General features: G+C 39.3%; 115 protein-coding genes, 2 tRNA genes, 1 pseudogene and 1 riboswitch (2 of these 119 cut by a window edge). Of the genes and pseudogenes, 103 read left to right on the top strand and 15 right to left on the bottom strand.

The features are described 5' to 3' along the window. The 20 genes from mgtA to PT287_RS01130 form a co-directional block, all read left to right on the top strand. Nucleotides 1-640 carry the 3' portion of a magnesium-translocating P-type ATPase gene (gene mgtA, locus PT287_RS01225; protein WP_277131973.1) on the top strand. Its footprint begins 2051 nt before the window's first position, so only the last 640 of its 2691 coding nucleotides appear in the window; its start codon lies beyond the left edge, outside the window; it ends in the stop codon at nucleotides 638-640. 146 nt (nucleotides 641-786) lie between these two features. Further along, nucleotides 787-1446 carry an ABC transporter ATP-binding protein gene (locus PT287_RS01220; RefSeq protein WP_277131972.1) on the top strand — a complete coding sequence of 220 codons (660 nt, stop codon included), beginning with the start codon at nucleotides 787-789 and terminating at the stop codon, nucleotides 1444-1446. Next, entirely contained in the window at nucleotides 1443-2195 is a 753-nt protein-coding gene (locus PT287_RS01215) for a hypothetical protein (protein WP_277131971.1), read from the top strand. The genes PT287_RS01220 and PT287_RS01215 overlap by 4 nt, the downstream gene beginning before the upstream one ends. Nucleotides 2196-2387: 192 nt before the next feature. Then, nucleotides 2388-4364 carry a methionine--tRNA ligase gene (gene metG, locus PT287_RS01210; protein ID WP_277131970.1) on the top strand — a complete coding sequence of 659 codons (1977 nt, stop codon included), beginning with the start codon at nucleotides 2388-2390 and terminating at the stop codon, nucleotides 4362-4364. After that, nucleotides 4364-5131 (top strand): TatD family hydrolase, encoded by a 768-nt coding sequence (locus tag PT287_RS01205; RefSeq protein WP_277131969.1) that lies wholly within the window; start codon nucleotides 4364-4366, stop codon nucleotides 5129-5131. Before metG ends, PT287_RS01205 begins: the two co-directional genes overlap by 1 nt. Beyond that, the gene (gene rnmV / locus PT287_RS01200; protein WP_277131968.1) at nucleotides 5118-5684 is read left to right on the top strand and encodes a ribonuclease M5; all 567 of its coding nucleotides are present in this window, start codon (nucleotides 5118-5120) and stop codon (nucleotides 5682-5684) included. The genes PT287_RS01205 and rnmV overlap by 14 nt, the downstream gene beginning before the upstream one ends. Beyond that, on the top strand, nucleotides 5677-6564 hold the full coding sequence (gene rsmA / locus PT287_RS01195) for a 16S rRNA (adenine(1518)-N(6)/adenine(1519)-N(6))-dimethyltransferase RsmA (protein ID WP_277131967.1): 888 nt from the start codon (nucleotides 5677-5679) through the stop codon (nucleotides 6562-6564). The genes rnmV and rsmA overlap by 8 nt, the downstream gene beginning before the upstream one ends. Nucleotides 6565-6648: 84 nt before the next feature. Next, on the top strand, nucleotides 6649-6906 hold the full coding sequence (locus PT287_RS01190) for a Veg family protein (RefSeq protein WP_277131966.1): 258 nt from the start codon (nucleotides 6649-6651) through the stop codon (nucleotides 6904-6906). A 113-nt stretch (nucleotides 6907-7019) separates the two neighbouring features. Further along, on the top strand, nucleotides 7020-7850 hold the full coding sequence (purR, locus tag PT287_RS01185) for a pur operon repressor (RefSeq protein WP_277131965.1): 831 nt from the start codon (nucleotides 7020-7022) through the stop codon (nucleotides 7848-7850). 57 nt (nucleotides 7851-7907) lie between these two features. Next, a complete protein-coding gene (gene glmU, locus PT287_RS01180) occupies nucleotides 7908-9293 on the top strand; it encodes a bifunctional UDP-N-acetylglucosamine diphosphorylase/glucosamine-1-phosphate N-acetyltransferase GlmU (protein ID WP_277131964.1) in 1386 nt (461 codons plus the stop codon). Between the two features lie 166 nt (nucleotides 9294-9459). Next, entirely contained in the window at nucleotides 9460-11010 is a 1551-nt protein-coding gene (locus PT287_RS01175) for an SLAP domain-containing protein (protein ID WP_277131962.1), read from the top strand. Between the two features lie 113 nt (nucleotides 11011-11123). Next, complete coding sequence (locus PT287_RS01170) at nucleotides 11124-12173, top strand: MupG family TIM beta-alpha barrel fold protein (protein WP_277131960.1); 1050 nt, start codon at nucleotides 11124-11126, stop codon at nucleotides 12171-12173. Between the two features lie 840 nt (nucleotides 12174-13013). Beyond that, entirely contained in the window at nucleotides 13014-13880 is an 867-nt protein-coding gene (locus PT287_RS01165; protein WP_277131959.1) for a MurR/RpiR family transcriptional regulator, read from the top strand. 116 nt (nucleotides 13881-13996) lie between these two features. Then, nucleotides 13997-15976: a glucose PTS transporter subunit IIA gene (locus tag PT287_RS01160; RefSeq protein WP_277131958.1), complete on the top strand. Its 1980-nt coding sequence runs from the start codon at nucleotides 13997-13999 to the stop codon at nucleotides 15974-15976. Nucleotides 15977-15982: 6 nt separating this feature from the next. Then, entirely contained in the window at nucleotides 15983-16879 is an 897-nt protein-coding gene (gene murQ, locus PT287_RS01155; RefSeq protein WP_277131957.1) for an N-acetylmuramic acid 6-phosphate etherase, read from the top strand. Between the two features lie 222 nt (nucleotides 16880-17101). After that, the gene (locus PT287_RS01150; RefSeq protein ID WP_277131955.1) at nucleotides 17102-18070 is read left to right on the top strand and encodes a ribose-phosphate diphosphokinase; all 969 of its coding nucleotides are present in this window, start codon (nucleotides 17102-17104) and stop codon (nucleotides 18068-18070) included. A 230-nt stretch (nucleotides 18071-18300) separates the two neighbouring features. After that, a complete protein-coding gene (locus tag PT287_RS01145; protein ID WP_277131953.1) occupies nucleotides 18301-19209 on the top strand; it encodes an XRE family transcriptional regulator in 909 nt (302 codons plus the stop codon). Next, nucleotides 19199-19927, top strand: a complete 729-nt coding sequence (locus PT287_RS01140; RefSeq protein WP_277131952.1) for a hypothetical protein — start codon at nucleotides 19199-19201, stop codon at nucleotides 19925-19927. The genes PT287_RS01145 and PT287_RS01140 overlap by 11 nt, the downstream gene beginning before the upstream one ends. Before the next feature lie 21 nt (nucleotides 19928-19948). Continuing rightward, entirely contained in the window at nucleotides 19949-20215 is a 267-nt protein-coding gene (locus PT287_RS01135) for a hypothetical protein (protein ID WP_277131950.1), read from the top strand. Between the two features lie 158 nt (nucleotides 20216-20373). Then, nucleotides 20374-20835 carry a YbaK/EbsC family protein gene (locus PT287_RS01130; RefSeq protein ID WP_277131948.1) on the top strand — a complete coding sequence of 154 codons (462 nt, stop codon included), beginning with the start codon at nucleotides 20374-20376 and terminating at the stop codon, nucleotides 20833-20835. A 23-nt stretch (nucleotides 20836-20858) separates the two neighbouring features. Here the strand turns inward: PT287_RS01130 and PT287_RS01125 are convergent, their stop codons facing one another. Continuing rightward, nucleotides 20859-22226: an HD domain-containing protein gene (locus PT287_RS01125; protein WP_277131946.1), complete on the bottom strand. Its 1368-nt coding sequence runs from the start codon at nucleotides 22224-22226 to the stop codon at nucleotides 20859-20861. A 119-nt stretch (nucleotides 22227-22345) separates the two neighbouring features. Between PT287_RS01125 and PT287_RS01120 the strand changes: the two genes are divergently transcribed. The 6 genes from PT287_RS01120 (at nucleotide 22346) to PT287_RS01095 (ending at nucleotide 34273) form a co-directional block, all read left to right on the top strand. Then, a complete protein-coding gene (locus PT287_RS01120; RefSeq protein ID WP_277131944.1) occupies nucleotides 22346-22750 on the top strand; it encodes a DUF1934 domain-containing protein in 405 nt (134 codons plus the stop codon). A 46-nt stretch (nucleotides 22751-22796) separates the two neighbouring features. Beyond that, nucleotides 22797-23354: a DNA-directed RNA polymerase subunit delta gene (rpoE, locus tag PT287_RS01115; RefSeq protein ID WP_277131942.1), complete on the top strand. Its 558-nt coding sequence runs from the start codon at nucleotides 22797-22799 to the stop codon at nucleotides 23352-23354. A 134-nt stretch (nucleotides 23355-23488) separates the two neighbouring features. Then, nucleotides 23489-25108 (top strand): CTP synthase, encoded by a 1620-nt coding sequence (locus PT287_RS01110; RefSeq protein ID WP_277131940.1) that lies wholly within the window; start codon nucleotides 23489-23491, stop codon nucleotides 25106-25108. A gap of 125 nt (nucleotides 25109-25233) precedes the next feature. Then, a complete protein-coding gene (locus PT287_RS01105) occupies nucleotides 25234-26508 on the top strand; it encodes a UDP-N-acetylglucosamine 1-carboxyvinyltransferase (protein WP_277131938.1) in 1275 nt (424 codons plus the stop codon). Nucleotides 26509-27017: 509 nt separating this feature from the next. Next, nucleotides 27018-31310 carry an SLAP domain-containing protein gene (locus PT287_RS10080; protein ID WP_277131936.1) on the top strand — a complete coding sequence of 1431 codons (4293 nt, stop codon included), beginning with the start codon at nucleotides 27018-27020 and terminating at the stop codon, nucleotides 31308-31310. A gap of 32 nt (nucleotides 31311-31342) precedes the next feature. Then, a complete protein-coding gene (locus tag PT287_RS01095; protein WP_277131934.1) occupies nucleotides 31343-34273 on the top strand; it encodes a pectate lyase-like adhesive domain-containing protein in 2931 nt (976 codons plus the stop codon). Between the two features lie 650 nt (nucleotides 34274-34923). Here PT287_RS01095 and PT287_RS01090 read toward each other — a convergent pair. From PT287_RS01090 to PT287_RS01065, 5 genes are all read right to left on the bottom strand, one after another. Further along, nucleotides 34924-36336: a C69 family dipeptidase gene (locus tag PT287_RS01090; RefSeq protein ID WP_277131932.1), complete on the bottom strand. Its 1413-nt coding sequence runs from the start codon at nucleotides 36334-36336 to the stop codon at nucleotides 34924-34926. A 570-nt stretch (nucleotides 36337-36906) separates the two neighbouring features. Next, on the bottom strand, nucleotides 36907-37011 hold the full coding sequence (locus PT287_RS01080) for a putative holin-like toxin (protein ID WP_277131930.1): 105 nt from the start codon (nucleotides 37009-37011) through the stop codon (nucleotides 36907-36909). Nucleotides 37012-37232: 221 nt separating this feature from the next. Further along, a complete protein-coding gene (locus PT287_RS01075; RefSeq protein ID WP_277131929.1) occupies nucleotides 37233-38081 on the bottom strand; it encodes a hypothetical protein in 849 nt (282 codons plus the stop codon). Nucleotides 38082-38666: 585 nt separating this feature from the next. Then, a complete protein-coding gene (locus PT287_RS01070) occupies nucleotides 38667-39953 on the bottom strand; it encodes a nucleobase:cation symporter-2 family protein (RefSeq protein ID WP_277131927.1) in 1287 nt (428 codons plus the stop codon). Continuing rightward, on the bottom strand, nucleotides 39953-40531 hold the full coding sequence (locus PT287_RS01065) for a xanthine phosphoribosyltransferase (RefSeq protein WP_277131925.1): 579 nt from the start codon (nucleotides 40529-40531) through the stop codon (nucleotides 39953-39955). The genes PT287_RS01070 and PT287_RS01065 overlap by 1 nt, the downstream gene beginning before the upstream one ends. A gap of 84 nt (nucleotides 40532-40615) precedes the next feature. Then, nucleotides 40616-40712: riboswitch (purine riboswitch) on the bottom strand. Nucleotides 40713-40897: 185 nt separating this feature from the next. On the opposite strand from PT287_RS01065, the gene guaA reads away from it, so the two are divergent. The 4 genes from guaA (at nucleotide 40898) to PT287_RS01045 (ending at nucleotide 44611) form a co-directional block, all read left to right on the top strand. Then, the gene (gene guaA, locus PT287_RS01060; protein WP_277131923.1) at nucleotides 40898-42454 is read left to right on the top strand and encodes a glutamine-hydrolyzing GMP synthase; all 1557 of its coding nucleotides are present in this window, start codon (nucleotides 40898-40900) and stop codon (nucleotides 42452-42454) included. 162 nt (nucleotides 42455-42616) lie between these two features. Then, entirely contained in the window at nucleotides 42617-42940 is a 324-nt protein-coding gene (locus tag PT287_RS01055; RefSeq protein ID WP_277131922.1) for a PadR family transcriptional regulator, read from the top strand. Next, nucleotides 42924-43577, top strand: coding sequence for a DUF1700 domain-containing protein (locus PT287_RS01050; protein ID WP_277131920.1), 654 nt, complete (start codon nucleotides 42924-42926; stop codon nucleotides 43575-43577). Before PT287_RS01055 ends, PT287_RS01050 begins: the two co-directional genes overlap by 17 nt. After that, nucleotides 43577-44611 carry a DUF4097 family beta strand repeat-containing protein gene (locus PT287_RS01045; RefSeq protein ID WP_277131918.1) on the top strand — a complete coding sequence of 345 codons (1035 nt, stop codon included), beginning with the start codon at nucleotides 43577-43579 and terminating at the stop codon, nucleotides 44609-44611. The genes PT287_RS01050 and PT287_RS01045 overlap by 1 nt, the downstream gene beginning before the upstream one ends. 40 nt (nucleotides 44612-44651) lie before the next feature. Here PT287_RS01045 and PT287_RS01040 read toward each other — a convergent pair whose 3' ends face one another. Then, the gene (locus tag PT287_RS01040) at nucleotides 44652-45956 is read right to left on the bottom strand and encodes an amino acid permease (RefSeq protein ID WP_277131916.1); all 1305 of its coding nucleotides are present in this window, start codon (nucleotides 45954-45956) and stop codon (nucleotides 44652-44654) included. A gap of 191 nt (nucleotides 45957-46147) precedes the next feature. Here PT287_RS01040 and rbsK point away from each other — a divergent pair, with 191 nt between their 5' ends. The 12 genes from rbsK to alr all read left to right on the top strand — a co-directional run bounded on the left by rbsK (nucleotide 46148) and on the right by alr (nucleotide 56648). After that, entirely contained in the window at nucleotides 46148-47062 is a 915-nt protein-coding gene (gene rbsK, locus PT287_RS01035) for a ribokinase (RefSeq protein WP_277131914.1), read from the top strand. A 25-nt stretch (nucleotides 47063-47087) separates the two neighbouring features. Then, a complete protein-coding gene (rbsD, locus tag PT287_RS01030) occupies nucleotides 47088-47483 on the top strand; it encodes a D-ribose pyranase (protein ID WP_277131912.1) in 396 nt (131 codons plus the stop codon). 15 nt (nucleotides 47484-47498) lie between these two features. Next, nucleotides 47499-48386, top strand: a complete 888-nt coding sequence (locus tag PT287_RS01025; protein WP_277131911.1) for a GRP family sugar transporter — start codon at nucleotides 47499-47501, stop codon at nucleotides 48384-48386. A 378-nt stretch (nucleotides 48387-48764) separates the two neighbouring features. Continuing rightward, nucleotides 48765-49424, top strand: coding sequence for an amino acid ABC transporter permease (locus tag PT287_RS01020; RefSeq protein ID WP_277131910.1), 660 nt, complete (start codon nucleotides 48765-48767; stop codon nucleotides 49422-49424). Then, nucleotides 49405-50076, top strand: a complete 672-nt coding sequence (locus PT287_RS01015; protein WP_277131909.1) for an amino acid ABC transporter permease — start codon at nucleotides 49405-49407, stop codon at nucleotides 50074-50076. The genes PT287_RS01020 and PT287_RS01015 overlap by 20 nt, the downstream gene beginning before the upstream one ends. Nucleotides 50077-50085: 9 nt before the next feature. Continuing rightward, the gene (locus tag PT287_RS01010) at nucleotides 50086-50826 is read left to right on the top strand and encodes an amino acid ABC transporter ATP-binding protein (RefSeq protein ID WP_277131908.1); all 741 of its coding nucleotides are present in this window, start codon (nucleotides 50086-50088) and stop codon (nucleotides 50824-50826) included. Nucleotides 50827-50835: 9 nt separating this feature from the next. After that, the gene (locus tag PT287_RS01005; RefSeq protein WP_277131906.1) at nucleotides 50836-51681 is read left to right on the top strand and encodes a transporter substrate-binding domain-containing protein; all 846 of its coding nucleotides are present in this window, start codon (nucleotides 50836-50838) and stop codon (nucleotides 51679-51681) included. A 115-nt stretch (nucleotides 51682-51796) separates the two neighbouring features. Continuing rightward, complete coding sequence (locus PT287_RS01000; RefSeq protein ID WP_277131904.1) at nucleotides 51797-52045, top strand: type B 50S ribosomal protein L31; 249 nt, start codon at nucleotides 51797-51799, stop codon at nucleotides 52043-52045. Between the two features lie 126 nt (nucleotides 52046-52171). Beyond that, the gene (gene murF / locus PT287_RS00995) at nucleotides 52172-53539 is read left to right on the top strand and encodes a UDP-N-acetylmuramoyl-tripeptide--D-alanyl-D-alanine ligase (RefSeq protein WP_277131902.1); all 1368 of its coding nucleotides are present in this window, start codon (nucleotides 52172-52174) and stop codon (nucleotides 53537-53539) included. 10 nt (nucleotides 53540-53549) lie between these two features. Further along, nucleotides 53550-55082 carry a DEAD/DEAH box helicase gene (locus PT287_RS00990; RefSeq protein WP_277131900.1) on the top strand — a complete coding sequence of 511 codons (1533 nt, stop codon included), beginning with the start codon at nucleotides 53550-53552 and terminating at the stop codon, nucleotides 55080-55082. A gap of 77 nt (nucleotides 55083-55159) precedes the next feature. Further along, a complete protein-coding gene (gene acpS / locus PT287_RS00985; RefSeq protein ID WP_277131898.1) occupies nucleotides 55160-55513 on the top strand; it encodes a holo-ACP synthase in 354 nt (117 codons plus the stop codon). A 1-nt stretch (nucleotide 55514) separates the two neighbouring features. Beyond that, entirely contained in the window at nucleotides 55515-56648 is a 1134-nt protein-coding gene (gene alr, locus PT287_RS00980) for an alanine racemase (RefSeq protein ID WP_277131897.1), read from the top strand. A gap of 158 nt (nucleotides 56649-56806) precedes the next feature. Here the strand turns inward: alr and PT287_RS00975 are convergent. Further along, nucleotides 56807-58180, bottom strand: a pseudogene (locus PT287_RS00975) (sucrose-specific PTS transporter subunit IIBC); the annotation flags it as partial. Between the two features lie 214 nt (nucleotides 58181-58394). Between PT287_RS00975 and PT287_RS00970 the strand changes: the two are divergent. Both PT287_RS00970 and PT287_RS00965 read left to right on the top strand, forming a co-directional pair. After that, the gene (locus tag PT287_RS00970; RefSeq protein WP_277131896.1) at nucleotides 58395-59843 is read left to right on the top strand and encodes a sucrose-6-phosphate hydrolase; all 1449 of its coding nucleotides are present in this window, start codon (nucleotides 58395-58397) and stop codon (nucleotides 59841-59843) included. 4 nt (nucleotides 59844-59847) lie between these two features. Beyond that, nucleotides 59848-60846, top strand: a complete 999-nt coding sequence (locus tag PT287_RS00965; RefSeq protein ID WP_277131894.1) for a LacI family DNA-binding transcriptional regulator — start codon at nucleotides 59848-59850, stop codon at nucleotides 60844-60846. 90 nt (nucleotides 60847-60936) lie between these two features. Here PT287_RS00965 and cbpA read toward each other — a convergent pair whose 3' ends face one another. Then, the gene (gene cbpA / locus PT287_RS00960; RefSeq protein ID WP_277131892.1) at nucleotides 60937-61650 is read right to left on the bottom strand and encodes a cyclic di-AMP binding protein CbpA; all 714 of its coding nucleotides are present in this window, start codon (nucleotides 61648-61650) and stop codon (nucleotides 60937-60939) included. Nucleotides 61651-61841: 191 nt separating this feature from the next. On the opposite strand from cbpA, the gene pth reads away from it, so the two are divergent. The 8 genes from pth to hslO all read left to right on the top strand — a co-directional run bounded on the left by pth (nucleotide 61842) and on the right by hslO (nucleotide 71445). Further along, a complete protein-coding gene (gene pth, locus PT287_RS00955) occupies nucleotides 61842-62408 on the top strand; it encodes an aminoacyl-tRNA hydrolase (protein ID WP_277131890.1) in 567 nt (188 codons plus the stop codon). 1 nt (nucleotide 62409) lies between these two features. Beyond that, a complete protein-coding gene (gene mfd / locus PT287_RS00950; RefSeq protein ID WP_277131888.1) occupies nucleotides 62410-65901 on the top strand; it encodes a transcription-repair coupling factor in 3492 nt (1163 codons plus the stop codon). A 9-nt stretch (nucleotides 65902-65910) separates the two neighbouring features. Then, a complete protein-coding gene (locus tag PT287_RS00945) occupies nucleotides 65911-66153 on the top strand; it encodes an RNA-binding S4 domain-containing protein (RefSeq protein ID WP_277131886.1) in 243 nt (80 codons plus the stop codon). Between the two features lie 79 nt (nucleotides 66154-66232). Next, the gene (locus PT287_RS00940; protein WP_277131884.1) at nucleotides 66233-66607 is read left to right on the top strand and encodes a septum formation initiator family protein; all 375 of its coding nucleotides are present in this window, start codon (nucleotides 66233-66235) and stop codon (nucleotides 66605-66607) included. Further along, nucleotides 66607-66972, top strand: a complete 366-nt coding sequence (locus tag PT287_RS00935) for a S1 RNA-binding domain-containing protein (RefSeq protein WP_277131883.1) — start codon at nucleotides 66607-66609, stop codon at nucleotides 66970-66972. Before PT287_RS00940 ends, PT287_RS00935 begins: the two co-directional genes overlap by 1 nt. Next, on the top strand, nucleotides 66962-68227 hold the full coding sequence (gene tilS, locus PT287_RS00930) for a tRNA lysidine(34) synthetase TilS (protein ID WP_277131882.1): 1266 nt from the start codon (nucleotides 66962-66964) through the stop codon (nucleotides 68225-68227). The genes PT287_RS00935 and tilS overlap by 11 nt, the downstream gene beginning before the upstream one ends. 86 nt (nucleotides 68228-68313) lie before the next feature. Then, nucleotides 68314-70506, top strand: coding sequence for an ATP-dependent zinc metalloprotease FtsH (gene ftsH, locus PT287_RS00925; RefSeq protein ID WP_277131880.1), 2193 nt, complete (start codon nucleotides 68314-68316; stop codon nucleotides 70504-70506). 48 nt (nucleotides 70507-70554) lie between these two features. Then, a complete protein-coding gene (gene hslO / locus PT287_RS00920; RefSeq protein ID WP_277131879.1) occupies nucleotides 70555-71445 on the top strand; it encodes an Hsp33 family molecular chaperone HslO in 891 nt (296 codons plus the stop codon). A gap of 19 nt (nucleotides 71446-71464) precedes the next feature. Here hslO and PT287_RS00915 read toward each other — a convergent pair whose 3' ends face one another. Then, nucleotides 71465-71806 (bottom strand): YrdB family protein, encoded by a 342-nt coding sequence (locus PT287_RS00915; RefSeq protein ID WP_277131878.1) that lies wholly within the window; start codon nucleotides 71804-71806, stop codon nucleotides 71465-71467. A gap of 113 nt (nucleotides 71807-71919) precedes the next feature. On the opposite strand from PT287_RS00915, the gene PT287_RS00910 reads away from it, so the two are divergent. The 6 genes from PT287_RS00910 to PT287_RS00885 all read left to right on the top strand — a co-directional run bounded on the left by PT287_RS00910 (nucleotide 71920) and on the right by PT287_RS00885 (nucleotide 78220). Further along, nucleotides 71920-72546 carry a histidine phosphatase family protein gene (locus PT287_RS00910; protein WP_277131876.1) on the top strand — a complete coding sequence of 209 codons (627 nt, stop codon included), beginning with the start codon at nucleotides 71920-71922 and terminating at the stop codon, nucleotides 72544-72546. Between the two features lie 98 nt (nucleotides 72547-72644). Next, nucleotides 72645-73658, top strand: coding sequence for a tRNA dihydrouridine synthase DusB (dusB, locus tag PT287_RS00905; protein ID WP_277131874.1), 1014 nt, complete (start codon nucleotides 72645-72647; stop codon nucleotides 73656-73658). Nucleotides 73659-73680: 22 nt separating this feature from the next. After that, the gene (gene lysS / locus PT287_RS00900) at nucleotides 73681-75237 is read left to right on the top strand and encodes a lysine--tRNA ligase (RefSeq protein ID WP_277131872.1); all 1557 of its coding nucleotides are present in this window, start codon (nucleotides 73681-73683) and stop codon (nucleotides 75235-75237) included. Nucleotides 75238-75351: 114 nt separating this feature from the next. Then, nucleotides 75352-75423, top strand: a tRNA-Gly gene (locus tag PT287_RS00895). A 45-nt stretch (nucleotides 75424-75468) separates the two neighbouring features. Beyond that, nucleotides 75469-75542 (top strand) — tRNA-Pro (locus PT287_RS00890). A 197-nt stretch (nucleotides 75543-75739) separates the two neighbouring features. Continuing rightward, nucleotides 75740-78220 carry an ATP-dependent Clp protease ATP-binding subunit gene (locus PT287_RS00885; RefSeq protein WP_277132448.1) on the top strand — a complete coding sequence of 827 codons (2481 nt, stop codon included), beginning with the start codon at nucleotides 75740-75742 and terminating at the stop codon, nucleotides 78218-78220. Between the two features lie 70 nt (nucleotides 78221-78290). Here the strand turns inward: PT287_RS00885 and PT287_RS00880 are convergent, their stop codons facing one another. Next, on the bottom strand, nucleotides 78291-78515 hold the full coding sequence (locus tag PT287_RS00880) for a hypothetical protein (RefSeq protein WP_277131870.1): 225 nt from the start codon (nucleotides 78513-78515) through the stop codon (nucleotides 78291-78293). A gap of 224 nt (nucleotides 78516-78739) precedes the next feature. Further along, nucleotides 78740-79660 (bottom strand): ISNCY family transposase, encoded by a 921-nt coding sequence (locus tag PT287_RS00875; protein ID WP_277131868.1) that lies wholly within the window; start codon nucleotides 79658-79660, stop codon nucleotides 78740-78742. A 346-nt stretch (nucleotides 79661-80006) separates the two neighbouring features. Here PT287_RS00875 and rpoB point away from each other — a divergent pair, with 346 nt between their 5' ends. Then, the gene (gene rpoB / locus PT287_RS00870) at nucleotides 80007-83654 is read left to right on the top strand and encodes a DNA-directed RNA polymerase subunit beta (protein WP_277131866.1); all 3648 of its coding nucleotides are present in this window, start codon (nucleotides 80007-80009) and stop codon (nucleotides 83652-83654) included. 16 nt (nucleotides 83655-83670) lie between these two features. Further along, nucleotides 83671-87336 carry a DNA-directed RNA polymerase subunit beta' gene (rpoC, locus tag PT287_RS00865; protein ID WP_277131864.1) on the top strand — a complete coding sequence of 1222 codons (3666 nt, stop codon included), beginning with the start codon at nucleotides 83671-83673 and terminating at the stop codon, nucleotides 87334-87336. Nucleotides 87337-87380: 44 nt separating this feature from the next. Here rpoC and PT287_RS00860 read toward each other — a convergent pair whose 3' ends face one another. After that, entirely contained in the window at nucleotides 87381-88073 is a 693-nt protein-coding gene (locus PT287_RS00860; protein WP_277131862.1) for an A24 family peptidase, read from the bottom strand. Between the two features lie 173 nt (nucleotides 88074-88246). On the opposite strand from PT287_RS00860, the gene rpsL reads away from it, so the two are divergent. The 39 genes from rpsL (at nucleotide 88247) to PT287_RS00665 (ending at nucleotide 111693) form a co-directional block, all read left to right on the top strand. After that, a complete protein-coding gene (rpsL, locus tag PT287_RS00855) occupies nucleotides 88247-88654 on the top strand; it encodes a 30S ribosomal protein S12 (RefSeq protein ID WP_277130565.1) in 408 nt (135 codons plus the stop codon). A 14-nt stretch (nucleotides 88655-88668) separates the two neighbouring features. After that, entirely contained in the window at nucleotides 88669-89139 is a 471-nt protein-coding gene (gene rpsG / locus PT287_RS00850; RefSeq protein WP_277131861.1) for a 30S ribosomal protein S7, read from the top strand. 35 nt (nucleotides 89140-89174) lie between these two features. After that, nucleotides 89175-91268 (top strand): elongation factor G, encoded by a 2094-nt coding sequence (gene fusA / locus PT287_RS00845; protein ID WP_277131860.1) that lies wholly within the window; start codon nucleotides 89175-89177, stop codon nucleotides 91266-91268. A gap of 350 nt (nucleotides 91269-91618) precedes the next feature. Further along, nucleotides 91619-91927, top strand: coding sequence for a 30S ribosomal protein S10 (rpsJ, locus tag PT287_RS00840; RefSeq protein ID WP_046327486.1), 309 nt, complete (start codon nucleotides 91619-91621; stop codon nucleotides 91925-91927). A gap of 25 nt (nucleotides 91928-91952) precedes the next feature. Next, on the top strand, nucleotides 91953-92582 hold the full coding sequence (rplC, locus tag PT287_RS00835) for a 50S ribosomal protein L3 (protein ID WP_277130570.1): 630 nt from the start codon (nucleotides 91953-91955) through the stop codon (nucleotides 92580-92582). Between the two features lie 14 nt (nucleotides 92583-92596). Then, on the top strand, nucleotides 92597-93229 hold the full coding sequence (gene rplD, locus PT287_RS00830) for a 50S ribosomal protein L4 (RefSeq protein ID WP_277131859.1): 633 nt from the start codon (nucleotides 92597-92599) through the stop codon (nucleotides 93227-93229). Beyond that, on the top strand, nucleotides 93226-93531 hold the full coding sequence (gene rplW, locus PT287_RS00825; protein WP_277131858.1) for a 50S ribosomal protein L23: 306 nt from the start codon (nucleotides 93226-93228) through the stop codon (nucleotides 93529-93531). Before rplD ends, rplW begins: the two co-directional genes overlap by 4 nt. Before the next feature lie 15 nt (nucleotides 93532-93546). Next, nucleotides 93547-94383, top strand: coding sequence for a 50S ribosomal protein L2 (gene rplB / locus PT287_RS00820; RefSeq protein WP_277131856.1), 837 nt, complete (start codon nucleotides 93547-93549; stop codon nucleotides 94381-94383). A gap of 18 nt (nucleotides 94384-94401) precedes the next feature. Next, complete coding sequence (rpsS, locus tag PT287_RS00815; RefSeq protein WP_277131854.1) at nucleotides 94402-94683, top strand: 30S ribosomal protein S19; 282 nt, start codon at nucleotides 94402-94404, stop codon at nucleotides 94681-94683. Nucleotides 94684-94702: 19 nt separating this feature from the next. Then, nucleotides 94703-95056 (top strand): 50S ribosomal protein L22, encoded by a 354-nt coding sequence (rplV, locus tag PT287_RS00810; RefSeq protein ID WP_277130577.1) that lies wholly within the window; start codon nucleotides 94703-94705, stop codon nucleotides 95054-95056. Between the two features lie 13 nt (nucleotides 95057-95069). Further along, on the top strand, nucleotides 95070-95741 hold the full coding sequence (gene rpsC / locus PT287_RS00805; RefSeq protein ID WP_277131852.1) for a 30S ribosomal protein S3: 672 nt from the start codon (nucleotides 95070-95072) through the stop codon (nucleotides 95739-95741). Continuing rightward, the gene (gene rplP / locus PT287_RS00800; protein WP_277131851.1) at nucleotides 95741-96181 is read left to right on the top strand and encodes a 50S ribosomal protein L16; all 441 of its coding nucleotides are present in this window, start codon (nucleotides 95741-95743) and stop codon (nucleotides 96179-96181) included. Before rpsC ends, rplP begins: the two co-directional genes overlap by 1 nt. Continuing rightward, on the top strand, nucleotides 96171-96368 hold the full coding sequence (rpmC, locus tag PT287_RS00795; protein WP_277130580.1) for a 50S ribosomal protein L29: 198 nt from the start codon (nucleotides 96171-96173) through the stop codon (nucleotides 96366-96368). The genes rplP and rpmC overlap by 11 nt, the downstream gene beginning before the upstream one ends. Nucleotides 96369-96386: 18 nt before the next feature. Beyond that, nucleotides 96387-96653 (top strand): 30S ribosomal protein S17, encoded by a 267-nt coding sequence (rpsQ, locus tag PT287_RS00790; RefSeq protein ID WP_277130581.1) that lies wholly within the window; start codon nucleotides 96387-96389, stop codon nucleotides 96651-96653. 32 nt (nucleotides 96654-96685) lie between these two features. Then, on the top strand, nucleotides 96686-97054 hold the full coding sequence (rplN, locus tag PT287_RS00785; RefSeq protein ID WP_277130582.1) for a 50S ribosomal protein L14: 369 nt from the start codon (nucleotides 96686-96688) through the stop codon (nucleotides 97052-97054). Nucleotides 97055-97071: 17 nt separating this feature from the next. Beyond that, on the top strand, nucleotides 97072-97323 hold the full coding sequence (gene rplX / locus PT287_RS00780) for a 50S ribosomal protein L24 (protein WP_277131849.1): 252 nt from the start codon (nucleotides 97072-97074) through the stop codon (nucleotides 97321-97323). Between the two features lie 14 nt (nucleotides 97324-97337). Next, on the top strand, nucleotides 97338-97880 hold the full coding sequence (gene rplE / locus PT287_RS00775) for a 50S ribosomal protein L5 (RefSeq protein WP_277131846.1): 543 nt from the start codon (nucleotides 97338-97340) through the stop codon (nucleotides 97878-97880). Nucleotides 97881-97892: 12 nt separating this feature from the next. Beyond that, nucleotides 97893-98078 carry a type Z 30S ribosomal protein S14 gene (locus PT287_RS00770; protein WP_046307561.1) on the top strand — a complete coding sequence of 62 codons (186 nt, stop codon included), beginning with the start codon at nucleotides 97893-97895 and terminating at the stop codon, nucleotides 98076-98078. Nucleotides 98079-98100: 22 nt separating this feature from the next. After that, the gene (gene rpsH / locus PT287_RS00765) at nucleotides 98101-98499 is read left to right on the top strand and encodes a 30S ribosomal protein S8 (RefSeq protein ID WP_277131844.1); all 399 of its coding nucleotides are present in this window, start codon (nucleotides 98101-98103) and stop codon (nucleotides 98497-98499) included. Nucleotides 98500-98523: 24 nt separating this feature from the next. After that, the gene (rplF, locus tag PT287_RS00760; RefSeq protein ID WP_277131842.1) at nucleotides 98524-99054 is read left to right on the top strand and encodes a 50S ribosomal protein L6; all 531 of its coding nucleotides are present in this window, start codon (nucleotides 98524-98526) and stop codon (nucleotides 99052-99054) included. 23 nt (nucleotides 99055-99077) lie between these two features. Beyond that, a complete protein-coding gene (gene rplR, locus PT287_RS00755) occupies nucleotides 99078-99434 on the top strand; it encodes a 50S ribosomal protein L18 (protein WP_277130587.1) in 357 nt (118 codons plus the stop codon). Between the two features lie 16 nt (nucleotides 99435-99450). Beyond that, entirely contained in the window at nucleotides 99451-99957 is a 507-nt protein-coding gene (gene rpsE, locus PT287_RS00750) for a 30S ribosomal protein S5 (protein ID WP_277130588.1), read from the top strand. Nucleotides 99958-99968: 11 nt separating this feature from the next. Continuing rightward, complete coding sequence (gene rpmD, locus PT287_RS00745; RefSeq protein ID WP_277130589.1) at nucleotides 99969-100154, top strand: 50S ribosomal protein L30; 186 nt, start codon at nucleotides 99969-99971, stop codon at nucleotides 100152-100154. Between the two features lie 22 nt (nucleotides 100155-100176). After that, on the top strand, nucleotides 100177-100617 hold the full coding sequence (rplO, locus tag PT287_RS00740; RefSeq protein WP_277131840.1) for a 50S ribosomal protein L15: 441 nt from the start codon (nucleotides 100177-100179) through the stop codon (nucleotides 100615-100617). After that, nucleotides 100617-101912 carry a preprotein translocase subunit SecY gene (secY, locus tag PT287_RS00735; RefSeq protein WP_277131838.1) on the top strand — a complete coding sequence of 432 codons (1296 nt, stop codon included), beginning with the start codon at nucleotides 100617-100619 and terminating at the stop codon, nucleotides 101910-101912. Before rplO ends, secY begins: the two co-directional genes overlap by 1 nt. Nucleotides 101913-101923: 11 nt before the next feature. Continuing rightward, complete coding sequence (locus tag PT287_RS00730) at nucleotides 101924-102574, top strand: adenylate kinase (RefSeq protein ID WP_277131836.1); 651 nt, start codon at nucleotides 101924-101926, stop codon at nucleotides 102572-102574. A gap of 71 nt (nucleotides 102575-102645) precedes the next feature. Further along, on the top strand, nucleotides 102646-102867 hold the full coding sequence (gene infA, locus PT287_RS00725) for a translation initiation factor IF-1 (RefSeq protein ID WP_034980408.1): 222 nt from the start codon (nucleotides 102646-102648) through the stop codon (nucleotides 102865-102867). Nucleotides 102868-102881: 14 nt separating this feature from the next. After that, on the top strand, nucleotides 102882-102998 hold the full coding sequence (rpmJ, locus tag PT287_RS00720) for a 50S ribosomal protein L36 (protein ID WP_003647815.1): 117 nt from the start codon (nucleotides 102882-102884) through the stop codon (nucleotides 102996-102998). 23 nt (nucleotides 102999-103021) lie between these two features. Continuing rightward, nucleotides 103022-103372 (top strand): 30S ribosomal protein S13, encoded by a 351-nt coding sequence (gene rpsM / locus PT287_RS00715; RefSeq protein ID WP_277130593.1) that lies wholly within the window; start codon nucleotides 103022-103024, stop codon nucleotides 103370-103372. A 21-nt stretch (nucleotides 103373-103393) separates the two neighbouring features. Then, nucleotides 103394-103777: a 30S ribosomal protein S11 gene (gene rpsK / locus PT287_RS00710; protein WP_277130594.1), complete on the top strand. Its 384-nt coding sequence runs from the start codon at nucleotides 103394-103396 to the stop codon at nucleotides 103775-103777. Nucleotides 103778-103822: 45 nt separating this feature from the next. Further along, entirely contained in the window at nucleotides 103823-104761 is a 939-nt protein-coding gene (locus PT287_RS00705; protein WP_277131835.1) for a DNA-directed RNA polymerase subunit alpha, read from the top strand. Between the two features lie 20 nt (nucleotides 104762-104781). Beyond that, nucleotides 104782-105165: a 50S ribosomal protein L17 gene (gene rplQ / locus PT287_RS00700; RefSeq protein ID WP_277131833.1), complete on the top strand. Its 384-nt coding sequence runs from the start codon at nucleotides 104782-104784 to the stop codon at nucleotides 105163-105165. 179 nt (nucleotides 105166-105344) lie between these two features. Then, complete coding sequence (locus PT287_RS00695; protein ID WP_277131831.1) at nucleotides 105345-106196, top strand: energy-coupling factor ABC transporter ATP-binding protein; 852 nt, start codon at nucleotides 105345-105347, stop codon at nucleotides 106194-106196. Beyond that, the gene (locus PT287_RS00690) at nucleotides 106172-107017 is read left to right on the top strand and encodes an energy-coupling factor transporter ATPase (RefSeq protein WP_277131829.1); all 846 of its coding nucleotides are present in this window, start codon (nucleotides 106172-106174) and stop codon (nucleotides 107015-107017) included. Before PT287_RS00695 ends, PT287_RS00690 begins: the two co-directional genes overlap by 25 nt. 4 nt (nucleotides 107018-107021) lie before the next feature. Continuing rightward, nucleotides 107022-107819, top strand: a complete 798-nt coding sequence (locus tag PT287_RS00685) for an energy-coupling factor transporter transmembrane component T (protein WP_277131828.1) — start codon at nucleotides 107022-107024, stop codon at nucleotides 107817-107819. Continuing rightward, complete coding sequence (truA, locus tag PT287_RS00680; RefSeq protein ID WP_277131826.1) at nucleotides 107819-108604, top strand: tRNA pseudouridine(38-40) synthase TruA; 786 nt, start codon at nucleotides 107819-107821, stop codon at nucleotides 108602-108604. The genes PT287_RS00685 and truA overlap by 1 nt, the downstream gene beginning before the upstream one ends. Before the next feature lie 106 nt (nucleotides 108605-108710). Next, entirely contained in the window at nucleotides 108711-109154 is a 444-nt protein-coding gene (rplM, locus tag PT287_RS00675) for a 50S ribosomal protein L13 (protein WP_277131824.1), read from the top strand. Nucleotides 109155-109166: 12 nt separating this feature from the next. After that, nucleotides 109167-109562: a 30S ribosomal protein S9 gene (gene rpsI / locus PT287_RS00670; RefSeq protein ID WP_277131822.1), complete on the top strand. Its 396-nt coding sequence runs from the start codon at nucleotides 109167-109169 to the stop codon at nucleotides 109560-109562. 160 nt (nucleotides 109563-109722) lie between these two features. Then, nucleotides 109723-111693 carry a TetM/TetW/TetO/TetS family tetracycline resistance ribosomal protection protein gene (locus PT287_RS00665; protein WP_277131820.1) on the top strand — a complete coding sequence of 657 codons (1971 nt, stop codon included), beginning with the start codon at nucleotides 109723-109725 and terminating at the stop codon, nucleotides 111691-111693. Nucleotides 111694-111729: 36 nt separating this feature from the next. Here the strand turns inward: PT287_RS00665 and PT287_RS00660 are convergent, their stop codons facing one another. Further along, entirely contained in the window at nucleotides 111730-112128 is a 399-nt protein-coding gene (locus PT287_RS00660; RefSeq protein WP_277131819.1) for a helix-turn-helix transcriptional regulator, read from the bottom strand. A gap of 96 nt (nucleotides 112129-112224) precedes the next feature. Further along, complete coding sequence (locus PT287_RS00655) at nucleotides 112225-113103, bottom strand: LysR family transcriptional regulator (protein ID WP_277131817.1); 879 nt, start codon at nucleotides 113101-113103, stop codon at nucleotides 112225-112227. A gap of 76 nt (nucleotides 113104-113179) precedes the next feature. On the opposite strand from PT287_RS00655, the gene PT287_RS00650 reads away from it, so the two are divergent. The 4 genes from PT287_RS00650 to PT287_RS00635 form a co-directional block, all read left to right on the top strand. After that, nucleotides 113180-113614 (top strand): alpha/beta hydrolase, encoded by a 435-nt coding sequence (locus PT287_RS00650; protein ID WP_277131816.1) that lies wholly within the window; start codon nucleotides 113180-113182, stop codon nucleotides 113612-113614. Next, complete coding sequence (locus PT287_RS00645) at nucleotides 113551-114051, top strand: alpha/beta hydrolase (protein WP_277131815.1); 501 nt, start codon at nucleotides 113551-113553, stop codon at nucleotides 114049-114051. Before PT287_RS00650 ends, PT287_RS00645 begins: the two co-directional genes overlap by 64 nt. 106 nt (nucleotides 114052-114157) lie before the next feature. Next, nucleotides 114158-115165, top strand: a complete 1008-nt coding sequence (locus tag PT287_RS00640; RefSeq protein ID WP_277131813.1) for an aldo/keto reductase — start codon at nucleotides 114158-114160, stop codon at nucleotides 115163-115165. Further along, on the top strand, nucleotides 115162-115343 hold the 5' end (the start) of the coding sequence (locus PT287_RS00635; protein ID WP_277131811.1) for a histidine phosphatase family protein. 406 nt of this gene lie beyond the right edge of the window; only the first 182 of its 588 coding nucleotides appear in the window; it begins with the start codon at nucleotides 115162-115164; its stop codon lies beyond the right edge, outside the window. The genes PT287_RS00640 and PT287_RS00635 overlap by 4 nt, the downstream gene beginning before the upstream one ends.

Below are 115343 nucleotides of genomic sequence, written 5' to 3'. Positions count from 1 at the left end.
GATTACCCTGTCTTCAAACTTTGGTAACATTTTATCGATTTTAGTTGCCTCATCGTTCTTGCCATTCTTGCCGATGTTGCCGCTGCAGCTGTTAATTCTGGACTTACTGTATGGTACGAGTTGCTTGTCACTACCGTTTGATACAATGTCGGATGAATACTTGAAGCAGCCGCGAACTTGGTCGACTAAGAAATTGCCGAAGTTTATGTTTTACTTTGGTCCGACCTCTTCGGTCTTTGACATTGTGACGTTCGCATTGCTATACTTCATAATTTGTCCACGACTTGTTGGCGGCAGCTATACCGCGATTTCACCAGCTCAGCAAGTTGCCTTTGTGGCCTTGTTTCATACCGGGTGGTTTATTGAGTCGCTATGGACACAGGAAATGGTTATTCATGCTTTGCGTGATCGTCACTTGCCGTTCATTCAGCAGCACGCAACTTATGCTGTTATCTTGGCAACCTTTGGCGCAGGGATTATCGGTACACTATTGCCATTCTCCGTTGTTGCCGATGCACTGAAGTTTGGTCCAATGCCACTTAGCTACATGTGGGTCATTTTGGGTATTTTGATTCTTTATATTTTATTGACGACAATCGTCAAGCACTTTTATTTAAAAGGTGAAAAATTCTTAATTTAACTGTTAATGCTAAAAAGGCGGCTTAGGTTCTTACCTCAGTCGTTTTTTTGATGCTCTCATTAAGTAATTTGCTTTCTATTTGTAATGGTGTTATAACATAATAGTACAATAAAACTGATGCATTATTATGTTAGAAAGGAAGCAATATGAAGCTAAGCAATTTAACAGTTAAATATGGTAAGCATATTTCTTTAAATAATATAAGTGTCCAACTTACTAATAATGGCAAAATTATCGGTGTTCTTGGTGAAAATGGTGCCGGTAAAACGACGCTGATTAATGTAATAATAGGCAGACTAAACCGCTTTAAAGGAACAAGGACAGTTAATGAAAGCATTGCTTATATGCCTGATAGATTTTTTCTTTATGAAAACTTGCGAATTAAGCAGGCAATAAAATTATTTAAGCAATCTTTTTCTGATTTTGATGAAAAGCGTGCTTTGAAAATTCTTGCGCATTTTAACCTCAATCCTAATATGAAAATTCACGATGGCTCTAAGGGGAATCACGAGGAGATTCATTTAGCATTGATCTTATCGAGAAATACGGATTTTTACGTGATGGATGAGCCGTTATCGGCAATTGATCCAATTAATCGGGCTGCTTTTATTGAAGCAATTGAAAATTATCGCCGAAAAGACAGCACAGTTTTAATCGTTACGCACTTATTGCGCGATTTGGGTAGCATGTTTGACGAAGTAATCTTGATGAGAAAAGGGCAGTTGCTTTTACAAGATACGAAGAAAAATATCTTAACTAAATACAGCAGCCTTGAAGAAGCTTACTTTAAGGAGGTAGGAAGATGAGAGAATATCTTGGTATCAGATTGAAGAAGATGCTGCCGCTGTTTCTTGTTCCCATTGGGATTGAAATTATCTTTGGCCTAATTAGATTGGCTAAACCTCATAATGCAATGATCGCGGAAGTTCATGATTTGTGGTATGCCGCGGCTGCCGCCGTTATTTTGTTTGTCACAACCTATCAGTTAATTAAAATTTATTACCTAGGAAGTGATGAACTGATAAATATTTTGCCGTTTGCAAATGAATTATTAACCTTGATTGAGTTAGTGATGTATTCGATATTAACAACAGTTTTCGGTGCAGTTTTTCAAGAAGTAAACAATTATCATTCAGGTGTTAAAATTGCCCTTGGCCAGTATGCACTCAGTAAATTTCTATCATTATTAAGCTTTTATATGGTGCTGTTTGCCTTTGCCATGATTTTTAAGAACATTAGAAAAAATGCAATTGGCGAATCTCTAATATTACTTGCTACTCTTTTGGTGATTGCACTTGTAATTACGCTTTTCTGGCAGATTGAAAAAAGCCAAATAGTTCACTTTATGATCGGAATTTCTTCACCGGATGCGCAAATTCGTGTAGTCTATTTGAATATTCTGCCATACAGCTTTTATGATCAGACTACTGCCGCGGCACACCGACTAGTTAAGATGGGTTATCTGATAAATGGTATTAGTACAGTTATATCAGGATTAGTTGTGGTTTTATGGCCAAGAATAGTTAAGTTGAATTATCTTAATTTGGTAGATTAATTTTAGAAGAAAAAGTCCAGAGCTCCTGGACTTTTTTAGTATAATCAATAGGAAGATAATTTTAAAAGCTATTTTAATTATTACTGAAATAAAAATGAGATTATGCCATAAAAATCCTCATAATACGATTTTCAAGCTATCTTAGTGTAGTATAATGAACTGAAAACAAATAAATCTTAAGGAGAAACAAATATGGCTGACAAAAAAACTTTTTATGTTACAACCCCAATCTATTATCCATCCGGCCGCTTAACGATCGGTAATGCATACACGACAATCGCTGCTGACACGATAGCGCGCTACAAGCGTAGTCAAGGCTACGATACCTTCTTTTTGACTGGGACCGATGAACACGGCTTGAAGATTGAGCAAAAGGCTGAAAAACAAGGCATCAAGCCGCAAGAGTTCGTGGACAAGATGGTGGTCATGTATAAAAAGTTGTGGAAGAGTCTTGATATTTCTTACGACAAATTTATTCGGACAACTGATGAAGAACACGTTAAGGGTGTACAAAAGATTTTTGAAAAGCTCTTAAAGCAAGGCGACATCTATCTTGGCGAGTACACTGGTTGGTACTCAGTTGAAGATGAGGAATACTTTACCGAATCACAATTAGCTGAGGTTTACAAGGATGATGCCGGCAACGTAGTTGGTGGTAAAGCACCATCAGGTCACGAAGTCCAGCTGGTTAAGGAGCCATCATACTTCTTTAAGATGAGCAAGTATGCTGACCGTTTGCAACAATATTACAAGGATCATCCCGACTTTATCTTGCCTCATTCTCGGGAAAAGGAAATGGTGAATAACTTTTTGAAGCCTGGACTAGAAGATTTATCAGTTACACGGACGACGGTTTCTTGGGGCATCCCTGTTCCAAGTGATCCTAAGCACGTGGTTTATGTCTGGATTGATGCGCTGTCAAACTATATTACGGCTCTAGGTTATGATTCTGACGATGATTCCTTATTTAAGAAGTATTGGCCAGCTGACGTTCATTTGGTTGGTAAAGAAATTGTGCGTTTCCACACAATTTATTGGCCAATTATGTTGATGGCATTAGGTTTGCCATTGCCAAAACACGTTATTGGTCATGGTTGGGTCTTGATGAAGGACGGTAAGATGTCCAAGTCTAAGGGTAATGCCGTTTATCCAGAATCAATTACTAGCCGTTACGGTGTTGATGCTTTGCGTTACTACCTGATGCGTGCTTTGCCGTTTGGTTCAGACGGTGTCTTCACGCCAGAAGACTTTGTGGAACGGGTCAATTATGATTTGGCTAATGATTTGGGCAACCTGCTTAACAGAACGGTGTCAATGATTAACCAATATCAAGAAGGCCATGTTGCTCCAGTTGCTGCAACCCAAAATGAATTGGGCAAGCAACTAGCTGCTACTGCAGAAGAAACAATTGCAGATTACAAGCAAAATATGGATAAACTTTACTTTACGCAAGCAATTGAGGGAATTTGGAAGTTTATTGGTCGTGCTAACAAATATATTGATGAGACAACCCCTTGGGCTTTGAACAAGGAAGGCAAAAAGGAAGAATTGTCCTTAGTAATGTCCAACTTGGCTGAAAGTCTGCGGATTGTTGCCTTATTAATCGCTCCAATTATGACCAGAACACCAGTAGAAATGTTTAAACAACTCGGTTTAGACTGGCAAAATGCTGACCAAAAGAAGTTGGCCTTTGGCGATTGTGCTTGGGATATTAAGGTAACTGAAAAGCCAACACCAATTTATCCACGATTAAAGCCAGAAGAAGAAGTTAAGTACATTAAGAATGAAATGGCTAAGGCTAAGCCAAAGAAGCAAAGTCGTAGTGAACAAGGCAAAGACCCAGACATTACCATTGATGATTTTGACAAGGTTAAAATCCAAGTTGGTAAGATTTTGTCTGTTGAGCCAGTTCAAGGATCTAGTAAGTTGTTGAAATTCCAACTTGACTTTGGTAACGGCGATGAGCGCCAAATCTTAAGTGGCATCCGCAAGTATTATCCAAATGCTAGCGAACTGCTTGACCGTAAAGTATTAGCTGTAACTAACTTGAAACCACGTAAGATGGTTGGTCAATTGAGTCAGGGCATGCTTTTATCCAGTGAGAAGAATGGCGAAGTTAAGTTGGCATTAGTCGGCGATGAACACGAAGTCGGGGCTCAATTAGGTTAATGGAATTAATTGATAACCATACACACTTACAGGATGAACCTTTTCGGGGTAAGGAAGAATTTTACATTGATCGTGCTAAGCAATTAGGCGTTACGAAGATGATTTGTGCGGGGCAAGACCCCGACTTTAACAAGCGGGCAATTGATCTTAGTCAGCGCTTTGATAATGTCTATGCGATGGTCGGTTATTGTCCTGATGTGGCTAAGGATTACAATCAGCAAGCTGAAGACTTGCTAATTGAGCAGCTGCAGGTACCCGGTGTGGTCGCAATGGGCGAGATTGGTCTTGACTATTATTGGGATGAATCACCGCGTGATGTGCAAAAAAGAGTATTAGCACGTCAGATTGAAGTGGCTCATGAATTACATTTACCGGTTGATATTCATACGCGCGATGCGTTTAGTGATTGCTACGAAATTTTACAAAGCAGCAATCTGGAATACGGTGCAATTTTGCACAGCTTTAACGGGGATGTTTCGTGGCTTCAGAAGTTTATGAAGCTAAATGTTTGTTTTTCTTACTCTGGTGTAGTTTCCTTTACTAAGGCAACCGAAGTCCACGAGTCCGCAAGGCAAACACCGCTCGACAGACTGCTAATTGAAACGGACGCGCCGTTTTTGACGCCAAAACCCTATCGCGGCAGACAAAATGAGCCGGGGAATGTCTACTATGTGGCTCAGGCAATTGCTGAACTGAAAAATATTCCAATAGAAGAGGTTGCTGCGGCAACTTACGCAAATACTGTGAGAGTTTATGGTCTTAACTAAAAAACAATTTAACGCAGTTGTGGTCGTTGAGGGAAAAGACGACACAATTAGGCTAAAGCAATTTTTCCCAGGCATTGAAACGATTGAAACTAACGGCTCAGATGTGCCGCAATCGGTTTTAACAGAATTAAAGGAACTAATTAAAAAGCGAGATGTCGTTGTCTTGACCGACCCTGATTTAAACGGTGAACGCATTCGTCGGTTAGTGACAGAAGCGATTCCTACTGCTAAGCAGGCATTTATCACTCGTAAGGAAGGAGTCCCGCAAAAGCGGGGCAACTCATTAGGGGTTGAGCATGCATCCAAAGAGGCATTAACGCGTGCTTTAAGTGATCTGCATGAAGCTAAATTTGAGCAGAGTGATTTAACCAAAGAAGCTTACCAGCATTTGGGCTTGGCTAGTGGCCAGGGCTCGCGTAAATTGCGTGAACAAGTTGGGATTAAGTTGAGCGTAGGTTATGGTAATGCTAAACAGTTTTATAAAAGGCTGCATACTTTTGGAATAACGCTTGCGGCATTAACTGCGGCGGTTAAGGAGGCACAAGATGAATAATGAAATTCCTATTGGCTCGCCGATAAGGACGCAGGCAATAATTAACCGTTACTTTGTTAAAGCCAAGAAAAACTTGGGGCAAAATTTTTTAGTTGATCTGAATGCAATCCAAGGGATTGTGCAGGCTGCGCAAATTCAGCCGGGTGATCAGGTAATTGAAATTGGTCCAGGAATTGGGTCGTTGACCGAGCAGCTGCTTTATGCTGGTGCCAAGGTTTTTGCTTATGAAGTTGACGATGATTTGCCGGAAATTTTAAACAATGAATTGCCAAGGCAAATTGCTGGTGTTCCAATTAAGGAACGCTTTGAGTTAATGATGAAGGACATTTTGAAGGCTGATTTTAAAAACGATTTAGCTGATTTCTTTGATTTGACCAAGCCAGTGAAGGTCGTTGCTAACTTGCCTTATTACATCACAACGCCGATTATTTTCTTTTTGAATGAATCTGAGCTGAATTTTGCTAATCTGACGTTAATGATGCAAAAGGAAGTGGCGGACCGCTTGAGTGCGCAACCGGGGTCAAAAGCCTATGGTCCGCTTTCAATTGCGGTGCAAATTGAAATGAATGTGGATGAGGCACTAACTGTTAAGAGCAACTCGTTTATTCCGCGGCCAAAAGTTGACTCAAGTGTGGTAGTTTTAACGCCGCTGAAACAAAAGCCAAATGTTGGGGATGCCAAGCACTTTAATTGGGTTGTCAAGATGTGCTTTGCCCAACGTCGTAAAACTTTAAATAACAACTTAAAGAATCTAATTCCAGATGCGGATCAGCGCGCAGAGCTGATTGCTTCTCTAGGAGTTGACCCGCGGATTCGACCGGAGCAGCTCTCAATTAGCCAGTTTGCGCAAATAGCAGCGGTAATTAAAAAAGAGCACTAATCTAATTTTGTTCGGTAATTATGAAAAGCAATTGAAATAATTGTCACAATGTGGTAAAATACCGAACAAAGGAGTTGTTATTTAGTGCCAACATCAATTATTACCATTAAACATGAGTTAGATTCACATTTAGGTGATCCTTTAACAGTAGTCGCAAGAGCCGGTCGGAAAAAGATAACTAAGAGACGGGGAATTTTGAAAGAAACTTTTCCTGCTGTCTTCGTTGTCGATTTAGACCAAGATCAAAATAATTTTAAGCATGTTTCTTACAGTTATACTGATTTGTTAACCAAAAATATTACATTAAAATTTGATGATGGAGCTAATGCGGCCGAAGCATAATTTAGAAAAGTAAGTTTTTTGGCATTGACATTTTGTAAAATGTTGGTGCCTTTTTTTATGGCTTGGAGTATAGCAATAAAAAGCAAAAAAGCAAACATTAGAAAGGAGAAATTATGAAACGTTCAGAGAGATTAGTTGATATGACCAAGCGGTTGATGGAGCGGCCACACGAATTGATTCCGTTGCCGTTCTTTGCTAAACAATATGGTGCCGCAAAGTCGTCAATTTCTGAAGATTTGACTATTTTAAAGCACACTTTGGCTGCCAATCAAGATGGCATTTTAGAGACAGTTGCTGGAGCTGCTGGTGGGGTAAGGTATGTTCCTTTTTGGGGTAAAAAGCATGCGCAAAATTACCTGACTGACCTAGCTTCTCGGATTGAAGATCCAGATCGCATTTTGGCAGGAGGGTTTGTTTACCTGTCCGATATTTTAGGTAATCCGCAAGATCTGGAAAGAATTGGTAAATTAATTGCCACTCGTTATGCCTATTCAAACATTGATGTTGTCATGACGATTGAGACCAAGGGGATTGCCTTGGCCCAGGCAGTTGCCCGCTATTTAAATGTTCCCTTCATTATTGCCCGCAAGCGCTCAAAGGTAACAGAAGGTGCTACTATGTCGGTTAACTATATTTCTTCTTCACTTGATCGAGTATCCAAAATGGAATTACCAACGCGGGTGCTAAACGAGAATTCTAACGTTTTGCTTGTCGACGATTTTATGATGGCCGGTGGGACGCTGACAGGGATGCAGCAATTGGTTAAAGAATTTAATAGTAACATTGCTGGAATCTGTGTTTTGTGCGAAGCCGACTTTGATGACGTTAAATTAATTGAAGGTCACCTTTCTTTAGTGAAAATTAAAAAGGTTGATGCTGCTAAACGCGTTATTCTGGCTGAACCTGGCAACTTTGTGGTACATACCGATTTTAACCGCTTTTAGTATTAAATGATATACTGGAATCTAGTCGTAATTTAAGAATAGAACGAGGTTAATTTAATGAAAAAGTTTGTAGTTGTCCTTGCCGCTGGTAAGGGTACGCGTATGAAGTCTAAATTGTACAAAGTTTTGCATCAAGTTTGCGGCAAAGCAATGGTTGAGCACGTTGTTGAAGCTGCACAAGCAATCAATCCCGATAAAATTGTGACCGTTGTTGGTAACGGCGCTGAAGAAGTTGAAAAGGTGCTGGCCGGCAAGTCCGAATTTGCTTTGCAAAAAGAGCAATTAGGTACTGGGGATGCGGTCTTAACGGCGCAAGGGCAATTAGCGGGGCAAGATGGTGCTACACTGGTAATTACTGGTGACACACCCTTGTTTACCAGCCAAACTTTTCAGAGTCTGTTTGACTACCACCAAAAAAAGGGTAATGCAGCTACTGTCTTGACGGCACAAGCACCTGATCCTTATGGTTACGGTCGGATTATTCGCGACGATCAAGACAATGTTTTGCGGATTGTTGAGCAAAAAGACGGCAATCTTGAGGAACTTAAGATTAAGGAAATCAACACTGGTGTGTTCTGCTTTGACAACCAGAAGCTTTTTAGTGCATTAAAGCAAGTTACCAATCACAATTCCCAAGGTGAATATTACCTGACCGATGTTTTGGAAATTTTGCGTAACACCGGCGAACGTGTTGGTGCTTATAAAATGCCTGACTTTAGCGAAAGTCTAGGTGTCAACGACCGGATTGCCTTAGCGCAAGCTAGCAAAATTATGCAAAAACGGATTAATGAAGAACATATGCGCAACGGTGTAACCTTTGTTGATCCCGCGACTGCTTATATTGATACTGATGTCAAAATCGGTAATGATACCGTGATTGAGGCTAACGTTGTTATTAAAGGGAATACAACTATTGGCAGTGATTGTTTGATTACTTCTGGTTCCAGAATTGTGGATACTAGGATTGGTAATGACGTCACGGTCACTTCATCAACGCTTGAACGGGCACAAATGGACGACCACACTGATATCGGTCCTAATTCGCATTTGCGACCCAAGGCAATTATTCGTGAAGGTGCTCATATTGGTAACTTTGTCGAAGTCAAAAATGCAGAAATTGGTCAAAATTCCAAGGTGGGTCATTTAACTTATGTTGGTGATGCCACTTTGGGTAAGGACGTTAACGTTGGCTGCGGCACCATTTTTGCTAATTATGATGGTGTCCAAAAAGACCACACAACGGTTGGCGACCGGGCCTTTATTGGCTCTGGTGCAACTTTGGTTGCGCCTGTTAATGTGGCCGATCATGCCTTTGTTGCCGCTGACTCAACGATTACGAAAGACGTTGCTAAATATGACATGGCAATTGCTCGCGGTCGTCAGGTTAATAAGCCAGATTATTGGCACAAACTTTCTTTGTCAAAGAGTGAAGATTGGCAATAATTGCTTTAAGATGCCTTACGAGTGGTAATTAGGTTTTTGTCCGTAGGGCATTTTGCATAATTAAATTAATTTGTATTAAGAATAGATAACAATGATTTACTTAGTAATTTTTTAGGTTACAATAGAAGCTAAATAATTTGGTAAAGTAAAATGTGAGGTAAGATATATGAAGTTTAATCATAAGTTGATGATGGTTTCGGCTGCAGTATTGCTTGGCACTAGCCCAATTGTTGGTTCTGTGCAGGCAACTACTGTACAAGCAGCTAAGAAATCTTCGACTAATAAGAGCGCCTCAAAGAAAGGGACAATTCAATTTAGTCATAATGCTTATGTTTATGATAAGAATGGCAAGCGTTTGAAGAAGTACATGGGCGATGCTAAGTACACTAAGATTGTCAAGGGTATATCAGTTAAATATTCTGGTAAAAAGACAATCAATGGTAAATTGTATTATGCAATTGGCAATGGTGCCTTTGTTAAGGCAGGTAACGTTGGCTATGTTGATGGCAAAAAGGTTACCACCACTACTTCAACAGCACAGGTTACTGCAACGATCAAGCGTAACGCATATATTTATGATGCAAATGGCAAGACCAACAAGAAAAAGATTAAAAAGAATACTAAAGTTACAGTTGATCAATTGATCTATATTGGCTCTAAACTCTATTACAGAATTAGCGGCCAAAGTAACCAATTTATTAAGTCGGCGAACGTGGCATCTACTTCTACGACATTAAAGCCTGTTAATAGCAAACCGACACAAAAGCCAAGTAAGCCAACTGATGCGACAGTTATTACACTGAGTCGCAATGCATATATTTATGATGGCCAAGGCAATACTAGTAAAAAGCTGGTTAAAAAAGGGCAACAGGTTACTGTTGATCAATTGCAATATATTGGCAGTAAACTTTACTACCGTATTAATGATAGTAACTACCCAGGTAAGGACCAATGGATTAAGAAGAGTAACGTTGGTGTAGTTATTGGCACTCAACTAAAGCCGGCAAACAGCCAACCAACTGCTGATGCCAATTCAACTTTGATTACTTTGGGACGCGATAGTCACGTTTATGACGCTCAAGGTGTAGCACAAGCAACTAATACTTTTCCTAAGGGTTATACAGCTCGTGTAACTGAATTACGCTATATTTGGGTTGCTGCTGATAATAAGGCAGAATTATTCTACGCTTTGCAAAGTGATAAGAATGGCTTCATCAAGGATGACGATGTTAGTGCCCTTAGTGGTGCCAAATTATCGCCAGTCAACACGCCGCAATCTGCGCAAGAAGCAATTACGGTTGCTACAGTTACGGATAAGAGTGACTTGCAAACTGCTTTAAACCAAGATGCAGCAGTTAAAAGCAGCGATACTTATAAGCTAGCCGCTAAGTCTTTGCGTGACGCTTATGACACTGCTTCTGCAGCTGCTGGTCAAGTTAATGGCTCACAGACTGCAACTGTTAGCCAGGTTAAGGATGCTTTAGCTAAGTTAACGACGGCAAAAAGTGCTCTTAATGGTAAAAAGGTGACAGTTGTTGATTTAAACAATTTAACGATGGCTGAGGCTAGCCAAATTGTTCAATTAGCAGCAAGTGCCAATAATGTTGACGCTAGTGCCGTTCAATTTAGTAATAACAATACGATTCTGACAATTAGCGGTACCAACGGCTTCCAACAAACATTAAATGTTGCGGATTATGCTACAACTGCTAAATAAAGAAGCTAGTAAATTTTGCACCATCATAATTTTGATGGTGCTTTTTTGTTGTGAAGAAAAATGTGGTAAGATTAATTGGCTAAATAAGCATTGGTATTGAAAAAGAGGAAAAAATGATAGGCTTTTCAATCTACTTGGGACTCGATTTGACTGCCCAAGATTATAATTACTTAATTGCAATGCGGAATGCCGGTTTTACGACTGTTTTTACTTCATTGCATATTCCAGAAGACGACGCTCAGGTTGTACTGCAGCGGTTAAATGAGCTAACGAAGTGGTGTCACAATCTTGATCTTGATGTAATTGCGGATGTGTCAAAGAGTGGCTTAACAAGACTGGGCGTGGCAATTGAGGACGTTGAGCAAGTTAAAGCACTGAATTTAACTGGTTTGAGAATTGATGATGGAATTAACTTTAGTCTTGTTGCTAAACTGTCAAAGGAAATGCCGCTTGCCTTAAATGCCAGCACACTCAGCAGTAATGATATTGCTTCTTTGCGTGAGCATGGTGCTAATTTTGATCATCTTGAAGCTTGGCACAATTATTATCCACGACCTGAAACTGGACTTGATCGGGAATGGCTTAAGGAAAAGAACACTTGGCTGCACCAAAATGGGCTGAAGACGATGGCCTTTGTTGCCGGCGATAATATTAAGCGAGGACCAATTGGTGCTGGACTTCCTACTTTAGAAGAGCAGCGGGGCGAAAATCCACTGGCTGCTACATTAGAATTACAAAAAATTGGTTGTGATCGCGTGTTTATTGGCGATCCCAGCCTTAAGCCAGCGACAATTACTAGCTTTACCAATTATTTGAAGCAAGATGCCATTACTTTACATGTAACTGGGGTATCGAGTAAATTAACAGAGCAAACGTGGCATAATCGTCCTGATGTTGCGCGGGATGTTGTGCGCTTAGTTGAGGGGAGGAAACGGCAATTGTTTAGCGTGAAGCCGCAATCTGAAATTGTGCCCCGTCCGCAAGGTACAATTACTTGTGATAACAGTCGTTATTTGCGCTATCAAGGTGAGTTGCAAATCTCTAAGGTAGATTTACCAGCAGACGAACGCGTAAATGTTTTAGGACACGTAATAGAGGAAGATTTACCACTTTTGGCACGAATTGATGCTAATTGCGCAATAATCTTTGAAGCAATTAATTGATAATATAAAAAAGTGCACTACTTAAAATTAAGTAATGCACTTTTTTATGCAACAAACATTTTTAGACAGCAATGAAGAGTTGGTTCAAAGAATAGAGTGGAAGGATGAGTAGTATAAAAAAGTTTATAAGATTGTTAGTTAATGTGTAATTTATACATACGTTATTATGTTAGGTTTTTAAAGGTTCCACTTTGAGAAAACAGTCTAAAAATAGTTTGCCTAGAGATTAAGTTTTTATTATGTACGTTAACTTCTCTCTAACATAAATTGTAGCACTCTCTTGGCGTAAAGCGTATACTTTTTTATAAAATAACATTGTCAGGTAAAATAGCTTAATATTTTTTGTTAATACACTATAGAACCATAGACTTATTTGCCTTAAATAAAAATGATAAAATAACACTTGCTTATTTTTTAATTTATGAGTGTTTTTATTATGCACATGCAAATAGAATAAATTTTACGATTACTTTTTAGTTGCACATAGTTTTACTACTTAATTAGTTTTGTCAGCGCTAACTAACCTTTGATTGATTTGCAAAAGTAAAAAATATCTTTGCATGTTTGGTAAGACTTATGAACAGATTATTGTTAAAATAAGTTAGTAACTTAGGGATAAATTATCACGTATTGCATTATTTATCTTTCAGCATCGATGAAAAAGATTATCAAAGAATCCTATTTGATATTGAAATATATTTTTTGATGTTTTATAATGAAATCGCATTCATTAACTATATGTAATTAGAAGCTAGAAGACGTAAAATGACAGTTGACTTTTAAATATTTTGATTACAAGTTATTTTATTTGGATAAAATTAAAGAATATCGGGTGCAAAAATGAATTTTAAAAATCGTGTGGAAGCTACGCGCAAAGATTTAACAACTTCAGAAGAAAAAATTGCTAACTATATTTTGGGTCATCCTAAAGAAACCGTTAAAATGAGTATCAATGAATTAGCGGTGGCTTCACGAACCAGTGCAGCGACTGTATCACGGCTAGTGAAGAGCCTGCAAATCGAATCTTATACGGCGATGAAAGTGATGATTTCGGTTGATTTAGCTGGTCAAAAAGATCAGGACACTGATGAAAAGTTAGATATTTCGACTAATGACTCGTTTGATATGATTTGCAATCATTTAGTAAAAAACGAGATTGAAAACTTGAATCATACTAAGGAATTATTGCAGGAGGGTATTTGCCAAGGAGTGGTTAAACGTTTGCTTAAGACAGATACGATTTATGTCTTTGGTGTTGGTGCGTCGTCACTCGCTGCTGAAAATATTTATCAAAAATGGTCGCGAGTTGGCTACAATGTCGTTTGTGAAACGGACATCAATGTTTTATTGCCACAATTATCCAATGCTACCAAGGCGGATACTCTGTGGCTGATTTCTAACTCTGGCGAAACGCCAGAATGTATTTATTTAGCCAATTATGCGCACAAAAAACATCTTTTTACGATTTCGTTAACGATGTTTGGCCAAAATAGTTTGGTCAAAAAGACGGACTTAGCCTTGACAACCTGCAAGCCAATTGAGTCAGATGTGCGGGTTGGGGCAACCAATTCGATTACCGGCCAATTTTATGTCATTAATGTGCTGTTTTACCTTTACTTTAGTCGTGATTTTGATCGTAGCTTAAAGGCGGTAACAGCTTCACGTAAAGAGGTAGAAAACTACCGGCGAATTTTCAAAGTTAAGTAGTTTTGCGATTATTGGTATAATCCAATAAGCAACTGATATATAACAATTAAAAAATAAAATTGTAAATTGGTCTAAATAAGGCTATACTAATTTTGTTTTTAATTAGGAGGCAAAAAATGAGTTCAGACAAATATACCGAAATGGGTAAAGAAATTTATGCCCATATCGGTGGTATTGGAAATGTTGCGACTTTGTATCATTGCATGACGCGAATCCGAATTTCGATTCGTGAGATGAGTAAGGTTGATATTGAGGGTCTAAAGAAAATCGATGGCGTTTTAGGCGTTGTTGAAAGCGAAACGTTGGAGATTGTTTTAGGACCCGGAGTTAATACTAAAGTTGCGCAAAGCATGGTTGACGCAGCTGGGGTTAAGGAAAACGATCCGTTTCCTGAAAGTGGCGCAGCTAGTGGTAGTTCTTATGAACAGGATAAAAATGACGTCATGGCCAAGGCCAATGAGGTTCATGCAGCTCATAAGGCTAGCTTGAAAAAGACGTGGTGGCGTGCTGCACTGCAACATATTTCTGCTATCTTTATTCCGTTAATTCCAGCATTTATCGGTGCCGGATTAATTTCTGGTTTATCAGGAATTATGAAGAACATGCTGACGGCGAAAATGCTGCCAGTTAGCTGGACATTGGCAATTACCGTTTTGGGTGTGCTCTCTAGTGGATTATTTACTTATCTGAATATCTTTGTTGGGATTAATGCTGCCAAAGAATTTGGTGCAACGCCAGGACTTGGTGGGATTATCGGGGGCATTGTAATGCTGCCGGGGGTTGTTCCACCAGTTACAATTCCAAATATCTTTGACAAACAGCCGCTTGCTGCCGGTCAAGGTGGGATTATCGGTGTCCTGTTTTCAGTTTGGTTATTGTCTTATGTTGAAAAATACTTCCACAGGCATATTGCTGATTCAGTCGATATTATCTTTACCCCGTTTTTGACATTGCTAATTATGGGTTTGTTTACCATTTTTATTACGATGCCAATTGCTGGGTGGGTTTCTAACTCACTAGTTGGTGGGATTAACTGGGTTCTAGCAGTTGGTGGTCCAATTGCTGGCTTTATCTTAGGCTTGGCCTTCTTACCAATGGTTATGTTGGGTTTGCACCAAATTTTGACACCAATTCACTTACAAATGATTCAAAAGATGGGTTATACACCACTATTACCAATCTTGGCAATGGCGGGCGGTGGCCAAGTTGGTGCCGCAATTGCTCTATGGGTTAAATGCCGTAAAAACAAGCAATTAACTAAATTAATTAAGGGTGCTTTGCCAGTTGGTATTTTAGGTGTTGGTGAACCATTAATCTACGGTGTTTCGCTTCCTCTAGGTCGACCATTTATTACTGCCTGCATCGGTGGTGGTATCGGTGGTGCCGTTTTAGGTGCCTTTGGCAACGTTGGCTCTAAGGCAATTGGTACTTCAGGAATTGCTTTAATTCCATTAATTGCTAATAATAAGTATTTACTATATATATTAGGTCTTCTTGCCGCTTATCTTGGCGGCTTTGTAGCTACTTACTTCTTTGGTGTTCCAAAGACAGCGATGGTTGCTAAAAACGAGGATGGTTCACCTGTTGAACCAGTTAAGGCTGCCGCAATTGTCAAACCAAGTCAATCTGAGAGTGCAACGGTCAACTTTGTTAGTCCGGTAAGTGGTGAACTTGAAGAATTAACTGCTGTTAACGATGATGTTTTTTCACAAAAAATGGTCGGTGACGGTTATGCAGTTATTCCAGAAGACGGTAAAATTGTGGCACCAGTTGACGGCACAATTGTTACAGTAATGGCTACTAAACATGCAATTACAATGATGTCAACTAATGGTAATTTGGAAATTTTGCTTCATTTTGGCATTGATACTGTAGATTTAAAGGGTGCTCCTTTTGATATTAAAGTTAAGGAAGGGCAAACAGTTAACCGTGGCACTGTCTTAGCACAAATGGATATTGCAGCAGTGAAAGAAGCTGGTAAAGATCCCGTTGTGATGACGATTGTGACCAATATGGATCAAGTTAAGCAAATGTCTGCAGTTGTACCTGGTAAGGTCAGCGCAGAACAAAATGTTATTACAGTAAGAACTAAGTAGGTAATTATGAAAATCAAGAATTTAGTAACTGAAAAGCGCAATCCTGTAACAATGCATATTGATACGATGTCGACTATTGAGATGGTTAAGACAATCAATAATGAGGACAAGAAGGTTGCCGAAGCAGTTGGCACTCAAGATGAGCAAATTGCTAAGGCAATTGATGAGGCTGCCAAGCGTTATGGGCGTGGTGGTCGATTAATATACGTTGGTGCAGGTACCAGCGGCCGTTTGGGCGTTTTAGACGCTGCTGAATTAGTACCAACTTATGGCATTAAGCCTGAACGGGCTGTCGGCCTAATCGCTGGTGGTAAGGAAGCAATGTATTGCGCGGTAGAGGGAGCTGAAGATTCGGCTGAACTTGGCGAGCAAGATTTGCGTAAGCTAAAGTTAACTGCTACTGATACGGTTATTGGTATTGCGGCTAGCGGCAGAACACCATATGTTGTTGGCTGTTTAGATTACGCCAAACAAGTTGGTGCGCTTAGAGTTTCAGTTGCTTGTGTTCCTGATTCTGTAATTGGTCATCACGCTGACATTGCCATTGAGGCAGTTGCTGGTCCCGAGGTTATTACTGGGTCAACACGGATGAAGTCTGGAACGGCACAAAAAATGATTTTGAATATGCTTTCAACTGGCGTAATGATTCGTCAGGGGAAAGTTTACCAAAATGTCATGATTGATGTGCAGCCAACTAATTCTAAGTTGGTTGATCGTGCTTGTCGAATTATTAATGTCACGACTGGTGCTTCAATTGATGAAGCATTGACAACACTAAAGAAAACAGATAATAATGTTTCGCTAGCCATTGTCATGATTAAGACAGGTACCGATCAAGATACTGCTGCTAAGCTGCTAGCTGCACATCACGGTAATGTTGGTCAAGTTTTACAAAATAAATAATTAAAAAGTTTTACACTTAAGACGAGTGTAAAACTTTTTTATTGAATGATGAGCCAATTAGTGCTTGCAAAAATGCTAGGAATTAACAAATTAAGCGTTATCCTGATTTTAGAGACTTGAATGTTAAAGGCTAAAGTTGAATAATAAAGTATAGATAGTCACTTTTTCAGACAACTTTTGGTAAAATAATAAGTTGTTAGCATGTTTTTTACGGAGGAAATTATGTCTTATAAAGACAATATGATGTTGTTTGCCCTTAATTCGAATGGTCCACTTGCTGAAAAAATTGCCGAGCGGGTTGGTGTACCGCTAAGTAAGTCAAGCGTTCAACGCTTTAGTGATGGTGAAATTCAAATTAATATCGACGAATCTGTTCGTGGTAAAGATGTTTATTTGATTCAATCAACCAGTGCCCCAGTTAATGATAACTTGATGGAACTGTTGATTATGATTGATGCCGTTCGTCGGGCTAGTGCACAGACGATTAATATTGTAATGCCATACTACGGCTATGCGCGTCAAGACCGTAAAACTCGTCCACGTGAGCCGATTACAGCCAAGTTAGTTGCTGATATGCTACAAGTAGCAGGTGCAACACGGGTATTGTCACTTGACTTGCATGCGCCACAAATTCAAGGCTTTTTCGATATTCCAGTTGATAATTTGATGGGTGCACCACTCTTAGCTGATTACTTCTTAAGTAATCATTTGGAAAAGGATGCTGTTGTTGTTTCACCAGATCATGGTGGTGTCACTCGTGCACGGAAATTAGCCGAATTTTTGGGTACACCAATTGCGATTGTTGATAAGCGGCGGCCACGTGCCAATGTTGCTGAGGTAATGAATATTATCGGTAACGTTAAGGGTAAGCGCGCAATTATCATTGACGATATGATTGACACTGCTGGAACAATTACTTTGGCAGCCCAAGCATTGATTGATGCTGGAGCAACAGAAGTTTATGCTAGTGCTACTCATGCTGTTTTATCAGGCCCGGCAATTAAACGCTTGAATGACTCGCCAATTAAGAACTTAGTTTTGACTGATTCAATCAATCAACCAGTTGAAAAGAAGTTGGACAAGACATTGTTAGTATCAGTTGGACCGTTAATGGGGGATGCCATCAAGTGTATTCAACGTCATGAACCACTTAGTCCTTTGTTTAATACAAGATATCAAGAAAATAAATAAAGATGTAAAAAGGCTGCTTCAATTGAGGCAGCCTTCTTATTATGTTTAAATTATTTTGGCTATTATTAAGTTTGCAATATGCGAAATCAAATTTAAAATTGCTGTAGTGTGATAAATATTGTAGTAGTAGCTTTTGCAACTGCAAGTTGCCAGTTTAGCAGCTAAAATTTGCTTGGCAAAAAACAATGTTAAGGGATAATTAGGCTAACAAATTTGAAAGGATGTTGGCAATGGAGAATGTTTTTGTTGAGCAATTAATTAAATTGCGACGTAAGCAGCGCTTATCACAAAATGATTTGGCCCAAAAGTTATACATTTCTCGGCAATCTATCTCAAAATGGGAATTAGGAGAAACCGAGCCAGATATTAACAAGTTGATTATGCTGGCGGCAGTTTTTGGTGTTTCACTAGATTATTTGTTGCTGGGGACACCAACTAATCGTGATATTTTATTAAAAATGACAAATTTAAAAAAGGCCTTCACTTATCCGGTGCTTAAAAGAATTAACTTAACAATTATGGAACGCGATCGAATTGCATTACTTGGTAGTAATGGTGCCGGAAAATCAACTTTGATTAAGATTATCGCCAGATTGCTACAACCAGATAGTGGCAAAGTTGAGTTTTTCTATAATCCGCAGACTGACTTGAAGATCATGCCCCAAGAAAATGTCTTACTTGATGGGTTAAAAGTAGATGAGCAGATTAGGTTAGAAGCAGCAATTGATCATGTTTACGATCGAAAGCAAATTACTGCCTTACTTGAACAGTTTAATCTTAAACAGCAAGCTAAAGTTACCATTAAAAAATTATCAGGTGGACAAAAACGACGTTTATTACTATTACTAACTTTAATTAGACCAAGTAAATTTCTGATTTTAGATGAGCCAACGGCAGGAATGGATTTACAATCAATTGACTTTTTCTGGCAGTGTTTAGACCGTGTGAACAGTACGGTATTAACAACCACGCACGATTTTAATCAAATTGATAAATACTTCTCGCGTGTTGTGTTACTTAAAGATGGTGAGATTATTCAAGATGCGTCAGTCGATACCGTTCATAGTCATCATCAAACAATTGAGCAGTGGTACCGACATTTTAACGATGAAAAGGAGCAAACTAATAATGATGATTAAATGGCTGCAATTAAAACAAGTTCTGTGCAATCCGCGTTTTTTGTTATTTACGATTGTGATTCCTGTTCTTTGGTACATTATGATGCTGAATATGGCTCCCGCGCATCCAGATCTTAATTATGGTATCTTCCTGATTGCATGTTTATTTGGGATTGGTGGTAATTCAGTTGTAACTTTTGCTAAAAGAATTAACTCTGGCAGGCAATATTATGCGCTTAAAGCTAAAACGTCCGCTTATTCATTAGGCTACTATTTATTTGATCAGGTGCTATTACAATTAATTTTAAATTTATTAATTATTGTGATTAATATTGGTATTGGAATGGTCAGTGGGCGTTTACCAATTAATAATAAATTGGTTGTTTTTACGTTATTCCTAAGTTGTGCGGGAGTATATCTGAGTATTGTTGGCTTTGTCTTAGGAATGCTAATGCAAGCAGAAACACTTGATGCAGTAGACTTTCCCGTTATGTGTTGTATGATGTTGCTAGTTACACCGTTAGACTTGTTTTACCAAAACACTTTTATTAAATACCTAGTTGACGTGCAGAAGCTGTTTCCCTTTCATTATATTTATAATGTTCTTAGTGATTTGTTGACTAAAAAAACGCTTTTAGGAGATATATTACTATTTGCCTTAACTTTGGTTATCACACTGATGCCGCTTTTAGTAGTTATTTACTGGCAGAATCGCCGAGGTAAGATAGATGCTTTTTAAAAAAGTCCATTACATGATTATGTGAAATTTCATTATGAGCGAGGCGATTATGATGATGCTCCTTTAAAGGCTGATAAAGCGGTATTTTATTCTAATAATAGTTTGCACGCTGATGATTATCAGTTAGGTTATTTACAGGCAGAGAATGATTATTATCAGCATCGATACTATCATCATTATCCACAATTTGTTTTTGTGCGTGTTAATCAAATTGTTAATCACCGAATGTACGAAGTTGTGGATTTCATTGCTGGTTACTATGATTTTAAAAAACAACACCCATTATAAAATTGCTTCAAAAAGCCTTGTACAGTTGACTAAAGTGCAGGGCTTTTAAGTTACAGTTGCTTAAAATTTATCCTAGTTGACTGAAAAAATTATTTTACTTATTTTAAATAATAATTCATAATAATTTAATATAGCTTAATTTAAGGAGTTGCTTAATAATGTCATATACGGAAGTTGAAAATTATTTTAAAGAGCATCACATGGAAGACCGCATTCATCTTTTTGATGAATCAACAGCAACAGTTGAAGAAGCTGCTAATGTCTTAGGAGTAGAGCCTAATCAAATTGCTAAGACGATGGCATTTCAATTAAAAGAGCATCCAATTGTCATTGTGACAGAGGGTGGGGCACGCATTGCCAACGCCAAATATAAGGCTACCTTTGGTCAAAAGGCTAAAATGGTTAAATTTGATGAATTAGAGGACAAGATTGGCCATCCCGCTGGTGGTGTTTGTCCGTTTGCCGTGAAGCCTGATGTTAAGGTTTATCTTGACGAAAGTGTCAAGAAACATGACATTATCTATCCGGCTGCAGGACTACCTAATTCGGCAATTAAGCTGACTTTAGAAGAATTAGAAAAATATACACAGCCATTTGAATGGGTGGATGTGACCAAATAAAAAATGAGCCGTTAGGCTCATTTTTATTTAGTAGTTCTTTTTGGTCGTCTTAAATAGCGCAGCTCACCGTTTTTAATGTAACGTTGAAATTGTTCGTATAAAGGATCAAAGATTTGCGGCTCATCACTGATTGAGAGCATGGTTTTCGGGAAAAAGAACCGCTCATCACCCTGGATGGTGCCGTTTAAAGCGCGAACTAACGGGCTCAATTGTGATAATTCAATTAGTTGACCGTCGCTTTGCATGATTTCGATTTGGCTATTGGCATTCTTACCTGATGGCTTATAAGCATCATAAGGTTCGTCAAAGGCAGAATTAGTTGCTGTGTAATAAGTAGGATCAAAGCCGGCTTGCTTAATTAAGTCCTTTAACTTAGGCAGCAAATTTTTGGTTTCTTGATCAATTCGAACACTTGCCAAAGGCTTGCGGTAAAGGTAGCGATTAGCAAGGTCGGCTAAAATTGGGTCGCCAGACTTAGTCCACATGGAGAAGTTGGTTTCCATTACACCATCATCTAGTTTTAGATAATCATCGAGTGTCCAATTCCCAGCTAAAAATTGTTCCACGCTTGGTGTCACCTGTAAACGCTGCTGCTGGTAAATAATCTTGGCGCGTTCAAGAAGGTGTTGCAGTAGAACCTCCATTGACCGCCCTACTCGGTGGAAGTAAACTTGCTGGTACATCTGATAGCGCGAGGAAATGTAATCTTCAACGGCATGCATTCCATCCGAATTAAAGCAGATCCCGTCTTGGTATGGCCTAATCTCCTGCAAAATTCGTGAGAGGTCAAATTCACCGTAAGTAACACCGGTAAAGTAGGCATCGCGCTCGAGGTAATCCATGCGGTCAGCATCTGCTTGGCTGGAAATCATTTTTACTACTTGCGGATTAGGATAAGTCTTTGCAATCACGCTGGCAACAAGTTCCGGAAAGTTGGGAGCCACCTTCTTTAAGGCATGATTAATTTCGGTATTCGGGTTGGTAATAATTTTTTGACCAATCTTTTCGTGGTTTGTGCCAAATAAATGCTCAAAAGTATGAGAATAAGGCCCGTGGCCGATGTCGTGCAGCATGCCGGCACATTCTACTAGCAAGCGGTTATGATCGTCCCAGAGCCCATCTCCTGGGCGCTGTGTAGGATACTTTTTAACAAAAATATCGCAAATTCGTCTAGTTAATTCATAAACGCCTAAGTTATGTTCAAAACGAGTATGAGTTGCGCCAGGAAAGACATAAGCGATTGGTCCTAATTGCTTAATTCGGCGCATCCGTTGAAATTCCTTGGTTTTTAGCAGGTCAAAGATAACCTGATCCTCAATGTGAATATAGCCGTGGACAGGGTCACGCAGAACCACTTCCTTAGCTAATTTTTTACTATTAAATTCTGCCATTACAAAATTCCTCAAGCTTGCCTATTAATTTTTAGATAAATTTCGTTTAGAATAGTTTTAACTGACTAAATTATAGCAAAAATCGGGCGAAGTTTTAAGATAGATGGGGTTTTAGCAGGATGGCTAAAGTAACGGTGACTTTCACAAGTACAATTAGGCAAGAGAATGAGATGGAATCATTTGTCAAAAAAGCAGAGGGTGAACTTAAGCAGGATGGCACGATTACCCGTGTTTCTTATCTTGAAGATGGTAAAATTCCGGTTAAAATTTTAATTAAGACAGGCGATGTTATTATCCGCCGACAACCTGACCAGCAAAATTATTCGCAGCTGCATTTTCGTTTAGGCGAGCAGCAAGCTTGCCGTTATGTTGCGGCCGGTTACCAGATGGACCTGACTAGTACGACCAATCAAATTAAATTTTTCTCTAAAAATGATGGTTCTCAAGAACTTCGAATTGAATATGACCTCTTTAGTGGTCTATACTTAGTAGGTAATTATACTGTCACGTTGATTTTTACTTAAACGCCTAGTAAAATAATAAAGATTGGTAAAAGAGAGGAATACAATTGTGGGATTAAACGACTTTAAAGACAAAAATCGTAACGAATTATCAATGATTGAAGTTGCTCGCGCAATTTTGGAAGATAATAATAAGAGAATGGCTTTTGCTGATATTGTAAATGCCGTGCAGAAATTCTTAGGTGAAAGTGACGAAAAAATTCGTGAACGTTTGCCGCAATTTTATACAGATATGAACACTAATGGTGAGTTCATTTCAATGGGTGAAAATGTGTGGGCATTAAGATCATGGTTCCCATACGAGTCTGTTGACGAAGAGGTTAACCACCCAGAAGATGAGGACGAGGAAGATACTCGCTCACACCATAAGAAGGTTAACGCCTTTTTGGCTAGTGCAACAGGTAGTGATGATATCATTGACTACGATAATGATGATCCAGAAGACGAGGACTTGGATGCCACGGCCGTTGATGATACCGACGACTTTAGTGGTGACGATGATAACTTTGGTACTGCTGATGACGATGAAGAAGAATTGCCAGATGGTATCGAAGGTCAATTATCTGAACTCGACGACGAAGATGATGAAGACGACGAAGACGAATAATTTTCTTGACATCTTTGCTTAAAATCGCTAGTATAATATTTGGGCACCTTATGTGCAACTATGCTCCCACTTGTTGGGAGCTTTTTTTATTTATTAATAATTTTTCTGGATATCTTAAAAAAGGAGTTTGGCTAATGACAAAATATATCTTCGTTACTGGTGGCGTTGTTTCATCTCTGGGCAAAGGAATCACCGCTTCAAGTCTTGGACGTCTGCTTAAGAATCGTGGTCTAAAAGTAACCATGCAAAAGTTTGATCCATATATTAACATTGACCCAGGAACAATGAACCCATACCAACACGGTGAAGTTTTTGTTACCGATGATGGTACGGAAGCTGACCTTGACTTAGGTCACTATGAGCGAATTGTGGATGTGCGGACCAGCAAGTATTCCAACGTCACTACCGGTAAGATTTACAAGGAAGTTTTGGAAAAAGAACGCCGCGGCGATTACCACGGCGCGACAGTTCAAGTAATTCCGCATATTACCGACATGATTAAGGAAAAAATTATGCGCGCCGGCATTACAACTGACTCTGACGTTGTTATTTCTGAAATCGGTGGGACAGTTGGTGATATTGAATCAACACCATTTATGGAAGCAATTCGGCAAATGCGTCGTGAAGTCGGCGAAGACAATGTGATGTATATTCATTGTACATTGGTACCATATTTGCACGCTGCTCAAGAAATGAAGACCAAGCCAACGCAACATTCAGTTGCAGAATTGCGTAGTATTGGGATTCAACCTAATATGCTAGTATTACGTGCAGAAATGCCAATTGACCAAGAGCATAAGGATAAGATTTCTAACTTTACTGATGTTCCGGTTGATCGGATTATTGAATCAATTAATGCACCATCATTGTTTGACTTGCCGCTGGCTTTCCAAGAGCAAAGCATGGACCAAAAGGTTTGTGATTTCTTACATATCGAAAGTCCTAAAAAAGAAGCTGATATGGCAGAGTGGAAGAAGCTCGATGAGCGTGCTAAGAACTTAAAGCATACTACTAAGATTACCTTAGTTGGTAAGTATGTCGAACTTGAAGATGCTTATATTTCTGTTACTGATGCTTTACAACATGCGGGTTACCTTTACAACACTAAGATTGAAGTTAATAAGGTACAAGCTGCGGATGTAACTGAAGATAACATTGCTGACTTCATGAACGGCTCAGATGGTTTAATTGTTCCCGGTGGCTTTGGTAGTCGTGGCTATGAGGGCATGATTACGGCAATTAAATATGCTCGTGAAAATGATATTCCTTTCTTAGGTGTTTGCTTGGGGATGCAATTGACAACAATTGAATTTGCGCGTGATGTTTTAGGAATTAAAGATGCCAACACAGGTGAAGTTACGCCTAATGGTAAGCATAATGTGATTGATATCATGGCTGATAAGCGTGATGAAGAAAACATTGGGGGGACTTTGCGTTTAGGTCTGTATCCAGCCGCTTTAAAGAAGGGTACTAAGACGGCTGCTGCTTACGATAACCAAGATGTTATCCAAGAGCGTCACCGTCACCGTTACGAGTTCAACAATGAATATCGTGATGCCTTTGAAAAGGCTGGCATGACTATTTCTGGTGTTTCACCTGATAATCATTTGGTTGAAGTTGTTGAAATTACTAAGAATAAGTTCTTTGTTGCTGCTCAATATCACCCAGAGTTTTTGAGTAGACCACAAAGACCTGAAGGACTTTACCAAGCATTCATTGGTGCTGCCAGTGGTTTGCCAGCAGAAAAATTTTAATTAGTTTGAATAATACAAAAATCTGATTTTTGAACAGAGAAGACAGAGGTCTTCTCTTGTTTTTTCTGTAAAATTCCTTTAACATTATTATGATTAATCGAAAATAGAAAAGGATTTTTTCGCCAATGAAGCAAATGATAATTCATGGTGGAAAGCCCCTGCAGGGTGATGTCTGGATCGGTGGCGCTAAGAACTCAACGGTGGCACTGATTCCAGCATCGATTTTGTCGCGTACACCAGTAACCTTGGAAGGTGTTCCAAGAATTGCTGACGTCGACAACTTAATGGATTTATTGAGTGAGATGGATGTTGTAAGTGACTTTCACGAAACGACATTGTATATTGACCCAGTAAACATTAAGATGAGCCCATTGCCAAGCGGTAAGATTAAGAGTTTGCGTGCTTCCTATTATTTTATGGGCGCACTACTCGGCCGCTTTGGTAAGGCTGTTGTGGGCTTCCCCGGTGGGGATGATATTGGGCCGCGTCCCATCGACCAGCATATTAAGGGCTTTGAAGCCTTAGGCGCATGTGTAAAAAATGAAAATGATCAAATAACAATTAAGTCTCCCGCAAGTGGACTTCATGGTGCAACAATTCACCTGAAGATGCCATCAGTTGGGGCAACAATGAATATTATTATGGCCAGCGTAACCGCGCATGGTCAAACGGTAATTGACAATGCTGCCAAAGAACCTGAAATTATTGATTTAGCAACTTTTCTCAATAATATGGGTGCTGTTATTCGTGGTGCTGGGACTGACACGATTCGGATTGAAGGAGTAGAGCAGCTGCGTGCGCAGACGCCGCATACAATTATCCCTGACCGAATTGAAGCTGGTACGTATATTTCGCTAGCTGGCTGTGTTGGTAATGGTATTCGAATCCATAACATCATTGAGGAACACCTCGATTCATACCTTGCTAAGGTTGAGGAAATGGGTGTAGTGATTGATGCCGATGAAGATTCGTTGTTTGTCTATCCAGCTGGTGAACTTAAGATGACGCAAATTAAGACGGGAGCTTATCCTGGATTTGCGACAGACTTGCAGCAGCCAGTGACGCCGCTTTTGTTAACGGCAAAAACTGGTGAGGGCGTCATTATTGACCGTATTTATCCTAAACGCATTGGCCACATTGAGCAGTTGCGCAAGATGGGTGCTGATATTAAGGCTGAAGATGATATAATTTTAGTTCATCCAACTGAGCACTTGCACGGCGCAACGGTGGCAGCCGGAGAAATCCGTGCTGGTGCTTGCCTGATGATTGCTGGCTTGATGGCAGACGGAACAACGGTGATTAATAATGCGGGCAATATCTTGCGTGGGTATGACCGTGTCCAAGAGAAACTTCGCTTGCTTGGTGCTGATGTTACCATTCAAGATGTACCAGAAAAATAAGTTAATCAAAAGAGCTTGAAGCAGAGATGCTTCAAGCTTTTTTGCGTATTTGAACTCTGTTTGATCTATAAATATATTTGTTGTATTGATAATATGATTTTTAGCAATAAGTATATAAACTATTCATTACTTTATTTGTATATTTTTACTAGATGGTATTCAAGTTATAGAAATTATTTAATATAACTTTTCTTAAAATAACAAAAAAAAAAAAAACATATATTAATTATTAAATAAAATAACAGGCTTTATCTATTACCTTGAAAATCATTTTAAATAGATATGTGATTACATTTGCTTAATTGAATACTGTAATTGCATAACCAATATTAAAAATAAAATAATATGATTAGTAAAGAAGTTATACAGTAATTAGGAATAAAAGAACATAAGCTATATATTATTATTCCTATACTAAAATAGTATTTATTTTTTTAAAAAAAAGTATTAATATATAAAGTTGTACAAAATAATTTGTATTAATAGAACACAAGGAAAGGAATAATATAGTGTTAAGTAAAAACAATTTTAAAGAACGTATCAGAAAAATTGAGTCAGCTGCAAGGCAAGATCGTTTTTCTATTAGGAAATTAACTATTGGTGTTTCTTCTGTCTTATTAGGTTTTACTTTCTTTAGTATGAGTGGTAATGAAGTAAAAGCTGATACTGTTAATAATCAACAGGATGTAGAAAAAACAGATGACATTACTAAACGTGATAAGTTAGATGATATTATTAATGCAATTAATAATGCTGGTGATGCAGGTGTTAGTGGTATTGATAATGCTCTTGCTGGTAACACAGGACATCATTTAGATGGTAGTCCAGTTAATAATACAACTGATAGTAATAGTACAAGTTCTAATGAAGCTGGTTCTAATACATCGGGTTCAACTACTGATAATGGTAGTACAACTGGCAATAGTGGTAATACATCGAGTTCAACTACTGATAATGGTAGTGCAACTGGCAATAGTGGTAATGCATCAGGTTCAACTACCGATAATGGTAGTACAGCTGGCAGTAGTGGTAATGCGTCAGGTTCAACTACTGATAATGGTAGTACAGCTGGCAGTAGTGGTAATGCATCAGGTTCAACTACTGATAATGGTAGTACAAATGGAAATAGTGGTAATGCATCGAGTTCAACTACTGATAATGGTAGTACAACTGGCAATAGTGGTAATACATCGAGTTCAACTACTGATAATGGTAGTACAAATGGTACATCCGCTAATCCTTCAGATCATCATTATACAGATACTGAGGCTAATGCAATTATTAATGCAATTACTAGTGCAGGTAATGCTTCATTAGTTGATTTAAATAAATTAACACAGTATTATCTTTTACTTGATCAAACTATCCAAGATTCTCAAGCTGCAATTAATACCGAGGCAGATAGTCAAAGAAAGAAGTATCCAAGTCTTTCAGCACAAATTAATAATATTGTAACCAAATATAATAATGCAATTAATAAATTTGCTGATGATCAAAGTAATGTAGAAAAGCCTACAGGTAATGAGGTAAATCAAGCTAAGGAGTTTGGAACAGATGGCGTAGCAGAATTACAAGCTTTAATTGCGAAATATAAGCAAGATACTAAAGCTAGTTTAAACGGAAGCATCATTAATGCAAAGCAAAAAGTTACTGATGCCTCATATTTAAGTGAAGCACAAAAAAGTAAGCTTAATTCACAATTGGATAAATTACAATCTATTATTGAAGGAATTGATCAAGCTAATGGTGATGCAGATATTGATGCAGCAACAAATAAAGTTAATGATGGTTTAACCATGGTTAACGCACAATTAACTGCTGGAAGTAAATTATCCTCTTTTGCAAACGCTGCTATCCAATCTGATCAAGACGATAAGGATAGTATTTTGCAGGCTGAATCTGCAGGTCTTGATGCGATTGTTAATAGTTCTGTAGTTAGTGATGTTAATACTGCTGAAGCATCTGCTGAAACTTCAATTAATTTAATTATTGCAAATCATAAGAAGCTAAATGATAGTAAAGTAGCTGCTTATGCTGCATTAGAAGAAGAAGCGACTAAACAGGGAAGCTGCTTTCCGAGTCAAGACAGTAAGATTATGATTGCTTTAAGTGCGGCTAAGCAAGCAGTTAGTGATGCCAAAAGTTTAACTGATGTTGATACTGCGCGTAAAAGTGGTTTAAATTTAATTGATCAGGTTGCTGTAGATTATAAAAATGGTATTAAGCAAGAATTAAATTCTTTAGTTAATCAAACAAAGACATCAATTGATCAATTAGTTGCTGCAACAACTTCACAAAAGAGTGAATTGAAGGATGAATTGCAACAGGCTAAGGACGTTGTTAACAATATTGATAATGATGCCAATGAAATTGCTGTTAACAATGATAAAGCTAAAGCACAGGCTATAATTGATTTAATTAATAAAAAAATTGATGCTATTAACAAACTTCATGATGCTTCTACAGTAGCAATTAGTAAAGATCCGGATGATGCCAGTACAATCAATGATACAGAGCATAATACTATTGATAATATTATTAATAGTTCAGATACTTCTGGAATAGATAATGCTGAACATGAAGGCGAAAGTGCTATTTCTAATATTGTAAATAATCATGATCAATTGCATACCGCAATTACTGCTGCTGATAATGATTTAGATAATGAAGCAAAGAAACTAGAAGCAGAGTTTCCAAGTCAACTGAACAAGTTAGAAGCGGCGTTAACTGCTGCTAAACAAAATGTTGCTGCTGCACAAAATTCGACAGATATTGAAGCAGCTAAAAGTAAGGGATTGCATGATATTGATCAAGTTGTTGTTGATTATAAAGCACAAGTAAAACATGATTTAAATGCAATAGTAACGTCTTATACTGCTAAGATTAATGCGTTAGATATGTTAACTAGTAGTCAAAAGACTAAGATAATTGGTTTCTTTGATAATCTTAATTCTGCTTTAGCTGATATAGAAAAAGCAAATAGTGATCAAGATATTGCCTATATCCAAAATATTGGCAACTTTGATACTAAGATTTTAGATTCACTAATTTCTCAAATTGAACGAATTGATGACGCTACTCAACAATCTATTAAAGGTGATAAAGATCATAGTCGTGGATATAAAATGGCTGAAACAGTTTATATTAATAATTTGATTGAAATTTTATCTTCGCAAGTTCAGTCTCTTAATATTTCTACAAAAGCAAGTAGTAATGATATTATAAATGGTATTAATAATGCTGGTAATGCTGGAGTAGATGGAATTGCTGAATTAAATCACAGATTTGATGTATTCACGAATACAAAAAAAGATATTGAAAGTAAGCTAGAAGCTGAGGCAAAGAAAATGGGAACGAATTTTCCCAGTTCAGCTCAAAAAATTAATGACGTTTTAGCATCTTATGAAAAAAAGATAAATGAAGTTGATGCTGATATTGGTTCAAATCTTGATAATATTACAGATATAAATGCCTTGTTTGATGAAATTGAAACAGCTGTTAAGACAATTAGTGATTATTTACCTAGTGGAATAAAAGAAATTGATCAAGTTGCAACAGATTATAAACAAAGTATTAAAGACGTTGTGGATCAAGAAGTTAAAGCTGCAAATGATAAAATTGATAGTATGGACTTTTTAAACAATACTCAAAAGTCTAAGTTAAAAGATCAGCTGTCAGTTGCTTCTAAAGATGGCGAAAAGATTTTAACTGATGCTACTGAAACAGATGTAACTAAGGATAAAGCTGATGCAGATAGAATTGTTGGTTTAATTTTGTCAAAGATTAAAGCGATAACTGAAGTTCATCAGTTTGCTGATACAGCTGCAGGAAAAGATCCCGAAAATGCAGCTGAAATTCATCAAGCTGAGCAAAATGCAATTAATGGTATTATTGATGGGACATCAACAGATGACATTAATCATGCTATCCAAAATGCCATTGATAATATCAATAATATTTTAACAAATCATGGTCATCCAAGTGTTGTTGTTCAACATGATGTTGAAGTAGTTCATGATGGTTTGCCAGAAGATAATAAAGAGCGTACGAGTACATTGATGCATAATGCCTACTTATATGATAAAAATGGAGATCGTGTTGGTGGATTAGTTTTCAATAAAGGATCAATTATTCATACGTCAGGAATTAGAAAAATAGGTGGTGTAGACTGTTATGTTTTAAAAGTTAACAGTAATACTTACTATATTGTTGCAAGCAATTTTGTGGCTAGACAGGTTGCGTTAAAGCATAATGCTTATATCTTTGATGAAAATGGCAAGCGAGTTAATAATCAAGTTCTTAAAACCGGTAGTAATGTAAATATTTATGGTGATGCAGTAACTATTAAAGGTCATAAATATTTTATTACTGATAATGGCTATGTTAAGGCTGGTAACTTTAAAAAGGTAATTTCTAATCCTAACGGGACGTTGCATTACTCTAATGCAACAACTGGAAAAAAATTAATGCATAATACTTATATATTTAATACAAGTACAAATAAATTGAGTTCTGTTGAACTAGCAGCAGGTTCAGTCATTGATACTACAAATTCTAAAGATATTAATGGTGTAAAATATTATGCACTTGATGATAATAATTATGTTGCTGCTGATAATATTGATGGTGTTCAAACAAAAACTATTAAAAAAGCGCGTGTTTATAATAAATATGGCAAGAAAACGAAAGTTGTTAAGAAAGGTAAAACTATTATAATTTATGGTGTTCCTGTCTCGATTAATGGACATTCGTATTACACCATTGGTAAAAATAGATTTATCAAGGTTTCAACAGTTCGTTAGTTTTAGATAAAAAGTTAAGAAAGCGCTAAATAATGAATAAAAAAATTAGAAATGAAATTGAGCATCAACGCTTTTCAATTCGTAAATTATCTATTGGTGTTACATCAGTTTTATTAGGGATAGCTTTTTTAAGTTGTAGCGGGCAAAATGCTAAAGCTGACACAGTGAATAGTTCTCAAATTACCACAAATAACAATAAGCAATCGAATTTATCAAATTATAATGATTTAAATAAATTTTTTAAGTCGAATACTAATAATTCTGAAGCTACTAATAATAGATCAGAATCGGACAAATCGAGTGTACAATCTGCAATTACTGATAATAATTCAACTCCATCGGCTGATGATTTAATCTCAAATAATAAACCTAAAGTTAGTTCAACGTCAGTAATTGATGGAACAATACAAAAAGATAAAACTGAACAAAAGCAAGATGTCGCTCCAATAACTACTAATAAAGTAGCTGATCAAGATTTGCCAACAGACACTCATATTGCAACGGTTAATAATTGGAGTGAATTTTCTGGAGCAATGCAGGATAATACTGTCTCAGAAATTGATTTGGCTCATGACATTGTTGCTGAAAATAATGATTTTAAGTTTAATCCACGAAACTTAGTGATTAGATCTGTGGGTAGGGTAGAACATGTACTTGATTTGCAAAGTAAAAATTTTGTTCCACAAAATCAAAGTACTTCTTTTAATTTAACTTTTCAGAATTTAAAGATATATACTTCTGCTCGTGATGGATTACTAGATTTAACTAAATCTGGTGCGGATACTATTACTTTTAAAGATGTTGATTTTGTTGGTACCAGAATGGTTAGTGGATATGGCAATATTAATGTTATATTTGAAGGTATTAATACTGCTCGAGGAATTAATAATGGTTATATTAGTCCGCTAACTGGTAAGACAATTAATTCTAATGGGGCTGACCTTGTTAACCCATTAATTGCTTTAGTAGGTTCTAATTCTTCTGTAATTTTTAATTCTGGTACTTTTACTGGTACTAGCTATAATGGTGATGTTATTTCACTAGATGGCGGGAACAATAATATAACTGTTAATTCTGGTGCAACTGCTAATCTTATTCCGGTTGGTATAAGAGATGTAGGTAATCAAAATTTAAATGTAGATTATCGTAAAAATGCAATTGAAATGGGTAATCAGGGCAACTTGACAGTTCTAGGTAATTTGAATATTATCATTGGTCAAAATGGATTTTTAGGAACGCCGGATCAATTTCAAGCAGCTGCTATTGAGATTGAACATATGGATTCAAACTTTGTAGTTGGTGAAGGCGGTAATGTGAATATTACTACCAATGGTGACATTAGTAACTCAAGTTGGGGTGATAACTGGGCTACTGGATTAAGAGATACTTTGGTTTATGATCGCGGTAATTTTAGTGTTGCTTCTAATGGCTCATTTACAGTAACGGGCAATAATATGGGTATTTATTCAGGTACTTTAGTAGGTATTTTTAATAATGCCAAAATAGACAATGGTACATTTATTGTAAAGTTGGCTCATGATTCTACTTCTGCTGGTACTGGTGCGATTACATTAGTTAATGCTCCGCTTACTTCTTTTGAGGTTCAAAATCCAAAAGAAGTTTTGTTAGATGCACGTGCTAATAAGAATGACCAGACTAATTTAATCGGTATTAATAAGATGACTATTACTAACGCAACTCAAGTTCATCCGACAGATGGTTCTGCACAATCATTTAAAGATGCGTTAATTTTATCAAATAGTAGTGGTAATTTTAGTGAGGATTCATATATTACTGGTGATACTCCTGAAGATACGCAGGCATGGGATCTATGGTTGTATCAATATAATAATCCTAAAAGTGAAGTTTATGCTAATGAGCATAATTATCTTGACTTTGTGTCAACTGATGACGTAATTAACAATAATCTTCAACAAGCTTTAGATGATGCTAAGGCAGCTCTACAACGTGCACATGATACAGCAGTTAAAAAATTGGCAAATGGTGCTAATACTCAAGCTGTTGATAATTCTTTGACTACCGCTTTAGGACAATTAAGTGGAAAAACAGTTGAAGATATTCAAAATTCTGAAATTTTAGGAGAAAAGATTATTGGTAAGGGTGCTGTTCGTAGTGCCGTCGATACTGTTACGCCTAAGATTGACAATTTACATGATGCTGATAATGTATTACTTTCGGATGCCGAAAAACAGGCAATTAAGAATCAAGTTAAAGCAGATGCTGATGCAGCAGTTGCCAGTGGTAAGGGCACTATTGATATTGCAAGTGATACAGTAAGTATTACTGCTGCGCGTGATAAAGCAATTGATAATATCTATGCTGATGTGACAGATCAAAATCGGATTAATACCATTATTGATAACGATCCAACTGCTAGTCTTGAGGTTGAAAAACGAAAGGCAAAGCAACGTTTGCAAGCTGAACATGATCAAGATATTAAGGATTATTATGATCCATCTTTAAAGCCAGATTTTGATGTTGCGCTTTCTTCAGGTGAAAAAAATATTGATAATGCAGCAAATAAACAACAAATTACGATTGCTGAAACTAATGGTATGAATGCCTTAAATCAAGTGATGATTGATTATAAAAACAAGCAATTGGATAAAATTTTGGCTGATTATTCACCAGTAAAGGCTTCCGCAGAGGCTATTTCAGATTTAAATACTACACAAACAGCAAGTTTAAGTAAGATAGTTGCACAGTTTGTTTCATATAAGAATGATGTAGAGGAGGCTGAAGGACAAGATAATATTCAAAAATCTGTTAATAGTGCAGAAAGTTATATTTCAATTATAAAAGCTGTAGTTCAGCAAATTACTAAACTACAACAATATACGCAGAATGCTATTAGTACAGATCCAAGTAAAGCTAGGGCGTATAAAATGGCGCTTAATGTTGGAATTAATTCAATATTAGCATTAGTACCAATATCTAATTAGTAATTACTCTTTTTTCTGACTAAATATACTATATACAACTTTTAAAAAATAAAAACTATATAATAATTCTCTCTTTTTGAAGATAAAAAATAATATCATTTTCCCTTTATAATGCACTTTAAGCAATTATGCTTAAAGTGTTTTCTTTTAATACGACATTTTTATCTTCTAAGTTAATTCTAGTAACTATATTAGCAAAGTTGTAATAACATAGGCTGTTAGTTGGATCTGTTTAATTCTGCAATTAGTTTTTCTTACTTAGTAATTGGAATATTTAGACGTAGTTGCATTAAGAATAGCCTGCCAATTGCGTTTACAAGTCATAATCGTAGTAGGGAACAATTAACTTCTTTTGCTGCGTAAAGCTTGAAGGTAACATGACTTTCAAAAGAGAGATGTTTGCTTTTCAGATGACGAGATATGGCAGAATGTAAAGGGTTTATTGGTAATTTCTTTCTATAATTTTTATAGTAATTACATTTTAACAAGGAAGTCCAATGGTTTTTTAATTTTTAATGAACTTAAATGTTCAACTTTGTGATAATTTTAAACAGGTGAAAATTTGATATATTAGTACTAGTTGAATTAATAATTAAATGTAAAGAAAAAGTAGCAAAAAATTTTTATATTTTTTGCTACTGAATAATTTATTAATCTAACAAATCATACTTCAAGGTCATCAAACCGTGACCTTCATCAACCATGTTGCCAAGGAGTTCAATTGTATTGTTGTAAACTTGGTCAGCCATCTTTTGGTTAGCTTCTACGAGCAAGTCCTCTAACTCTTGACCAGATAAGTCTTTAGCCTTTTTGTCAGTTTGGTGTTGGATAAAGTGACATTCTGACTGTGACTTTTGTTCAAAGTCAGCTTCTAACTCGCCATAAACCTTAAAGTTGGTGTCGCCGAGTTGAGCTGTCAACTTGTTCAACCAGAAAATCTTGTTCAAGTCAAACTTAGCACCAGTTTGGTAGCTAGCAGGAGTGGTTGAAACATTGGTGTAGAATGGCACCATGCAGTTGAAGCTGTTTGGTCCAAAGGCAAGCCATTGAACACCGGCAAATTCGGCAGGAACGTCATTTCTAACTTGCAAAATATGAGTTTCAAAGTTACGGTTAAGTGCGATTGACCGGAAAGATTTCTTTTCGGTATCAGTACCAGTACCATAAGGATCGTATGGCGTGTCTTGGTAGTGAGAACTCTCAACCCATTCAATGTCTTCAATACTAATCTTGCGGTTAGCATGGCAGATGAATGGTTGGTCTTGATCGCTTGGTTGACCGCCAAACTCTGGATCAAAGTAGTTGTGAACAAACCATGCACGTGGATTGTTGTAATGTGCGTCCTTGATAGTTGAACTACCAAAGATGTGACGCATGTTGTAGCCTTCACGATCAGGATTTAAGTGGTATTCAGCGATTAAGTCTTTCAAGTCAGAAGAAGCCATGAAGCCATCTTGATCAAAGTGAAATTCGTCAATGTTTAACCGGTTAGGAGCAATCACGTAAGCATCGTCAGGAATACGACGTGCAATCCAGTGGTGACCGCCGATAGTTTCTAAGTACCAAATTTCATCTTTGTCGGCAAAAGCCATGCCGTTCATTTCGTAAGTGCCATATTTTTCCAATAAATAACTGACACGCTTAACACCATCAAGAGCTGAATGAAGGTATGGCAATGTCAAAGTGACAAAGTCTTCTTCGCCAAGGCCACCTTCTGCAGTTAATGGGTCAATCCCTTGAATCCGGGAATTAGTGGTGATGGTTTCAGTAGCCGTCATGGCAACGTTGTCTGAATTAATTCCGGCAGCTGCCCAAATGCCGCTTTCGCCTGACACGTCAGGAGCGCTAGTGTAGCGTAATGGGTTAGTTGGCAAGTCGTCATCGTCAATCTTTTGGTGACTGATGACACTCTCGTAGTGCTTAGGTTGCTTGTCTGGTGTAATAACTTCAAATCCTTCAGGAATAATGGTTCTACCGCCATCTTCGCTACGCGCGATCATGGTTGAACCATCGAGTGAAGCATCTTTACCAACTAAAATTGTGGTACATTCTGTTTGTTTCATAAATAAGTCCTTTCTGTTTGCTTTAACTACTATTGTATTAAAAGAAGGCTGGGTCTGGCAATCTAAAAAGATAATAATTTCATGATAATTGTCTAGTTTGCGATGCTTTTTGTTCTAAATTAATTATAGTAAAGGATAAAAATTTATTATTTACAAAAGTTGTCACTGACTGGTGAAACAGGAGGGTTGGCAGCGACAATTAATGTGCTATAATGAAAAAGAAAAGGAGTTCTACTGGTAATAGAACTCCTTACAGAAACCGCGTAAGACGGTAGCAAACTTATAGATTTACGAGTAAATCGCTAGCTGGCTAGAGCTAAGGCGATTTATTTTTTTGACTGATTTTTAATCAGTTCAACAATTAATGCAATCAAGGCGACAATGAAAGTGCTATTTGCCAATATAAATTAGTGTAGTTGGAAGACAATTAAATACAATTAATGTGTTATAATAAAAAAGAAAAGGAGTTCTACCAGTAATAGAACTCCTTACAGAAACCGCATCAGGCGGTAGCTTGTTAGTTTAATTATAAAGATTATAAATCGCTAGCTTCACTAGAGCCAAGGCGATTTATTTTTTTGACTGATTTTTAATCAGTTCAACAATTAATGTAATCAAGGCAACAATAAAAGTGCCAAAAGAAAGCATTAATTGAATAGCGTCTGCAGTAGACACTGGAGCTACCTCCTTTCATCAGAATTTTGAAGTGCAGGTGTTTAATCACCATAAGCACCACTTCCTTTGAAAGAAAATAGCTACCGCCTTAGCTTTTCTGTAATAATATTATAACAAAAGCAAGCATAGATTTTAATAGCTGGTAACATTTTGGCATTAATTTCTATTACTATAAAAGAGAGAACTATTTAACAATCTAAATAGTTCTCTCTTTTTATGTACTAAATATTGTTTTGCAAGTAAACCTCAAGTTCATGGCTGTATGCGTCCATGCCATTTAACTTGGTTATTTTGATAATTTCTTGACAGTTTTCTAGATAAGATTCTTCTGGTTTTTTATGATATGCAAGGATGTTTTTAGACAGCAAAATTCCTATTTTGTAGAAGCAGTTATCGGGCCTAGTATTAATTTTATCAGCACACGAGATGAAATAGGCAGCATCTTGATAATTTTGGCTTTCGACACATAGAAAGGTAATATTAGCTAAAATTACTATTAATGAAGCTTGAATATCAATTTCATTAATATTCAAAAACTTGTTAAGAATTTTTTTGACGATAGCAATATTTTGATCGAGTTCAAATAGTGGGATTAGATTGCGATAAATAGTTAAGTAGTCCTTACTCAGAAATTTTGTGTTTAAAAACTTTTCTTTCAGATAGCTACGACTTTTTTCATCTAAGCTATCAAAATCGTTATTTACTAACGCAATATAGGCATTAATCAAGGCTATTTGTTCTTCTTGATTAGGATAATTACTACTAATTATTTTATCTGCGATTTGTTTTAATTTAGACTTTGAATTTTGATAAAAAGCATTAGTAATCAAAGTTTTTAGTTGAGTTTCTTGATGATACTGGGAGCGATCAACTTCATTTAGTTTGGTAAAAAAATCAACGGTTGGGATGTGATTGTAGTGAAGTAGGTCAAGTAGATCATTTGCTGATAGGTGACTTTTTCCTTGTTCTACTTTGGTATAAAACGAGCGGCTGACGATATTACCAACCCAACTCTGTTGGGACTTATGTTGAATAAGGCGATACTTTTTTAGTAGTTCATAGATTTCCATTGCTAGCCTCTTTCTAGTTTTATGTAAGCGATTTATAAATAAATTTTAAACTATTAATCGTTTTTTGAAAAATAAAAATTTTATGTTTGAATGTGAAAATATGAACCATTGAACAATAATTGAAAAAGATTTGTTATAACAAAATTAAAGAATGAAAAAACTATTTTAACAGTCACGCATGATAAAGAAATTGCTATGCAGCACGATCAAATATTAATGCTTGTTAAAGGAATATATAAGAGAAATCGATTAGGAGAAAATATTTATGGGTTTTTGGATAATGATAATTTCTTGTTTGATAGGTTTAATTTTTATTATTTTGAGTTTATCAAAGAAGTTGTCGAAAAAGACTGAATGCTTATTATTAGTTTGTGGCATTATATTTATATTGTTTGCTATATTTTTAGCTACTCCACAAGGTGCGGAATTTTTGTCACTATTGTAATATTACATTCGATACTTGCTCAAAAGACCAACCAATTTTGAATAATATAATAAAAGGAGCTACTTCAATTCGAAGTAGCTCCTTTTTAGGCGCAAGTAAGTATTTCCAAGGGCAAGAAAACTTACCTACATTATCAAAGATTATTGTTTACTGGCACCGCCTCCTTTAAGTAATAGGTTTAGAATAGTTGCCGATAAGCTGGTAATCACAATCCCATTTGAAAGAAAGAGTTGAATTGTTTGGGGTAAATTTTGAAAAATCTGTGGATAGATTGTGACACCAAGACCTAAGCCAATTGAAATTGCAATAATTAAAACATTATTGTTGTCGCTGAGGTCGACTTTGATTAGGGTTTTAATTCCTTGTACAGCAATCATGGTAAACATGACAAGCATGGCTCCGCCTAAAACGGGGGTAGGGATAATGGTTACTAACGCGCCGATTTTTGGTAGCAAACCCATTGCCATTAAGAGTCCTGCTGCCCAATAGATTGGGCGTTTGGTTTTAATCCCAGATAATTGCAGTAAGCCGACGTTTTGCGAGAAAGTCGTATAAGGAAATGCATTGAACAGTCCCCCACAAATTTGTGCTAAGCCTTCTGCACGGTAGCCCTTTTTCAAGTCGTCCTCAGTAACGTTGTGGTGAATCAGGTCGCCAGTCGCAAAGAACACGCCTGTGGATTCAACCATTGAAACTAGTGCGATGATAATCATCGTCATGCTGGAAGACCACTCAAAGTGAGGCACGCCGAAGTAAAATAATTGTGGTAAATGGAACCATGAAGCCTGCAAAACTGGCGCAAAAGATACAAGGCCCATGAAAGCGGCAATAATCGTACCGATAATTAGTCCAATCAGGACAGAAATCGAATGCAAGAAGCCCTTGGCCCAGATTTCAAACGCTAAGATAATGAACATGGTGCCAAAGCCTAGCAGCAAGTTTTGCCAATTGCCGAAGTTTTTTGAACTACTATTGCCGCCGCCCATGTTTTGCACAGCAACTGGAATTAAGGTTAAGCCGATTGTCGTGATTAACGTACCGGTGACAACTGGGGGGAAGAACTTCTTGATTTTAGCGAAAATACTAGAAATCAAAATTACGAAAATACCAGCCACAATGATGGCACCGTACATGTCATTAATCGAAAACTTCTGTCCAATCATCTGCAAAGGAGCTACGGCTTGAATGGCGCAACCCAAAATGACGGGAAAGCCGATGCCAAAGTACTTGTTACGCAATAATTGAAGCAAGGTGGCCAAGCCGCACATGAAAATATCAATTGAAACTAGATAAGTCATTTGGCTAGCAGAGAACTTTAATGCACTACCGATTAATAACGGCACGGCGACAGCGCCGGAATACATCGCAAGTAAGTGTTGTAAGCCTAAGATAGCAGCTTTTTGTTGGCTGACTTCTTTTTGCACCATTATTCTTCACCCGCAAAATGTACTTTTTCGTCTTTTAAGCTCGTAATATTGGCTAAAGCTTCTAAGCGATAATTGTGATCTTGAATCCAATCGCTACCACCCTGAAAGGTTTTGGCAACGACCACACCAACGCCGGCAATCTTTGCATGAGCTTGCTCGGCAATATTAATCATGCCCTTAACAGCCTCACCATGAGCTAAAAAGTCGTCGATAATTAGCAGTGTGTCGTTTTCACTCAGGAATTTTTGCTCGACACAGATCTTGTTAGTGATCTTTTTGGTGTAAGAAAAGACGTCGGCCCAGTAAACCGCATCATTAAGTGTCGACGGCTTCTTCTTGCGGGCAAATACCATCGGTACGCGCAATTCAAAAGCAGCCATAATCCCCGGGGCAATACCGGAAGCCTCACAAGTCAAGACTTTGGTAATGCCATTATCTTGAAAGCGTCGGGCAAATTCTTGCCCGCAGGCAATCATCAATTCAGGATCAACTTGATGATTCAAAAACGAGTTGATTTTCAGGACATTTCCGGGCAAAACTTTACCATCACGTCTAATGCGGTCTTCTAGTAACTTCACGTTTTCCTCCTTGAAAAAAATAAGGGCCTCTTCTACCAAAACTATGGTAAAAGAAGCCCTTAAAAAGTAGTCAGTGCGACCACTAAAAGATGCTGCTCAATCCATAGTTCAGAATTTCGGTTCTGAGTAGAAACTGTCGACCTGATTACGACAATATACAGATTAATATTTATGTGTTGAATGAATTCTAACAGAGATGAGCAGTGCATGCAAGAATAAATTTTATTTAAAAAGCGAATTATTATTGGCATATATAGGATATAATTCGCTTTTAAAAATATTTTGGGAAGAAAATGGTTGACCGCAATCATAATTCCTAGTATGGTTTAACTAAATTTAAAGTATAGTTTTACAAAGGATTTGGGGATGGCCGTGAACAAAAATATCAGTGATTTTGATGAAATTATTGTTTTAGATTTTGGTAGTCAATATAATCAATTAATTACGCGGCGATTGCGTGATTTTGGTATTTATTCGGAATTATTGCCACACGATATTAGTATGGCAGAAATCAAAAAAATTGCTCCTAAGGGCATAATCTTTTCTGGTGGGCCGAATAGCATTTATGCCGAAGAGGCGCTGAAAGTTGACCCCGAGATTTTTAAATTAGGGATTCCTATTTTGGGCATTTGCTACGGGATGCAACTGATGTCATATTACTTGGGCGGCAAGGTAGAGCCGGCCGATAATTCGGAATATGGGCGTGCCGATATTAAGGTTGAAGCTCCTGATTCTGTCTTGTTTAGTGGTCTGCCAAAGGATGAATATGTTTGGATGAGTCATGGCGACTTGGTAACTAAGGAACCTGATGGCTTTACGACAGTTGCTTCTAGTAAAAATTGCCCGATTTCTGCAATTGCGAACAATTCGGCTAAATTCTACGGTATCCAATTTCACGCTGAGGTGCGCAACACCCAGTATGGCTTGGATATTTTAAAAAATTTTGCCTTCAAGGTTTGCAAGGCCAAGTCTGATTGGTCAATGACTGACTTTATCGAAATGAAGATTGCTGATATTCGTGCAGAGGTTGGCGATAAAAAGGTGATTTTGGGTTTGTCTGGTGGTGTTGACTCCAGCGTGACGGCAACCTTATTGCACAAGGCAATCGGCGACCAAATGACAGCAATTTTTGTTGATCATGGCATGCTCCGGAAGAACGAGGGCGATGAAGTTATGGCAGCTCTTAGCCGTGACTTAGGTGTGAACATTGTTCGCGTTAATGCCAAAGATCGCTTTTTGAATAAATTGCGGGGTGTTACTGACCCAGAACAAAAGCGTAAAATCATCGGCAAGGAGTTCATCGAGGTTTTCAATGAAGAAGCTCAAAAAATCCCTGATGCTGACTTTTTAGCTCAAGGAACACTCTATACTGATGTGATTGAGAGTGGCACTAACACTGCACAAACTATAAAGTCACACCATAATGTTGGTGGCTTGCCGAAAAATATGCACTTTAAGCTGATTGAGCCTTTGCGCAAATTGTTTAAGGATGAAGTGCGTGAACTAGGTGAAAAGTTGGGAATCCCGCATGATTTGGTTTGGCGGCAACCGTTCCCAGGTCCAGGACTTGGGATTCGCGTTTTAGGTGAAGTAACCGAGGATAAGTTGGCCTTGGTACGTGAGAGTGATGCCATTTTACGAGACGAAATCAAAAAGGCTGGTTTGCAAGAAAAGGTTTGGCAGTACTTTACTGTTTTGCCCGGCATCAAGTCAGTTGGCGTGATGGGTGATGGTCGCACTTATGACTACACGATTGGCATTCGTGCCGTAACCTCGATTGATGGCATGACCGCAGATTTTGCCCGTTTGCCGTGGGATGTTTTGCAAAAAATTTCCACGCGCATTGTCGATGAGGTGCCGAACATTAATCGCGTCGTCTATGATGTCACGAGTAAGCCACCTTCAACAATTGAATGGGAATAATATTTAATAGCTAGAACCCACTATTTAACCTAAGTTTAATAGTGGTTCTTTTCTTGGAATCTGAATAATTTTATTAGGGAAAGTCAACTTATTTAAATATTTGTTGACTTTTTTAGTTTGCAATAATATTATATGAAATATAATATAGAGAGGAGAAACAATATGGCAATTCAAATACCAACACGATTACTTGATGGTGCTGTTCTTTCTTTTTTAAAAGATGAAGATTTATATGGATACGCATTGACACAGAAGGTTCAAGGAACATTCGATATTTCTGAATCAACAATCTATCCTGTCTTAAGACGATTGAAGAAAAACGGCTATCTGACAACTTATGATCAGCCATATCAGGGCCGTAATCGGCGCTATTATCAATTGACGGAAACTGGTTTGACCTTATTAGCAGCTGTGCAAAAAGAATGGCTAAACTTTAGCACAAAGGTTAATCAAATATTGGGAGAGAAAAATGGAACAAATAATTAATGACTACATTTTGGAAGTAGAAGAAAATTTGTCATCCTTGCCTCTTGGAGATCGCAATGATGTGTTGGAATTTTACCGTGAGTTCTTGCTAGATGGTGATTTTCACAATCGTGCTGCAATTGAAAAAGAATTAGGTACTCCGCAACAGTTGGCACGCAAGATTGTGGCTGATTACGTCATCAACGATCAGCCTGAAACTGAGGCAACTGATAGAGCAGAAGATACTGCATCTTCTTCACAAAGCCTGCACACAATTTGGCGCATTTTTGTTGGTATTTGTGCCATTCCAACGGGAATAATCATCGGCATTACTTTAACCGCAATTTTTCTTGGATTGTTCTGTGCATTTCTTGGAATTTTGGTTGGCTTTATCGGTTTAGCTCTAGGTCTGCTAGTTGGTGGTGTGGTAGGAATTGTTATTGGCTTGAATTTGCTGGTTGCGAGTTCTTGGGCTCCAGGTTTCTTTTATTTAGGAGCAGGCTTGATTGTTCTCAGCATTTGTCTGTTTATTGTTCCAGCAATTATCCAAACTTTGCGCTTTTTAGCTGCTAAATGTGCACAATTTGCACGCTTTTTAGGTAGAAAAATCTTTAAAAAACGCTATTACCAGACTAAGACGGATAAGGAGGCCAAATGATGAAACGATTTTATAAAATAGGAGCTGCAACTTTAATAATTGGCTTGATTTTAATAATTGTGGGTTATGTTAATGATGGGATGCAGCCAGTTGTTGGGACAGATTTAACCAACTTTCAAGTGCTTGATGCCAAGACCTTTTCACATGAACGGACTTTATCCTATAAGAAATTTAGTCAGGTTGAACTAAATACTGACGAAGTCGATTATCGGATCCATCGCGGCAATAAGTATCAGGTCAAAATTACAGATAATCAGAAAAAACAAGTAGTAGTTAAAAAGCAAAAGGGAAAACTGATTTTTGTGGAAAATAATCAGAATTATTTAATCAATCTTGATTGGAAATTTAGTGAGCAACATCCTAAAGTTGAGATTACAGTACCAACTAAGTCAGCATTGACTAAAATTGAAGATAATACAAGTTATAGTAGTTTAAAAATTGATGGCTTGAATTTGCAAAACTTAATTGTTGGAGAGGCAGATTACAATGGTCAAGATGATTTGCAACTGCATAATTTACAGGTAAAACAAGTACGAATTAGTGACGATATGGCCGATATTGATGTTGATAACTGTACTTTTATTAAGAGCAATATTAATACAGATGCCTGCAATTTAGAATTAAATAAGTTAGTTGTAAAAAAGCAAATAATAGTTCATGCACTTGGTGGCTTTGAAGCTTACTCATCAGAATTTCACCATAGCAAAATTTATGCTAAGGAAGGTCCTGTTACAATAAACAAGAGTATTGTTGACACAATGAAATTTTCTTTGGATCAGGTAGACCTAAAGATGTCACGCAATAAATTTACTGGTAAAAATACTTTTGGTCTCAAGCAGAGCTCATTAATAATGAAACATAATCCGGCAAATATTAACTATGATTTATTGACAACCGGTGAAGGACGAATTAAATTCCGTGGCAAGAAGGTTCATCGCAACTCGGCTAACTATACTAAATTTAATAAGAAAGTGGCTAACCCAGTTGGAACTATTAAAGCTGAAGCTAGTGGTGATGATATTGTAATTAAATAGCAAAAAAAGCTAAAAACTTCACGTTTTTAGCCTTTTTTATTTATTTTAAATTGCTCTTTTCTACCCAAAGATACACTGGACAACCAGTTAGCGTCAGTAAAATACCTATCAGTGCTAACAGCGGTTGAGTTAATGTTGTGTTAATTACAATGAACAAGGCACCGATAATAGCGAGAATTGGTGGCCACGGAAAGAGGGGAATTTTGTATGGTCGTATTAATTCCGGTTGGCGTTGGCGTAGAATAAAAACGCCAATAAATAACAGAATTGAAAAAATCCACGAAACATAAACTAGCATGTCGGTTAAGCTGTCAAAAGTTCCCGAAAAGATCATGACGGCAGCAATTGCGCATTCAAAGAGCATACTGTTGGTGGGCACAACTGTCCTACGATTTAATTTGCCAAAAAATTGGGCTGCTGGCAACTTCTCTTGCCGTCCTAAAGTGTACGGCATTCTGGAACCGACCATGAGGTGACCGTTAATGGCACCAAAGACTGATACCAGAATGCCAATGCTGATAATTAAACCGCCCAAGTTACCAAAAAGATGTTGTGCTGTCAGTAGCGCGGCTGCCTGGTTACCAGTGATTTTTGCCCACGGCACGATGCGAACATAGCTCCAATTGAGTAGGGTATAAACAATAGTCACTCCAAACACGCCCCAAGTAATAGCACGGGACAGGGTTTTGGCCGGATTTTTAATTTCACCTGCTAGATTGCCGATGCTTAACCAACCGTCATAAGCAAAAAGCACGGCCAGCAGAGCTTGACCAAAGGCAGCACCATTAGCAGAGTTCAAGTGCGGCAATGGTGCGCCAGCTAATTGATTGGTGCTACTGCTAAAGATCGCAAAGATGATGATTGCGGCAATTGGTAATAGCTTGATTATTAGCGCCAGTTTCTGGACTTCGCTACTTAATTTGGAACCCAGCCAATTGACTAGCAGGATAACTAGCATGACGATCATAGCCACGCCAGTAGTAGAAAAATTACTAAAATTCGGGATTTGTTTTAACTGCGTCGCAAACACAATTGAAAGGGCAGCAATATTGGCCGGATAATAAACGATGATCAGCGACCAGCCAAAGAGAAAGGCAATTTTAGGGCCATAAATTTCTTGTAAATATTTAACTGGGCCGCCGTCTTCTGGAAAAATCGCGGCAAGTTCGGCCACGCTGAGTCCAGCCATTAGGGTAATGAATCCGGCTAGGGGCCAAACAAGGATACTTAACCAAGCGTTATGAGTTAATGCCGAAACGCTGGCGATTTTGAAAAAGACGCCGCCACCAATCATGGTGCCCATGACGGTTGCCAGTGCGGCGGATAATGTGAGTTGTCTTTTCATAATTACGTCCTTACTAATTTAAAGTAACTTCAACATTATATGGTAAACAGCGTTAAAAAACTAAGATTGCGGTTCGTGAACGTTTGTAATAATTTTCTTTAGCACATTTGAAAGCAATTACAAGTATGATATTATTTTGATAGAAGCAAATTAGTTAAAATGCTTTGGCAGTTTGTTAAAAGGAGAACAAAATGAATAAAGTTACTGTTATCGGCAGTATTAACCTTGATACCAACCTGCGTGTTGAGCGGATGGTTAAGCCGGGGGAAACAATCCATGCTAAGGAACACTATTCAGCAGCTGGTGGCAAGGGTGCTAATCAGGCAGTTGCAGCAGCACGGTCTGGCTGTACGACTAGCTTTATTGGGGCTGTTGGTGATGATGCGCCAGGAACTGAAATGTTAGACTTGCTCAAGCAAGAGGGGATTGATGTTTCTGGAATTGCAACAATTAAGGATGAGTCAACGGGCCAAGCCTTTATTTCAGTTGATGATGAGGGGCAGAACTCGATTACGATTTATGCCGGTGCCAATTACGCGTTTAACGCTGATGCAATTGCGCAAAAGAGCGCGCTGATTACGGATAGTGATTTTGTCATTGCCCAGTTTGAAACGCCGATTGGGGCAACAATTAAGGGCTTTGAAATCGCTCGTGCTCACGGTGTTAAAACGATTTTAAATCCAGCACCAGCAATGGCTAAGATTCCAGTGGAGTTACTGCAATTGACTGATATGATTGCGCCAAATGAAACTGAAGCGGCAACGATTACTGGCGTTCAAGTTGTTGATGAGGCTAGCGCTCGGCAAGCTGCTGGCAAATTACATGATCTTGGTGTAGAAGCGGTAATTATTACGATTGGTTCTAAAGGTGCCTTTTATGACTTTAACGGCCAGAGCGAGTTGGTTCCAGCCTTTAAAGTTAAGGCTGTCGATACAACCGCTGCCGGCGATACCTTTATCGGTGCCATGTCCAGCTTATTAAAACCGGACTTTTCTAACTTGCGTGAGGCGATTATCTTCGCTAACAAGGCTTCATCATTAACGGTTCAGCGTTATGGTGCCCAGCCATCAATTCCGTACAAGAAGGAAATCGACCAAGTTAAGTAATTTTAATAGTAGAAAGTAGTTTAAGATGAAAAAGACAAAAGTAATTAATTCAGATTTATCGCGAGTAATTGCAACGATGGGACATTTTGACAAGCTGGCAATTGGTGATGCTGGCACGCCTGTTCCTAAGGGCACAGAAAAGATTGACTTGGCCGTGACTAACGGCATCCCTAGCTTTATGGATGTGCTCAACAATGTTCTTGAAGAATTGGGCATTCAACGGATTTTTTTAGCTAGTGAAATTAAAACGGAAAATCCAGAAATGCTAGCACAAATTAAGAAACGCCTGCCAGATACGCCAATTGAATTTATTACGCATGAGGAATTAAAAGAAAGCTTAAATGATTGTAAGGCTTTTGTTAGAACTGGTGAAATGACGCCATTTGCGAATATTTTACTCGAAAGTAACGTTGTTTTTTAAAGCTAGGAGAAAAAAGTGAATACAACCGCATTATTAGTTGGTCTTGGTCCACTCTTGGGCTGGGGTTTGTTCCCGACAATCGCGTCCAAAATTGGTGGTAAACCTGCCAACCAAATTTTAGGTACTACATTAGGGACCTTCATTTTCGGCCTGGTTTATGCCTTTGTGGGAAGTTATGCTTTGCCTACTGGGACTGCACTGTTATTGTCAATTATTTCTGGAATTGGTTGGGCAAGTGCGCAGATTGTTACCTTTATGTCTTTTGGCTTGGTTGGCTCATCGCGGGCAATGCCAATTACAACGGCTTTCCAATTATTAGGTACGTCGTTATGGGGCGTGATTGCTTTGGGTAATTGGCCGGGCATCCTTGCCAAGATAGTTGGAACAATTGCTCTAGCAGCGATTATTCTTGGTGCCTACATGACAGTTTGGTCAGAAAAGAAAACCGCGCAGAAAGCCAGCTTGCTTAAAAAGGCTACTATTTGGCTATTGTTTGGCGAGATTGGGTATTGGGCCTACTCGGCAGCACCACAAGCTGCTCATATTGATGGTCAACACGCCTTTTTGCCGCAAGCAATCGGGATGCTGCTGACGGGGATTGTGTATGGCATCTATGTTGCCGTCAAACACAAAGAGGGGAATCCATTCACAGAGGTTGTTTCCTACAAGCAGATTTTTGCTGGCTTCTTCTTTGCCTTTGCTGCTTTAACCTACTTGATTTCAGCGCAGCCAAATATGAATGGTCTAGCAACAGGCTTTGTCTTGTCACAGACTTCGGTTATTTTAGCAACTCTAACTGGTATCTGGTTCTTAGGTCAGAAAAAGACCAAAAAAGAGATGGCCGTGACGATTGCTGGGTTAATCATTATTTTGGTTGCTGCTGCCGTAACGGAATTTATCTAATTAAATAAACCAGAATAAATTCATATTTAATAAAATGAAAATCACAATTCCTAGAGAGTTGTGTTTTTTTGTGTCCTAACGCAAACACGTGCGTTTGGGCAAGACTAAATAATTGACAAAAAGTAAGTACAAGGTTAGCATATAAGATACTTACAGATAATAAGTAAGAAAGGAATTAACACCATGCAAAAAGTACAAAACTGTCTCACTGAATGTTTACTTAAAATCAATGGCCACAGTCTGTTTTTGCAGTTAATTTCGCTTTAATGATAGTTAATAGTTGGAAGACTGCGAATTTAAATGTATTCGCAGTTTTTTGATAAAGGCCTGTTGATTTGCGTAATTGACAGGTTTTTTTGTTAGGAAGTGGGGTAAGAAATGAGCTGGCAGATTATAACGCAGAGTTTACCGATTTTTGGCAAAGCATTTGTGTTAACTCTTTGGCTGTCGCTGGTCGGAATTGTGGGCTCGATTATTGTCGGTATAATTAGCAGTTTGGTGCAATATTTTAAGGTGCCGGTGCTAGGCCAAATTATTACAGCTTATGTGGAATTGGCACGCAATACACCGCTATTAATTCAGTTGTTTTTCTTATATTATGCATTTCCCGTTTTGGGTTTAAAAATGTCGGCTGAAACATGCGGCATTATTGGACTAATCTTTTTGGGTGGTGCTTACATGGCAGAAGGCTTTACCGGTGGATTTACTGGTGTCAATGCTAATCAGATTGATAACGGCAAGGCTCTGGGAATGAATAAGTTACAGTTAGCACGCTATGTGGTTTTCCCACAAGGATTTGCCCTTAGCATGCCGGCATTGACTGCGAACATTATCTTTTTAATTAAAGAAACTTCAATTTTTTCGGTAATTGCTATTCCAGAGTTAACCAACACGGCATTAGACCTGATTGGAATGTATTACCGCTCTAACGAATACTTGTTAGTGTTAGTCATTGCTTACGCAATTATTTTAATTCCAGTTATTTTACTGCTCAATTATTTGGAAAGGAGGGTTCGTTATGGCACATTCGGCAATTAATGTTTTCTTCGCTGGGGACAACTTTGCACGGCTAATGCAGGGATTATGGACTTCGGTCTGGATTGCGGCAGTTAGCTTAGTAATAGGGCTAATACTAGGCACAGTTTTTGGTGTTTTAAGAACTATGCCTAATAAAATTGTGCGCTTTATTTTACGACTCTACCTTGAATTTTTCCGGATTGTACCAACAATTGTCTTATTGTATTTGGCCTACTACATCTTGCCGCGGCAGCTGCATATTAATTGGCCAGCTAGTTGGATGGCAGTATTGGCATTTGCCTTATGGGTCGCTGCGGAATTTAGTGATATTGTGCGCGGGGCAATCGAGTCCGTGCCGTTAACGCAGAAGGAGTCGGGGCTAGCACTGGGCTTAAGTCGAATGCAACTGTTTCGTTATGTCTTATTGCCGCAGGCATTCCAACTGGAACTGCCAGCAACCATTAACTTGGCAACACGTGTAATTAAGACAACTTCGCTATTGATGACAATCAGTATCATTGACGTGATTGCAGTTGGTCAACAAATTATCGAAGCTAACAACCAACAATATCCTAATGGCGTCTTTTGGATTTATGGCTTGATTTTTATTTTATATTTTGTAATCGACTATCCATTGTCAGCTTGGGCCAAGCGATTGGCTGCTAAAAAGTAGGTGAAACAAATGACGAAAGAAATTTTACGAGTTGAACATTTAAATAAATTTTATGGTGATTGGCAGGCCTTGCACGACATCAACTTTAAGTTGGAAGAAGGCGAAGTTCTGACCTTACTTGGGCCATCAGGTTCAGGTAAAAGTACCTTATTGCGGTGTCTTAATGGCCTTGAGCAATTTAATGAGGGTGCGATTTACTTTAAGGGCCAAAAGATTACGCCGACCGATCAGGAGTGGCAGAGTTTGCGCCAAAAGATTGGTATGGTCTTTCAGAGTTATGATTTGTTCCCTAATTTAACCGTGATGGACAATATTTTGCTGGCGCCAACCAAGGTGCAAAAGAGGCCAGCAGAAGCGGTCAAAGATGAAGCAATGCAGCTGTTAGAGCGTGTGGGCTTAATCAAGTACGTTGATGCTTACCCGCGTGAATTATCCGGTGGGCAAAAGCAGCGGATTGCGATCGTGCGGGCCTTGGCCATGCATCCAGAAATAATGCTCTTTGATGAAGTAACAGCCTCACTTGACCCAGAGATGGTGCGCGGCATTTTACAGATCATGACCGATTTAGCTAAAAAGGACCACATGACCATGATTATCGTGACGCACGAGATGAACTTTGCGGCGCAAATTGCCGATCAGGTCCTGTTTTTAGAAGACGGTAAAATCATCGAAAATACGCCGGGCAAGCAGTTCTTTACCAAGCCGCAAACTGACCGAGCACAAGAATTTTTAACAAGTATGGATTTTTAAGGAAAAATAATGAATAAGAATAGAACAAGAAACACAATTATCGGTGTGGTAGTTGTAGTAATTATTGCAATTGCAGCTTTCTTTGGTATCAAGTCAGCAAATAATCATACTGCCAGCAGTAATGATAGCAGCGTGACTGCCATTAAGAAACGCGGCGTATTGCGTGTTGCTGTCTTTGGCGATTTGCCACCGTATGGCTGGGTTAATGCTAAGGGTGAGCGCGTTGGTTATGACGTGCATCTGGCTCGGCAAATGGCAAAGGACATGGGCGTAAAAATTAAGTTTGTCCAAGTTAATGCGAACAACCGTGTAGACACACTGAATTCCAATAAAGCCGACTTGGTTTTGGCTAACTTTACAGTCACACCGGAACGTAAGCAGGTTGTTGATTATGCCAAGCCTTACATGAAGGTTTCTGTTGGGGTAATTTCACCTAAGAGTGCACCAATCACGAAGGCTAGCCAATTAACCGGCAAGAGTTTAATTGTTACTAAGGGGACCACTGCTGAAAATTACTTTACTAAAAAGAGCGGCATTAACTTATTGAAATTTGATTCCAAGACACAACAATTTAATGCGATTAAGAATAAGCGGGCAGCAGCTTTAGCTGATGATAACTCTTATCTTTATGCTTGGGTTAAGAAGAACCCGAGCTACACTGTGGGTATTAAGAATATCGGCCCGAACCAGTTTATTTCTCCGGCCGTTAAGAAGGGTAACAAGTCTTTATTAACTTGGACTAACAAGGAAATTACTAAGTTAAATGGACACAAATTCTTTGTGAATGATTATAATCAGGAATTAAAACCATACTTTGGTAGTGAAGTTAAGCCAAGTGACATTGTTTTGAACTAGTTCAAGTTCAAAAAAGATTAATGCTTGAATTTTATCGCTAAAAATGTTAGAGTAGTTAACGTTAATCGATTAATCTATGGCTTGAAATAAGGTCATGGCAAAAGGAGTAATAAACATGAAACAAGGCATTCATCCAGATTACCAAGAAGTTGTCTTTATGGACTCAGCTACAGGTGCTAAGTTCGTTGCAGGTTCAACTTTGAAGCCAACGGAAACAATAGAATACGAAGGTAAAACCTACCCATTAATTCGCGTTGAAATCACTTCAGATTCTCACCCATTCTACACAGGCAAGCAAAAGTTTGCTCAAGCAGATGGCCGGATCGAAAAGTTCAACAAGAAGTATGGTATGAACAACAAGTAATACCTTTGATCTGGTGGAAGCAGTCCCATTGGGGCTGTTTTTTTATGTGAAGCTAAATTGTTATACCAAATCGAGATTAAGTGTAATAATTGCTGTATGGACTTTCTTTTTTAGGAGAAAAAATAGATGAAAATGCAACTGGCAGAAATTGCCAAAGCAATCAATTCAACTTGTGAAGGCGACGAGCAAACAATTATTACTTCGGTTGCCTTTGACTCAAGAAAAATAACAGATGGCGGCTTATTTGTTCCCTTAAAGGGCGAGCGTGATGGCCACGACTTCATTGACAGTGCAATTGCTAATGGAGCTTCGGCAACATTATGGCAAAAAGGTCACGCTAATAAGCCAACAACCATTGCTGTGTTAGAGGTCGATGATCCACTGCTTAGCATGCAGAAATTAGCGCAATATTACTTAAACAAGGTTAATCCTACCGTTGTAGGTATTACGGGTTCTAACGGTAAGACAACGACTAAGGATATGACTGCGGCTGTTCTTGCTAAACGGTTTAATGTGCACAAGACTGATGCTAATTTCAACAATGAAATCGGTGTGCCGATGACTATTTTGGAAATGAAGCCAATTACTGAAATTTTGGTTTTGGAAATGGGTATGGATCACGCTGGCCAATTGCATCATTTAAGTGAACTGACTCATCCCGATGTCAGTGTCATTACCATGATTGGTGAAGCCCATATTGAATTTTTAGGTTCACGCGAAGGTATCGCAGATGCCAAAATGGAAATTACCGACTTTTTGCGTGAGGACGGAGAATTCATCTATAACGGGGATGAACCGCTTTTACGTGAGCGCAGTGCAAAAATTAACCAAGCAAAAGTTACCTTTGGTTTTGCAAAAGATGATACAGTTTATGCGACAGGCTTTAGAAGTTATAAGCACCACGCTACGTTTACAATTAACAGTTCACAAAAGCAGTTTTCAATCCCGATGATTGGTAAGCACAATGTTTCTAATGCTATGTCAGCTCTTTGCGTTGGTCGGTACTTCGGCGAAAGTGATGAAGAAATTGCGACCGCATTAGCTAACTTTACTCCGACTGCTAACAGAATGGAGTGGGAAAAAGGCGACGTTGGTGAAGATATCATGAGTGATATTTACAACTCCAACCCGACCGCTGTTCGGGCTGTTTTAACCAGTTTTGGTCAAATTCAAGTTCCAGAAGGTAGCCGCCGCATCGCTGTCTTAGGTGACATGCTGGAATTGGGCAAGCGCTCAGATGCGCTGCATGCTGGGTTAGCCGATAGCCTTGATCCACAAGTGATTAACGAAGTATATTTATTTGGCGCTGAAATGAACAACTTAGCTACTGCTTTAGAAGGCAAGTACGCGCCAGAGAATTTACATTATTATAAAGAAGATCAGATGCCGCAGATGATTGCAGCACTGAAGAATGATATTAAGCCGCACGACATTGTCGTCTTAAAAGGTTCACACGGGATGCACCTTGAGAAAGTATTAGAGCGGCTTAGATAAGGAGAATTTAGTGAAATTTTCGGAATTAGGATTAAATGATGAGCTTCTAAAAGCGATTAAGCGTTCAGGCTTTGAGGAAGCAACTCCAATCCAGGAACAAACAATTCCACTTGCCTTAGCGGGCAAAGATGTAATTGGTCAAGCACAAACCGGTACTGGTAAGACAGCTGCCTTTGCCTTGCCAATTTTACAAAACTTAGAAAAGCAACATAACACTATTCAGGCGTTAATTATTGAACCAACGCGTGAATTGGCAATCCAAACACAAGAAGAACTTTTCCGCTTAGGCCGCGATGAAAAAGCCCGCGTCCAAGTTGTTTACGGCGGGGCTGACATTGGCCGCCAGATTCGCTCACTTAAAAAGCAAGTGCCAGCAATCTTAGTTGGTACTCCTGGTCGTCTACTTGACCACTTGAAGCGCAAGACAATTGACTTAGAAGCTGTCAATACTATCGTGCTTGATGAAGCCGATGAAATGCTCGACATGGGCTTTATCCAAGATATTGAAAGCATCTTAAGCTACGTTAAGAACCGCAAGCAGACTTTGCTATTCAGTGCAACAATGCCGAAGCCAATTTTACACATTAGTGAAAAATTCATGAATAATCCTGAGATTGTTCGCATTAAGGCAAAAGAATTAACTGCTGACTTGATTGACCAATACTTTGTTCGGGCTAAAGATTCAGAAAAATTCGACATTATGTGTCGGTTAATTGACGTTGAAAGTCCTGACTTAGCAGTTATCTTTGTTCGGACTAAGCGTCGCGTTGATGAAGTTAACCGTGGACTGCAAGCGCGTGGCTATAACGCTGCTGGTATTCACGGGGACTTGTCACAAGCTCGCCGGATGAGCGTTCTAAAACGTTTCCGTGCTGGTAAACTTGATATCTTAGTTGCAACTGATGTTGCCGCTCGTGGACTTGATATTTCAGGTGTAACCCACGTTTACAATTATGATATTCCTCAAGACCCAGACTCATACGTACACCGGATTGGTCGTACGGGTCGTGCTGGTCAAAATGGGATGTCTGTTACCTTTGTTACGCCAAACGAAATTGGCTACATGCGGACAATTGAGCAACTAACCAAGAAGAAGATGGAGCCACTTCGTCCACCGTCAGATGACCAAGCTTTCCGTGGTCAATTGAAGGTTGCCAAGTCTAAGATTGAAGACTTGATGAAGGAAGACTTGTCTAAGTACACCCAAGATGCTAATGAACTGTTAGAAAACTATTCAGCAGTTGATCTTGCTTCTGCTTTGCTCAAGAATTTATCTAAGGATTCTTCAAAGGTTGAGGTTAAGATTAGTTCCGAAAAGCCATTGCCATACAAGGGCGGTGGTCGTCGTAGTGGTGGTGGCCGCGGTCGTGGTCATTACGGTCATGGCTCAAGAGGTGGTCACGGCAGCCGCGGCGGTTATCGTGGCGGCGACCGCAACCATCGCGGCGGCGATCGGGCTCATGGTCATGGCGGTTATCGCGGTGACCGTTCACGTCGCAGTGGCGGCGGTCACAACTTTGTGATTAAGAATAAAAAAGATTAATGATTTATTTAAAAATGAGTTGTTCTGATGAACAGCTCATTTTTTGTATTATAATTTTGGAATGTGAGGTAGAGAAAATGATTGTTGGCGTAGGAATTGACGCGGTTGAAGTTGAACGAGTTGCTAAGATTGTTGCTAAGGGTGACAACTTTGCCAAACGGGCATTAACACCCAAAGAATTTGCCCAATATCAAAAATTGCAAGGCAAACGTAAGGTTGAATATCTTGGTGGCCGGTTTTCAATTAAAGAGGCTTTTTCTAAAGCAATGGGGACAGGCCTTGGTAAATCACTTGGCTTGCAGGATGTAGAAACCTTGTGGGATGATTTGGGTCATCCCGTAACGACTTCGTCTAAGTTCAACGGCAAAATTTTCCCAAGTATTACCCATGACAATCATGAAATTATTACATTAATTGTGTTGGAGAAATAAAATGGTTCCAGGAATACATCGTCCGGCAGCAGTTCATGTCGACTTAGATGCAATTAGACAAAATGTTAGACAAGAATTAAGACACTTAGAATTAGGGCAAAAATTGTTCGCGGTGGTTAAGGCCAATGCATACGGTCACGGCGCAGTTAAGGTCGCTCAAGTGGCGGTTGAAGAAGGTGCTGTTGGCTTTTGCGTCGCGATTTTAGATGAGGCATTGGAGCTGCGGCAAGCTGGCATTACGCAGCCCATTTTAGTATTGGGGGTAACCCCAGCTGAATATGCGGTTCTAGCAGCGGCAAATGGTGTCTCACTGACGGTGCCGGACTTGGCTTGGTTAAAGGCAGCAGCGACAAAGTTAGCGGCTACTGACTGGCAGCTAAAGATTCACTTGGCGATTGATTCTGGCATGGGGCGCATTGGTTTTAGCGAAGATCAAGAATTTGTGGCTGCCAATGACTTTTTGTTAGCTCATGAGCGCAGCTTTTATGTGGAAGGGATGTTTACCCACTTTGCGTCGGCTGATAGTAGCGATGATTCCTACTTTAAGCAGCAAGTTGCTCGGTTTAACCATTTAAAAGATTTGCTTAAGGTCAAGCCGAAGTGGATTCACGTTGATAATACTGCGGCCAGCATTTTTGGTAAAAAAATCCATAGCGACCTAGTGCGTTTTGGTATCGGTCTCTATGGCTTAAATCCGTCTTCAAATCCAGCTAGCAGCGATTTACCTGCTCAAATTAAGCTGCAGCCAGCGATGTCATTTGAAAGTGAACTGGTACAAGTCCATCCAATTCATCAAGGTCAGGGTGTGGGATATGGCTCAACTTATGTTGCCGATGGTGACCAAATAATTGGGACGGTTCCCGTGGGCTACGCTGACGGTTTTATTCGGAAGTTCCAGGGCTTTAAGATTAAGGTCGGGGATGAATATTGCCCGATTGTTGGCCGTGTTTGTATGGATCAGTTAATGGTACGCTTGCCATATAAAATGCCTGCTGGTACTAAAGTGGTGCTGATTGATAATGATCCAGCTGCACCTAATAATATTAAGGCAGCAGCTGATTATGTCGATACGATTCATTATGAAGTTGCCTGCTTATTAGATGATCGTTTACCACGAATTTATGATCACGAATAATTTAGTCATAATAAGAACCCCGAAATTAAGATAAATTAATTTCGGGGTTTTATCATTTTTTAGTATCTAAGAACTTTGTCTTAGCTTTAGTTTTTGTATAAGGCGGGAAATTACTAATTATTTTTTTAATTGTCAATTTCTGCCATTAAGCTTGTATGACTTTTAGCATAGAAAAATGTTAAAACAAATGCGACAACAAAACTTATTAGTTCACATAGTAAGAAATTCAGAATAGTTGGTGCATAAATTGACAGGAAGCCTAGCACTCCAGCTGAACCTAGTGAAACTGCAATTACATGTAAGAGTCCAGCTACAGCAGAAGCTACTCCAGAACCAACAAGCGCACAGAAGAATGGGAACCGATATTTTAGATTAACGCCAAATAGTGCAGGCTCGGTTATTCCCAATAATGCTGAAACAGTAGCGGATGACGATAAACCTTTCATTTTCTTGTTTTTGGTTAATAAAAAGATTGCGAAGGTCGCTGCTGCTTGTGCGGTATTAGCCATTGATGCTGTCACAAAAATAAAGTCGCCGCTACCGGTGTGATGCTGAACAAATGCAGAAATAAGTTGTGTTTCAATTGCAGGAAAACTTTGGTGCAATCCTGTTAGAACAATTGGTGAATAAAATAGGCCAAAAATCCCAGTTCCGATAAAGCCGAGTGTATTGTAGAGCCAAGTTACACCCATTGTAATCAGATCAGATAGTTCTTTCATTACGGGGCCAATAATAACAAAGGTTAAAAAGCCGGCAATCATAACTGAAAGTAAGGGCGTAAATGTAAAATCAACAGCATCAGGCAATTTTTTATGCAGCCATTTTTCTAAAAGTGATAAAATCCAAACGGCAGCTAAAACCGGGATAACTTGATAACTGTAATTATTTTGTGCAACTTGCAAACCAAAGATATTCCAAAAATGTCCTGGAACTAAATTTGGTGTTGTCATAATCATTCCTAGTGTTGCGCCGAGGAATTGATTTGCACCAAATCTTTTAGCGGCAGATATACCTACCAAAATTGGCAAGAAAATAAATGGCGCCGAAGACATGACCTGAATCATGTCAGAAATGCCTTTGATGCTTGGGACAATTTCTATTAATGCTTTAGGACCAAATAAACCTTTGGAAGTTAGAAAATTGTTTAAGGCCATTAATAGCCCCCCTGCTACTAGAGCAGGGATGATTGGAACAAAAATATCTGACAGCAATTTAATAAAAGCCATAATTGGGTTTTTACTCTTGGGGGTAGAAACCTTTTTTAGGTCTTCAGTTGATGTTTCGGGTAAATTAGTTAGTTTAATTAGTTCATCATAGACATTGTTAACAGCACCAGGACCAATAATAACCTGATATTGGCCGTTTGCGTTAAAAGTTCCTTTAATATCAGGATCTTCATCTAATAACGTTTGATTTATTTTGCTGGTGTCTTTAACAACTAAGCGTAATCTAGTTGCACAATGAGCAGCTGCAATTAAATTGTTTTTTCCGACTGCGGTTAATACCGTTTTTGCTACACGTTGATAGTCCATTTTAAAACTCCTTCTTAATATTGTTTATGCAAGCGGTTTCTGTAAGACTAATAATTATTATAAATATTTATCTTTATATGTCAAACGCTTATCACAAATTATTTTAATTTGGTAAATTGTTGCATAAATTAGCGATTTATTTGATGAAAGCGATTGACATAAATTGCCGATAGATTTAATCTAAAGGAAAGTTTTAATTTAAAAGGGTGAAATTATGGAATGGTCACGCGAGCAACGCTACGCTTCATATCAAAGCTACGATGAAAAATATATTTCAAAAATTCGGCAACAAACAAGGCAATCTAAGTATTTGCCACATTATCATATTCATCCTTCTTCTGGATTGTTAAATGATCCCAATGGTTTTAGTTATTTTAATCAAAAGTGGCATCTCTTTTATCAATCATTTCCTTTTGGAGCGGTTCACGGAGTTAAGTCATGGAATCATTTGACGTCGACTGACTTGGTTAGCTGGGAAGATTTGGGGTTAAGCATTTTGCCTGATACTGATTATGATCGGCAAGGTGTTTTTTCGGGGTCTGCTATTGCACTAGATGATAAACTTTTTGTTATGTATACGGGCAATACTCGAGATCAAGAGTGGCAAAGGACGTCATATCAAATGGGGGCCTGGCTTAATAAAGATAATGAACTCACTAAGATTGCCCAGCCCTTAATTAGTCAGCCTGATTTTACAACTAGCAATATCCGTGATCCGCAAATAATTAAGTATCAGAATGAATTTTATTGCTTCTTGGGTGCGCAGGACCGTAAAACAAATACGGGACATATTCTGGTTTATCATTCAAAAAATTTAGAAGACTGGACTTCATTAGGCTATGTCAAGTTTCCGTCAGAAATACCATGCGAAATGATCGAGTGTCCTAATTTGCTCTTTATTGATGGGCACCCAGTTTTTATATTTTGTCCACAAAAATTGGATAAAACAGTTCTAGATTATGATAATATTTATCCCAACGTTTATTGGCTAGGTGAAAGTTTTGACTTTAAAAGTTTAAGGTTCACGAGCAAGCAACTACCGCAAAATTTAGATGAGGGGTTCGACCTCTACGCAAGCCAGGGGATTAATTATCAAAATCAGACTTATGTAGTTAGTTGGGTTGGCTTACCCGATATCAGTTATCCAACTGACTCTGAAAATTGGGCTAATTGTTTGAGTTTGGTGAAAGAACTGCATGTCCAAGATAATAAATTAGTCCAGACACCGATTAGTGCGATTAAAAAGTATCGCCAGCAACCACAAAAGCTTTTTGCAAATACCGAAATAACTAGTACAGGACAATTTGAGTTAGCACTAAAAATTCCCGCTCAAACTCACAACTGTTTAAACTTCGGCACAAATGATGAAAAGATTATACTCTATTTTGATACTCAAAAGGGCGATCTGATATTAGATCGCTCAATGGCTGGCGGGAGTTTTGCACAAGAGTATGGTACTAGACGCTCACTAAAAGTTTTACCAAATCATGAGCTAACCTTAGATATTTTCGTAGATCATTCAGTCATTGAAATTTTTGTTAATAATGGGTTAGCCACAATGACTGGGCGCTTTTTCCTCAATGAAAAAAATTTCAAGATATGGTTCTCTAATAATACTGATTTAGAGTATACTGGCATATATTGGAATATAAAGATGAGGTAAATATATGCGTCCCAAACTAAGTGATGTTGCGAAAAAAGCTGGTGTTTCGGTAACGACAGTGTCACGCGTTATTAATAATTACGGTTATTTAAGTAAAGAAACAAAAGCTAAGGTTAAGCTTGCAATGCAGGAACTAAACTATCAGCCCAATTCAGTAGCACGTTCTTTGCAAGGAAAGCAAACATATCTTATAGGCATAATTTTCCCGAATATTAGTAATCCGTTTTTTGGTGAACTAGTCGAAAGACTTGAATGCTTGTTGTTTGCTAAAGGTTATAAAACAATTTTATGTAATTCTGCTAATGATCCACAAAAAGAACATACTTATCTGCAAATGTTGATGGCCAATCAAGTTGATGGCATCATTTCAGGGGCACATAATTTGGGCATTAAAGAGTATCAGCAAACGAATTTACCAATGGTAAGTTTTGATCGTAATTTATCAGCTGATATTCCGATTGTCTCCGCAGATAATTATCGTGGGGCGCAAATGGCAACCGCTGAATTATATCGCTGTGGTTGTCGGCAGATTTATTATTTGGGAAATGCAAATATCGAGGGTAATCCAACTGACCAGAGGTTACGGGGCTATCGCGATTATATGAAAGCTAAGGACTTGAAGGCTAAAGTTTGCTCATTAAACTATGGTGATACTAAGTTAATTAAAATGATGCTTATTAAAAAGTTGCTGGAGCAAGATAAAGTTGACGGCATTGTTTGTTCAGATGATTTGACGGCAATTTTGGTTTGTCTGGTGGCAGAGGAGCTGAAAATTAAAGTTCCGCAAGATTTAATGGTCATAGGCTTTGATGGCACGCAGCTAATTAGGGATTATTTTCCACAATTGACCACTATCAAGCAGCCGTTGAATGATATTGCTTCGTTGTTGATAAAGCTATTACTTCAAAGAATAAAACATCCTGATCAAAAATTTAAAAATACAATCTATACTTTACCTGTAGAACTATGTATGGGTAAAACGGTCAATCCCAATCAGGCATGATGCTTGGTAAAATAGTTGACCTGACAATAGTTTTCAACTAAAAAACCGCTGCTATGATCTTTAGCAGCGGTTTTATTAGGTTAGTGAATCTTACTCATTTTCTTCTGCAGCATCATTGATATAAACACCGGGATTTTCATCACTCATGATGGTCATACCTGCTTGCAAGTCTTCGATTTCGGTCACGACATAACCTTTGTGTTCCAACTTGCCTACAATGGTTTTTAGAACTTCAAGAGTAACCCCTGAAGGTAAAGTGAACAGAATCCGGCGCACAAAGGTGCCATCTGACTCAGCAGCAGTTGCGTCTAAGCTCATAACACCGGCAATGTTGGAATATTTAGTAATGACTTTAGTCATTTTAGCTAAATTACCACGGTCGTTGTCGGTCAATACTGTGAATACATAAGAACCGGTTTTCACATTCCAAGCATTGGACAACATGTCCAATAAGCGTGAGTGCGTCAAAATACCGTAAAACTTGCCGCCTTCGTCTAAAACTGTAATATAAGGTAAGTCTTTAATTGTGAAGAAAACTTTAAAAAATGGTGAGTTTACTTTAATTGTTTTAGTAGCATTTTTAAGTAAGTCAGTAACCGGTAAACTCATATCCTTGCCTTGGGACTTGTGCCGGTAAATGTGCATTTTATAGATATTACCGCGGAAAATAGTGCCAGTATCGTCAAGAATTGGCACACACCGAAAGCCGGAATCTTCCAAAATTTTAAGTGCCTCTTCGAGTGTAGCGTGTTCGTTAACCGTTGTTAGGTAATCTTTTTTAATAACTAAAGATTTGATAAGCATGAGATTGCCTCCGTTTGTATAAATAATCCCCGTAATTATAACATAGATGGTTTTACGATTAAATAAACATTAAAACAAATTGCTAACTTGCTAAATTTAAGTGAAAATCAGCCAGCAGATTGTAGCTGCTGGTCCAAATAAATGGTGCGAATGTGCTATTATTAATACGACTAAATACAAGGGGAAATTTAATGAAAGTTATTGCAGGTCTGGGTAATCCAGGTAAAAAATATGACGGCACGAAACATAATACGGGCTTTATGGCCTTAGATCATTATCTAGCAGCAAATGGGCTCACACTTGAACGTGATAAGTTTGAAGGCAAATTTACCAAGCAAAAAATCAAGGGCACAGATGTTATCCTGCTTGAGCCGCAGACATATATGAATGACTCTGGTCGTTCTGTTGCACAAGTCGCACATTTTTTTAAGGTTGAGCCGCAAGATATTTTGATTATTCATGATGACATGGATATGGCTCTGGGCAAGATTCGCGTTCGGGCTAACGGTAAGTCTGGCGGCCACAACGGAATTAGAAGCATTATTCGTGATTTAGGCACGAGTAATTTTAACCGTTTAAAGATTGGTATTCGCCATCCCGCAGAGGTTACAGAAGCAAGTGTGATTTCTTGGGTTTTGTCTCCGTTTAATAAGGAGCAGCAGGAGTTAATGGCAGCCGCTTTTGCTAAAAGCAGTCAGATTATCGATGACTTCATTGCGGGTGAAAGCAGCCAATATTTAATGAATAAATATAACTAAAATGCGTTTAACAAATTTACTTGAGCAAGATCAAGGGCTAACAGATTTTATTAAAAAAGTTACCCAAGTTAAGAATTCTCTGATCACTGGCGCTACCGCCGGTGCTTTTAGTCTGCTCCTAAAACAGATTGTCCACCAATTAAAGCAGCCGCTTTTGTTAATTGAGGAGAATGAGAGCAAGGCACAAAAGTTAGCCAGTGAATTAAGTGCGATTATGCCTAGCGGCATGGTGCAAAGCTTTCCGGTGGATGCGACCATTGCCACGCAAACCGCGGTGAGCTCGCCGGACGAACTTAGCCAGCGTATCCAGGCACTCAACTTTTTGTTAAGTGAGCAAGCGGGGATTGTGGTAACAACACCGCAAGGGCTGCAGTATAAGTTATCGGCTCCAGATGCCTTCAAAAGGGCGCGGCGTGAATTTGCACCGGGCAAAGAATTTGATTTGGCTGCCCTAACTAGCTGGCTCGTGCAGACTGGTTATCGCCGTGAAAATTTGGTTGCTCGTCCAGGTGAATTTGCTTTACGTGGGGATATTTTAGATATTTATCCTTTGGACCGAGAAAATCCAATTAGAATGGAATTTTTCGGCGATGAGATTGATACGATTAAGGAGTTTGACCTAGCTAGTCAGCGTAGTCAAAAAACTCTGGATCAAGTTACCGTTGCAGCGGCACAAGATCGGGTCTTTACGGCAGGTGACTTTGCTCGGGCAACAAAAGCCATTACTAAGGCGATGGCCGATGCACCGGCACCAGAAAAAGCGGTCAAGGATCACTTCACGCAGACGCTTGATGAGCTTAAGGACGGCACACTGCCGCAAAATTATGCTTTTTTGGTTGATTTTTTAATCAAGGAACCGAGTACGCTATCAGCATATTTGGCACCAAGTGGCGTAATTTTACTTGATGACTGGCCGCTAATTGATCAAGCAGTTAAAACGGTTGATCAGCAGAATGCTGGTTTTATTGATGATGAATTAAAGACTGGGGCAATCTTGCCGGGGCAGGAATTACGCGCCAATTTCAACCAAAATTGGGCTAAGGACCAGCACGCGCATATTTACTTTTCGCTCTTTCAACGGAGCATGGGCCGCATTCGCCTAGGACAATTGTTTGACTGGCAAACCCGTGAGCCGCAGCAATTTTTTAGTCAGATGCCACTGATTAAGACCGAAATTGAATCTTACCAAAAGACGCAGCAAACGGTTGTCTTACAGGCAGATAACGACAAGCGAGCACGCCAGATTAGTCAAACAGTGGCAGAGTTTGGCCTTGATGTGCCCGTGGTTAACGCTGAAGCAATTAGTGAACACCAAACGCAGATTATTGTTGGCGGCTTTAACAGCGGCTTTACGCTGCCCAGAATTAATTTGGTCTACTTGACCGAGCACGAATTATTTAATAAGACGACGCACCATAAGCGCCGGATTAAAACCTTGGAAAATGCGCAACGGTTGCGTAATTATACCGAGCTTAAGCCAGGGGACTATGTTGTTCACGTTAATCACGGAATTGGCCGCTTTGAAGGCATTAAAACGCTGGAAAATCAAGGCGTTAAGCGTGACTACATCACAATTACTTACCAGCATGGCGACCAATTGTTTGTGCCTGCCGACCAACTAAGTTTGGTGCAAAAGTATGTTGCCTCAGAAGGTAAGCACCCACACATTAACAAGCTTGGTGGTAGTGAATGGGCTAAAACCAAGCGTAAGGTACAGTCGAAGGTTGAAGATATTGCCGACGATTTAATTGCGCTATATGCCAAACGTGAATCTGAAAAGGGCTTTGCCTTTTCGTCGGATGATGAGCTGCAGCGGCAATTTGAAGATTCCTTCCCGTATGTCGAAACGCCAGACCAGTTGCGCTCAATTAAGGAAATTAAGCACGACATGGAGCAGGATAAGTCGATGGACAGGCTGCTTGTGGGGGATGTTGGTTTTGGTAAGACAGAAGTAGCATTGCGGGCGGCTTTTAAGGCTATCCAAGATAATAAACAAGTGGCGTTTTTGGTGCCGACAACGATTTTGGCCCAGCAGCATTATGAAACAATTCAAGATCGGTTTAAGGATTTTCCGGTTAATTTTGCGATGCTATCTCGTTTTCAGACCGCAGCAGAAGCTAAAAAGATTGTTACTGGTTTAAAAGACGGCCAGATTGACTTGGTGGTTGGAACGCACCGAATTTTATCCAAAGATGTTAAATTCAAAAATCTGGGACTGTTAATCGTTGACGAAGAACAGCGCTTCGGCGTTAAGCATAAGGAAAAGTTAAAGGAGCTCAAGGCTAACATTGATGTTTTAACCTTGACGGCAACGCCAATTCCGCGAACACTGCACATGTCAATGGTCGGAGTGCGCGATTTGTCGGTAATGGAAACACCGCCGTCAAACCGTTATCCGATTCAAACTTACGTCATGGAACAGATTCCAAGTGTGATTAAAGATGCGTGCTTGCGCGAAATGCAGCGCGGCGGGCAGGTCTTTTACCTGCACAACCGCATTGGCGACATTGACGATGTTGTTAATCAATTGGAAAATTTGATTCCGCAGGCGCGAATCGCTAGTGTTCACGGGCGGATGAGTCAGAACCAAATGGAAGACATCCTATACCGCTTTTTGAATCGCGAATTTGATATTTTGGTCACCACAACCATTATTGAAACTGGGATTGATATGCCTAACGTGAACACGATGATTGTGGAGGACGCCGATCACTACGGCCTAAGTCAGCTTTATCAGCTGCGTGGTCGTATTGGCCGCAGTGCCAGACTGGCTTATGCCTACTTTTTGTATCAACCTAATAAGGTTTTAACCGAAATTGGTGAAAAGCGACTTGATGCAATTCGTGATTTTACGGAATTGGGGTCTGGTTTTAAGATTGCGATGCGTGATTTGTCAATTCGTGGTGCTGGCAACATGCTTGGCGCGCAGCAACATGGCTTTATCGACAGCGTAGGGTACGATTTATACTCGCAAATGTTGGCTGATGCGGTGCTTGAGCGTAAGGGTAAAAAGCGGATTAAAAAGACTAACGCAGAAATTGATTTGGGACTGGAAGCCTATATTCCCGACGCTTATATTAGCGATCAAGAAGAAAAAATTGAGTTTTATAAGAAAATTAAGGCTGCTGATGCAGATGAACTTGACCAAATCCAGGATGAATTAATCGACCGCTTCGGTGATTATCCGGAGCCGGTTGAAAATCTGCTGGCAATGGCTAATTTGAAGATTGAGACTGATTTAGCTCAGGTTTTAAACATTGTTAAAACGGCTAATCGCGTTAAAGTTGCGTTTTCGTCAGATGCTAGCCGTGAATTAGAGGGACCAAATATTTTTAAAGCCTTGGAACACGTTAACTTAAAGGCTAAAATAAGTCTATCGTCACAAAAGCAGCTGGTAGTTCTATTAGAATTACCAGATAACGAAAACAGTCGCATGCTGACGAATGAATTGATGACGTTTATGACTGCAGCAAGTGACATTATTCAAAGATAGGGGTTAAAAATGCGAATTGATAAATTTTTAAAAGTTTCGCGGTTGGTTAAGAGACGGCCAATTGCCAAAGAAATGGCGGATCAAGGGCGAATCAAGGTTAATGACCGAGTTGTGAAGTCCAGCTATGATGTGAAAATCGGGGACGTTATTGAGGTCGGTTACGGCTCAAGACAAGTTAAGGCCAAGGTGTGTGCTATCCGCGAAACTACTAAAAAAGCAGAAGCAAGTGAGCTTTATGAGCTAATTGATTAATCGTTTTCGATATTAATGACTTTTATAGGTGGCCTTGTTATAATTAAAATAGTATTGTTTTAATAATAGGGGATCAAAAATGAGAGGACCACGTATTTATAATTCGCTCAGTCCAGAAGAGCGAATGGCACGTTTAAAGCGTAAACAGGAAAAAAGGGAACGAGAAGTGCACCGAGTACGGCGTAACCGGATAATTGCGGTTTTTGCGATTATCTTTGTCTTTTTGGGTGTGCAGATTGGAATTACGCACGCGCAGACTAGCCGGATTAACAGTCAGGTGCAGGCTTCTAAAAAGTCGCTTAGTACGATTAGCAAGGAAAAGCAAGCTCTGTCTGCAAAACGTGATGATCTCAAGGATCCGGATTATGTAGCCAAACTCGTGCGCTTCAAGTTTTTATATTCCAAACCTAATGAAACAATCTACAATATTCCAGAAGAAAAAGATAATAATTAATGAAATATCAAGTAGGACAGCGGATAACTGGTGTAGTTAATAATATAACTGATCTAGGTATTTTTGTGACATTGCCTAAGCGGCGTTCAGGGTTAATTCACCACAGTGATTTTGGCAGCAATTGGGACCGTGAGCGGCATAATTATCGCGTGGGTCAGAGCGTTCGCGTGGTAATTATTCACAATTTTAAAGGGAAAATCGGTTTATCGAAGATGCGGGTTAATGATTCGACAATTGTTGATCATACTAACCAGTTTTCTTCTGTTAAAAAGAGCGATTTTTTAGATGTACTGACTAAGACGGTCACGGATGCGGAAGCTGAAATTAAGAAATTACACCAAGAATTAGTAAATTATGGCGACTGAGATTGCAGACTTTTTTAAGCAAAATAACTTGCCGTTAGTTGGTAAGACATTGGTGGTAGCCACCAGTGGCGGGCCGGACTCAATGGCGCTACTTGCAATGGTTAGCGCCATGCAGGCAAAATATCAGCTAAAAATAATCGCGGCTCACCTGGATCACCAATTGCGACCGGATTCTAAGAAGGAAGCCGAAGTGATTGAGCGGTATTGTCGCGGCAGGCAGATTAAGGTAATTAATACTGTTTGGCCGGTTCAGCTGCACTCGCAAAAAGGAGTAGAAGCAGCTGCGCGCGATTTTCGTTATTCTTTCTTATTGAAAGTGATGCGGCAAGAGCATGGTGATTATCTGTTAACGGCCCATCATTGTGATGACTTGTTGGAGAATATTTTGCTAAAATTTATTCGTTCGGGTAATCCTAGCGAGATGAATAGTTTAACGGCGGTTAGTAAGCGGCAAGGAATTAAATTATTGCGGCCATTGTTGACCTACAATAAAGACGAGCTGCTTTTATATGATTGCAGACATCAGGTGCCTTTTGTTCAGGACTCAACGAATGCTGAAGATGATGTCTTGCGCAATCGCCTGCGGCATCATGTTGTGCCGCTATTAAAACAGGAGAACCCATTAATTGGTCATAATGCCTTGCGTTATAGTGAGCAAATGAGTGTCATAACTACTCTTGCAAAAAGGGCGTTTGCGGCAGTTGCACCACCTGAACAATGCTTAGGTTTTGCTTACCGTCAAAGTCAGGCTGCACTTGCCACATTTTCTGATCAGGAACAGATTGTTTATTGGCAGAACTTTATTTGGCAGACGTGGCATGTCCGGGTCAACGAAAATTTGGCAGGTTTTGAATTAATTAATTATCAAAAATATTGGTACATTATGCCGGTTAAGTTGCCACCACGCCCGCAGGCAACAACAGTTAAATTGAATGTCGAATTTAACTGGGGGACGCGCCGCTTATTGGTTAGTCAAACATACCAGGCAGCTGGTCAATTAGTGGGGCAGTTTAAGGCGCAGCTAGATACACAGTTATTAGCTCATTCTTTACCACAAGGGGCAAAATTGCTTTTGAAAAATGGTCACCATGTCAAAAGCAAGAAAAAGTTTGCTCAAAATGGCATTCCTGTAATATTGCGACCCTACTGCTTAACTTTAATTGCCAATAAGCAAGTATTATTTGTCGAAAATGCATACAGTTATCAAGAAACTGGTTTTAACGCAGACCAATATTATGTTTATAACATTAAATGATAAGATCCTTTAAAATATTAGAGCATTAGTGAAATTTGTGTTAAACTTTTATTCGTATATTTCTAGAAACTTTGCGGAGGTTTTTTATGAAGAATAACCGGAATCGGCTGCTATCGAATGGCCTGTTCTATATAGTTGTTTTCCTTCTATTATTGGGAGGTATCAACTGGGCTCTTGGCGGCTCTGATAATTCTGGTGGCAGTGAAAATATTAGCTACTCTGAATTTGTCAAAGACTTGCGTCAAGGCAAAGTTAAAAATTTTAATGTTCAGCCTGCTAATGGTGTTTACACCGTTTCAGGCAGTTATAAGACAGCACAAGGAAGTAAAGACCAATCGAAAAACAGCTTTGACTTCTTTAGTGGTAATTCGGGCGCACAAGTAACGCGCTTTTCAACCACGATGCTGCAGAATGATTCAAGTGTCGCTAATGTTCAGGACTTAGCTCAAAAGAGCGACACGAAGATGACAACTCAGGGAGAGTCGCAATCGGGTAATTGGATTTCAACAATTGTGATGTTAGTGCCGACTGTTCTGTTTATTGTCATGATGTGGATGATGATCAGTCAGACCGGTGGCGGTGGCCGCGGCGGTTCTGGCGGCGGCATAATGAACTTTGGTCGTTCACACGTTAAGCCTGAAGATCCTAAAAAGAATAAGGTCCGCTTCTCCGATGTTGCTGGTGAAGAGGAAGAAAAGCAAGAATTAGTTGAAGTCGTTGAATTCTTGAAGAATCCAGCTAAATTTACTAAACTCGGTGCCAAAATCCCATCAGGTGTCTTGCTTGAGGGTCCTCCGGGTACCGGTAAGACTTTGCTTGCACGTGCTGTTGCTGGTGAAGCTAACGTACCATTCTTCTCAATTTCCGGTTCCGACTTCGTAGAAATGTTTGTCGGTGTCGGTGCTAGTCGAGTTCGTGATTTGTTTACCAATGCCAAGAAAAACGCACCAAGTATTATCTTTATTGATGAAATTGATGCTATCGGACGTCGACGTGGCAGTAATGCCAGCGGCGGTGGTAATGATGAACGTGAACAGACCTTGAACCAATTATTGGTTGAAATGGACGGCTTCGAAGGTAACGAAGGAGTTATCGTAATTGCCGCAACTAACCGGTCTGATGTCTTGGATCCAGCGTTGCTGCGTCCAGGTCGGTTTGACCGTAAAGTCTTGGTTGGCACACCTGATGTTCGTGGTCGTGAAGCTATTTTACGGGTTCATGCCAAGAACATGCCATTAGCTGCTGACGTTGATTTAAAGGAAATTGCCCGTCAGACCCCAGGATTTGTCGGTGCTGACCTTGCTAATCTTCTAAATGAAGCCGCATTACTTGCAGCTCGGCGCAATGGTACTGAAATTACTGCCTCTGATCTTGATGAAGCTGAAGACCGAGTAATTGCAGGACCAGCTAAGAAGAACAGTATGATTTCTAAGAAGGAACGCGAACGTGTTGCTTTCCACGAGGCAGGTCACTCAATCTGTGGGTTGGTCTTAAGCGATTCACGAACTGTTCGTAAGGTTACGATTGTTCCTCATGGCCGCACTGGTGGTTATAATTTAATGTTGCCAAAGGACGACCAATTCTTATTAACCAAAAAGCAATTAATGGAACAAATTGTTGGGTTAATGGGTGGTCGTGCCGGTGAAGAAGTTGTTGTTGGTGACCAGTCAACTGGTGCTTCTAATGACTTTGAACAAGCAACGCAAATTGCTCACAGTATGGTTGTTAATTATGGGATGACCGATTCGTTAGGAATGGTTGAGCTTGAAAAAGAAGGTGAGACTAATCCTTACGGCTTTAAGCCATACAGTGAAGCAACTTCGGCTAAGATTGACGAGGCTGTTAAAGAACTTCTTGATGAGGCTCACGCCAAGGCTGTTGAAATTGTCAAGGATAACCGCGACAAGCACCGAGTAATTGCTGAAGCATTGCTGAAGTATGAAACTTTAGACGAAAAGCAGATTATGTCACTGTATACAACGGGTAAAATGCCAGAAAAGATGCCAGAATACCCAAGTGAGTCTAAGGCTTTGACTTATGAAGAAGCTAAGGCAGCTGCTGAAAAGAAGGAAAACCATAAGGCAACTATCACTGCCGAAAAGGAAACCGAAGATAAAGATAGTAAACATGTTCATTCTGAAGAAGCAGTCGAAACTCCTTTAGAGAAGAATGAGGAAGTTGAAGAGCACAATCCGGAAAATCCAGAGAAGGCTCATGAAGCTGATGCCGATTTTTCATCTAAGGATCAAGATCATTCTTCAGATGATCAACAAGATTAATAATTAATAGGGCCTGACTGCGGGCTCTATTTTTTTAGGAGAACTAAAATGAGTGATTATTTAATTAAGGCAATTGATAAAACGAAAAATTTACGGTTATTAACGGTAACGGCTAAGGATTTAGTCCAAGAAGCCCAGACCAGACATGATACTTGGTCAGCGTCTTCTGCTGTTTTGGGACGTACCCTAGTTGCTGGTGTCTTACTGGCGGGAGCCGAATTGACTGATCAGGAAGAATTGTCGGTGCGCTTACTTGGCAATGGCCCAGTTGGTCCAACAATAGTTACGGCCCAGTCTGACTTAACAGTCAAAGGTTATGTGAAGAATCCGCATATCGCTTTGCCACCACGAGATGATGGTCATATCGATGTTAAAAAGGCAGTTGGTCAAGGCTGGTTAGAAATCACAAAAGACTTGGGCTTAAAGGAACCATACACGGGACAAGTGCCAATTGTGTCTGGTGAAATTGCTGAGGACGTTGCTTACTATCTTACTAAGTCAGAACAAATTCCGTCAGCGGTTGGCTTGTCAGTTTTTGTTAATCCAAATAATACAATTGGTGAAGCTGGTGGCTTTATGTTGCAAGCTTTGCCGGGAGCTAGTGACAGTTTGATTACCAAGACGATTAAGCATATTGATGATTTACCAGCATTATCAACATCATTTTTGGCAGGGATGACACCAGAAGACTTGGCTCGCAAAATTTTAGGGACCGACTGCAAAATTTTGGCAAAAGAGCCGGTGGCCTTTAAGTGTGACTGCTCAAAGGAAAAATATGCTGACATTTTGGAAACCTTAAAGATTGAGCAATTGCAGTCGATGATTGACGAGGATCATGGTGCTGAATTGACCTGCAGTTTTTGCGGCAATAAATATCAATACACGGAAGCGGAACTAAAGGATATTTTGACAAAGAAAAAAGCAGACAAGGAATATTAATTCGGTGTCTTCTGTGAAATTAGAGTTGTTCAATTTGAAGTAGATACATCAAGATTAAATCAATTACAGCAATTGTAGAATAGATGCTGCCAATGTTCTTACCAAAGATTATGACCCAACAGCTGCCGCCGATGGTATAAACAATAACTTCCAGTATTAGTTTGGTAGCTCCAGTCAGGGATTGAGGCGAGTGTGGTGCGCCGTAACGTGACCAGACTAAGAAAATAAGGATTGCTACTGCGGCAAAGGTAATTTTGCTTAGAAAGTCGTGCTTAATAAACGTGCCGCTGAAGATGCCAATTACTGTTGCACATTCTAATAAAAAGCGGCAGCTAAGTGTAATTATTTTAATAAAATTCATCAACCAATATCCTTTCTATTATTTTTTAAGTATAATTCAAAATCAGGGTGCGGTTAATACCAATTTTGATTATAATGAAAGGGTTGAACAAAGATGAAAAGGAGTGTAACAACATGTTAAACGTCTATATTGTGCGTCACGGTGAAACCGATACAAATAAAAGCCTAAAAATTAATGGTTCTGCTACTGACTTGCCACTTAATGAAACCGGTATTAAGCAAGTAGAAGCCCTGCGCGACAGTTTTGATATTAGTCAGATTGATTGTGTTTATGCTAGTCCATTAACAAGGGCAAAGCAAACGGCTGAAATTATCGATCGCGGGCAGCACCAAATTATTTTTGACGATCGCTTAAAAGAAATGAATTATGGCAATTGGGATGGCAAAGATGCGCTTGAGATCAAGCAAAAATTTCCCCAAGCTTTTGATGAATTAGGATATTTTACAGAAGATTATAGTGACTATTGCAGCGGCGAGAGCTATCAACATTTGGCTGACCGCTTGATGGACTTTTGGCATGATTTAGTGCAAAAACATGAAAATGAATCGGTGCTGCTTGTTTTTCATGGGACTGCTTCACGTTCGCTAGTTCAAAACGTATTAGGGATTCCGCATATTTCCTTAGTTGGTGAGGCGCAAAATGCTGGTGTAATTAACTTTTCAGTTGATGATCGCAGCAAAAAAGCCTTCTTACGTTATTACAATCGGGTAGCTCCTAGCAATTTCTTTATTGCAAAATAAGATAATTGCCAGTTATTCTTTTAAGTAATTGACACCGTGAAATTTTGCTGATTTAGTCTTTTTTGTTATGATGTTAAAGTATTTGAAAGGATGATTTGGTGGATAATAGTTGGAAGATTCGCGATATTACCATTCCTAATCGTGTGGTTGTTGCACCGATGGCTGGGGTTTCAAATTCGGCATTTCGCATGATTTGTAAAGAATTTGGCGCTGGAATGGTCGTTTGCGAGATGATTTCTGATCATGGAATCATTTATCGAAATAAAAAAACAATGTCAATGATGAAGGTTGATCCGCGTGAGCACCCAATGAGTATTCAGATTTTTGGGGGAACCGAAGAAACATTGCTGCAGGCGGCGCAATACATTGACCAGCATACCGATGCTGATATTATTGATATTAATATGGGTTGTCCGGTGCCTAAAATCACGAAAACGGACGCTGGTTCTAAGTGGCTGCTTGATTCAAACAAGATTTACCAAATGGTGCATGCAGTTGTCCAAAACGTGTCAAAACCTGTTAGTGTCAAGATGCGTATTGGCTGGGATCGCAAGCATATTTTTGCTGTGGAAAATGCTTTGGCAGCTCAAGAAGCTGGTGCCAGCATGATCGCGATGCATGGTAGAACTCGTAAACAGATGTATCAGGGACATGCTGACTGGGAAACCTTGCATGATGTTGCCCAAGTGCTTGATGTGCCATTTGTTGCTAACGGCGATATTGCAACGCCGGAACTAGCTGAAAAGGCGCTAAAAGAGATTGGCTCAACAGCCGTAATGGTTGGTCGTGCCGCCTTGGGTAATCCGTGGATTTTGAAAGATATGACCCATTATTTGGCAACTGGTGAACGTCTGACACCGCAAACGGTGCGCGAAAAGGTAGCAACCGCTGAACACCAATTGCAAGGCTTGGTTGACTTAAAGGGTGAAAGAATTGCGGTACCTGAATTTAGACAGCAAGCGGCTTATTATTTGAAGGGTGTTCCCCGTTCAGCACGAACCCGTGCTAAAATAAATGAAGTATGGACAGCACAAGAAGTCTACGACTTGCTGGATAACTTTGTTGAAGATTATGAGAAGCGTCAGGCACAAAAGACGGCTCGACGCGGTTAATAAATTAATGGAGGAAAAGTAATTGGCAAAGAATGAAATGAATGACCAGTTGATCGTTCGTCGCCAAAAGTTGGCAGAATTACGTGAACATGGCATTGAACCATATGGCATGAGAAGATTTGAACGGCAAGACTTGGCGAAAACTTTAAATGAAAAGTATCACGCTGATGATAAGGATGAGTTAAACGAAGACATGCCTAAAACCAGAGTAGCAGGTAGAATGCTTGCTAAGCGTGGTAAGGGTAAAGTTGGCTTTGCTGATCTTTATGACCGTACTGGTAAGATTCAAATTTATGTTAGAAAAGACATGGTTGGCGAAGACAACTATCAAATTTTTAAGAAATCAGATATTGGTGACTTCTTAGGAATTGATGGTGAAGTCATGAAGACTGACACTGGTGAGCTGACTATTCGGGCAACTCACGTGACTTTCTTATCCAAGGCTTTGCGCCCACTTCCTGATAAGTTCCACGGCTTAAAGGATGTTGAACAGATTTATCGGCAACGTTACCTTGATTTGATTACTAATCATGATAGTTACATGCGTTTTGTTCACCGTAGTCAAATTATTCAAGCAATTCGTGATTATCTTAATAAACAAGACTTTTTGGAAGTTGAAACTCCAGTCTTGCACGACATTCCTGGTGGTGCAGAAGCACGGCCATTTGTAACTCACCATAATGCACTCGACATTGACCTCTACATGCGGATTGCCTTGGAATTGCCACTTAAGCGGTTAATGGTTGGGGACATGGAACGAGTTTATGAAATCGGCCGTGTCTTCAGAAACGAAGGGATCGATACGCACCATAACCCAGAATTTACCGAGCTGGAAACTTATTGTGCTTACTTTGACTTCCACGATGTAATGGATGAAGCAGAAGGCATTATTCGGGCCGCTGCTGAAGTTGTTTCACCAGATGGTAAAGTTACCTACCAAGGTACAGAAATTGATTTAGGCAAGCCATATAGACGTGTACACATGGTTGACTTGATTAAGGAAAAGACTGGCGTTGACTTCTGGAAGAAGATGAGCGTTGAAGAAGCAACCAAGATTGCTGAAGATCATGGCATTAAGGTTGAAAGTTTCTGGCAAGTTGGTCACATTATTAATGCCTTCTTTGAAAAGTACTGTGAAGAAACCATTGTTGACCCAACCTTTGTTTATGGTCACCCAGTTGAAATTTCACCATTAGCTAAGAAGAATGCTGACGATCCGCGTTTCACTGACCGGTTTGAAATTTATATTATGGGTGAGGAGTACGGTAACGCTTTCTCCGAATTAAATGATCCAATTGATCAACGTGAGCGGTTTGAAGCACAAATGGCTGAACGTGAAGCAGGTAACGATGAAGCCGATTTGATTGATGAAGATTATCTGCGGGCAATGGAATACGGTATGCCGCCAACAGGTGGACTTGGAATCGGAATTGACCGGTTGGTCATGCTCTTAACAGATGCACCAGCAATTAGGGATGTTCTGTTGTTCCCAACCATGCGTCCTGAAAAGGTTGAAGACGTTGACCGTGAAGTTCAAGAAGATTTAAAGAAAAAAGCAAAAAATAATTCTGCAAAATAAGCTGTTATATTAGGCTTTTTGGGCAATTAGGAAATTCTTTTCGAAGAATTTCCTTTTTTTCTTGCAAAAAAGGTTTGCAAAATCAAATTCATTTGCTATAATAATAAATGTCTTGCGGAAGTAGTTCAGTGGTAGAACATCACCTTGCCATGGTGGGGGTCGCGGGTTCGAATCCCGTCTTCCGCTTCATAATAAAAAGACTCACCGCTTGGGTGAGTCTTTTTATTGAAACGGGAAATAGCTCAGCTTGGTAGAGCGCTACGTTCGGGACGTAGAGGTCGCAGGTTCGAATCCTGTTTTCCCGATAAGTAACTGTCTGGTAACGGGCAGTTTTTTTGTTGTCTATAAATGATTATAGTAAGGAATATTAGCGTAAGTACATTGTCTTTGCTATAATAATTGCAATGTTTTTGACATGAACAGTAACCATTTAAAGTAAATGGTTTTACAATTGGCTTTAAAGAGATTACCAATATTCATGTCATTTTAAGGTGGTGCTATGATGAAGAACTCTTACAGTAAAAGTGCAAATCAAGTATTAGAGATTGCACGTGAACAAGCACAGAATTTTCATCATCGTTTAATTGGTACTGAACATGTACTGCTTGCGATGGTGATTGAATCAGATGGCGAAGCCGGCAAGGATTTGCGGGCTTGGGGAGCTACACCTACTGCCATTCGTGAAGAAATTGAGCGCTACACCGGTTATGGTTCTGCCGCTAAAACCAGTTATATGGAGATGTCGCCGCGTTTGAGCATGGCGCTTGCATATGCCGGCACATTAGCAGAGCGTGGTGGCTCAAGCGAGGTTAAGACCAGTCATATTTTGCTTGGGCTAATTTCTAGTGAGCAAGTTTTAGCAGCGACTATTTTGCGTAATCTGAATATTAATATTCAAGGTTTGCGAGATGATGCTCAGCGCAGCCTTGGTCAAGAGGACAACTCAGAAATTGATAATGATTGGTTTGGTGCAGCACCAACTGAAATAAATAATAAGCCTAAGAGCACGACGCCGACGTTAGACCAAGTTTCGGTTAATTTAAATGAACGTGCAGAAAACGGACAGATTGATCCAGTGATTGGTCGCGATCAAGAGATTGCTCGAGTAATTGAAATCCTATCGCGGCGCACTAAGAATAATCCGGTCTTAATCGGTGAACCCGGTGTGGGTAAAACAGCGGTTGCTGAAGCAATCGCAACGGCGATCGTGAATAAAAAGGCACCACATGACTTATTAAATAAGCGGGTAATTTCGCTTGATTTGGGCGGCTTAGTAGCTGGAACCAAGTACCGCGGTGAGTTTGAAGACCGCATGAAGAAAATTATTAAAGAAATTACCAAAGATGGTAAAATTATTCTTTTTGTTGACGAAATGCATACCTTAATCGGTGCTGGTGGTGCCGAAGGCTCAATCGATGCAGCTAATATTTTGAAGCCATCACTTGCTCGCGGCGACATTCAAATGATTGGAGCAACAACTTTTGATGAATACCAAAAGTATGTGGAAAAGGATCAGGCTTTAGCCCGCCGCTTCCAACAAGTTCGCCTCAATGAACCTTCACGAGCAGAATCACTAGCAATTTTAACTGGCTTACAAGCTAAATATGAAAAATTCCACCATGTTAAATTTACTAAGGCTGCTCTAGAGGATGCGGTGGACTTGTCTAGTCGCTATATCTCTAACCGTTATTTGCCCGACAAGGCAATTGACTTGATTGATGAGGCCGGTGCTGCAGTTAAGATTAAGACGAACAAGGCGCCTGACAACCAGTTAATGCAGGTTAATGACCAAATTAAGCAGGTAATTGATCAAAAGAATCAGGCAGCTGTCAACCAGAACTTTGTTGAAGCTGCTAAGCTGCAAGACCGACAAAACAGTTTGCAATTGAAGCGGGACAAGCTGGCTAATCGACTGGAAGAAAAAGTTGACAGTAAAGCTGTGGTCAAGTCGGAAGATATTGCTAAAGTGGTATCTAATTGGACTGGCGTTCCGGTTACGCAAATGAACCGAAACGAGTTGAAGCAGTTGGCCAACCTTGAAAGTGACTTGCACCGCCGCATTATCGGTCAGGACAAGGCGGTTTCAGCAGTTAGTCGGGCAGTTCGCCGCAGCCGCAGCGGGATTAAAGATGAAAATCGTCCGATTGGCTCATTCTTATTTTTAGGACCAACTGGTGTTGGTAAGACTGAGCTAGCTAAGGCGATTGCAGCTGCAATGTTTGGCTCAGAAAATAATTTAATTAGAATTGATATGTCTGAATATATGGATCAGATTGCCAGCAGCAAGTTAATTGGTTCGGCTCCCGGCTACGTTGGCTACGATGAGGGCGGTCAGCTGTCTGAAAAGGTGAGACGTCACCCATATTCAGTTGTTCTGCTTGATGAAGTCGAGAAGGCACATCCTGACGTGTTTAACTTGTTATTGCAGGTTCTTGATGACGGCTTTTTAACCGATTCTAAGGGAAGAAAAATTGACTTCCGGAATACGATTATTATTATGACTTCCAACTTGGGTTCGCGTTCATTATTTGAAACGCAGGCAGTTGGCTTTAATGCCGATAATTCTAGCCAAATTAAGATGCGGCGTGAGCGGGTTAAGCAAGCACTCAAGCAATTCTTCAGACCGGAATTTTTGAACCGAATTGACGAGACAATCATTTTTGATGAATTGAATGCTAGCCAATTGCGGCAAATCGTTACGCTCTTAACGCGCAAGTTAATCGACAGGTTAGCTAAAAAGGGTATTCAGCTTAAATTATCCCGGGCGGCAATGGATAAAATTGCTAAGGATGGTTATAATCCAGAAATGGGCGCTCGGCCGCTTAGACGGGCAATTCAAACTGATGTTGAAGATGAAGTGGCTTCAATGCTGATTGAAGGCGAACTGCAAGCTGGCGATTTACTTAAGATTGGCAGTAATCATGACAAGCTGAAGTTTGAAGTTGTTAAAGCAGCTGATCCAGAATTAGTTGGTATAAACTAAATCAGTGTCAATAATAAGGGAAAATGTCCCAAAATTTGTTAAACATTAGCGGGAAAATATCCCGCTGTTTTTATACGTATTGATGTTTCTCATGCGCTCGCTTTTGCTGGGTGATGAAGGAAGCCCGTTTCCACGGATGACTCATTGGTGGAATGTATTTCTTCTTGGGTTTCTTGGGCTTTTCTGCTGGGTCAATTTCTGGTGAAACTTGGGCGTTTACAGCTAGTTCGCTTAAAGCATAAACTTGTTCATCAACTGTGACTAATAATTGCCCATCGAGTGCCTGAATTACCAAGCACTTAGTGCCCTCCATGAAGCAGATCAGCTGCCCATTTTCATCTCTAGCCTGATATTTCTTGCGTTTGAAGGAAATGCTCGAACCACCATCAAAGACCCGAGGAGACAAAACAGCTAAGATATAGTTGATTTTGGCTGCGTCAGGAGCTTTTTCAAAGACAGTGGGAAACTGGTGGTAGTCTTGACCAAACTGCTGGTTAAAACTAGGAACAAAGGTCTCTGTCAGGTACTGGTTGGCAGCTTCAATGGTGGTAATTTTTTCAACTGCAGTTCTATTTTCAAGCGGCTTTGCACGGTTTGATTAGCCCGTTCAACCATGCCCTTAGCCTGCGATACACTAGTAGTAACTAGACCTGTGCCTAATGTTTTGCAGGCATAGCCGAATTGGGTCAGGACATCGCGTTCTTCACGTTTGGTCTTGGCAGTTTCGTAATTAAAGACTGTCCGGTTGTCTGTTTTGAAGCAGTAAGGAATACCATATTGCTTGAGAATTTGTTCAAAGACATGATAATAACCGTTTAAGGTCTCCTGCCAGTCAAAGTAAGCCCCGACCAAGTTGCCAGTCGCATTATCAATTGCTAGGTGCAGTGAGGCTTTTTTCGCGCCAAACCAGACAATATCCGAGGCGTCCATTTGAATTTCCTCGCCAAAATATTTACAGCGTTCCTTGCGTGGGTGAGCGTCCTCTAAGGCAATGATGTGGTTAACGGACTCATTAACCTGTTTATTATTGGCTTGAGGATGCTTAACGCGATACTTAGCTTTAGCCAAGCGTTTACGAGTGCGGCGCCAAGTTTTAGGCGGATAAATGCCGGCTTTAGTCAAACGCTGATAAACACTGGCATAAGAAACCTGGATCTGTTCGCGGCTCGCTAATAATTCAGTATAATGCTTGAAGTTAGCACCTTGATATTTAGTTTGATAAAGAGTTACAATTTGCTTGTTAATCTCATTGGTAAGGTGGTTAACAGGCAAGCGGTCTTTGTTCCCATGAATGAAGGCCGCTTTTCCTTGTGCCTGATACTTTTTAAGCAGGCGGTTAACCTGTCTGAGCGTGATGCCTAAAGCAAGGGCCGCTCTTTTCTTATTAGCATGGTAATCAACTAGTTCTTTAATGATTTGATATTTTCTTTCAGCTTTCATAGATAAATTAATCCTTTTCACTTTGAGCATAACCTCCAATAAAGGAAATTATGCCATAGATATTTGGGACATTATCGCTTAATAATACCTAAGACATTATCACTTATTAATCACAGAATTAGTTGGTATAAACTAAATCAGTTGACATAATAGGCAAATTTTGTTATATTTAAGCGTGATTAAAAAGGCTGAAGTTCAGAATTTTGCTGATATATTGTCCAGCAGAATAATAAAAGACAAAAACGACAATGTTGTTTTTGTCTTTTTTATGCTTAAAATTCCAGCCTTTTGAATTTGTAAACGAAATGTAATATTTGCTTTCTCTAACAGAAAGGATGTTTTCTCCTTGTTAAATGGACACGTAGTGAACTATGGTAAACACCGGACAAGACGTAGTTTTTCACGGATTAAAGAAGTGCTGAAACTACCTAACTTGACTGATGTTCAAACCGAATCATATAAGTGGTTTTTGGATGAAGGTATTAAGGAAGTCTTTGACGACATTATGCCAATTAGTGACTTCTCAGGTAAGCTTTCTTTGGAATACATGGGTTATAAATTACAAAAGCCTAAGTATACCGTTGATGAAGCCCGTGATCATGATGCGACATATTCAGCACCAATGCACGTTACTTTGAAGTTAACTAACCAAAAAACCGGTGAAATTAAGACCCAAGATGTTTTCTTTGGCGACTTGCCATTAATGACTGAATCTGGTTCATTCATTATTAACGGTGCCGAAAGAGTTATTGTTTCACAGTTAGTTAGATCACCAAGTGTTTATTACTCAGGTGACTATGATAAGAATGGCCGCCAAATCTTTGGCACAACTGTCATTCCTAACCGTGGGGCATGGCTGGAATTCGAAACTGATGCCAAGAACATCTCATACGTTCGTGTTGATCGGACTCGTAAGTTGCCTTTGACTGTATTAATCAGAGCAATGGGGATTGGCTCAGACGGCGATATTTTAGACGTGTTTGGTCAAAGTGATACGTTACAATTTACTTTGGACAAGGACGTACATAAGAACCCTGCTGACTCACGAGTTGCAGAAGCATTGAAGGATGTTTACGAAAGATTACGTCCTGGTGAGCCGAAGACAACTGATTCTTCACGGTCGCTACTTTATGCTCGTTTCTTTGATCCACGTCGTTACGACTTGGCTCCAGTTGGTCGTTACAAGGTCAACAAGAAGTTATCACTGAAGAACCGCTTATACGGTCAAACTTTGGCTGAAACTTTGGCTGATCCTGACACTGGTGAAATCATTGCTAAGAAGGGTACTGTTGTTACTCATGAAGTAATGGATACTTTAGAGAAGTACCTTGACCGCGATGACTTCAAGATGGTTACTTACGAACCATCTAAGGAAGGTGTTCTGCCAGATCCAATTAGTGTTCAAGAGATCAAGGTTTACTCAAAGGTAAATCCAGAACGTGTTGTTAAGATGATGTCCAATGGTCACATTGACAAGAGCGTTAAGTACTTAACACCTGCTGATGTTTTGGCTTCAATCAACTACTTCTTGTTATTGCAAGATGAAATCGGTAACGTTGACGATATTGACCACTTGGGTAACCGGCGTATTCGCCGAGTTGGTGAATTATTGCAAAATCAATTCAGAATTGGTTTAGCAAGAATGGAACGTGTTGTTCGGGAAAGAATGTCAATTCAAGACCCATCAACTGTTACACCACAACAATTAATCAACATTCGTCCAATCGTTGCCAGCATCAAGGAATTCTTTGGTTCCTCACAACTGTCACAGTTCATGGATCAACATAACCCGCTGGGTGAATTAACGCACAAGCGCCGGATGTCTGCCTTAGGGCCTGGTGGTTTAACGCGTGATCGTGCCGGATACGAAGTTCGGGATGTGCACTATACCCAATATGGTCGTTTATGTCCTATTGAAACGCCAGAAGGTCCAAACATTGGTTTGATTAACTCTTTGGCAACATACGCTGTGATTAACAAGTATGGTTTTATTGAAACACCTTACCGTCGCGTTTCTTGGAAGACCCATAAGGTTACTGATAAGATTGACTACTTAACAGCCGATGTTGAGGATAACTATATTATTGCCGGAGCTAACACACCGCTTAATCCAGATGGTTCATTTAAGGATGAATTAATCTTGGCTCGTTCAAAGGAAGACAACGTCGAAGTTAGTCCAGATAAGATTGACTACATGGACGTTATTCCTAAGCAAGTTGTGTCTGTTGCTTCTGCATGTATCCCATTCCTTGAAAACGATGACTCTAACCGGGCTTTGATGGGTGCTAACCAGCAACGTCAGGCTGCTCCATTAATTAATCCACACAGTTCTCTTGTTGGAACTGGAATGGAATATCGTGCTGCCCACGATTCTGGTGCTGCTTTAATTGCTAAGGCTGCAGGTAAAGTTGAATACGTCGATGCTAACTCTATTCGGATTAGACGTGCTGACAGTACTTTGGATGAATACGTTCTTGAAAAGTACCGCCGGTCAAACAACTCGAAGTCATACAACCAAACACCAAACGTTAAGTTGGGTGATGAAGTTGTTGAAGGCGAAGTTATTGCTAATGGCCCAACAATGGACCACGGCGAATTGGCTTTGGGTCAAAACCCAGTAATTGCCTTCATGACTTGGAACATGTACAACTATGAAGACTCGATTATGTTGTCAGAACGACTTGTTAAGGATGATGTATACACCTCAATCAGTATTGAAGATTACGAATCTGAAGCTCGTGACACCAAGCTTGGCCCAGAGGAAATTACACGTGAATTGCCAAACGTTGGTGAAGATGCGTTAAAGGACCTCGATGGCGAAGGAATTATCCGCATTGGTGCTGAAGTTCACGATGGCGACATTTTGGTTGGTAAAGTTACCCCTAAGGGTGTGACTGAATTATCAGCCGAAGAAAGATTATTGCACGCTATCTTTGGTGAAAAGGCGCGTGAAGTTCGTGATACTTCTTTGCGGGTACCTCACGGCGGCGGCGGAATCGTTCGCGACGTTAAGGTTTATACTCGTGAAAAGGGCGACGAATTATCACCAGGTGTTAACACCTTGGTTAGAATTTACATTGCCCAGAAGCGTAAGATCCAAGTCGGAGATAAGATGTCCGGTCGTCACGGTAACAAAGGTACGGTTGCTGCAGTTGTTCCAGAAGAAGATATGCCATACTTGCCAGATGGTACACCAGTTGATATTTGTTTGAACCCAATGGGTGTTCCTTCGCGTATGAACATTGGTCAGCTTTTGGAATTACACTTGGGCTGGGCTGCAAATAGCTTAGGTATTCACGTTGCAACACCAGTATTTGATGGTGCTAGTGAAGATGATGTTTGGGACACAGTTCACCAAGCCGGAATCGATAAAGACGGTAAGACTGTTCTTTACGATGGCCGTACAGGTGAACCATTCCACAACCGGGTTTCAGTTGGGATCATGCACTATCTGAAGTTGACTCACATGGTTGACGATAAGATTCACGCACGTTCAATTGGGCCTTACTCACTTGTTACGCAACAACCTCTTGGTGGTAAAGCACAATTTGGTGGTCAGCGTTTTGGTGAAATGGAAGTTTGGGCTCTTGAAGCTTACGGTGCTGCGTACACTCTGCAAGAAATTTTGACTTACAAGTCAGATGATGTTGTTGGTCGTGTAAAGGCGTACGAAGCAATTGTTAAGGGTGAAAGAATTCCTAAGCCAGGCGTTCCAGAATCATTCCGTGTTCTTGTTAAGGAATTACAATCATTAGGATTGGACATTCGCGTTCTTGACATGGATCATAATGAAATTGAATTACGTGACATGGATGATGATTCAAATGAACATTTGAATATTGATACTTTGTCGAAGATGGCTGAAGAACAACAAAAGAAGAAGTTAGCCGAAGAAACTGCCAAATCTGATGATGAAGACAAACCAGTTAAGAAAGTTAAGAAGACTGAAACTGCCGTTGACGAATCTGACGATGACAACAAGATTTCTAAATAAGTAGGGGGTTAAACTTTTGATCGATGTAAATAAGTTTGAAAGCATGCAAATTGGTCTTGCATCACCTAACAAGATCCGCAGCTGGTCATACGGTGAAGTTAAGAAGCCAGAAACAATTAACTACCGTACTTTAAAGCCAGAAAAAGACGGTCTGTTTGATGAAAGAATTTTCGGGCCAACTAAAGACTGGGCTTGTGCATGTGGTAAATATAAGGGTGTTCGTTACCGCGGGATCGTTTGTGATCGTTGTGGGGTTGAAGTCACCTCTGCCAAAGTTAGAAGAGAACGGATGGGCCACATTGAGTTGGCTGCTCCTGTTACTCATATCTGGTACTTCAAGGGTATTCCATCACGGATGGGATTAATCCTTGATATGTCACCAAGATTACTAGAAGAAGTGATTTATTTTGCGGCTTATATTGTAATCGATCCTGGTGACACTGACCTTGAATTTAAGCAATTAATGACTGAAGCTGAATACCGTGAACAAAAGGCAAAATTCGGTAGTCGCTTTGTTGCCAAGATGGGTGCTGAAGCTATTCGTGATTTATTACGGAAAGTTGATTTGGCCAAGGAAGTTACCGATTTAAAGAAAGAATTGGAAACTGCAACTGGTCAAAAGCGGACACGGGCAATTAGACGTCTAGATATTTTAGATGCCTTCAAAGATTCAGGCAATAAACCTGAATGGATGGTTATTGATGCCGTTCCAGTTATCCCACCGGACTTACGACCAATGGTTCAATTAGAAGGTGGTCGGTTTGCGACTTCCGACTTGAATGACCTTTACCGCCGGGTAATTAACCGGAACAACCGGTTGAAGAGACTGCTTGACTTAAACGCACCAAACATTATCGTGCAAAACGAAAAGCGGATGCTGCAAGAAGCTGTCGATGCGTTGATTGATAATGGTCGTCGCGGTCGTCCAGTTGTTGGACCAGGTAACCGACCATTGAAGTCATTGTCACACATGCTTAAAGGTAAGCAGGGACGTTTCCGTCAAAACTTGCTTGGTAAGCGTGTTGACTATTCAGGTCGTTCAGTTATTGATGTTTCACCAAAATTGAAATTCTATCAATGTGGTGTTCCCCGTCCAATGGCACTAGAATTGTTTAAACCATTCGTAATGCACGAATTAGTTAAGCGCAAGATTGCTTCTAACATTAAGAGCGCTAAGCGTAAGATTGATCGTGAAGACGATGATGTCTGGGATGTACTTGAAGATGTAATTAAGGAAAGAACGGTTCTGTTAAACCGTGCCCCTACTTTGCACCGTTTGAGTATCCAAGCCTTCGAGCCAGTTTTGGTTCCAGGTAAATCAATTCGTTTGCACCCATTAGCTTGTGAAGCTTATAATGCCGACTTCGATGGGGACCAGATGGCTATCCACGTTCCATTATCAGATGAAGCTGTTGCTGAATCACGTCTGTTGATGTTAGCTGCGCACCATATCTTGGCGCCAAAAGATGGTAAGCCAATCGTTACACCATCACAGGATATCGTATTGGGTAACTACTGGTTAACTCAGGCTGAACGTGGTCGTGAGGGTGAAGGTATGATCTTCAACTCACCTGCAGAAGCTACAGTTGCATACAATAATGGTGATATTCACTACCATACAATTATTGGTATGTCAGCTGATTCAATGTCGAAGAAATCATGGCCTAAGGGTTATGAACATGGTATTTTCATTACCACTTATGGTCGAGTAATTTTTAACCAAATTACACCAGAAGATTACTTCTACATTAACGAACCAACTGAAGAAAACTTGAACAATCCATTAGCACCTAAGTACTTCTTAGAGCCTGGTGAAGATATTCATGAAAAGATTGACAGTGTTGGTGACGACTTAGTTGCAACACCATTCAAGAAGTCATTCTTGTCTGATTCAATTGCGACAATTTACAAGTATTACAAGGTTCAAAGAACTTCAGAATACCTCGATGATTTGAAGAAGTTAGGCTACACTAGCTCAACTACTTCCGGAATTACCATTGGGATGACTGATGTTCCAGAAATTGATGATAAGGACGAAAAGGTTGCTAAGGCCCACAAGCAAGTTGACGTTGTTTCTAAACAGTTTAGACGTGGCTTGATTACTGAGCAAGAACGGCATGATCGGGTTATCAGCATTTGGAATGAATGTAAGGATCAAGTTCAAAACGAAATTGCGCAGATTTATGATCCACGTAATCCAATTACAATCATGGCCGACTCTGGTGCCCGTGGTAACATTTCTAACTTTACGCAGTTAGCCGGAATGCGTGGCTTGATGGCCACTCCTAACGGTGGGTTGTTTGAAATTCCTGTTACGTCAAACTTCAAGGAAGGTTTGTCAGTTTTGGAATTGTTCATGTCCACTCACGGTGCCCGTAAGGGAATGACTGATACGGCCTTGAAGACTGCTCAGTCAGGTTACTTGACACGACGGTTAGTTGATGTTGCTCAGGATGTTATCATTCGTGAAGACGATTGTGGTACTGACCGTGGTATTCACGTTCATGCCATCATGGAAGGTGACGAATTAATCGAGCCTTTGTACGATCGTTTGCTTGGCCGTTTCACTGCTGAAACTGTTAAGGATCCTAAGACCGGTGAAGTACTTGCTGGTCCAAACGAAATGATGGATGAAAACCTGGCTCATAAGATTTGTGATGCTGGTGTTACTGACGTCAAGATTCGTTCAATCCTGATCTGTGATACACCTCACGGTGTTTGTCGCAAGTGTTACGGAATGAACTTGGCTACTGGTGAAGAAGTTGAAGTCGGTGAAGCAGTTGGTACTGTTGCCGCTCAATCAATCGGTGAACCTGGTACACAGTTGACTTTGCGTACTTTCCACAACGGTGGGGTTGCCGGTGCTGAAGATATTACTCAGGGTCTTCCTCGTGTGCAAGAATTGTTTGAAGCTCGCAACCCTAAAGGTCGGGCAATCATTTCTGAAGTTGATGGTATCATTGACTCAATTCAAGAAAATCCAGCTGAACATACGCGTGAAATCACTGTTAAGGGTAAGATTGATACCAGAAGTTACAGTATTCCTTATACTGCTTCTGTTGCTGTTGCCGAAGGTGACTTCGTCAACCGTGGTGACAAGCTGACTTTAGGTTCTGTTGATCCTAAGGAATTAATTCAAGTAACTGATACCTTGACAACTGAAGAATACATTTTAGTTGAAGTTCAAAAAGCCTACAGAATGCAGGGTGTAGATATTTCTGACAAGCACGTTGAAGTCTTAACTCGGCAAATGTTGCAAAAGGTTCGTATCCTTGATCCAGGTGAAACTGACTTATTGCCAGGTGCTGTAATGGATATTGGTGACTTTAAGGAACGTAACAAGTCAGTTATTATTTCTGGTGGTATCCCAGCTACTGCACAAAGTGTTATTTTGGGAATTACCAAGGCTGCCCTTGAAACTAATAGTTTCTTGTCAGCTGCCTCATTCCAGGAAACAACTCGTGTTCTGACTGATGCATCAATCAGAGGCAAGAACGATCCACTGCTTGGTTTGAAAGAAAATGTTATTATCGGTAAGATTATTCCAGCTGGTACTGGTCTTCCAATTTACCGTAACATGGAACCTGAAGCTGATGTTAAGAAGCCACAATCTGTTTATTCAATCGCTGATATTGAGAAAAAGATGAAAGAAGCTGACAAGGCTAAGGAACCACAAAAGTAGTTCAAAAATAAATGGCGTTTCTACATAATAGTAGGAACGCTATTTTATTTGAATAAGAATTGAATAGTTAGTCCAAGAAAAAGATAGGGGACAAAGGCAATAGGTTGTTGCTTTTGTCCCTTTTGCTTTTTTAGGTAAAAATGGACAATTAATAGTGCCGAGCCAATTAAAAAGGTTAGGTTTGCTGCGTGCGGACTAAAGTAGATAGCTAAGACAAGATAAATAAGCAAATCGCCGCTACCCAATTTGTGTTGCCAAACAAAGAAAAGCAATAATAGTAAAATCGGTAGTAATTCCACACAATCTAAAAGTTGAAAGTGAAGCAAGTCACTACTTTTAAAAATTGCTAGACATAAGGTTGGCGCAAGCATCAGCAAATGAAATTCTTGTTGCTCAAAATCACTGATGGCAGCAAGTAGAAGACTGAAAATCAGGATAGCAGTTGCCCAACCAGTAATTCGGCTGAAGTCAATTTGGATAAAGGCAAGTCCGCCGCAAATCTCAATCACTGGCAATTTGACTGGGATTGAATTACTGCAGTAGCGGCACTTACCGTGAAGCCAAAGATAAGAAATCACCGGCAATTCGTCAAGTATGCTGAGTTCGGTTTGGCAAGTGCTGCAACGTGACCGAGTTAAGAAAAAGTCAAAAGTTTCCCAGCGATCGCAGATAACAGCGGCATGGGAGGCAAGGCAGGTGCCGATTAAAAAATTAGTTAGTGTGTAAATCCAGTTCATGTTGTACCTCAGTATTAGGTACGCGAAAATTGAATTTTTTAACAAATAAAGATTGATTTATCTTTAAAAGCGAGTACAATAGTCTTTGTATGTTTTGAAGATAGTTCAGGATCTAAAAAAGAAACTCCTGGATGTGTGAACAGAATAAACAGTTTTTTAGGAGGAAAAAGTTAATGCCAACTATTAACCAATTGGTAAGAAAAGGCCGTCACTCAAAGACGACTAAATCAAAGTCACCAGCTTTAAGCTACGGCTACAACAGTATGAAGAAAGAATTAGTATTCAACCCAGCTCCACAAATGCGTGGTGTTGCAACTCGTGTTGGTACTATGACACCAAAGAAGCCAAACTCAGCTTTACGTAAGTATGCTCGTGTTCGTCTTTCTAACTTAATCGAAGTTACTGCCTACATCCCAGGTGAAGGCCACAACTTGCAAGAGCACTCGGTTGTTTTAATCCGTGGTGGTCGTGTAAAGGACCTTCCTGGTGTACGTTACCATATTATTCGTGGTGCCCTTGATACTGCTGGTGTTGATGGCAGAAAACAAAGCCGTTCTAAGTACGGTGCTAAGAAAGATTAAGGAGGAGTTAAATAATGCCTAGAAAAGGACATGTAACTAAAAGAGACGTTTTAGCAGATCCAGTTTATAACTCAAAGCTTGTTACTAAGTTAATCAATCACTTGATGCTTGATGGTAAGAGAGCTAAGGCATCTTCTATCCTTTATGATGCTTTCAACATCGTTAAAGACAAGACCGGTAAGGAACCACTTGACGTTTTTGAAGAAGCTATGAACAACATTATGCCAGTTTTGGAAGTTAGAGCTCGTCGTATCGGTGGTTCAAACTACCAAATCCCAGTTGAAGTTCGTCCAGAAAGAAGAACTACTTTAGGTTTAAGATGGCTTGTTTCATACGCTCGTTTACGCAATGAACATACAATGGATGAACGTTTAGCTAACGAAATTATCGACGCTTCAAACAACACCGGTTCTGCAGTTAAGAAGCGTGAAGACGTTCACCGTATGGCTGAAGCTAACCGTGCATTTGCACACTACCGCTTCTAATTTGATTGGTATATTTTTTAAGGAGATAAGAATTTATGGCTAATAAGCGTGAATTTCCATTAGAAAAGACACGTAACATTGGTATTATGGCCCACATTGATGCGGGTAAGACTACCACTACTGAACGTATCCTTTACTACACTGGTAAGATCCATAAAATTGGTGAAACCCACGAAGGTGACAGCCAAATGGACTGGATGGACGAAGAGAAGGAACGTGGGATTACCATTACATCAGCCGCTACGACTGCGCAATGGAAAGACTACAGAATTAACATCATTGATACCCCAGGACACGTTGACTTTACTATCGAAGTTGAACGTTCACTTCGTGTTCTTGATGGTGCGGTAACTGTTCTTGATGCTCAAGCTGGTGTTGAGCCACAAACTGAAAATGTTTGGCGTCAAGCTGAAACTTACGGTGTTCCTCGAATTGTTTTTGTTAACAAGATGGACAAGATTGGTGCAGATTTCGATAAATCTGTAACTTCTTTACACGAACGCTTAAATGCCAATGCTTTACCTGTTCAAATGCCAATCGGTTCTGCCGAAACCTTTGAAGGTGTTATCGACTTAATCAACATGGTTGCTGATGTTTATGACGAAGACAAGCTTGGTTCTAAGTGGGAAACTATTCCAGTTCCTGACGAATACAAGGCAGATGCTGAAAAGCGTAGAAGTGCTTTGATCGAACAAGTTGCTGATGTTGACGATGACATCATGGAAAAATACCTTAATGGTGATGAAATTTCCATTGATGAATTAAAGGCTGCTATTCGTAAGGCTACCTTGAACTTGGAATTGTTCCCAGTATTTGCTGGTTCAGCTTTCAAGAACAAGGGTGTACAAATGATGCTTGACGGTGTGGTTGACTACTTACCATCACCTGTTGACGTTAAGCCATACATTGCTCACGATCCTAAGACTGGTGAGGAAGAAGAATTAGTAGCAGGAGACGACAAGCCATTCTCAGCTTTAGCCTTTAAGATTGCTACTGACCCATTTGTTGGTCGTTTGACTTACATTCGTGTTTACACTGGTTCTCTTGAATCAGGTTCATACGTTTTGAACGCTTCAAAGAACAGTCGTGAACGTGTTGGTCGTTTGTTGCAAATGCACGCCAACTCAAGAACTGAAATTCCAGAAGTATTCTCAGGTGATATCGCTGGTGCTATCGGTTTGAAGAACACTACTACTGGTGACTCATTAACTGATCCAGACCACCCATTAATTTTGGAAAGTTTGGAAGTTCCAGATCCAGTTATTCAAGTTTCAATTGAACCTGAATCAAAGGCTGACCGTGATAAGCTTGATGTTGCTTTGCAAAAGTTGACTGAAGAAGACCCAACTTTCAGAGCTGAAACTAATGCTGAAACTGGTCAAACCTTGATTTCCGGAATGGGTGAATTGCACTTGCAAATCATGGTTGAACGTATGAAGCGTGAATTCCACGTTGAAGCTAAGATCGGTGAACCACAAGTTGCTTACCGTGAAACCTTCACTAAGCCAGCTAAGGCTCAAGGTAAATTCGTTCGTCAATCCGGTGGTAAAGGTCAATACGGTGACGTTTGGGTTGAATTTACACCAAACGAAAGAGGTAAAGGTTACGAATTCGAAGATGCCATTGTCGGTGGTGTTGTTCCTCGTGAATTTATCCCTTCAGTAGATGCTGGACTTCAAGAATCAATGAAGAACGGTATCCTTGCTGGCTACCCATTGATCGACGTTAAGGCTAAGCTTTACGATGGTAGTTATCACGAAGTCGACTCATCTGAAGCTGCCTTCAAGGTTGCTGCATCACTTGCTTTGAGAAATGCTGCTCCTAAGGCTGGTGCTGTTATTCTTGAACCAATTATGAAGGTTCAAGTAATCACCCCAGAAGAATACTTGGGTGATGTAATGGGCTCAATTACTGCTCGTCGTGGTACGATGGACAATATGCAAGATCGTTCTGGTGCTAAGGTATTGAACTCAATGGTTCCACTTGCTGAAATGTTTGGTTACGCAACTACTTTGCGTTCATCAACTCAAGGTCGTGGTACATTTACAATGGTATTTGACCACTACGCAGCAACTCCTAAGTCAATTCAAGCAGAAATTATCAAGAAGCGCGGCGGCGACGCTGACTAATTCTTGTTAGTTTTAAAAAATAAAAATTAAGATTTTTAAAAGTCATTGGTAATGCCAATGGCTTTTTTTGTGATTTTTTCAAAAAAATAATGATAAAAAAGTTGAGTATTAATAGAAAGAAAAAGCAAAAAAATAAAATTAAAATGCTCTAAATCCTTGATATTTCAACAAAGAGCAGGTATACTAGTCTTTGTGTGTTTGGGGAGTACTATGCTCTAAACACATGTAATTGTTGTAAGCGTTGATGCAAAAGGTTGCGGCACACCAGGCTGCATTGCCACAGAGGTGTGGCCGGTAATTTTTGCGGAGGCTAGTCATCTTTTAAAAGAAGACGTTAAGGAGGTAATTCAATGGCAAGTCAATCTATTCGTATCAGACTTAAGTCATACGAACATGGTATTCTCGATGAATCAGCTGCTAAGATTGTAGCTACTGCGAAGAGAACTGGTGCTGAAATTTCAGGCCCAGTTCCACTACCAACAGAAAGGGTTTTGTTCACTGTTCTGCGTTCACCACACAAGAACAAGGACTCACGTGAACAATTTGAAATGCGTACGCACAAGCGTTTAATCGACATTTTAAATCCTACACCTAAGACTGTTGATTCTTTAATGAAGCTTGATCTTCCAAGCGGCGTTGACATCGAAATCAAATTATAATTTTTAAAAAGAAAGAGGTGTAATCATGACCAAAGGAATCTTAGGAAGAAAAGTCGGTATGACTCAAGTCTTCACTAAAGATGGTATCCTTGTTCCTGTAACTGTTGTTGAAGCAACTCCTAACGTTGTTATGCAAGTTAAGACTGTTGAATCAGACGGTTACGAAGCAGTTCAATTGGGATACCAAGATAAACGTGAAGTTTTGAGCAACAAACCAGAAAAAGGTCATGCTGCAAAAGCAAAGACTTCGCCTAAGCGCTTCATTCGTGAAATCCGCGGAGTTGAGCTTAAGGACTACGAAGTCGGCTCAGAAGTTACTGTGGACACATTTAAGGAAGGCGACGTTGTAGACGTTACTGGAATTACAAGAGGTCATGGATACCAAGGTAACATTAAGCGTTGGGGCCAATCACGTGGACCTGAAACTCACGGTTCAAGATACCACAGAGTTCCAGGTTCAATGGGTTCCATCATTAACCGTGTACCAAAGGGCAAGCGTTTGCCAGGTCACATGGGTATGAAGAAAGTTACCATTGAAAACTTAGTAATTGAAAAAGTTGTAGCAGATAAGAACGTATTGCTGATTAAAGGTAATGTTCCAGGTGCTAAGAACTCATTAATTACTGTTAAATCTGCTGTTAAGATTAATAAATAGGAAGGAGGACTAGAATGGCTAATTTAAAGGTTATCGATCAAAAAGGTAAAGATGCTGGTGAAGTTACTTTAAATGATGCAGTTTTTGGTATTGAACCAAACGAAAGCGTTGTGTTTGACGCAATCATCAGACAAAGAGCTGGCAAACGTCAAGGTACCTCAAAAGTTAAGAATAGATCTGCTGTTCGCGGCGGTGGTAAGAAACCATGGAAGCAAAAGGGTACGGGACGTGCTCGTCAAGGTTCCATTAGATCTCCACAATGGCGCGGCGGTGGTGTTGTCTTCGGACCAACTCCACGTTCATACGCATATTCAATGCCAAGAAAGCAACGTCGTTTGGCTATTAAGTCAGTTCTTTCCCAAAAATTGATTGATCAAGATTTAATCGTTTTAGACCAGTTGACAATGTCAGCTCCTAAGACTAAAGAATTTAAGTCAATGTTAAGTAGCTTGAATGTTGAAGGTAAAGTTTTAGTTGTTTCAGATGACAAGAATGTACAACTTTCAGCAAGAAACTTGACTAATGTCAAGGTTGTTCCTGTTAACGGCGTCAATGTTGAAGACGTTGTTAACTACGGCAAGTTGATTTTGACTAAGGGTGCTGTAGAAAAGATTGAAAAGAATGTTGAGGGGGCTTCAAAGAAATGAGTGCACACGATATCATTTTAAGACCTGTCATTACTGAAAAGTCAACGAACTTAATGGATGATAAGAAGTACACTTTCAACGTGCTTTTAACTGCAACCAAGACTCAAGTTCGTATTGCTGTTGAAGAAATCTTTGATGTTAAAGTTAAGAAAGTTAACATCATGAACGTTCGTGGCAAGGACAAGCGCGTTGGTCGCTATGCTGGTAAAACAGCTCGTACACGCAAGGCAATTGTTACCTTAACTGACGATTCAAACGACATTAAGATTTTCAAAGACGAAAACAAAGAAGAGAATAAGTAATAGGAGGTCAGTCAATTGGCTATTAAAGTTTATAAGCCAACCACAAATGGTCGCCGTAATATGACTTCTTCCGACTTCGCTGAGATTACGACGAGCAAGCCAGAACGTACCTTGCTTGAATCACAATCACATACAGCAGGCCGTAACTCATATGGTCATATTACAAGTAGACACCGTGGTGGTGGTCACAAGCAAAAGTACCGTGTTATTGATTTTAAGCGTAATAAAGATAATGCAAAAGCAGTTGTTAAATCTATCGAATACGATCCAAACAGAACTGCTAACATTGCACTTCTTCACTACACTGACGGTATCAAGACTTACATTCTTGCACCTAAGGGCTTAAAAGTTGGCGATATTGTTGAATCTGGTGCAGATGCTGATATCAAGCCAGGTAACGCATTACCATTAAAGAACATTCCTACTGGTACTTCAATTCATAACATTGAAATGAAACCTGGTAAGGGTGGACAATTGGTAAGAAGTGCTGGTACAAGTGCTCAAGTTTTAGGTTTTGACGGTAAATATGCATTAGTCAGATTACAAAGTGGCGAAGTTCGTAAGATCTTGTCAGTTTGTCGTGCTACTATCGGCGTTGTTGGTAATGAACAACATTCATTGATCCAATTAGGTAAAGCTGGTCGTAGTCGTTGGTTAGGCAGACGTCCACAATCACGTGGTTCCGTAATGAACCCTAACGATCACCCACATGGTGGTGGTGAAGGTAAGGCCCCAGTTGGGCGTCCACAACCTATGACTCCTTGGGGTAAGAAGAGTCGCGGTGTTAAGACTAGAAATAGTAAGAGAGCTAGCGAGAAGCTGATCATTCGTCACCGTAAGGGTAGCAAATAATAGAAGGAGGGTTAATTAATGAGCCGTAGTATTAAAAAAGGACCTTTTGCAGACGCATCATTGTTGAAGAAGGTTGAAGCTCAAGAAAACGCAGAAAAGAAGCAAGTTATTAAGACTTGGTCACGTCGTTCAACTATTTTCCCTTCCTTTGTTGGTTTGACTATAGCTGTTTACGATGGTAGAAAACATGTCCCAGTTTACATTACTGAAGACATGGTTGGTCACAAGTTAGGTGAATTCGTTCCAACGAGAACTTTCCGTGGACACAAGACATCTGACGATAAGGCCACTGCAAAATAAAGAAGGGAGAAACACTTAAATGGCAGAACAAATTAGTTCAGCTAGAGCTGAAGCAAGAACTGTTCGAATTGCTGCAAGAAAAGCTCGCTTAGTCGTTGACTTAATTCGCGGCAAAGACGTTGCTGAAGCATTAGCAATCTTGGAATTTACGCCTAGAGCTGCTTCCCCAATCGTTGAAAAAGTTTTACGTTCAGCTATTGCTAACGCAGAACACAACTATGATCTTGAAAGTGCAAATCTTTACGTATCAGAAGCATATGTAAATGAAGGCGCAACTTTGAAGAGATTCCGGCCACGTGCCAAGGGTATGGCTTCTCCAATTAACAAGAGAACAAGTCATGTAGTTGTAGTAGTTTCAGAAAAGAACGATTAAGGGAGGTATATTAATGGGTCAAAAGATTAACCCAAATGGTTTCCGTCTTGGCGTTATTCGCGATTGGGAATCTAAATGGTATGCTGACAGAGGATACAAAGAAACCTTAAATGAAGACCTGCGCATCAGAAAATTCATTTCTAAGAAGTTGAAGGATGCCTCTGTTTCTACTGTTGAAATTGAACGTGCAGCTAACAGAATCAACGTTTCCATCAATACTTCAAAACCAGGTATGGTAATTGGTAAAGGTGGTTCTGAAGTTGAAGCTTTAAGAAGAGACCTAAATGCTTTGACTAAGAAACAAGTACATGTCAACATTGTTGAAATTAAGAAACCAGATCTTGATGCTAAATTAGTTGCTGACAGTATTGCCAGTCAACTTGAAGCTCGTATTGCTTTTAGACGTGCAATTCGTCAAGCTACTCAAAGAAGTATGCGTGCTGGCGCTAAGGGTATCAGAGTACAAACCTCTGGTCGTTTAAACGGTGCCGACATGGCAAGAAGAGAATGGCATACAGAAGGTCGTGTTCCATTACAAACTTTAAGAGCTGATATTGATTACGCTTGGGTAAATGCCTTCACTACTTATGGTGAAATTGGTGTTCAAGTTTGGATCAACCGCGGTGAAGTCTTGCCTACTAAGAACAAGAAGCCCGCAAAAGCAGTGAAGGGAGGAAACAAATAATGCCTTTAGTACCAAAACGAGTAAAACACCGTCGTGAATTCCGTGGTAAGATGCGTGGTGCTGCTAAAGGTGGTAGAACCATTGCCTTTGGTGAATATGGTTTAGAAGCCCTCGAGTCTCACTGGATTACTAACCAACAAATTGAAGCTGCTCGTGTTGCGATGACTCGTTACATGAAGCGTGGTGGTAAAGTTTGGATCAGAATTTTCCCACAAAAGTCATACACTGCTAAAGGTGTAGGTGTACGTATGGGTTCTGGTAAAGGTGCACCAGCTGGTTGGGTAGCTGTAGTAAAAAGAGAAAAGATTATGTTTGAAATTGGTGGCGTTGACGAAGCAACTGCTCGTGAAGCTTTACGTCTTGCTTCAACTAAGTTACCAATCAAATGTAAGTTTGTGACTAAAAGTTCGGAAGTAGGTGGCAATTCTAATGAAGGCTAAGGATATCAGAACACTAACCACTGATCAAATGTTAGAAAAGGAAAAGCAATACAAAGAAGAACTTTTCAACTTGCGTTTTCAACAAGCAACGGGTCAATTAGAAAATACCGCTCGCCTGAGTAAAGTCCGTAAGAATATCGCTAGAATTAAAACAATTCTTAGTGAAGAAGCATTGAAGAAAGATTAGTGGAAGGGAGTTATTAACTTGAGCGAATCAATCGAAAGAAATCATCGTCACGTATATCAAGGTCGTGTAGTTTCTGATAAGAATGACAAAACTATCACTGTTGTAGTTGATACTTACAAGAACCACCCTGTTTACAAGAAGCGTATTAGATATTCTAAAAAATACTATGCACAAGACGAAAATAATGAAGCTAAAGTTGGCGATACTGTTCGTATCATGGAAACTCGTCCATTATCTCGTACAAAGCGCTTTCGTTTAGTAGAAATTGTTAAGAAATCTGTTTAATTTTGCGGATTTAGTGAGGGGAGGATTATACAGTGATTCAAAATGAATCCCGTTTGAGAGTTGCTGATAACTCTGGTGCCAGAGAACTTTTAGTTATTAGAGTCTTAGGTGGATCAAAACGTAAGACCGGTAACATTGGTGATATCGTGGTAGCAACTGTTAAACAAGCAACACCAGGTGGCGTTGTCAAAAAAGGTGACGTTGTTAAAGCAGTCATTGTTAGAACAAAATCAGGCGCACGCCGTGAAGATGGATCATACATCAAGTTTGATGAAAATGCCGGCGTAGTTATTAATGCAGATAAGAGCCCACGTGGTACTCGTATCTTTGGGCCTGTTGCACGTGAGTTACGTGAGCACGACTTTATGAAGATCGTCTCTCTTGCTCCTGAAGTCTTATAATTAAGTGAGGTGCACTGATGTTTGTTAAAACTGGTGACAAAGTAAAAGTTATTGCCGGAAAAGATAAAGGCAAAGAGGGTGTAGTTCTTTCTGTTAACGTTAAGAAAAACCTTGTGGTTGTTAAAGGCGTTAATACGATTAAGAAGCACGAAAAGCCTTCACAAAGCAATGCAAATGGTGGTGTGGTTGAATCAGAAGGTTCAATTCACGCATCCAACGTAAAAGTTATTGCTAAAGGTGAAAGCAAAAAAGAAGAAACTAAGAAGTAGAAGGGAGGACACAAATGGCAAGTCATTTAGCTCAAGAATATAAAGAAAAGATTGTTCCTGCATTACAAGAAAAATTTGAGTATGATTCAGTTATGCAAGTACCTAAGATCGAAAAGATCGTTTTGAATATGGGTGTCGGTGATGCTGTTTCAAATGCTAAGAATTTAGATGAAGCAGTTGAAGAGTTAACTTTGATTTCTGGTCAAAAGCCTTTAGTTACTAAGGCTAAGAAGTCAATTGCTAACTTCCGTTTACGTGAAGGTATGTCTATTGGTGCTAAGGTTACACTTAGAGGCACTAGAATGTATGATTTCTTATACAAGTTAATCAACGTTTCACTTCCACGTGTTCGTGACTTCCGCGGTGTTTCAAGTCGTTCATTCGATGGTCGTGGTAACTACACTTTAGGTATCAAGGAACAATTGATTTTCCCAGAAATCGACTTTGATAAGGTTAACCGTACCAGAGGTTTAGATGTTGTTATCGTTACTACTGCCAATACTGACGAAGAAGCTCGTGAGCTTTTAGGTCAATTTGGTATGCCGTTTGCAAAATAATGGAGGACATTAATGGCTAAAACATCACAAAAAATTAGAAATCATCGTCCTGCTAAGTTTTCTTCACGTGAATATACACGTTGTGAGAGATGTGGTCGACCACACTCAGTTTACCGTAAATTTGGCTTATGCCGTATTTGCCTGAAGGATTTAGCTCACAAAGGTCAAATCCCAGGTCTTAAAAAGGCTAGTTGGTAATACGGTTAGGAGGATAGCATAAATGGTCATGACAGATCCGATCGCAGATTACTTGACTAGAATTAGAAATGCCAACATGGCAAAGCATAGTTCAGTTGAAATTCCTGCATCAAATATTAAAAAATCTATTTCAGAAATTTTGAAACGCGAAGGTTTCATCCGTGATTACGAAGTTACTGATGACAATAAACAAGGTGTTATCAAGGTTTTCTTGAAATACGGTCCAAACGGAGAACGTGTCATTTCAGGCTTAAAACGGATTTCTAAGCCAGGTCTTAGAAATTACGTTAGTGCTGAAAACTTACCTAAAGTTCTTAACGGCTTAGGTATTGCCATCGTTTCTACTTCTGCTGGTGTAATTACCGATAAAGAAGCTAGACAAAAAGGCGTTGGCGGCGAAGTTATTGCCTACGTTTGGTAATTCTGACAGAAAGGAGAACAATCAATGAGCCGTATAGGTTTAAAAACAATTGAAGTCCCAGACAGTGTCACTGTTACCAAGGAAGGTGACAATATTACTGTTAAGGGCCCAAAGGGTGAATTAACTAGATACTTCGATCCTAAAATTACTTTTAAGCAAGAAGATGGCAAAATCAATTTCTCACGTTCAAGTGAAAATGATAAGGCACTTCATGGTACTGAAAGAGCTAATTTAGCATCAATGGTTGAAGGTGTAGTTAACGGCTACAAGAAGGCTTTGAAGTTAATCGGTGTTGGTTATCGTGCTACTACACAAGGCAACAAGTTAACTTTGAATGTTGGCTACTCTCACCCAGTTGTAATGACTGCACCTGAAGGTGTTTCCGTAAACGCTACTTCAAACACTGATATTGAAGTAGAAGGAATTTCTAAGCAAAATGTTGGACAATTTGCTGCTGAAATTCGCGATGTACGTCCACCAGAACCTTACAAGGGTAAAGGTATTCGTTATGTTGACGAATATGTACGTCGTAAGGAAGGTAAGACAGGTAAGTAATAAATAAATTTTGAGGTGAAATTGTGATTTCAAAACCAGACAAAAATAAATTGCGCTTAAAGCGTCATAAACGTATTCGTAGCAAGATCTCTGGTACTGCTGAGCGCCCACGCTTAAGTGTTTTCCGTTCAAACAAGAACATCTACGCTCAATTAATTGATGATGTAGAGGGTGTCACGCTAGCAAGTGCCTCAACTTTGGATGAATCTGTTAAGGGTTCAACTAAGGTAGAACAAGCTCAAGCTGTTGGTAAAGCTATTGCTGAAGCAGCTAAAGCTAAGAACATTTCAAACATTGTGTTTGATAGAAGTGGTTACTTATACCACGGCCGTATTTCAGCTTTGGCAGATGCCGCTCGTGAAAACGGATTAGATTTCTAGGGAAGGAGAATAATACATGGCAAACCGCAACGATTCTCGTAATAATCGTAGAAATAAGGACGACATTGAAGATCAGTTAGTAGCAATTAATCGTGTCACCAAGGTTGTCAAGGGTGGTCAACGCATGAGATTTGCTGCCCTAGTAGTTGTTGGCGACAAAAAAGGTCGTGTAGGCTTTGGTACTGGTAAAGCTCAAGAAGTTCCAGAAGCAATCCGTAAGGCCGTTGAAGCTGGTAAGAAGAACATGATTAATGTTCCTAAGGTTGGTACTACCATTCCTCACGAAGTAATTGGTCACTATGGTTCAGGTAGTATTTTATTCAAGCCTGCTCCAGCTGGTTCAGGTATTGCTGCCGGTGGTGCCGTTCGTATCGTTATGGATATGGCTGGTATTGCTGATGTTACTTCTAAGTCACTTGGTTCAAACACACCAATCAACGTTGTTCGCGCAGCGATTGATGGCTTGAAAAAGCTTAGAACAAGTGAAGAAGTTGAAAAGCTTCGCCACGCAGATTTAGATTAGGGAGACTATAAATGACTGAATTAAAAGTTACTTTAATTAGAAGTGTTGCGCACCGTCTACCTAACCAAAAGAAAGTTGTTAAGGCTCTTGGCTTAGGTAGAATCAGCAGTACTGTTGTTCTACCAGACAACGCTGCTACTCGTGGTGCATTAATGAAAATTGCCCACTTAATTTCTGTTGAAGAAGTTAATAAATAATTATTGAGGAGGTGCCAAATTAATGAAGCTTAATGAATTACATGCCTCTGATGGTTCGCGCTCAACTAGAAAACGTGTTGGACGCGGTACTTCAAGTGGTTTCGGTAAGACTTCTGGTCGTGGACAAAAGGGTCAATTATCCCGTCAAGGCGGCCATACTCGTTTAGGTTTTGAAGGTGGACAGATGCCATTATTTAGAACTATGCCTAAGCGTGGATTTAAGAATGTTAACCGTAAAGAATATGCAATTGTTAATTTAGACGACTTGAACAAATTCAAGGATAATAGTGAAGTAACTGTCGCTAGTTTGAAAGAAAACGGTTTGGTAAAGAAAGAATTATCAGGCGTTAAATTACTTGCTAAAGGCGAATTAAAAGTTAAATTAAACGTAAAGGTTAACAAAGTTTCTGCCGCTGCTAAGAAAGCAGTTGAGGCTGCTGGCGGATCTGTTGAGGTGATCTAATGTTTTCGACCTTGAAGAACGCTTTTAAGGATAAAGAAATTCGAAATAAAATTTATTTTACGCTCTTTATTCTCTTGTTGTATCGCATAGGAGCTAACATTACAGTTCCAGGTGTAAATGCAAAAGCGATCACTCAAGTAGCACAAACTGGTTTAGTTCCCATGCTAGATACTGTTTCTGGTGGTGGGTTAGATAATTATTCGATTTTTTCACTGGGTGTTTCTCCTTATATTACTGCACAAATTGTTATTCAGTTGTTACAGATGGATATTGTTCCTACATTAGTAGAGTGGGGAAAACAAGGTGAAGTAGGCCGGCGTAAAACTAATCAAGTTACTAGATGGTTGTCATTAGTAGTTGCTTTTGTTCAAAGTATCGGTATTACACTTGGGTTTAACGCTTTAACACAAATGGGACTTGTAAAGTCACAATCGTGGCAGACCTATGTTGAAATTGCTGTTATTATGACGGCTGGAACAATGTTACTGACTTGGCTTGGTGATGAAATCACTGATAAAGGACTTGGTAATGGTGTTTCTGTAATTATCTTTGCTGGTATTATTGCTCGTCTTCCACGAGGTCTATATCAGATTTTTAAGGAAGATATTATTAATAATAATGCGAGTGATCGAATTCAAGGGATTGTGTTCTTCATCGCGATTATCATTGCAATTCTCGTCGTAACACAATTAGTTACGTGGGTTGAACAGGCGGATCGTCGGATTCCAATTCAATATACAAAGAGAGCAACTGTAAGTGGCTCAGAAAGCTTTTTGCCATTAAAAGTTAATGTTTCAGGTGTTATTCCGGTAATTTTCGCAAGTTCGTTTATTATCACACCAGCAACAATTTTAATGGTCTTTCAAAAGTCCCAAGGCGATCAACAATGGTACAAGATAATGACCAGCGTGTTTAGTATGCAAACTACACCAGGAGTTATAATTTATACACTTTTGATTATTTTGTTTACTTTCTTCTATGCTTTTGTTCAGGTTAATCCTGAGAAGCTTTCGAAGAATTTGCAAAAGCAAGGTGCTTATATTCCTAGTGTGTGGCCTGGAAAGGATACACAAGATTACGTTTCGAAGTTGTTAATTAGATTATCAACTGTTGGATCTGTTTTCTTAGGTTTGGTTGCTTTGCTGCCACAACTTGCTACTAATTTTTGGGATTTACCAAGTTCAATTGGATTAGGCGGAACAAGTCTTTTAATTGTTATTGGGGTTGTCCTTGAATTGTCACGTCAGATTAACGGTTTGTTAATGAAGCGTGAATATGTAGGATTCATCAGATAGGAAATAGATAAATGATTAACTTAATTCTTTTAGGTTTGCCTGGTGCTGGCAAAGGTACAGTGTCTGAGCAAATTGTTGATAAATATCACCTAACTCATATTTCAACTGGGGATATGTTTAGGGAAGCAATGGCTAATGAAACCAAAGTTGGTCTTGAAGCCAAAAGTTATATCGACAAGGGCGATTTGGTACCCGATGAAGTTACTGCTAAATTGGTTGAAGAGCGTTTAGCTCAGCCTGATATTAAAGAAGGCTATATTTTAGACGGCTTTCCAAGGACAACTGTTCAAGCAGAATTGTTGGAAGGTATTACTAAACGTCTTAATAAATCTTTGACTAGTGTAATTTCGCTTGAAGTTAAAGAACAAACTTTAATCGATCGCTTGTCAGCCCGCTTTATGTGTAAAAGTTGTGGTGCTACTTACAATAAGATTACTAAGATGCCTAAAGAAAAAGGTATTTGTGATCGTTGTGGTGGCCATGACTTTTATCAACGTGAAGATGACAAGCCTGAAGTGGTCAAGAATCGTTTAGAAGTTAACGAAAAGATGAATGCACCTTTGAAAGACTTTTACCAAAATAAAGGTTTGTTGACTGTTATTGATGGTGAACAAACTCCTGAGAAAGTTTTTGAAAGTGTTGATGCGGTACTGAGTAAATAGCAATAACTTGTTTATTTGCTGTTCCGTGTTATAATTTCAAAGTATGACTGTTTAATTGCGGAGGAACGACTTTGGCAAAAGATGATGTCATTGAAGTAAAAGGTAAAGTTGTAGATACTTTGCCTAATGCTATGTTTAAAGTTGAATTGGAAAATGGAGCTGTGATTTTAGCACATGTTTCCGGTAAAATTAGAATGCACTACATTCGTATTTTGCCTGGCGACCGTGTTACTGTGGAACTTTCTCCTTACGATTTAACAAAAGGTAGAATTACGTATCGGTTTATAAAGTAATAACGGGGGTAAACATGAAGGTTAGACCATCTGTTAAACCAATGTGTGAACATTGTAAGATTATTAAAAGACATGGCCGTGTGATGGTTATTTGTTCTGCAAATCCTAAGCACAAGCAACGTCAAGGTTAAAAATAAAATAGGAGGTGCAATTTATGGCACGTATTGCTGGTGTTGACTTACCAAGAGATAAAAGAATAGTTGTTGCTTTAACATATATTTATGGTATTGGTGAGCCTACAGCTCAAAAAATTTGTGCGGATGCTGGCGTTTCTGAAGACATACGTTCAAAAGATTTGACTCCAGACGATCAAGAAAAGCTTCGCGCAGAAGTTGATAAATACCGTGTTGAAGGTGACTTGCGTAGACAAGTTAGCATGAATATCAAACGGTTAATTGATATCGGTTCTTACCGTGGTATGCGTCACCGCCGTGGACTTCCAGTTCGTGGTCAAAATACCAAGAATAATGCCCGCACTCGTAAGGGTAGTAAGAAGAATAAATAAAATTTATAAGGAGGTTTATTGATGCCTAAAACAGCACGTAAGCGTCGTGTGAAGAAGCACGTTGAAAAAGGCGTTGCTCATATTCATTCTACGTTTAATAATACTTTAGTCATGATTACTGACGTTCAAGGTAATGCAGTTGCTTGGTCTTCAGCCGGTGCATTGGGCTTTAAGGGTAGCCGTAAGTCTACTCCGTTTGCAGCTCAAATGGCAGCTGAAGCAGCAGCTAAGAGTGCAATGGATCAAGGTATGAAACATGTAGAAGTTTCTGTCAAAGGTCCTGGTTCTGGTCGTGAATCAGCAATTAGATCATTACAAGCTACTGGTCTTGAAATTACTGCAATTCGTGATGTTACTCCAGTTCCCCACAATGGTTCTAGACCACCAAAACGTCGTCGTGTATAATTTTTTTCTTAATGAAGGACGTTGCGTTTTGAAAGGGGCCTAGTAATGATTGAATTTGAAAAACCAAATATTACCGTTGTTGACCAAGAGAAGTCTTACGGTAAATTTGTTATTGAACCACTTGAACGAGGCTTTGGTACTACTTTAGGTAATTCATTACGTAGAGTTTTACTAACATCTATTCCAGGTACAGGACTTGTTTATGTTCAAATTGATGGTGTCTTACATGAATTCTCAACAGTTCCTGGTGTTAGAGAAGATGTAGTAAAAATGATTCTTAACTTAAAAAAGCTTGAGTTAAAATCATTTTCTGATGAACAAAAATTAATTGAATTGGATGTTGAAGGTCCAGCTACTGTAACTGCTGATGATCTCAAAGTTGATGCTGATGTTCAAATTCTAAATCCTGATCAATATATTTGTACCATTGCTGACGGTGGCCACTTGCACATGCAAATTGCTGTTAAGAACGGTCGCGGTTATGTTGCAGCAAGTGACAACAAGAGTGAAGATATGCCAATTGGTGTTATTCCTGTCGATTCTCTTTTTTCACCAATTAAAAAAGTTAATTACCAGGTTGAATCAACTCGTGTTGGTAAAAGAGATGATTTTGACAAGCTCACTTTAGAGATTTGGACTGATGGTTCAATCAAGCCTAATGACGCCCTTAGTTTTGCTGCTAAGATTTTAGTAGCGCACTTTAAAGTGTTTGAAACTGCTGATGCAAATACCAAATTTGACGATGTTATGATCGAAAAAGAAGATGATACTGCAGAAAAGAAACTTGAGATGACAATCGAAGAGCTTGACCTTTCTGTACGTTCATACAATTGTCTGAAGCGTGCTGGCATCAATACTCTGCAAGAGTTAACAGATAAGACTGAAGCAGATATGATGCGCGTACGTAATTTGGGACGGAAATCATTGGAAGAAGTTAAAAACAAATTAGCTGACTTGGGACTTTCACTTCGTCAAGAAGATTAATAAATAAAGGAGGTAAACTGATGCCATACCGTAAATTAGGTTGGGATAGTGCACATAGAAAAGCAATGTTGCGCGAAATGACAACTCAATTGTTCATGAAAGAACGCATTGTTACTACTGAAACCCGTGCAAAAGAAATTCGCAAAACTGCCGAAAAGATGATTACTTTAGGTAAGCGTGGCGATTTAGCCGCTAGAAGAAAGGCTGCTGCTTTTGTACGTGATGAAGTTGCAGATATCCATGAAGAAGGCGATGCAGTTGTTGTTAAATCAGCATTGCAAAAACTTTTCAGTGATATTGCACCTCGTTACAAAGATCGTAATGGTGGTTACACCAGAATTATGAAGTTAGCCAAAGCTCGTAAGGGTGATGGTGCTCCAATGGTTATCCTTGAATTAGTTTAATTTGAGATAGTCAAAACTTAATAGCTATTAAGAATTATCCATGAAAGTGAGAATAAGCGCCAAGATGATGACGAAAGTTTAGTCTAGCTTAGATAATATAAATTATCCCTCTTCATGGGTGATTTTTTTTGCCTTTTTTTTTGGTATAATCATGTTAGGCTTTTTAGGATGGAGAAAAAATGGCAACAGAGAATATTATAAAAATCAAAAATGTAACTTTCACATATCCAGATACAAAACAGCCAGCTATTGATAATATTAGTTTTAATATTAAAAGAGGAACATGGACAGCCATTATTGGTCATAATGGTAGTGGCAAATCAACAATTATTCGTTTAATTAATGGTTTGCTTGTTCCTGATAATCCTGAAGAAGCTAGTATTGAAGTTGATGGTTTCGAGCTTAATAACGATAGTGTATGGGATATTCGAAATAAAGTTGGTATTGTTTTTCAAAATCCTGATAATCAATTTGTAGGTGCAACCGTTGCAGACGATGTAGCTTTTGGACTTGAAAATCGTGGTGTACCCCGCGAAGAAATGCTTAAAATTGTGCCTGAGGCAATTAATGCAGTGGGTATGGCTGATTATACTAATTCTGAACCATCTAGTCTCTCAGGCGGTCAAAAGCAGCGTGTAGCAATTGCTGGCATTATTGCAATCAAACCGAAAATTATTATTTTGGATGAAGCAACTTCAATGCTTGATCCTGAAGGTCGTAATAAAATTTTGCAAATTGTCCATCAAATGAAAAAGGAATATGGCTTAACCGTTATTTCAATTACGCATGATATTGATGAGGCAAGTTTAGCAGATCAGGTAATTGTCATGAATGATGGAAAATTAATTGACCAGGGTTCTAGCAGTGAAATTTTTAGTCAAACCACACTTCTTAAAAAATTGGGGCTAGACGTACCATTCTTTGAGCAAGTTAAAGATATGCTGCTAGAACGGAATATTAATATTCCTAAAACTGTAAATTCAGAAAAAGAGTTGATTAATTTTTTATGTCAATTAAATTCAAACAAGTAAGTTATATTTACGCGCCAGATTCACCACTTGAAAAAAAGGGTCTGGATAATGTGAACTTTGAAATTCAAGATGGTAGTTTTACGGCAATTATTGGTCATACTGGTAGTGGTAAATCGACTTTAATGCAGCATTTCAATGCGCTTTTAAAACCAACTAGTGGTCAAATTGAAATTGCTGGCACAACGATTACGCCAGAAACTTCAAATAAAAATTTAAAGCAGTTAAGGCGGCATGTCAGTTTAGTTTTCCAGTTTCCTGAAGCACAGCTGTTTGAAAGTACAGTACTAAATGATATTGCTTTTGGTCCGAAAAATTTTGGCTATAGTGAAGAAGAGGCAAAAAAAGTTGCTCATAATTGGCTAAAAAAGGTCGGCTTACCAGAAGATATTGCAGATAAGTCACCGTTTGAGCTTTCTGGTGGACAAATGCGCAGAGTGGCTATTGCAGGTGTCTTAGCTTATGAGCCGGAAATTTTGTGTCTTGATGAGCCTGCTGCGGGACTTGATCCACATGCACGTAAGCAAATGATGAATTTATTTTTGGAATATCAAAAAGCAGGTCATACGGTTATTTTGGTAACCCATAATATGGATGATGTGGCAAATTATGCTGATGATGTTTTAGTAATGGAACATGGGCAAATGATTAAGCATGATAAGCCGCAAGTGATTTTTAATGATCGTTCTTGGCTGCAACAGCATTATCTGGATGAACCGCAGGCATCGTTATTTGCTTCTAAATTAACGGGTTTTGAGTTTTCAACTCCACCATTAACAGCCGAAACGCTAGTTCAAGTAATTGAAAAAAATTTAAAGGAGTGAGTCTGTGAGTAAAATTTTAATTGGCCGATATGTACCGGGAAATTCACTTGTCTATAAGATGGATCCGCGGGGAAAATTACTTGCAACCATCTTTTTTATTTTAATTATTTTCTTAGCTAATAATCCGCTAACTTATGCGATTGTCACCGTGTTTAGTTTCATTGCGGTAGCAGCAACTGGATTAAGAGCAAAAGTATTTTGGGATGGCGTTAGGCCATTAGTTTGGCTAATCTTTTTTACGTCACTGTTGCAACTGTTTTTTACTGTTGGTGGTAAAGTCTATTGGCAGTGGGCAATCTTTGCGGTAACTAGCTATGGTATTGAAAACGCAATTTACATTTTCATTCGTTTTACAGTTATTATTTTAATTTCAACAGTTATGACGGTAACGACAATGCCGCTTGAAATTGCGGATGCAATGGAATGGCTGTTAACGCCACTTAAGTTAATTAAGGTTCCGGTTGATAAAATTGCATTGGTTATGTCGATTGCATTGCGCTTTGTACCAACTTTATTTGATGAAACTGTTAAAATTATGAATGCGCAGCGGTCACGTGGCGCTGACTTTAATAATGGTGGGTTGATTACGCGAGCTAAAGCAATTACACCACTCCTAGTTCCTTTATTTATCAATTCTTTAGAAACTGCAGTTGATTTGTCAACGGCGATGGAATCCCGCGGTTATCGTGATGACAATGGGAGAACACGCTATCGCGTATTGCAGTGGTCAAAGTTTGATTTGTTAGATTTAGGTTACTTTGCAATTTTAATTGCGCTGTTAGTGATTTTTAGGACACATTAATGATTACAAGATATAAAATGACACTTGCGTATGATGGCCACTTATTTCATGGCTTTCAATCGCAGCCGCATCAACGGACTGTTCAGGGAACGATTGAAGCTGCACTGACTAAAATGACTAAGGGTAAAAAAATAATCGTTGAAGGATCAGGGAGAACCGACGCTGGGGTGCATGCCGTAGGTCAGGTGATCCACTTTGATTACCTGGGAAATACTATTCCCCCAGAAAGAATGATTTGTGCGCTTAATTCAATCATGCCTTTAGATATCGTCTTTAAAGAGTGTGAAATCGTTGATGAACACTTTCATGTCCGGTATAGCGCTAAAGGAAAATGGTATCGGTATCGGGCAAGCCTTGATCGTTTTGTTGATCCATTCAAGCGTTTTTACACTGGACACTATCCCTATCCGGTTGATATTAAAAAAATGCAGCTGGCTGCTCGTGACCTGATTGGTACCCATGATTTTACAAGTTTTGCTGCTAGCGGCGGTCAAATTAAAAACAAAGTAAGAACGATGTATTATGTTAATATCGTTCAGGATAAAGAAGCAAACGAAATTGTTTTTGACTTTATTTGCTCGGGTTTTTTATATAATATGGTGCGAATTTTAGTTGCTACTCTGCTAGAAATCGGTAATGGTAAACGACCGCTCGATGATATTCCCCGGGTAATAAAAGCAAAAGATCGTGAACAGGTGAGAGAAACGGCGCAGGCGAGTGGATTGTTTCTTTATCATGTCTTTTATGAGGATTTACCAAAAAAATATCGGCAAGACGTTGATTAATATTGACAATTTAATAAAAAGGACGTATTCTAGAACAGTATGTTTGTCCATGATAGGCCCCGGCAACTTATTGTTTTCAAACAACGTATAAACGGAGGAATTTACATTGCGTACTACACAATTAGCAAAACCTAATGAAATTGAACGTAAGTGGTATGTTATTGACGCAACAGATGTATCTTTAGGTCGTCTGTCTACTGCAGTAGCCACTATTTTAAGAGGTAAGAATAAGCCTCAATACACACCAAATGTTGACACTGGTGACAACGTTATTATTATTAACGCTGCTAAACTTAAGTTAACTGGTAAAAAGGCTACTGACAAGATTTATTACCACCACTCTGGTTGGCGTGGCGGAATCAAGGCTGTTCCAGCTGGTGATTTGCTTGCCAATAACCCAGTTAGATTAGTTGAATTGTCAGTTAAGGGTATGCTTCCAAAGAACACTCTTGGTCACCAAGAATTCATGAAGATGCATGTTTATGCTGATGCTGATCACAAGCATGAAGCACAAAAACCTGAAGAATTAGACATTAATAAATTAATCTAGGAGGTTAAATAAATGGCACAACAAGTTGCATATGCAGGTACTGGTCGTCGTAAGGACGCAGTTGCGCGTGTACGTTTAGTACCAGGCACTGGTAAGATTACTGTTAACAACAAAGATGTTGATCAATATATTCCATTCCCTAACTTAGTTAAGGATTTGAAGCAACCATTGACTTTGACTGAAACTGATGGTCAATACGACGTTAAGGTTAACGTTAATGGTGGTGGCTTCTCAGGTCAAGCTGGTGCAATCCGTCTTGGTGTTGCACGTGCTCTTCTTGAAGTTGACCCAGATTTCCGTGGTCCTTTGAAGAAGGCTGGTTTCTTAACTCGTGACCCTAGAATGGTTGAAAGAAAGAAGCCAGGTTTGAAGAAAGCCCGCAAAGCTTCACAATTCTCAAAGCGTTAATTTTGGATTTACGTTTATTAAAAAAGATATCTCAATCGAGGTATCTTTTTTTGTTTATCTTAAAAACACACTGTTACCTTTACAAAAGTTAGAGTAAAATTAACTTGGTTTTTGTTTATACAGGGAAAAGCAAGTAAAGATGCTATAAAAAGGAAGTATTATGAAACAGATAGTTGCAGGTATATTGGCAAATGTTGATGCGGGTAAGACAACTTTATCTGAAGCACTGCTTTATCAAACGGGAACAATTAGAAAATTGGGGCGTGTTGATAATGGTAATGTCTTTTTAGATTCTGATCAGTTAGAAAAAAAGCGCGGCATTACCATTTTTTCGCATCAGGCAAACTTAGAATATCAAGATTTAAGGATAACATTACTTGATACACCGGGGCACGTTGACTTTTTAGCACAAACAGAGGGTGTACTAAGCGTATTAGATTATGCGATTTTGGTGATTTCCGCGACTGCTGGTGTACAAAGCCAAACAAGAAAATTGTGGCAATTGCTCCAGCAGTACCAAGTGCCAACCTTTATTTTTATTAATAAAATGGATGCTAGCCAGTCACAAGCCGCAGCAATAGTTGCTCAACTGCAAAAAGAATTGGCAGCCGGCTGCGTTGATTTTGAATTAGAAAACGAGCAGCTACCTGCTGGGACTCAGGAGCAAATTGCTGTTCAAGATGATGATGTTTTAACTGATTATTTGTCTGCAGGCACTATTAGCGATGTAACTATTCGGCAGATGATTAAAAAAAGACAAGTTTTTCCTTGCTATTTTGGTTCTGCATTAAAATTGCAGGGAATCAAAGAATTACTTTCAGGAATTGCTTTTTGGAGTAAGGAGTACGAGTCGAGTGCTTCAGACTTTGGTGCACGAGTATTCAAAATTTCCCATGATGCCAAAGGTGAACGTTTAACATGGCTGCGGGTAATGAGCGGCAGTCTACAGCCAAAGCAAATTTTGTTAACTGATCAAAAAATTAACCAATTAAGAATATATCAGGGTGACAAATTTACTACTAAGCAAGAAGTTACGGCAGGACAAATTTGCACTATTCCCAATTTAAGTGAGACTTATCAAGGACAAGGGTTGGGAGTTGAAGAAAACGGTCAAGATTCACAAGTTCAGCCAGTGTTGACCTACGTTGCTGATATTAAGGATAATGATCCGCATATTTGCTTAACGGCTCTAAAGGAGCTGGAAGATGAAGATCCGCAGCTTCACGTTGTTTGGAATGAGCAAGGTCAAAATATTAGTGTGCGCATTATGGGTGAAGTTCAACTGGAAGTTTTGCAACAATTGTTGCAGGAAAGATATAATCTTAAAATTGAATTTGGTACAGGAAAGATTTTATATAAGGAGACTGTCACAGATTCGGTTGAAGGCGCAGGGCATTTTGAACCGCTGCGCCATTATGCAGAAACTCACGTGGTGCTTGAACCAGCCAAGCCTGGTAGTGGCCTAACCATTATCAATGATTGTCCTAATGAAGTTTTGGCTCCAAATTGGCAAAAGCAGGTGATGTTTGACTTGCGAAATAAAGAGCATTTGGGTGTCTTAATTGGTGCCCCTATTACTGATATGAGAATCCGTTTTGTTAGTGGGCATTATAATTATAAGCACACGCAAGGCGGAGACTTTCGTAAGGCTACGTGGCGAGCTGTACGTCAAGGCTTGATGCTGCTTAAAGCCAAGGGAAAGTGTCAATTACTTGAGCCGTGGTATAATTTTCGCTTAGAGATTGCTTCAGCGCAAATTGGTCGGGCAATTAGTGATATTCAGCAAATGAAGGGCACCTTTAATGAGCCAGAACTAGGTACTAATAGTGACGTTGAGATTTTAACTGGGTCGGCGCCAGTTAAGCAAATGCAAAATTATGCTAAAGTAGTACGAAATTATACTCATGGTCAGGGCAGCTTGGAATGCACATTCGGCTGCTATCATCCCTGTCAAAATGCAGCCGAGATTATTGAAGAGTATGATTATTCCCCAACTCATGATTTAGCTAATACTCCGGATTCCGTTTTTGTTCCAAATGAAATTGCTACGAGAGTGCCATGGGACCAGGTTCCTAAATGGGCCCATGTGCCATATCAAAATAAGTATAAATTTGGTGGCTATCATGCTTAAAAAGAACCTATTGATTATCAAATCAATAGGTTCTTTTTAGTTAAGATATTTAATTAAACAAAATTTATGAATTTCAAAAGCAAGGCCACTGACAAGATAAATAACCCAAAGGCTGCCCCATAAGTCACTATCATATAGAGAGGCACCACAATAAATTACAGTTGCTACCATAAAATAAATTTTTTGTAGTTCCCTGAGATTTATGTATTTAGGCTTAGCTTGATTATTCGTTTGGTTTTCACTACCAACTAAATAATCAATTGATACAGCATACAACTGGCTCAACTGCTTTAATTTGTCTAGATCAGGGACTGCATCTCCAGTCTCCCATTTGGAAACAGATTGTCTGGAAACCTCCATTTTGGTTGCTAATTTTTCTTGTGACCAGTGATTAGCAATTCTTTGCTCTCTCAGTCGCTCACTTAAAATGCTCATAACTTTCCTCCTGTTATTTTAATATTGATTAAAGTATAGCGTATTGCAAAGTTGCCTTCTACAAACTGACGGTTAATTTTCGTCAACTGCTGGTTGCTATTCTTGATTTAGCAGCTTTTTTAATTGTTTCAAAAAGATTTGGGCAGCTCGAGATAGGACCGAAGTTTTTGACCAGATTAAACTGGCATGAATGCTTAGTTCTGGTTCAAGTGGAATAAAGATTAAGTTGGTTTGAGCTAAATTAATGATGCCGTCAAGGCAAAGCACATCACCAACACCGTGCTGTGCCAAAATTGCCGCATTGTTGAGCAAATTATATTTGGCAACGGTTTGAAATTTTAGGTCACTTTGACCTAGCCAGTTAGTTAACAGTGTCTGACTGGTGTGACGTTGCGGCAGAATTACTGGTTTGCCGATTAAATCAGCAACTTGGATTTTGGCTTTAGTAGCTAAAACTGAATCATTTCTGGTTAATAGACCCCATTTTGTAACCCCTGGAAGTGTTAAGAAGTTATAATTGGTTTTATTAAAAGGATCAAGAACAAAACCAAAATCAAACACTCCGTTTTGCATTTTGCGTTGTACCTCGCTAGCATCGCAACTATGTAAATTGACAATGACATTCGGCGCAACCTGCTTCAATTGGTTAATGGCATCTGCTATTGTGCTAAGCATTGGTGCCTCCGAGCAACCGATAAAAATACTGCCGCTAATTTGGGCATTTTTACCGATATTCGTTTTTGTTTTATCAGCTAACGTTAAAATTTGCCTAGCTTGGTTAGCAAGATATTCGCCATCAGCTGTCAGCCTGATGGTTCTGGTTCCACGCTCAAATAACCTGACTCCGAGCTCTTGTTCAAGTTCATGAATTTGCCGTGAAATTGTAGGCTGTGAAATATGCAGCTTGGCTGCTGCACGGGAGATATTTTGTTCGTTAACGACTGCTAAAAAATAGCGTAAGACTCTAAGCTCCATTGCTTTCCTCTGATTGAAATAAGTTAGTTATGGTAATAATTTTAGAATAAGTATAAAACTTTTGGAAAATAAAATAATGAAAAAGAAAAATTGGTTTTGGCTTGGAATAAGTGTAATTATTTTGCTTAGTATCGGTATCATCTGTTGGCATGTGGTCAATAGTCGTAATAGTTATTCGGCTAATACTAGTCAGGTTGGTCAAGTGGTGGATCGCTCAGACAGTACGCCGACGATTTATCTGCATGGCTGGGGTGCCAGTGGCAAATCGACAGACAGTATGATTGCGTATGCTGAACAGCATAATCATGCGCACAAGGTACTGACTGCCCAAGTTAAGCGTGATGGTACGATTGTGCTGCGGGGAATTTGGCCAAAAGGCACAGTACACCCGATAATTCAGTTGGTGTTTGCTGATAATAAAAATGGCAATTATTACTTAACGCGCGAATGTTTTACCACCTTATCGTCTTATTGCAGAAAAAATACCGCATCAAGCACTACAATACAGTAGCACATTCGATGGGCAACCTAACGACAATGTTTTATCAAATGAAGTATGGCAGTAATCTTAAATTGCCTAAGTTAAAAAAACAGGTTAATCTTGGCGGTCATTTTGATGGCATCGTGGGGATGGACGACAAAATAAATCGTAATTATTTGTTAGCCAGTGGCCGTCCTAAATATCTCAATGCATCGTACCGTTATTTATTAAAATATCGGCAAAATTATCCTAGTGGTGTGCAAGTCTTAAATATTTTTGGCAATAAAGGCGATGGTACAAATTCTGATGGGGATGTTAGCGTTGTTTCGGCTCGTTCGCTGCGATATTTGTTGCGCGGAAAAGTAAGCAGCTATCGCGAAATTGAAGTTAAGGGAGCTGGCGGGCAGCACAGTCAACTTCACGAAAATCCCAAGGTTGACCAAGCCATCGGCCGATTTTTATGGTGAAGTGCTAGCTATACCTAATTGTTATAATATTCTATGTTAAATAAGTATTAGACATAAGTTGCTCTGAATAATTATAATAATTACAAAAAATCAAAGGAGAGCAGCTATGGAATATGCTAATTTAGGTAAAACGACCATTAAAATTTCTAAATTATGTGATGGTGGCATGAGTTTTGGTCAAGCTGGGACAATGCATGATTGGACGTTAAATCCAAGTGATACTGAGAAGATTGTCGCCCATGCATTAGATTTAGGAATTAACTTTTTTGATACAGCTAACAGTTATTCTGCAGGTACCGGTGAGGAGTATTTAGGAAAAGCACTGAAAAACTGCACTACTAGGGATAAGGTAGTGATTGCTTCTAAAGTTTATTTCAATCCTGGCCGGCTATCACGTAAAGCAATTGAACGTGAAATTGACGGTACTTTAGAGCGATTAGGAACGGATTATTTGGATTTATATATAATTCACCGGTTTGATTATAATACGCCGATTGAGGAGACAATGTCTGCTCTAAACGATTTGGTTAAAGCCGGAAAAGTTAGGGCTCTTGGTGCTTCAGCGATGTATGCCTATCAGTTTTATAATATGCAACTAGCTGCGCGGGATCATGGTTGGACCCAATTTTCAGCAATGGAAAATCACTATAATTTGCTTTATCGAGAAGATGAGCATGAATTGATCCCGCTTTGTCGCCAAATGGGCGTCACTCTAATGCCATATAGTCCCTTAGCTGCTGGTCGACTTGCTCGTCCTAATTGGGATGCAGATACCTTGCGCAGTAAAACTGACCGAGTAGCGCGAGGCAAGTATGACCATACAAAGAAATATGATATGCAGATTACTAAGCGAGTTAACGAATTAGCACAAAAATATCAGGTGAAGATGTCGCAGATTGCGTTAGCGTGGTTATGGTCTAAGGGTGTAACAGCGCCAATTATCGGTGCAACAAAAATTAGCCATTTTGATGATGCAGTAAATGCGCTTTCTGTTAAACTAACTAATGAAGATATTGCTTACATTGAGCAGCCATATTTTCCACATAGAATTGTTGGTGCCATCGATGAAAATCCACCAGCAGGGACAGTATTATTAAATGAGGATTCAAAATGAAAGAACTATATTTGATGCGGCACAGTCAGACATTATTTAACCAATTACACAGGATTCAGGGTTGGTCAGATTCGCCGTTAACCGATCAGGGAATTAAAGATGCACAGGAAGTCGGCCAGTACTTTAAGTCGCATCAGATTACCTTTGACCACGCTTATTCATCAACGCAGGAGCGTGC

The sequence above is a fragment of the Lactobacillus sp. ESL0679 genome, from assembly GCF_029433515.1.
Classification (GTDB): domain Bacteria; phylum Bacillota; class Bacilli; order Lactobacillales; family Lactobacillaceae; genus Lactobacillus.
The sequence above is the reverse complement of the archived record's forward strand: the minus strand, read 5'-3'. Positions and strand labels throughout refer to the sequence as shown.

Bases quoted from the DNA above. Each gene is read 5' to 3' on its own strand.
- PT287_RS01220 (WP_277131972.1), top strand. From the start codon at position 787: ATGAAGCTAAGCAATTTAACAGTTAAATATGGTAAGCATATTTCTTTA.
- PT287_RS01215 (WP_277131971.1), top strand. From the start codon at position 1,443: ATGAGAGAATATCTTGGTATCAGATTGAAGAAGATGCTGCCGCTGTTT.
- metG (WP_277131970.1), top strand. From the start codon at position 2,388: ATGGCTGACAAAAAAACTTTTTATGTTACAACCCCAATCTATTATCCA.
- PT287_RS01205 (WP_277131969.1), top strand. From the start codon at position 4,364: ATGGAATTAATTGATAACCATACACACTTACAGGATGAACCTTTTCGG.
- rnmV (WP_277131968.1), top strand. From the start codon at position 5,118: ATGGTCTTAACTAAAAAACAATTTAACGCAGTTGTGGTCGTTGAGGGA.
- rsmA (WP_277131967.1), top strand. From the start codon at position 5,677: ATGAATAATGAAATTCCTATTGGCTCGCCGATAAGGACGCAGGCAATA.
- purR (WP_277131965.1), top strand. From the start codon at position 7,020: ATGAAACGTTCAGAGAGATTAGTTGATATGACCAAGCGGTTGATGGAG.
- glmU (WP_277131964.1), top strand. From the start codon at position 7,908: ATGAAAAAGTTTGTAGTTGTCCTTGCCGCTGGTAAGGGTACGCGTATG.
- PT287_RS01175 (WP_277131962.1), top strand. From the start codon at position 9,460: ATGAAGTTTAATCATAAGTTGATGATGGTTTCGGCTGCAGTATTGCTT.
- PT287_RS01170 (WP_277131960.1), top strand. From the start codon at position 11,124: ATGATAGGCTTTTCAATCTACTTGGGACTCGATTTGACTGCCCAAGAT.
- PT287_RS01165 (WP_277131959.1), top strand. From the start codon at position 13,014: ATGAATTTTAAAAATCGTGTGGAAGCTACGCGCAAAGATTTAACAACT.
- PT287_RS01160 (WP_277131958.1), top strand. From the start codon at position 13,997: ATGAGTTCAGACAAATATACCGAAATGGGTAAAGAAATTTATGCCCAT.
- murQ (WP_277131957.1), top strand. From the start codon at position 15,983: ATGAAAATCAAGAATTTAGTAACTGAAAAGCGCAATCCTGTAACAATG.
- PT287_RS01150 (WP_277131955.1), top strand. From the start codon at position 17,102: ATGTCTTATAAAGACAATATGATGTTGTTTGCCCTTAATTCGAATGGT.
- PT287_RS01145 (WP_277131953.1), top strand. From the start codon at position 18,301: ATGGAGAATGTTTTTGTTGAGCAATTAATTAAATTGCGACGTAAGCAG.
- PT287_RS01140 (WP_277131952.1), top strand. From the start codon at position 19,199: ATGATGATTAAATGGCTGCAATTAAAACAAGTTCTGTGCAATCCGCGT.
- PT287_RS01130 (WP_277131948.1), top strand. From the start codon at position 20,374: ATGTCATATACGGAAGTTGAAAATTATTTTAAAGAGCATCACATGGAA.
- PT287_RS01125 (WP_277131946.1), bottom strand. From the start codon at position 22,226: ATGGCAGAATTTAATAGTAAAAAATTAGCTAAGGAAGTGGTTCTGCGT.
- PT287_RS01120 (WP_277131944.1), top strand. From the start codon at position 22,346: ATGGCTAAAGTAACGGTGACTTTCACAAGTACAATTAGGCAAGAGAAT.
- PT287_RS01110 (WP_277131940.1), top strand. From the start codon at position 23,489: ATGACAAAATATATCTTCGTTACTGGTGGCGTTGTTTCATCTCTGGGC.
- PT287_RS01105 (WP_277131938.1), top strand. From the start codon at position 25,234: ATGAAGCAAATGATAATTCATGGTGGAAAGCCCCTGCAGGGTGATGTC.
- PT287_RS01095 (WP_277131934.1), top strand. From the start codon at position 31,343: ATGAATAAAAAAATTAGAAATGAAATTGAGCATCAACGCTTTTCAATT.
- PT287_RS01090 (WP_277131932.1), bottom strand. From the start codon at position 36,336: ATGAAACAAACAGAATGTACCACAATTTTAGTTGGTAAAGATGCTTCA.
- PT287_RS01075 (WP_277131929.1), bottom strand. From the start codon at position 38,081: ATGGAAATCTATGAACTACTAAAAAAGTATCGCCTTATTCAACATAAG.
- PT287_RS01070 (WP_277131927.1), bottom strand. From the start codon at position 39,953: ATGGTGCAAAAAGAAGTCAGCCAACAAAAAGCTGCTATCTTAGGCTTA.
- guaA (WP_277131923.1), top strand. From the start codon at position 40,898: ATGGCCGTGAACAAAAATATCAGTGATTTTGATGAAATTATTGTTTTA.
- PT287_RS01055 (WP_277131922.1), top strand. From the start codon at position 42,617: ATGGCAATTCAAATACCAACACGATTACTTGATGGTGCTGTTCTTTCT.
- PT287_RS01050 (WP_277131920.1), top strand. From the start codon at position 42,924: ATGGAACAAATAATTAATGACTACATTTTGGAAGTAGAAGAAAATTTG.
- PT287_RS01045 (WP_277131918.1), top strand. From the start codon at position 43,577: ATGAAACGATTTTATAAAATAGGAGCTGCAACTTTAATAATTGGCTTG.
- PT287_RS01040 (WP_277131916.1), bottom strand. From the start codon at position 45,956: ATGAAAAGACAACTCACATTATCCGCCGCACTGGCAACCGTCATGGGC.
- rbsK (WP_277131914.1), top strand. From the start codon at position 46,148: ATGAATAAAGTTACTGTTATCGGCAGTATTAACCTTGATACCAACCTG.
- rbsD (WP_277131912.1), top strand. From the start codon at position 47,088: ATGAAAAAGACAAAAGTAATTAATTCAGATTTATCGCGAGTAATTGCA.
- PT287_RS01020 (WP_277131910.1), top strand. From the start codon at position 48,765: ATGAGCTGGCAGATTATAACGCAGAGTTTACCGATTTTTGGCAAAGCA.
- PT287_RS01015 (WP_277131909.1), top strand. From the start codon at position 49,405: ATGGCACATTCGGCAATTAATGTTTTCTTCGCTGGGGACAACTTTGCA.
- PT287_RS01010 (WP_277131908.1), top strand. From the start codon at position 50,086: ATGACGAAAGAAATTTTACGAGTTGAACATTTAAATAAATTTTATGGT.
- PT287_RS01005 (WP_277131906.1), top strand. From the start codon at position 50,836: ATGAATAAGAATAGAACAAGAAACACAATTATCGGTGTGGTAGTTGTA.
- PT287_RS01000 (WP_277131904.1), top strand. From the start codon at position 51,797: ATGAAACAAGGCATTCATCCAGATTACCAAGAAGTTGTCTTTATGGAC.
- murF (WP_277131902.1), top strand. From the start codon at position 52,172: ATGAAAATGCAACTGGCAGAAATTGCCAAAGCAATCAATTCAACTTGT.
- acpS (WP_277131898.1), top strand. From the start codon at position 55,160: ATGATTGTTGGCGTAGGAATTGACGCGGTTGAAGTTGAACGAGTTGCT.
- alr (WP_277131897.1), top strand. From the start codon at position 55,515: ATGGTTCCAGGAATACATCGTCCGGCAGCAGTTCATGTCGACTTAGAT.
- PT287_RS00970 (WP_277131896.1), top strand. From the start codon at position 58,395: ATGGAATGGTCACGCGAGCAACGCTACGCTTCATATCAAAGCTACGAT.
- PT287_RS00965 (WP_277131894.1), top strand. From the start codon at position 59,848: ATGCGTCCCAAACTAAGTGATGTTGCGAAAAAAGCTGGTGTTTCGGTA.
- cbpA (WP_277131892.1), bottom strand. From the start codon at position 61,650: ATGCTTATCAAATCTTTAGTTATTAAAAAAGATTACCTAACAACGGTT.
- pth (WP_277131890.1), top strand. From the start codon at position 61,842: ATGAAAGTTATTGCAGGTCTGGGTAATCCAGGTAAAAAATATGACGGC.
- mfd (WP_277131888.1), top strand. From the start codon at position 62,410: ATGCGTTTAACAAATTTACTTGAGCAAGATCAAGGGCTAACAGATTTT.
- PT287_RS00945 (WP_277131886.1), top strand. From the start codon at position 65,911: ATGCGAATTGATAAATTTTTAAAAGTTTCGCGGTTGGTTAAGAGACGG.
- PT287_RS00940 (WP_277131884.1), top strand. From the start codon at position 66,233: ATGAGAGGACCACGTATTTATAATTCGCTCAGTCCAGAAGAGCGAATG.
- PT287_RS00935 (WP_277131883.1), top strand. From the start codon at position 66,607: ATGAAATATCAAGTAGGACAGCGGATAACTGGTGTAGTTAATAATATA.
- tilS (WP_277131882.1), top strand. From the start codon at position 66,962: ATGGCGACTGAGATTGCAGACTTTTTTAAGCAAAATAACTTGCCGTTA.
- ftsH (WP_277131880.1), top strand. From the start codon at position 68,314: ATGAAGAATAACCGGAATCGGCTGCTATCGAATGGCCTGTTCTATATA.
- hslO (WP_277131879.1), top strand. From the start codon at position 70,555: ATGAGTGATTATTTAATTAAGGCAATTGATAAAACGAAAAATTTACGG.
- PT287_RS00915 (WP_277131878.1), bottom strand. From the start codon at position 71,806: ATGAATTTTATTAAAATAATTACACTTAGCTGCCGCTTTTTATTAGAA.
- PT287_RS00910 (WP_277131876.1), top strand. From the start codon at position 71,920: ATGTTAAACGTCTATATTGTGCGTCACGGTGAAACCGATACAAATAAA.
- PT287_RS00885 (WP_277132448.1), top strand. From the start codon at position 75,740: ATGAAGAACTCTTACAGTAAAAGTGCAAATCAAGTATTAGAGATTGCA.
- PT287_RS00875 (WP_277131868.1), bottom strand. From the start codon at position 79,660: ATGAAAGCTGAAAGAAAATATCAAATCATTAAAGAACTAGTTGATTAC.
- PT287_RS00860 (WP_277131862.1), bottom strand. From the start codon at position 88,073: ATGAACTGGATTTACACACTAACTAATTTTTTAATCGGCACCTGCCTT.
- rpsL (WP_277130565.1), top strand. From the start codon at position 88,247: ATGCCAACTATTAACCAATTGGTAAGAAAAGGCCGTCACTCAAAGACG.
- rpsG (WP_277131861.1), top strand. From the start codon at position 88,669: ATGCCTAGAAAAGGACATGTAACTAAAAGAGACGTTTTAGCAGATCCA.
- fusA (WP_277131860.1), top strand. From the start codon at position 89,175: ATGGCTAATAAGCGTGAATTTCCATTAGAAAAGACACGTAACATTGGT.
- rpsJ (WP_046327486.1), top strand. From the start codon at position 91,619: ATGGCAAGTCAATCTATTCGTATCAGACTTAAGTCATACGAACATGGT.
- rplC (WP_277130570.1), top strand. From the start codon at position 91,953: ATGACCAAAGGAATCTTAGGAAGAAAAGTCGGTATGACTCAAGTCTTC.
- rplD (WP_277131859.1), top strand. From the start codon at position 92,597: ATGGCTAATTTAAAGGTTATCGATCAAAAAGGTAAAGATGCTGGTGAA.
- rplW (WP_277131858.1), top strand. From the start codon at position 93,226: ATGAGTGCACACGATATCATTTTAAGACCTGTCATTACTGAAAAGTCA.
- rpsS (WP_277131854.1), top strand. From the start codon at position 94,402: ATGAGCCGTAGTATTAAAAAAGGACCTTTTGCAGACGCATCATTGTTG.
- rplV (WP_277130577.1), top strand. From the start codon at position 94,703: ATGGCAGAACAAATTAGTTCAGCTAGAGCTGAAGCAAGAACTGTTCGA.
- rpsC (WP_277131852.1), top strand. From the start codon at position 95,070: ATGGGTCAAAAGATTAACCCAAATGGTTTCCGTCTTGGCGTTATTCGC.
- rplP (WP_277131851.1), top strand. From the start codon at position 95,741: ATGCCTTTAGTACCAAAACGAGTAAAACACCGTCGTGAATTCCGTGGT.
- rpmC (WP_277130580.1), top strand. From the start codon at position 96,171: ATGAAGGCTAAGGATATCAGAACACTAACCACTGATCAAATGTTAGAA.
- rplX (WP_277131849.1), top strand. From the start codon at position 97,072: ATGTTTGTTAAAACTGGTGACAAAGTAAAAGTTATTGCCGGAAAAGAT.
- rplE (WP_277131846.1), top strand. From the start codon at position 97,338: ATGGCAAGTCATTTAGCTCAAGAATATAAAGAAAAGATTGTTCCTGCA.
- PT287_RS00770 (WP_046307561.1), top strand. From the start codon at position 97,893: ATGGCTAAAACATCACAAAAAATTAGAAATCATCGTCCTGCTAAGTTT.
- rpsH (WP_277131844.1), top strand. From the start codon at position 98,101: ATGGTCATGACAGATCCGATCGCAGATTACTTGACTAGAATTAGAAAT.
- rplF (WP_277131842.1), top strand. From the start codon at position 98,524: ATGAGCCGTATAGGTTTAAAAACAATTGAAGTCCCAGACAGTGTCACT.
- rpsE (WP_277130588.1), top strand. From the start codon at position 99,451: ATGGCAAACCGCAACGATTCTCGTAATAATCGTAGAAATAAGGACGAC.
- rpmD (WP_277130589.1), top strand. From the start codon at position 99,969: ATGACTGAATTAAAAGTTACTTTAATTAGAAGTGTTGCGCACCGTCTA.
- rplO (WP_277131840.1), top strand. From the start codon at position 100,177: ATGAAGCTTAATGAATTACATGCCTCTGATGGTTCGCGCTCAACTAGA.
- secY (WP_277131838.1), top strand. From the start codon at position 100,617: ATGTTTTCGACCTTGAAGAACGCTTTTAAGGATAAAGAAATTCGAAAT.
- PT287_RS00730 (WP_277131836.1), top strand. From the start codon at position 101,924: ATGATTAACTTAATTCTTTTAGGTTTGCCTGGTGCTGGCAAAGGTACA.
- rpmJ (WP_003647815.1), top strand. From the start codon at position 102,882: ATGAAGGTTAGACCATCTGTTAAACCAATGTGTGAACATTGTAAGATT.
- rpsM (WP_277130593.1), top strand. From the start codon at position 103,022: ATGGCACGTATTGCTGGTGTTGACTTACCAAGAGATAAAAGAATAGTT.
- rpsK (WP_277130594.1), top strand. From the start codon at position 103,394: ATGCCTAAAACAGCACGTAAGCGTCGTGTGAAGAAGCACGTTGAAAAA.
- PT287_RS00705 (WP_277131835.1), top strand. From the start codon at position 103,823: ATGATTGAATTTGAAAAACCAAATATTACCGTTGTTGACCAAGAGAAG.
- rplQ (WP_277131833.1), top strand. From the start codon at position 104,782: ATGCCATACCGTAAATTAGGTTGGGATAGTGCACATAGAAAAGCAATG.
- PT287_RS00695 (WP_277131831.1), top strand. From the start codon at position 105,345: ATGGCAACAGAGAATATTATAAAAATCAAAAATGTAACTTTCACATAT.
- PT287_RS00690 (WP_277131829.1), top strand. From the start codon at position 106,172: ATGTCAATTAAATTCAAACAAGTAAGTTATATTTACGCGCCAGATTCA.
- truA (WP_277131826.1), top strand. From the start codon at position 107,819: ATGATTACAAGATATAAAATGACACTTGCGTATGATGGCCACTTATTT.
- rpsI (WP_277131822.1), top strand. From the start codon at position 109,167: ATGGCACAACAAGTTGCATATGCAGGTACTGGTCGTCGTAAGGACGCA.
- PT287_RS00665 (WP_277131820.1), top strand. From the start codon at position 109,723: ATGAAACAGATAGTTGCAGGTATATTGGCAAATGTTGATGCGGGTAAG.
- PT287_RS00660 (WP_277131819.1), bottom strand. From the start codon at position 112,128: ATGAGCATTTTAAGTGAGCGACTGAGAGAGCAAAGAATTGCTAATCAC.
- PT287_RS00655 (WP_277131817.1), bottom strand. From the start codon at position 113,103: ATGGAGCTTAGAGTCTTACGCTATTTTTTAGCAGTCGTTAACGAACAA.
- PT287_RS00650 (WP_277131816.1), top strand. From the start codon at position 113,180: ATGAAAAAGAAAAATTGGTTTTGGCTTGGAATAAGTGTAATTATTTTG.
- PT287_RS00645 (WP_277131815.1), top strand. From the start codon at position 113,551: ATGTTTTACCACCTTATCGTCTTATTGCAGAAAAAATACCGCATCAAG.
- PT287_RS00640 (WP_277131813.1), top strand. From the start codon at position 114,158: ATGGAATATGCTAATTTAGGTAAAACGACCATTAAAATTTCTAAATTA.